This is a genomic window from Cyanobium sp. Maggiore-St4-Cus, from assembly GCF_024345615.1.
In the GTDB taxonomy this organism is placed as follows: domain Bacteria; phylum Cyanobacteriota; class Cyanobacteriia; order PCC-6307; family Cyanobiaceae; genus Cyanobium_A; species Cyanobium_A usitatum.
Window position 1 is genome coordinate 1 of the sequence record NZ_JAGQBL010000009.1, and the last position, 110,076, is coordinate 110,076.

118 protein-coding genes, 4 tRNA genes and 2 pseudogenes (1 of these 124 only partly in view) are annotated in these 110,076 nt (G+C 64.1%); 58 read left to right on the forward strand and 66 right to left on the reverse strand.

Annotation, left to right across the window (positions count from 1 at the left end):
• A pseudogene (locus tag KBY99_RS09480) lies at nt 1-120 on the forward strand (photosystem II q(b) protein); the annotation flags it as partial.
• Nucleotides 121-223: 103 nt separating this feature from the next.
• Here the strand turns inward: KBY99_RS09480 and nth are convergent.
• Nucleotides 224-877, reverse strand: a complete 654-nt coding sequence (gene nth, locus KBY99_RS09485) for an endonuclease III (protein WP_254942791.1) — start codon at nt 875-877, stop codon at nt 224-226.
• Between the two features lie 59 nt (nt 878-936).
• On the opposite strand from nth, the gene aroC reads away from it, so the two are divergent.
• Nucleotides 937-2,025 carry a chorismate synthase gene (gene aroC, locus KBY99_RS09490; protein ID WP_254998799.1) on the forward strand — a complete coding sequence of 363 codons (1,089 nt, stop codon included), beginning with the start codon at nt 937-939 and terminating at the stop codon, nt 2,023-2,025.
• On the opposite strand, the gene KBY99_RS09495 is transcribed toward aroC, so the two are convergent.
• The 4 genes from KBY99_RS09495 to psbO all read right to left on the reverse strand — a co-directional run bounded on the left by KBY99_RS09495 (nt 2,026) and on the right by psbO (nt 6,636).
• Nucleotides 2,026-2,619, reverse strand: a complete 594-nt coding sequence (locus KBY99_RS09495; protein ID WP_254998801.1) for a bifunctional 4-hydroxy-2-oxoglutarate aldolase/2-dehydro-3-deoxy-phosphogluconate aldolase — start codon at nt 2,617-2,619, stop codon at nt 2,026-2,028.
• A 22-nt stretch (nt 2,620-2,641) separates the two neighbouring features.
• Nucleotides 2,642-4,486: an ATP-dependent zinc metalloprotease FtsH3 gene (gene ftsH3 / locus KBY99_RS09500; protein WP_254998802.1), complete on the reverse strand. Its 1,845-nt coding sequence runs from the start codon at nt 4,484-4,486 to the stop codon at nt 2,642-2,644.
• A gap of 36 nt (nt 4,487-4,522) precedes the next feature.
• A complete protein-coding gene (sat, locus tag KBY99_RS09505; protein WP_254998804.1) occupies nt 4,523-5,686 on the reverse strand; it encodes a sulfate adenylyltransferase in 1,164 nt (387 codons plus the stop codon).
• A gap of 137 nt (nt 5,687-5,823) precedes the next feature.
• A complete protein-coding gene (psbO, locus tag KBY99_RS09510) occupies nt 5,824-6,636 on the reverse strand; it encodes a photosystem II manganese-stabilizing polypeptide (RefSeq protein ID WP_254998805.1) in 813 nt (270 codons plus the stop codon).
• Nucleotides 6,637-6,777: 141 nt separating this feature from the next.
• On the opposite strand from psbO, the gene KBY99_RS09515 reads away from it, so the two are divergent.
• A complete protein-coding gene (locus tag KBY99_RS09515) occupies nt 6,778-7,104 on the forward strand; it encodes a hypothetical protein (protein WP_254998806.1) in 327 nt (108 codons plus the stop codon).
• Here the strand turns inward: KBY99_RS09515 and coaBC are convergent.
• The gene (coaBC, locus tag KBY99_RS09520; protein ID WP_254998807.1) at nt 7,101-8,354 is read right to left on the reverse strand and encodes a bifunctional phosphopantothenoylcysteine decarboxylase/phosphopantothenate--cysteine ligase CoaBC; all 1,254 of its coding nucleotides are present in this window, start codon (nt 8,352-8,354) and stop codon (nt 7,101-7,103) included. The genes KBY99_RS09515 and coaBC overlap by 4 nt on opposite strands.
• On the reverse strand, nt 8,344-8,553 hold the full coding sequence (locus KBY99_RS09525) for a DUF2555 domain-containing protein (protein ID WP_106632313.1): 210 nt from the start codon (nt 8,551-8,553) through the stop codon (nt 8,344-8,346). Before KBY99_RS09525 ends, coaBC begins: the two co-directional genes overlap by 11 nt.
• 63 nt (nt 8,554-8,616) lie before the next feature.
• Here KBY99_RS09525 and KBY99_RS09530 point away from each other — a divergent pair.
• From KBY99_RS09530 to KBY99_RS09545, 4 genes are all read left to right on the forward strand, one after another.
• A tRNA-Ala gene (locus tag KBY99_RS09530) sits at nt 8,617-8,689 on the forward strand.
• 33 nt (nt 8,690-8,722) lie between these two features.
• Nucleotides 8,723-8,884, forward strand: coding sequence for a PCP reductase family protein (locus KBY99_RS09535; RefSeq protein ID WP_254942784.1), 162 nt, complete (start codon nt 8,723-8,725; stop codon nt 8,882-8,884).
• 43 nt (nt 8,885-8,927) lie between these two features.
• A complete protein-coding gene (locus KBY99_RS09540) occupies nt 8,928-9,125 on the forward strand; it encodes a hypothetical protein (RefSeq protein WP_094559179.1) in 198 nt (65 codons plus the stop codon).
• Nucleotides 9,126-9,424: 299 nt separating this feature from the next.
• Nucleotides 9,425-9,778 carry a DUF565 domain-containing protein gene (locus KBY99_RS09545; RefSeq protein WP_254998808.1) on the forward strand — a complete coding sequence of 118 codons (354 nt, stop codon included), beginning with the start codon at nt 9,425-9,427 and terminating at the stop codon, nt 9,776-9,778.
• A gap of 20 nt (nt 9,779-9,798) precedes the next feature.
• On the opposite strand, the gene KBY99_RS09550 is transcribed toward KBY99_RS09545, so the two are convergent.
• A complete protein-coding gene (locus KBY99_RS09550) occupies nt 9,799-10,821 on the reverse strand; it encodes an aspartate carbamoyltransferase catalytic subunit (RefSeq protein WP_254998810.1) in 1,023 nt (340 codons plus the stop codon).
• Between the two features lie 13 nt (nt 10,822-10,834).
• Entirely contained in the window at nt 10,835-11,569 is a 735-nt protein-coding gene (locus tag KBY99_RS09555) for a DNA-3-methyladenine glycosylase (protein ID WP_261352448.1), read from the reverse strand.
• On the opposite strand from KBY99_RS09555, the gene KBY99_RS09560 reads away from it, so the two are divergent.
• Entirely contained in the window at nt 11,568-11,705 is a 138-nt protein-coding gene (locus KBY99_RS09560) for a hypothetical protein (RefSeq protein ID WP_193486239.1), read from the forward strand. The genes KBY99_RS09555 and KBY99_RS09560 overlap by 2 nt on opposite strands.
• On the opposite strand, the gene KBY99_RS09565 is transcribed toward KBY99_RS09560, so the two are convergent.
• The gene (locus KBY99_RS09565; protein WP_254998811.1) at nt 11,699-12,001 is read right to left on the reverse strand and encodes a glycine/sarcosine/betaine reductase component B subunit; all 303 of its coding nucleotides are present in this window, start codon (nt 11,999-12,001) and stop codon (nt 11,699-11,701) included. The two genes, KBY99_RS09560 and KBY99_RS09565, sit on opposite strands and share 7 nt — an antisense overlap.
• Before the next feature lie 62 nt (nt 12,002-12,063).
• Between KBY99_RS09565 and KBY99_RS09570 the strand changes: the two genes are divergently transcribed.
• The gene (locus KBY99_RS09570; RefSeq protein WP_254998813.1) at nt 12,064-12,834 is read left to right on the forward strand and encodes a creatininase family protein; all 771 of its coding nucleotides are present in this window, start codon (nt 12,064-12,066) and stop codon (nt 12,832-12,834) included.
• Nucleotides 12,835-12,865: 31 nt separating this feature from the next.
• On the forward strand, nt 12,866-13,159 hold the full coding sequence (gatC, locus tag KBY99_RS09575) for an Asp-tRNA(Asn)/Glu-tRNA(Gln) amidotransferase subunit GatC (protein WP_254941723.1): 294 nt from the start codon (nt 12,866-12,868) through the stop codon (nt 13,157-13,159).
• 18 nt (nt 13,160-13,177) lie between these two features.
• Here the strand turns inward: gatC and crtR are convergent, their stop codons facing one another.
• The gene (crtR, locus tag KBY99_RS09580; RefSeq protein WP_396123085.1) at nt 13,178-14,203 is read right to left on the reverse strand and encodes a beta-carotene hydroxylase; all 1,026 of its coding nucleotides are present in this window, start codon (nt 14,201-14,203) and stop codon (nt 13,178-13,180) included.
• A gap of 55 nt (nt 14,204-14,258) precedes the next feature.
• Nucleotides 14,259-14,340: transfer RNA gene (locus tag KBY99_RS09585), tRNA-Leu, on the reverse strand.
• Nucleotides 14,341-14,405: 65 nt separating this feature from the next.
• Between KBY99_RS09585 and KBY99_RS09590 the strand changes: the two genes are divergently transcribed.
• The 3 genes from KBY99_RS09590 (at nt 14,406) to KBY99_RS09600 (ending at nt 19,657) form a co-directional block, all read left to right on the forward strand.
• Nucleotides 14,406-14,945 carry a Ycf66 family protein gene (locus tag KBY99_RS09590; protein WP_254998815.1) on the forward strand — a complete coding sequence of 180 codons (540 nt, stop codon included), beginning with the start codon at nt 14,406-14,408 and terminating at the stop codon, nt 14,943-14,945.
• 24 nt (nt 14,946-14,969) lie between these two features.
• Complete coding sequence (gene ileS / locus KBY99_RS09595; protein ID WP_315857980.1) at nt 14,970-17,906, forward strand: isoleucine--tRNA ligase; 2,937 nt, start codon at nt 14,970-14,972, stop codon at nt 17,904-17,906.
• A gap of 89 nt (nt 17,907-17,995) precedes the next feature.
• Complete coding sequence (locus tag KBY99_RS09600; protein ID WP_254998917.1) at nt 17,996-19,657, forward strand: ArnT family glycosyltransferase; 1,662 nt, start codon at nt 17,996-17,998, stop codon at nt 19,655-19,657.
• A 36-nt stretch (nt 19,658-19,693) separates the two neighbouring features.
• Here KBY99_RS09600 and KBY99_RS09605 read toward each other — a convergent pair whose 3' ends face one another.
• Entirely contained in the window at nt 19,694-20,050 is a 357-nt protein-coding gene (locus tag KBY99_RS09605) for a hypothetical protein (RefSeq protein ID WP_254998816.1), read from the reverse strand.
• Between the two features lie 11 nt (nt 20,051-20,061).
• Nucleotides 20,062-20,715, reverse strand: coding sequence for a DUF3177 family protein (locus tag KBY99_RS09610; RefSeq protein ID WP_254998818.1), 654 nt, complete (start codon nt 20,713-20,715; stop codon nt 20,062-20,064).
• Between the two features lie 35 nt (nt 20,716-20,750).
• Between KBY99_RS09610 and KBY99_RS09615 the strand changes: the two genes are divergently transcribed.
• From KBY99_RS09615 to KBY99_RS09630, 4 genes are read left to right on the forward strand one after another with little or no spacing between them, the layout of a single operon-like run.
• Nucleotides 20,751-22,019 (forward strand): FIST N-terminal domain-containing protein, encoded by a 1,269-nt coding sequence (locus tag KBY99_RS09615; protein ID WP_254931349.1) that lies wholly within the window; start codon nt 20,751-20,753, stop codon nt 22,017-22,019.
• 2 nt (nt 22,020-22,021) lie between these two features.
• Nucleotides 22,022-22,711: a tRNA (guanosine(46)-N7)-methyltransferase TrmB gene (gene trmB / locus KBY99_RS09620; RefSeq protein ID WP_254998918.1), complete on the forward strand. Its 690-nt coding sequence runs from the start codon at nt 22,022-22,024 to the stop codon at nt 22,709-22,711.
• 31 nt (nt 22,712-22,742) lie between these two features.
• Nucleotides 22,743-24,038: an IctB family putative bicarbonate transporter gene (locus KBY99_RS09625; RefSeq protein ID WP_254998920.1), complete on the forward strand. Its 1,296-nt coding sequence runs from the start codon at nt 22,743-22,745 to the stop codon at nt 24,036-24,038.
• A complete protein-coding gene (locus KBY99_RS09630) occupies nt 24,031-25,008 on the forward strand; it encodes an N-acetylglucosamine kinase (protein WP_254998819.1) in 978 nt (325 codons plus the stop codon). Before KBY99_RS09625 ends, KBY99_RS09630 begins: the two co-directional genes overlap by 8 nt.
• On the opposite strand, the gene glmM is transcribed toward KBY99_RS09630, so the two are convergent.
• A complete protein-coding gene (glmM, locus tag KBY99_RS09635) occupies nt 24,995-26,401 on the reverse strand; it encodes a phosphoglucosamine mutase (RefSeq protein WP_254998820.1) in 1,407 nt (468 codons plus the stop codon). The genes KBY99_RS09630 and glmM overlap by 14 nt on opposite strands.
• A gap of 96 nt (nt 26,402-26,497) precedes the next feature.
• Nucleotides 26,498-26,713: a DUF4175 domain-containing protein gene (locus KBY99_RS09640; protein WP_254998822.1), complete on the reverse strand. Its 216-nt coding sequence runs from the start codon at nt 26,711-26,713 to the stop codon at nt 26,498-26,500.
• 55 nt (nt 26,714-26,768) lie between these two features.
• Here KBY99_RS09640 and KBY99_RS09645 point away from each other — a divergent pair, with 55 nt between their 5' ends.
• Nucleotides 26,769-28,763: a lytic transglycosylase domain-containing protein gene (locus tag KBY99_RS09645; RefSeq protein ID WP_254998824.1), complete on the forward strand. Its 1,995-nt coding sequence runs from the start codon at nt 26,769-26,771 to the stop codon at nt 28,761-28,763.
• On the opposite strand, the gene KBY99_RS09650 is transcribed toward KBY99_RS09645, so the two are convergent.
• Both KBY99_RS09650 and KBY99_RS09655 read right to left on the reverse strand, forming a co-directional pair.
• Nucleotides 28,760-29,227 (reverse strand): hypothetical protein, encoded by a 468-nt coding sequence (locus KBY99_RS09650; RefSeq protein ID WP_315857981.1) that lies wholly within the window; start codon nt 29,225-29,227, stop codon nt 28,760-28,762. The genes KBY99_RS09645 and KBY99_RS09650 overlap by 4 nt on opposite strands.
• Before the next feature lie 5 nt (nt 29,228-29,232).
• Complete coding sequence (locus tag KBY99_RS09655; protein WP_254998825.1) at nt 29,233-29,646, reverse strand: NIL domain-containing protein; 414 nt, start codon at nt 29,644-29,646, stop codon at nt 29,233-29,235.
• A 70-nt stretch (nt 29,647-29,716) separates the two neighbouring features.
• Here KBY99_RS09655 and KBY99_RS09660 point away from each other — a divergent pair, with 70 nt between their 5' ends.
• Together KBY99_RS09660 and thyX are read left to right on the forward strand one after the other, a co-directional pair.
• Complete coding sequence (locus KBY99_RS09660; RefSeq protein ID WP_254998827.1) at nt 29,717-30,289, forward strand: thioredoxin domain-containing protein; 573 nt, start codon at nt 29,717-29,719, stop codon at nt 30,287-30,289.
• Nucleotides 30,290-30,297: 8 nt separating this feature from the next.
• Nucleotides 30,298-31,023 (forward strand): FAD-dependent thymidylate synthase, encoded by a 726-nt coding sequence (thyX, locus tag KBY99_RS09665; RefSeq protein WP_254998829.1) that lies wholly within the window; start codon nt 30,298-30,300, stop codon nt 31,021-31,023.
• A gap of 16 nt (nt 31,024-31,039) precedes the next feature.
• Here the strand turns inward: thyX and dcd are convergent, their stop codons facing one another.
• On the reverse strand, nt 31,040-31,633 hold the full coding sequence (dcd, locus tag KBY99_RS09670; protein ID WP_254998831.1) for a dCTP deaminase: 594 nt from the start codon (nt 31,631-31,633) through the stop codon (nt 31,040-31,042).
• The gene (locus KBY99_RS09675; RefSeq protein ID WP_254998834.1) at nt 31,633-32,283 is read right to left on the reverse strand and encodes a cob(I)yrinic acid a,c-diamide adenosyltransferase; all 651 of its coding nucleotides are present in this window, start codon (nt 32,281-32,283) and stop codon (nt 31,633-31,635) included. Before KBY99_RS09675 ends, dcd begins: the two co-directional genes overlap by 1 nt.
• Before the next feature lie 308 nt (nt 32,284-32,591).
• Here KBY99_RS09675 and ntcA point away from each other — a divergent pair, with 308 nt between their 5' ends.
• Genes ntcA through KBY99_RS09690 form a run of 3 tightly spaced genes read left to right on the forward strand, consistent with a single transcriptional unit; the run spans nt 32,592 to nt 34,970 of the window.
• The gene (gene ntcA / locus KBY99_RS09680; RefSeq protein ID WP_409996557.1) at nt 32,592-33,257 is read left to right on the forward strand and encodes a global nitrogen regulator NtcA; all 666 of its coding nucleotides are present in this window, start codon (nt 32,592-32,594) and stop codon (nt 33,255-33,257) included.
• A 34-nt stretch (nt 33,258-33,291) separates the two neighbouring features.
• The gene (locus KBY99_RS09685) at nt 33,292-34,509 is read left to right on the forward strand and encodes a DUF3084 domain-containing protein (protein WP_254998836.1); all 1,218 of its coding nucleotides are present in this window, start codon (nt 33,292-33,294) and stop codon (nt 34,507-34,509) included.
• Complete coding sequence (locus tag KBY99_RS09690) at nt 34,506-34,970, forward strand: resolvase (protein ID WP_254998837.1); 465 nt, start codon at nt 34,506-34,508, stop codon at nt 34,968-34,970. Before KBY99_RS09685 ends, KBY99_RS09690 begins: the two co-directional genes overlap by 4 nt.
• 6 nt (nt 34,971-34,976) lie before the next feature.
• On the opposite strand, the gene KBY99_RS09695 is transcribed toward KBY99_RS09690, so the two are convergent.
• From KBY99_RS09695 to psbH, 4 genes are read right to left on the reverse strand one after another with little or no spacing between them, the layout of a single operon-like run.
• Complete coding sequence (locus tag KBY99_RS09695) at nt 34,977-35,234, reverse strand: DUF3146 family protein (protein WP_106632284.1); 258 nt, start codon at nt 35,232-35,234, stop codon at nt 34,977-34,979.
• Nucleotides 35,235-35,238: 4 nt separating this feature from the next.
• Nucleotides 35,239-35,868 carry an aminoacyl-tRNA hydrolase gene (pth, locus tag KBY99_RS09700; protein WP_254998838.1) on the reverse strand — a complete coding sequence of 210 codons (630 nt, stop codon included), beginning with the start codon at nt 35,866-35,868 and terminating at the stop codon, nt 35,239-35,241.
• Nucleotides 35,852-36,148, reverse strand: coding sequence for a TatA/E family twin arginine-targeting protein translocase (locus KBY99_RS09705; RefSeq protein WP_254998840.1), 297 nt, complete (start codon nt 36,146-36,148; stop codon nt 35,852-35,854). The genes pth and KBY99_RS09705 overlap by 17 nt, the downstream gene beginning before the upstream one ends.
• A complete protein-coding gene (gene psbH, locus KBY99_RS09710; protein WP_094559148.1) occupies nt 36,148-36,348 on the reverse strand; it encodes a photosystem II reaction center phosphoprotein PsbH in 201 nt (66 codons plus the stop codon). The genes KBY99_RS09705 and psbH overlap by 1 nt, the downstream gene beginning before the upstream one ends.
• Before the next feature lie 122 nt (nt 36,349-36,470).
• On the opposite strand from psbH, the gene psbN reads away from it, so the two are divergent.
• Nucleotides 36,471-36,623 carry a photosystem II reaction center protein PsbN gene (psbN, locus tag KBY99_RS09715; RefSeq protein WP_106632281.1) on the forward strand — a complete coding sequence of 51 codons (153 nt, stop codon included), beginning with the start codon at nt 36,471-36,473 and terminating at the stop codon, nt 36,621-36,623.
• Between the two features lie 3 nt (nt 36,624-36,626).
• Here the strand turns inward: psbN and KBY99_RS09720 are convergent, their stop codons facing one another.
• On the reverse strand, nt 36,627-39,584 hold the full coding sequence (locus tag KBY99_RS09720; RefSeq protein WP_254998842.1) for an alpha-mannosidase: 2,958 nt from the start codon (nt 39,582-39,584) through the stop codon (nt 36,627-36,629).
• Nucleotides 39,585-39,698: 114 nt separating this feature from the next.
• Here KBY99_RS09720 and KBY99_RS09725 point away from each other — a divergent pair, with 114 nt between their 5' ends.
• The gene (locus KBY99_RS09725) at nt 39,699-39,818 is read left to right on the forward strand and encodes a photosystem II reaction center protein I (RefSeq protein ID WP_006172424.1); all 120 of its coding nucleotides are present in this window, start codon (nt 39,699-39,701) and stop codon (nt 39,816-39,818) included.
• 145 nt (nt 39,819-39,963) lie between these two features.
• Entirely contained in the window at nt 39,964-42,378 is a 2,415-nt protein-coding gene (locus KBY99_RS09730; RefSeq protein WP_254998844.1) for a DUF3769 domain-containing protein, read from the forward strand.
• Here KBY99_RS09730 and KBY99_RS09735 read toward each other — a convergent pair.
• The 6 genes from KBY99_RS09735 to KBY99_RS09760 all read right to left on the reverse strand — a co-directional run bounded on the left by KBY99_RS09735 (nt 42,365) and on the right by KBY99_RS09760 (nt 48,354).
• Nucleotides 42,365-42,979 (reverse strand): 3-isopropylmalate dehydratase small subunit, encoded by a 615-nt coding sequence (locus KBY99_RS09735; protein WP_254998846.1) that lies wholly within the window; start codon nt 42,977-42,979, stop codon nt 42,365-42,367. The genes KBY99_RS09730 and KBY99_RS09735 overlap by 14 nt on opposite strands.
• A gap of 8 nt (nt 42,980-42,987) precedes the next feature.
• Nucleotides 42,988-44,403 carry a 3-isopropylmalate dehydratase large subunit gene (gene leuC / locus KBY99_RS09740; RefSeq protein WP_254993295.1) on the reverse strand — a complete coding sequence of 472 codons (1,416 nt, stop codon included), beginning with the start codon at nt 44,401-44,403 and terminating at the stop codon, nt 42,988-42,990.
• 28 nt (nt 44,404-44,431) lie between these two features.
• Nucleotides 44,432-45,712 (reverse strand): competence/damage-inducible protein A, encoded by a 1,281-nt coding sequence (locus KBY99_RS09745; protein WP_254998848.1) that lies wholly within the window; start codon nt 45,710-45,712, stop codon nt 44,432-44,434.
• 4 nt (nt 45,713-45,716) lie between these two features.
• On the reverse strand, nt 45,717-46,814 hold the full coding sequence (locus tag KBY99_RS09750; RefSeq protein WP_254998849.1) for a glycosyltransferase family 4 protein: 1,098 nt from the start codon (nt 46,812-46,814) through the stop codon (nt 45,717-45,719).
• 64 nt (nt 46,815-46,878) lie between these two features.
• Nucleotides 46,879-48,168 (reverse strand): serine hydroxymethyltransferase, encoded by a 1,290-nt coding sequence (glyA, locus tag KBY99_RS09755; RefSeq protein ID WP_254998851.1) that lies wholly within the window; start codon nt 48,166-48,168, stop codon nt 46,879-46,881.
• Nucleotides 48,169-48,280: 112 nt separating this feature from the next.
• Nucleotides 48,281-48,354: transfer RNA gene (locus KBY99_RS09760), tRNA-Arg, on the reverse strand.
• Nucleotides 48,355-48,418: 64 nt separating this feature from the next.
• Here KBY99_RS09760 and KBY99_RS09765 point away from each other — a divergent pair.
• Genes KBY99_RS09765 through KBY99_RS09775 form a run of 3 tightly spaced genes read left to right on the forward strand, consistent with a single transcriptional unit; the run spans nt 48,419 to nt 49,230 of the window.
• Nucleotides 48,419-48,658, forward strand: a complete 240-nt coding sequence (locus KBY99_RS09765; RefSeq protein ID WP_106632274.1) for a hypothetical protein — start codon at nt 48,419-48,421, stop codon at nt 48,656-48,658.
• The gene (locus tag KBY99_RS09770) at nt 48,655-48,945 is read left to right on the forward strand and encodes a DUF3181 family protein (protein WP_254942928.1); all 291 of its coding nucleotides are present in this window, start codon (nt 48,655-48,657) and stop codon (nt 48,943-48,945) included. The genes KBY99_RS09765 and KBY99_RS09770 overlap by 4 nt, the downstream gene beginning before the upstream one ends.
• 24 nt (nt 48,946-48,969) lie before the next feature.
• A complete protein-coding gene (locus KBY99_RS09775; RefSeq protein ID WP_254935140.1) occupies nt 48,970-49,230 on the forward strand; it encodes a cytochrome-c oxidase in 261 nt (86 codons plus the stop codon).
• Here KBY99_RS09775 and murJ read toward each other — a convergent pair.
• The gene (gene murJ, locus KBY99_RS09780) at nt 49,227-50,852 is read right to left on the reverse strand and encodes a murein biosynthesis integral membrane protein MurJ (RefSeq protein ID WP_254998853.1); all 1,626 of its coding nucleotides are present in this window, start codon (nt 50,850-50,852) and stop codon (nt 49,227-49,229) included. The genes KBY99_RS09775 and murJ overlap by 4 nt on opposite strands.
• A gap of 73 nt (nt 50,853-50,925) precedes the next feature.
• On the opposite strand from murJ, the gene sfsA reads away from it, so the two are divergent.
• The 4 genes from sfsA (at nt 50,926) to KBY99_RS09800 (ending at nt 54,460) form a co-directional block, all read left to right on the forward strand.
• Nucleotides 50,926-51,693: a DNA/RNA nuclease SfsA gene (sfsA, locus tag KBY99_RS09785; RefSeq protein ID WP_254998855.1), complete on the forward strand. Its 768-nt coding sequence runs from the start codon at nt 50,926-50,928 to the stop codon at nt 51,691-51,693.
• A 16-nt stretch (nt 51,694-51,709) separates the two neighbouring features.
• Nucleotides 51,710-52,417, forward strand: a complete 708-nt coding sequence (locus KBY99_RS09790; RefSeq protein WP_254998858.1) for a GAP family protein — start codon at nt 51,710-51,712, stop codon at nt 52,415-52,417.
• 37 nt (nt 52,418-52,454) lie between these two features.
• On the forward strand, nt 52,455-53,651 hold the full coding sequence (locus KBY99_RS09795; protein WP_254998921.1) for a 4-hydroxy-3-methylbut-2-enyl diphosphate reductase: 1,197 nt from the start codon (nt 52,455-52,457) through the stop codon (nt 53,649-53,651).
• Between the two features lie 146 nt (nt 53,652-53,797).
• Entirely contained in the window at nt 53,798-54,460 is a 663-nt protein-coding gene (locus tag KBY99_RS09800; RefSeq protein ID WP_409996558.1) for a DUF1997 domain-containing protein, read from the forward strand.
• Between the two features lie 49 nt (nt 54,461-54,509).
• Here KBY99_RS09800 and KBY99_RS09805 read toward each other — a convergent pair whose 3' ends face one another.
• Nucleotides 54,510-54,974, reverse strand: coding sequence for a DUF4079 domain-containing protein (locus KBY99_RS09805; protein ID WP_254998924.1), 465 nt, complete (start codon nt 54,972-54,974; stop codon nt 54,510-54,512).
• Nucleotides 54,975-55,069: 95 nt separating this feature from the next.
• Complete coding sequence (gene purH / locus KBY99_RS09810; RefSeq protein WP_254998860.1) at nt 55,070-56,629, reverse strand: bifunctional phosphoribosylaminoimidazolecarboxamide formyltransferase/IMP cyclohydrolase; 1,560 nt, start codon at nt 56,627-56,629, stop codon at nt 55,070-55,072.
• A gap of 55 nt (nt 56,630-56,684) precedes the next feature.
• Between purH and KBY99_RS09815 the strand changes: the two genes are divergently transcribed.
• On the forward strand, nt 56,685-57,314 hold the full coding sequence (locus tag KBY99_RS09815) for an alpha/beta hydrolase (protein WP_254998861.1): 630 nt from the start codon (nt 56,685-56,687) through the stop codon (nt 57,312-57,314).
• A 43-nt stretch (nt 57,315-57,357) separates the two neighbouring features.
• Here the strand turns inward: KBY99_RS09815 and KBY99_RS09820 are convergent, their stop codons facing one another.
• Complete coding sequence (locus KBY99_RS09820) at nt 57,358-57,729, reverse strand: DUF3155 domain-containing protein (RefSeq protein ID WP_106632267.1); 372 nt, start codon at nt 57,727-57,729, stop codon at nt 57,358-57,360.
• Between the two features lie 431 nt (nt 57,730-58,160).
• On the opposite strand from KBY99_RS09820, the gene KBY99_RS09825 reads away from it, so the two are divergent.
• Complete coding sequence (locus KBY99_RS09825) at nt 58,161-59,297, forward strand: sensor histidine kinase (protein ID WP_254998864.1); 1,137 nt, start codon at nt 58,161-58,163, stop codon at nt 59,295-59,297.
• Here KBY99_RS09825 and cobS read toward each other — a convergent pair.
• Nucleotides 59,254-60,033: an adenosylcobinamide-GDP ribazoletransferase gene (gene cobS, locus KBY99_RS09830; protein ID WP_254998867.1), complete on the reverse strand. Its 780-nt coding sequence runs from the start codon at nt 60,031-60,033 to the stop codon at nt 59,254-59,256. The genes KBY99_RS09825 and cobS overlap by 44 nt on opposite strands.
• Before the next feature lie 49 nt (nt 60,034-60,082).
• Here cobS and tgt point away from each other — a divergent pair, with 49 nt between their 5' ends.
• Both tgt and KBY99_RS09840 read left to right on the forward strand, forming a co-directional pair.
• Nucleotides 60,083-61,216, forward strand: a complete 1,134-nt coding sequence (gene tgt / locus KBY99_RS09835) for a tRNA guanosine(34) transglycosylase Tgt (RefSeq protein WP_254998925.1) — start codon at nt 60,083-60,085, stop codon at nt 61,214-61,216.
• A 29-nt stretch (nt 61,217-61,245) separates the two neighbouring features.
• Complete coding sequence (locus KBY99_RS09840) at nt 61,246-61,389, forward strand: photosystem II reaction center protein K (protein WP_106632264.1); 144 nt, start codon at nt 61,246-61,248, stop codon at nt 61,387-61,389.
• Between the two features lie 8 nt (nt 61,390-61,397).
• Here KBY99_RS09840 and KBY99_RS09845 read toward each other — a convergent pair whose 3' ends face one another.
• Nucleotides 61,398-62,123, reverse strand: a complete 726-nt coding sequence (locus tag KBY99_RS09845; protein ID WP_254998868.1) for a WecB/TagA/CpsF family glycosyltransferase — start codon at nt 62,121-62,123, stop codon at nt 61,398-61,400.
• Nucleotides 62,124-62,184: 61 nt separating this feature from the next.
• Here KBY99_RS09845 and KBY99_RS09850 point away from each other — a divergent pair, with 61 nt between their 5' ends.
• The gene (locus tag KBY99_RS09850; RefSeq protein WP_254998870.1) at nt 62,185-65,472 is read left to right on the forward strand and encodes a glycoside hydrolase family 15 protein; all 3,288 of its coding nucleotides are present in this window, start codon (nt 62,185-62,187) and stop codon (nt 65,470-65,472) included.
• Here KBY99_RS09850 and KBY99_RS09855 read toward each other — a convergent pair.
• The 4 genes from KBY99_RS09855 to KBY99_RS09870 all read right to left on the reverse strand — a co-directional run bounded on the left by KBY99_RS09855 (nt 65,469) and on the right by KBY99_RS09870 (nt 68,361).
• Nucleotides 65,469-66,461, reverse strand: a complete 993-nt coding sequence (locus KBY99_RS09855) for a Gfo/Idh/MocA family protein (RefSeq protein WP_254998872.1) — start codon at nt 66,459-66,461, stop codon at nt 65,469-65,471. The two genes, KBY99_RS09850 and KBY99_RS09855, sit on opposite strands and share 4 nt — an antisense overlap.
• 55 nt (nt 66,462-66,516) lie before the next feature.
• Nucleotides 66,517-67,824 (reverse strand): hemolysin family protein, encoded by a 1,308-nt coding sequence (locus tag KBY99_RS09860; RefSeq protein WP_254998926.1) that lies wholly within the window; start codon nt 67,822-67,824, stop codon nt 66,517-66,519.
• A 92-nt stretch (nt 67,825-67,916) separates the two neighbouring features.
• Nucleotides 67,917-67,989, reverse strand: a tRNA-Ile gene (locus KBY99_RS09865).
• A 12-nt stretch (nt 67,990-68,001) separates the two neighbouring features.
• Nucleotides 68,002-68,361: an Occludin/ELL family protein gene (locus tag KBY99_RS09870; protein ID WP_315856781.1), complete on the reverse strand. Its 360-nt coding sequence runs from the start codon at nt 68,359-68,361 to the stop codon at nt 68,002-68,004.
• Between the two features lie 359 nt (nt 68,362-68,720).
• Between KBY99_RS09870 and pyrE the strand changes: the two genes are divergently transcribed.
• Nucleotides 68,721-69,278: an orotate phosphoribosyltransferase gene (gene pyrE / locus KBY99_RS09875; protein ID WP_254998927.1), complete on the forward strand. Its 558-nt coding sequence runs from the start codon at nt 68,721-68,723 to the stop codon at nt 69,276-69,278.
• On the forward strand, nt 69,275-70,228 hold the full coding sequence (locus KBY99_RS09880) for a YgfZ/GcvT domain-containing protein (RefSeq protein WP_254998874.1): 954 nt from the start codon (nt 69,275-69,277) through the stop codon (nt 70,226-70,228). Before pyrE ends, KBY99_RS09880 begins: the two co-directional genes overlap by 4 nt.
• A gap of 32 nt (nt 70,229-70,260) precedes the next feature.
• Here the strand turns inward: KBY99_RS09880 and KBY99_RS09885 are convergent, their stop codons facing one another.
• Nucleotides 70,261-71,691, reverse strand: a complete 1,431-nt coding sequence (locus KBY99_RS09885) for a TM0106 family RecB-like putative nuclease (protein WP_254998875.1) — start codon at nt 71,689-71,691, stop codon at nt 70,261-70,263.
• A gap of 140 nt (nt 71,692-71,831) precedes the next feature.
• Here KBY99_RS09885 and KBY99_RS09890 point away from each other — a divergent pair, with 140 nt between their 5' ends.
• Both KBY99_RS09890 and rdgB read left to right on the forward strand, forming a co-directional pair.
• Nucleotides 71,832-73,301 carry a phosphoglucomutase/phosphomannomutase family protein gene (locus tag KBY99_RS09890; protein ID WP_254998877.1) on the forward strand — a complete coding sequence of 490 codons (1,470 nt, stop codon included), beginning with the start codon at nt 71,832-71,834 and terminating at the stop codon, nt 73,299-73,301.
• Nucleotides 73,302-73,320: 19 nt separating this feature from the next.
• Complete coding sequence (rdgB, locus tag KBY99_RS09895; RefSeq protein WP_254998878.1) at nt 73,321-73,914, forward strand: RdgB/HAM1 family non-canonical purine NTP pyrophosphatase; 594 nt, start codon at nt 73,321-73,323, stop codon at nt 73,912-73,914.
• Here rdgB and KBY99_RS09900 read toward each other — a convergent pair whose 3' ends face one another.
• The 12 genes from KBY99_RS09900 to KBY99_RS09955 all read right to left on the reverse strand — a co-directional run bounded on the left by KBY99_RS09900 (nt 73,915) and on the right by KBY99_RS09955 (nt 83,757).
• On the reverse strand, nt 73,915-75,438 hold the full coding sequence (locus KBY99_RS09900; protein WP_254998879.1) for a carotenoid oxygenase family protein: 1,524 nt from the start codon (nt 75,436-75,438) through the stop codon (nt 73,915-73,917).
• The gene (locus tag KBY99_RS09905; RefSeq protein WP_254998881.1) at nt 75,435-77,183 is read right to left on the reverse strand and encodes an ABC transporter ATP-binding protein; all 1,749 of its coding nucleotides are present in this window, start codon (nt 77,181-77,183) and stop codon (nt 75,435-75,437) included. The genes KBY99_RS09900 and KBY99_RS09905 overlap by 4 nt, the downstream gene beginning before the upstream one ends.
• Complete coding sequence (gene lpxB / locus KBY99_RS09910; RefSeq protein WP_254998882.1) at nt 77,180-78,313, reverse strand: lipid-A-disaccharide synthase; 1,134 nt, start codon at nt 78,311-78,313, stop codon at nt 77,180-77,182. Before lpxB ends, KBY99_RS09905 begins: the two co-directional genes overlap by 4 nt.
• A complete protein-coding gene (lpxK, locus tag KBY99_RS09915; protein WP_254998884.1) occupies nt 78,306-79,325 on the reverse strand; it encodes a tetraacyldisaccharide 4'-kinase in 1,020 nt (339 codons plus the stop codon). Before lpxK ends, lpxB begins: the two co-directional genes overlap by 8 nt.
• Before the next feature lie 60 nt (nt 79,326-79,385).
• Nucleotides 79,386-80,654 (reverse strand): 3-deoxy-D-manno-octulosonic acid transferase, encoded by a 1,269-nt coding sequence (locus KBY99_RS09920; protein WP_254998885.1) that lies wholly within the window; start codon nt 80,652-80,654, stop codon nt 79,386-79,388.
• A complete protein-coding gene (locus tag KBY99_RS09925; RefSeq protein WP_254998886.1) occupies nt 80,651-81,307 on the reverse strand; it encodes a lysophospholipid acyltransferase family protein in 657 nt (218 codons plus the stop codon). The genes KBY99_RS09920 and KBY99_RS09925 overlap by 4 nt, the downstream gene beginning before the upstream one ends.
• An 82-nt stretch (nt 81,308-81,389) precedes the next feature.
• Nucleotides 81,390-81,590, reverse strand: coding sequence for a photosystem II reaction center protein J (locus tag KBY99_RS09930; RefSeq protein WP_094559112.1), 201 nt, complete (start codon nt 81,588-81,590; stop codon nt 81,390-81,392).
• 30 nt (nt 81,591-81,620) lie between these two features.
• A complete protein-coding gene (locus tag KBY99_RS09935) occupies nt 81,621-81,740 on the reverse strand; it encodes a photosystem II reaction center protein L (protein ID WP_094559111.1) in 120 nt (39 codons plus the stop codon).
• Between the two features lie 21 nt (nt 81,741-81,761).
• Nucleotides 81,762-81,899 (reverse strand): cytochrome b559 subunit beta, encoded by a 138-nt coding sequence (gene psbF, locus KBY99_RS09940; protein WP_106632249.1) that lies wholly within the window; start codon nt 81,897-81,899, stop codon nt 81,762-81,764.
• Nucleotides 81,900-81,902: 3 nt separating this feature from the next.
• Nucleotides 81,903-82,151, reverse strand: coding sequence for a cytochrome b559 subunit alpha (gene psbE, locus KBY99_RS09945; protein WP_106632248.1), 249 nt, complete (start codon nt 82,149-82,151; stop codon nt 81,903-81,905).
• Between the two features lie 110 nt (nt 82,152-82,261).
• Nucleotides 82,262-83,284: a photosynthesis system II assembly factor Ycf48 gene (locus KBY99_RS09950; RefSeq protein ID WP_254998887.1), complete on the reverse strand. Its 1,023-nt coding sequence runs from the start codon at nt 83,282-83,284 to the stop codon at nt 82,262-82,264.
• The gene (locus tag KBY99_RS09955; RefSeq protein WP_254998889.1) at nt 83,284-83,757 is read right to left on the reverse strand and encodes a rubredoxin; all 474 of its coding nucleotides are present in this window, start codon (nt 83,755-83,757) and stop codon (nt 83,284-83,286) included. The genes KBY99_RS09950 and KBY99_RS09955 overlap by 1 nt, the downstream gene beginning before the upstream one ends.
• Nucleotides 83,758-83,849: 92 nt before the next feature.
• Between KBY99_RS09955 and ndhC the strand changes: the two genes are divergently transcribed.
• Genes ndhC through KBY99_RS09970 form a run of 3 tightly spaced genes read left to right on the forward strand, consistent with a single transcriptional unit; the run spans nt 83,850 to nt 85,535 of the window.
• Entirely contained in the window at nt 83,850-84,212 is a 363-nt protein-coding gene (ndhC, locus tag KBY99_RS09960) for a photosynthetic/respiratory NAD(P)H-quinone oxidoreductase subunit C (RefSeq protein ID WP_106632246.1), read from the forward strand.
• A 4-nt stretch (nt 84,213-84,216) separates the two neighbouring features.
• Entirely contained in the window at nt 84,217-84,939 is a 723-nt protein-coding gene (locus KBY99_RS09965; RefSeq protein WP_106632245.1) for an NADH dehydrogenase subunit K, read from the forward strand.
• A gap of 20 nt (nt 84,940-84,959) precedes the next feature.
• The gene (locus KBY99_RS09970; protein WP_254942045.1) at nt 84,960-85,535 is read left to right on the forward strand and encodes an NAD(P)H-quinone oxidoreductase subunit J; all 576 of its coding nucleotides are present in this window, start codon (nt 84,960-84,962) and stop codon (nt 85,533-85,535) included.
• On the opposite strand, the gene yvcK is transcribed toward KBY99_RS09970, so the two are convergent.
• Entirely contained in the window at nt 85,532-86,863 is a 1,332-nt protein-coding gene (gene yvcK / locus KBY99_RS09975) for a uridine diphosphate-N-acetylglucosamine-binding protein YvcK (protein WP_254960410.1), read from the reverse strand. The two genes, KBY99_RS09970 and yvcK, sit on opposite strands and share 4 nt — an antisense overlap.
• Nucleotides 86,864-87,087: 224 nt before the next feature.
• Here yvcK and KBY99_RS09980 point away from each other — a divergent pair, with 224 nt between their 5' ends.
• Entirely contained in the window at nt 87,088-87,846 is a 759-nt protein-coding gene (locus KBY99_RS09980; RefSeq protein WP_254998890.1) for an ABC transporter ATP-binding protein, read from the forward strand.
• Between the two features lie 4 nt (nt 87,847-87,850).
• Nucleotides 87,851-88,777 (forward strand): MlaD family protein, encoded by a 927-nt coding sequence (locus KBY99_RS09985; protein ID WP_254998892.1) that lies wholly within the window; start codon nt 87,851-87,853, stop codon nt 88,775-88,777.
• On the opposite strand, the gene bchD is transcribed toward KBY99_RS09985, so the two are convergent.
• The gene (bchD, locus tag KBY99_RS09990; protein ID WP_254998894.1) at nt 88,774-90,885 is read right to left on the reverse strand and encodes a magnesium chelatase ATPase subunit D; all 2,112 of its coding nucleotides are present in this window, start codon (nt 90,883-90,885) and stop codon (nt 88,774-88,776) included. The genes KBY99_RS09985 and bchD overlap by 4 nt on opposite strands.
• A 23-nt stretch (nt 90,886-90,908) precedes the next feature.
• Between bchD and folK the strand changes: the two genes are divergently transcribed.
• The 3 genes from folK to KBY99_RS10005 are packed head-to-tail and all read left to right on the forward strand — an operon-like array spanning nt 90,909 to nt 93,584.
• A complete protein-coding gene (gene folK / locus KBY99_RS09995; protein ID WP_254998895.1) occupies nt 90,909-91,493 on the forward strand; it encodes a 2-amino-4-hydroxy-6-hydroxymethyldihydropteridine diphosphokinase in 585 nt (194 codons plus the stop codon).
• Between the two features lie 43 nt (nt 91,494-91,536).
• Nucleotides 91,537-92,097, forward strand: a complete 561-nt coding sequence (locus tag KBY99_RS10000; protein ID WP_254960364.1) for an NUDIX domain-containing protein — start codon at nt 91,537-91,539, stop codon at nt 92,095-92,097.
• On the forward strand, nt 92,097-93,584 hold the full coding sequence (locus KBY99_RS10005) for an FAD-binding domain-containing protein (protein ID WP_254998897.1): 1,488 nt from the start codon (nt 92,097-92,099) through the stop codon (nt 93,582-93,584). The genes KBY99_RS10000 and KBY99_RS10005 overlap by 1 nt, the downstream gene beginning before the upstream one ends.
• Here KBY99_RS10005 and KBY99_RS10010 read toward each other — a convergent pair.
• A complete protein-coding gene (locus tag KBY99_RS10010) occupies nt 93,563-94,771 on the reverse strand; it encodes a DegT/DnrJ/EryC1/StrS family aminotransferase (protein WP_254998898.1) in 1,209 nt (402 codons plus the stop codon). The two genes, KBY99_RS10005 and KBY99_RS10010, sit on opposite strands and share 22 nt — an antisense overlap.
• A gap of 88 nt (nt 94,772-94,859) precedes the next feature.
• Between KBY99_RS10010 and KBY99_RS10015 the strand changes: the two genes are divergently transcribed.
• The gene (locus KBY99_RS10015; RefSeq protein ID WP_315857984.1) at nt 94,860-95,441 is read left to right on the forward strand and encodes a hypothetical protein; all 582 of its coding nucleotides are present in this window, start codon (nt 94,860-94,862) and stop codon (nt 95,439-95,441) included.
• Here the strand turns inward: KBY99_RS10015 and KBY99_RS10020 are convergent.
• Together KBY99_RS10020 and KBY99_RS10025 are read right to left on the reverse strand one after the other, a co-directional pair.
• The gene (locus KBY99_RS10020) at nt 95,350-95,814 is read right to left on the reverse strand and encodes a hypothetical protein (protein ID WP_254998899.1); all 465 of its coding nucleotides are present in this window, start codon (nt 95,812-95,814) and stop codon (nt 95,350-95,352) included. The genes KBY99_RS10015 and KBY99_RS10020 overlap by 92 nt on opposite strands.
• On the reverse strand, nt 95,808-96,644 hold the full coding sequence (locus KBY99_RS10025; RefSeq protein WP_254998900.1) for an FAD-binding domain-containing protein: 837 nt from the start codon (nt 96,642-96,644) through the stop codon (nt 95,808-95,810). The genes KBY99_RS10020 and KBY99_RS10025 overlap by 7 nt, the downstream gene beginning before the upstream one ends.
• A 26-nt stretch (nt 96,645-96,670) precedes the next feature.
• Between KBY99_RS10025 and fabI the strand changes: the two genes are divergently transcribed.
• Together fabI and hisB are read left to right on the forward strand one after the other, a co-directional pair.
• Complete coding sequence (gene fabI, locus KBY99_RS10030; RefSeq protein WP_254942055.1) at nt 96,671-97,453, forward strand: enoyl-ACP reductase FabI; 783 nt, start codon at nt 96,671-96,673, stop codon at nt 97,451-97,453.
• 47 nt (nt 97,454-97,500) lie between these two features.
• Nucleotides 97,501-98,091, forward strand: coding sequence for an imidazoleglycerol-phosphate dehydratase HisB (gene hisB / locus KBY99_RS10035; protein ID WP_254998929.1), 591 nt, complete (start codon nt 97,501-97,503; stop codon nt 98,089-98,091).
• Here the strand turns inward: hisB and KBY99_RS10040 are convergent.
• From KBY99_RS10040 to KBY99_RS10055, 4 genes and pseudogenes are all read right to left on the reverse strand, one after another.
• Entirely contained in the window at nt 98,088-98,921 is an 834-nt protein-coding gene (locus KBY99_RS10040; RefSeq protein ID WP_254998902.1) for an LpxI family protein, read from the reverse strand. The genes hisB and KBY99_RS10040 overlap by 4 nt on opposite strands.
• A gap of 91 nt (nt 98,922-99,012) precedes the next feature.
• Nucleotides 99,013-100,293, reverse strand: a complete 1,281-nt coding sequence (gene hisS, locus KBY99_RS10045; RefSeq protein WP_254998903.1) for a histidine--tRNA ligase — start codon at nt 100,291-100,293, stop codon at nt 99,013-99,015.
• 39 nt (nt 100,294-100,332) lie between these two features.
• Nucleotides 100,333-101,352: an NAD-dependent epimerase gene (locus KBY99_RS10050; RefSeq protein WP_254998904.1), complete on the reverse strand. Its 1,020-nt coding sequence runs from the start codon at nt 101,350-101,352 to the stop codon at nt 100,333-100,335.
• A 14-nt stretch (nt 101,353-101,366) separates the two neighbouring features.
• A pseudogene (locus KBY99_RS10055) lies at nt 101,367-101,582 on the reverse strand (nucleotide sugar dehydrogenase); the annotation flags it as partial.
• 52 nt (nt 101,583-101,634) lie between these two features.
• Between KBY99_RS10055 and galE the strand changes: the two are divergent.
• The 5 genes from galE to KBY99_RS10080 are packed head-to-tail and all read left to right on the forward strand — an operon-like array spanning nt 101,635 to nt 107,218.
• On the forward strand, nt 101,635-102,678 hold the full coding sequence (gene galE, locus KBY99_RS10060; protein ID WP_254998905.1) for a UDP-glucose 4-epimerase GalE: 1,044 nt from the start codon (nt 101,635-101,637) through the stop codon (nt 102,676-102,678).
• Nucleotides 102,668-104,749 (forward strand): selenide, water dikinase SelD, encoded by a 2,082-nt coding sequence (gene selD, locus KBY99_RS10065; RefSeq protein WP_254998906.1) that lies wholly within the window; start codon nt 102,668-102,670, stop codon nt 104,747-104,749. Before galE ends, selD begins: the two co-directional genes overlap by 11 nt.
• 53 nt (nt 104,750-104,802) lie before the next feature.
• Nucleotides 104,803-105,834 carry an SIS domain-containing protein gene (locus KBY99_RS10070; protein ID WP_254998907.1) on the forward strand — a complete coding sequence of 344 codons (1,032 nt, stop codon included), beginning with the start codon at nt 104,803-104,805 and terminating at the stop codon, nt 105,832-105,834.
• Nucleotides 105,831-106,661 (forward strand): 3-deoxy-8-phosphooctulonate synthase, encoded by an 831-nt coding sequence (kdsA, locus tag KBY99_RS10075; protein ID WP_106632223.1) that lies wholly within the window; start codon nt 105,831-105,833, stop codon nt 106,659-106,661. The genes KBY99_RS10070 and kdsA overlap by 4 nt, the downstream gene beginning before the upstream one ends.
• Nucleotides 106,658-107,218: a KdsC family phosphatase gene (locus KBY99_RS10080; RefSeq protein ID WP_409996556.1), complete on the forward strand. Its 561-nt coding sequence runs from the start codon at nt 106,658-106,660 to the stop codon at nt 107,216-107,218. Before kdsA ends, KBY99_RS10080 begins: the two co-directional genes overlap by 4 nt.
• Here the strand turns inward: KBY99_RS10080 and kdsB are convergent.
• The 3 genes from kdsB to KBY99_RS10095 all read right to left on the reverse strand — a co-directional run.
• Complete coding sequence (gene kdsB, locus KBY99_RS10085) at nt 107,215-107,994, reverse strand: 3-deoxy-manno-octulosonate cytidylyltransferase (RefSeq protein WP_254998908.1); 780 nt, start codon at nt 107,992-107,994, stop codon at nt 107,215-107,217. The genes KBY99_RS10080 and kdsB overlap by 4 nt on opposite strands.
• 42 nt (nt 107,995-108,036) lie before the next feature.
• Complete coding sequence (locus KBY99_RS10090; RefSeq protein WP_315857985.1) at nt 108,037-109,203, reverse strand: CCA tRNA nucleotidyltransferase; 1,167 nt, start codon at nt 109,201-109,203, stop codon at nt 108,037-108,039.
• 63 nt (nt 109,204-109,266) lie between these two features.
• On the reverse strand, nt 109,267-110,076 hold the 3' portion of the coding sequence (locus KBY99_RS10095; protein WP_254998910.1) for a UvrD-helicase domain-containing protein. The gene runs 1,587 nt beyond the window's last position; the window shows 810 of its 2,397 coding nt (coding positions 1,588-2,397); its start codon lies beyond the right edge, outside the window; the stop codon is at nt 109,267-109,269.

Consider the following 110,076-nt stretch of genomic DNA (forward strand, 5'->3'; position numbering starts at 1 on the left):
CTGAACCGCGCTGGTCTGGGTATGGAAGTAATGCACGAGCGCAACGCTCACAACTTCCCGCTTGACCTGGCTGCTGCTACTGCCACCCCCGTGGCACTGACCGCACCTGCAATCGGTTGATAGTCAACAGCCCAGCTACGGCTGGGTAATAACGGAATCCCAAAAGCTCCCTCTCACGAGGGAGCTTTTTTATTGCCTGGGTGGTGGGCGCGCAAGTTGTAAATCAGGGCTTACGCCAGATCACAGCAGTACGCCGGCGGGGATAAAGCTCCCGGCAAAGGGGGCAGATGGTGCCGTCACAACCCCGGGCCGTGCAGAATTCGCGCCCATAAAAAATGATCTGCAGGTGCAAGCGATTCCAAGCTTCTTTAGGAAACAAAGTCTTGAGATCATGCTCCGTTTGCACAACACTCTTGCCACTGCTGAGACCCCAACGCTGCGCCAATCGGTGGATGTGGGTGTCTACGGGGAAGGCGGGCACACCGAAGGCCTGGGCCATCACCACACTTGCGGTTTTGTGACCAACCCCAGGCAGGGCCTCAAGCTGTTCAAAACTGCGGGGCACCATGCCGCCATGGCGCTCAAGCAAGAGCTCAGCAAGGCGTTTGACATTGCGAGCCTTGGTGCGAGCCAGGCCAAGCTGGCGGATAAGGGCCAGGATCGTCTCCTCACTCAGGGCTGCCATCGCGGCAGGGTCCTGGCCAGCTGCAAACAGGGCCGGGGTGACCTCGTTGACCTTCTTATCTGTGCATTGGGCGCTCAGCAGGACCGCCACCAGCAGCGTGAAGGAATCGCTGTGGTCGAGAGGTACAGGGGTTTCGGGGTAGTGCTGCTGCAGCCGCTCCATGATTAGGGCGGCACGCTCCTGCCTCTTCAAGATTGCGCTATGCCAAAGGTGAAGCCCAGTTTGTAGGCTCGCCCCAACGCAGGTGGGCCATGGGCAGCAGCTTCGGAGATCTCTTTCGGATCAGCACCTTCGGCGAATCCCATGGCGGCGGGGTTGGCGTAATCATCGACGGCTGTCCGCCGAGATTGGAGCTGGATCTAGCAGCGATTCAGGCCGAACTCGACCGCCGCAAGCCAGGCCAGAGCAAGATCACCACCCCCCGCAAGGAGGATGACCAGGTCGAAATTCTCAGTGGCCTGCTCGATGGCATGACCCTCGGCACACCGATCGCGATGGTGGTGCGCAACAAGGATCAGCGACCGCAGGACTACAGGGAAATGGAAGTGGCCTTCCGTCCCTCCCATGCCGATGCCACCTACCAAGCGAAGTACGGCATACAAGCCCGCAGCGGCGGCGGCCGGGCTTCTGCCCGCGAAACCATCGGCCGAGTAGCTGCCGGGGCTATCGCCAAACAGCTCCTAGCCAAGGCCCACGGCACCGAAGTGATCGCCTGGGTTGAGCGCATCCACAACCTTGAGGCTTCGATCGACCCAGGACAGGTGAACCTGGCGGCCGTGGAAGCAAATATCGTGCGCTGCCCCGACCAAGCCATGGCAGCCCAGATGATCGAGCGCATCGAGGCAATCGGCCGGGAGGGCGATTCCTGCGGCGGCGTGATCACCTGCCTAGTGCGCCAGGCGCCAATGGGCCTTGGCATGCCCGTATTTGACAAACTCGAGGCGGACCTTGCCAAGGCGGTGATGTCGCTGCCGGCCACCAAGGGGTTTGAAATCGGCTCGGGCTTCGCAGGCACCCTGCTCAAGGGCAGCGAGCACAACGATGCCTTCCTACCCACAAGCGATGGCTCCCTGCACACAGCCACCAACAATTCCGGTGGCATCCAGGGGGGCATCAGCAACGGCGAGCAAATCGTGATTCGGGTGGCCTTCAAGCCCACCGCCACGATCCGCAAGGCCCAGCAGACGATCAATGACCGTGGCGAAGCAACCACCCTGGAGGCCAAAGGCAGGCACGACCCTTGTGTACTGCCTCGGGCCGTGCCGATGGTGGAGGCGATGGTGGCCTTAGTGCTCGCCGATCACTTGCTACGCCAAAAGGGCCAGTGCAGCCTGTGGTAACTAGGTCCTCAGGCGCTCGACAAGCCTGGCCAACGCCTCCCAATCGGCGGGGTTAACCAGGGAACCACCCAGGGCGACCGCATCAACTCCGGCAGCCAGCCAGGGCTCCACATCAGCAGGGCCAAGTCCACCTGCCGCAATGCAAAAGGGCAAGCCTTCAGCGCCAGCCAGAGGAGCTGCTAGTCGTTGCCAATAGGAGCAGCCCAGCGCAGCTGCGGGGAAGAGCTTGACGATGGAGCAACCCCACAAACGCGCTAGGTGCACCTCTGATGGAGACATCACACCTGGCACGAACTGCAAACGCAGAGCCATTGCAGCCTCAATCAAGTCACGATCCAGCACCGGTGAAACCGCATAGCCCAGGCCAGCAGCAGCAGCAGCTTTAAGGCCAGCTAAGTCAACTACCGAAGCCGCACCCAATCTCATATGCGCAAAGCGCTGACGAAGCTCAATCGCCTGGGAAACCCAACTGGGGTGGCTACTCCAAGCAAGCTCTACATGCTGAACACCCAGCTCCTGCAAACGCTCTAAACAGGGCAGCAGCTCAAGCAGGTCATAAGCACGAAGCACCACCAGCAGGGGCTGGTGGTGCAAAGCGGCTAGCAGCGTTGGCGGTTCAGACGTATTCCGCCACCTTCACGTCGCTGCGGATCAGCAGCTCCTGCAGGTCATCAGCATCGACTGTTTCCTTCTCTACCAACATCTCGGCGAGCTCATCAAGCACCGAACGATTGTCGACGAGAACGCAAGTGGCGCGCTTGTAGGCCACCGCCACCAGGTCGCTCACTTCCTCGTCGATTGCGGCAGCGGTGTCTTCAGAGAAATCACGCTCTGCAGCGATATCACGACCAAGGAACATGCCCCCCTGGCTGCGACCCAAGGCCACTGGGCCAAGCCGATCGCTCATGCCGAATCGGGTAACCATCTGGCGGGCAACTCGGGCTACCTGCTGGAGGTCGTTTGAGGCGCCGGTGGTTACTTCATCTTCGCCGTAGACGATCTCTTCGGCAACCCGACCACCTAGGGCAACTGCCATCTGGTTCTGCAGATAGGCGCGGGAATAGAGACCCGATTCCATCCGCTCTTCAGAGGGGGTGAAGAAGGTGAGGCCGCCTGCATTACCCCTAGGAATGATCGAAATCTTCTGCACAGGGTCGTAATCGGGCATCAGAGCACCAACCAGGGCGTGGCCAGCTTCGTGATAAGCAACAAGCCGCTTGCGCTTCTCGCTCATCACCCGATCCTTCTTCTCGGGACCAGCCATGACGCGCTCGATGGCGTCATTAACCTCATCCATCGCAACTTCAGTGAGCTGACGGCGGGCAGCGAGAATCGCGGCCTCGTTTAGGAGGTTTGCCAGGTCAGCGCCGGTGTAGCCAGGGGTGCGGCGAGCAATCTTGTCGAGGTCGACATCCTTCGCCAAGGTTTTGCCTCGGGCGTGGACGCCGAGAATCTGCAGGCGGCCGGCATAGTCGGGACGATCTACAACCACTTGGCGGTCAAAACGACCCGGGCGCATCAAAGCTGCATCCAGCACATCTGGGCGGTTGGTTGCAGCCACAATGATGATGCCGGTATTGCCCTCAAAACCGTCCATCTCAGTAAGCAGCTGGTTGAGGGTCTGCTCGCGCTCATCGTTACCACCGCCGAGTCCGGCACCACGCTGGCGGCCTACGGCGTCGATTTCGTCAATGAAGACGATGCAGGGGGCACTCTTTTTGGCCTGCTCAAAAAGATCACGCACCCGGCTGGCGCCAACGCCAACAAACATCTCGACAAATTCCGAACCGGAAATCGAAAAGAAAGGCACACCGGCCTCACCTGCCACAGCCTTGGCAAGCAGGGTTTTTCCTGTTCCTGGCGGGCCTACCAGAAGCACCCCTTTAGGAATTTTGGCGCCAACCGCGGTGAAGCGATCTGGGTTCTTGAGAAAGTCAACGACTTCTGTGAGCTCGAGCTTGGCTCCCTCAATGCCGGCCACGTCGCCGAAGGTCACTTGGGTTTGGGGCTCCATTTGAAGCCGCGCCTTGCTCTTACCGAAATTCATCGCCTGATTGCCACCACCACCCTGGGCGCGACGCAACAGGAAAAACAAACCACCAAGGAGCAGTAGCGGGAAAATCAGACTGCCAAGGGCCTGCTGCCATGCAGCGGGCTCGCGGCTGGGCTGGACCGCGATATCAACGTTGTGGTCGGTGAGCAGCTTGAGCAGGTCCTTGTCAGGAGCAAGGTTGACGACCGCACGGCGTCCGTCGTTTTCGACCACCTGGGCCGTGCCCCGGTCAGGGGAAATCAGCACCCGGGAAACTTCGTTGTCCTGAACGGCCTCTACGAAGTCGCTGTAGCGGAGGGTGCGCGGCGCATTGGCCGGGTCGGGCCTGTCGAGGAAAGCCGTACCCACGGCGATCATCACGATCACCAAAAGGACATAGAGCCCCGCGTTGCGCCAGCGCTTCTTCAAGAACCTTGCCTCAGCTGAGAAGTCAGTTACGGAATGTTAACCGGCTGCGGCCCGCAGCACTTCAACCACACTACGGAAGGCAAACCACTCTGGGATTTCTTCGCCACCACGAAGCATCTGACGGAATTGGGTGCCGCTGAGCTTGCGGATATGCAGCCCCCTGGCTTCGGCATGTTCAGCGGTCACATAGCCCTCCTCCTCCGTGTAGACGAGGTTGAGCGAGGGCACGGTCTCCATCCCGAGCTCTGCAGCGTTGTCGCGGGCAAAATCTTGGGCTTGGTAGGGGCCGTAGAAGTCTTCGCCGCTGAGGGAGCTTTTACAGCCGGCCATGTCTCGGCCAATGATGAAGTGGGTGCAGCCGTAGTTCTTGCGGATGATCATGTGCTGCAGAGCCTCCCGCGGGCCGGCCATGTGCATCGAATAAGGCAAGTAGGCCCAGCGAATTCGGGCGTTATTCACCTCAGCCGCCAGCCGCTCGTAGGTCTGGAAGCGCACCTCGCCGGCAATGTCGTCGTCCTGGGTGGGCCCGCAGGTGGGGTGCACCAGCACCACACCCTGCTCACTGACATTGGCCGCGTCCAATGCCCGGGTAAACAGCTCGTAGTGGGCGCGGTGAATGGGGTTGCGGCACTGGAAAGCCACCACGCTCTGGCCAGCGGGGAGGGTGGCGCGCACTTCAGCGGGCGTTTTGCAAGGGAAAACCCGGCTGGGCAGCTCCAGGCCCTGAATGCTGCCGCCGAGGTAGATGCGACCCCGCTCGGTAGCGATCATCTTCACCGCCGGATGCTCAATAGAGGTGGTGCCGTAGCAGCCCTGAGCCTCACGCGCCTTGTCAGGCTCCCAGCGACTCTCCACCGTCAGCACTGCCAGCTCCTGACCGCGATAGGTGAGCAGCAGCCGGTCGCCAACAGCAATCGAAGCGTCATCGGTGTCGAAGACGATCGGCAGGCCAAACAACAGGCCACTGGTGGTGCGGTGGCCCGCCACCACGGCTTCATAGTCCTGCTGATGCATGAAGCCCCGCAGGGGCGAGAACCCTCCCACCACCAGCAACTCAACGTCGCAGGCATTGCGATCGCTGCACTCGATCCTGCGGCTCACCCCAGCGAGCAGCGACTCGCGCTCAGCCGCAGGCACCGCCAAATTCACCAAAGACCCACCGTGAGGCGCGATCAAGACAGCGGATTCAGCGGCGGTCATGGAGGCCAACTCAGGAAGGGGTGGATTCTCCCAGACCGGGGGAGTCGAGGCTCAAGTGCCAATAAAAAAGGCCCCGATGGGGCCTTAATGAGGCAGGCAGGAACTGCGAGTGTGCGAAGCGAGCTAGCGCCCAATGCTCAAGACTGCTCTAGGCGGCCATAGAGCTGGCCGACGATCTTGACATCGACAACCGCCTTGGTGCCCATGTCGGAGTCAGAAGGCTGGATTGCAGTAAACACGCCGGCGAACTCGCCTGTACTGGGATCGACTTTGGTAATTGAGAGGTTCATAGTGCCGGAACCATCCACATAACGCTTCACGGTTTCGCCGGTGAACTCATCTCCAGCAGGAACCAGGCCGACAGCGCTGCTGTAGCCGGTGGTTAGACCACGACCTTTGGGGTCGAGGAAGTTGCTGGTGCGGTAGCTGGGAGCCCGGTAAGGACCTTCAAAGTCGGTGCTGGTGGTAAGGGCTGAACCATCAGCCGTGGCCAACAACTCCTTGCTGGAGAAGGTGAAGGGCACTTCCTCACCACCGGGCAGCAGCACTGTGATCGGCTGGAAGTCGATGCCGCCAAGCTCCTTGAAGCTAAGGCCATCGGCAGTAACGGCCAGATCGCCGTAAACCTGATCAAGGCTGGAGGTGAAACGGGTAAGAATTTTGCCGGCAACAAACTGTGCCTCTTGGCGCTTGTTGGCTGGCTCACCCTTCACATACACCTCGGCAGGGTGCATGCAAATTTCTCGGAGCTGGTACTTAGTGGTGGAATCGAGGGAGATCGAGCCGCGGGCCGATTCCGGCAGGGTCGGACAGTCGTTCGCCAAGCCGGTGTTGTGGATGTCTTCGTAAGTGAGATTGGCGCGATCCACGGCCTTGGCGCCACCGCTGCACGCGGTCACCAGGGTCAGGCACAGCGCCAGCACAAGAGCCAGCAGAGGACGAAAACTCATGGGGAAACGCCGCAGAGACGGTGGATGGGAACTGGGCTGTCGCCGATCCTACCGGTGCAAATCTGCTATTCCCCGTACGATGTCGCGGCTCTCAACAACCTGTATGCGAGAGCCCGACGCGAGCGCAAAGCAAGACCAGTCATGAGCCTCACCCCATCCCAGCAAGGCCGTCTCACCAACCAGCTGCAGCAATTAAACGAGCTGGCAAGTGAGCTCGAAGGCAAGCCTGAAGACCTGCTGACCCTGCTGCGCCAGCTCGAGCAGCTGCATCGCTCGGTCCAAGACGGTCCATTCCGGGGCAGCCTTCCAGCCGATCGCAGCCAGCTATTCAGCCTGCTGCAAAGCGTCGAGCGCAGTGGGGGCTGGCCCTACATCCCGAGGTTGCAACTGCGCACCTTCATGGATCTGCTCCAGCACGAAGCTGCTGCAGACGAGACCCTGCCCGCCGAAGATACTCTGGTGGCTTAGGGCCTCAGGGCGGAAAGCAACTGCTGGGCAATCGCCAGCTTTGAGCCTGGCTCGATGCGTTGCTCACCGCCCTGCCCTCCCAGCAGCCAACCGTGGTTGCTGTTCACGCCAAAGCCCGCATCGGCTTGATCTATCGGGTTCGCGAACAGCAGGTCGCAGCCTTTACGGGCCCACTTGGCACGGGCCTGAGCCAATACATCGCCCGATTGGGCCGCGAAACCCAAAATCCGCTGACCGGGGTGCCGGCGGCTCACCAGGCCAGCCAAAAGATCGGGCACCGGCTGCCAGCCGGAGGCGAGCTCAACGGAAAGCTCCTCTTTGGTCAGTTTGTGCGGGAGCGGTTGCTGGCGGCGGTGGTCGGCCACAGCCGCCGCCATGGCAATGGCATCGGCACAGGGCTGAAGACGCACCAAGGCCCGCTCCATATCGGCCGCCGTCTGGACAGGCACACAAGCCAAGCCCTCCAGCAACTGGGAATCCACGGTCAACGGACCATGCACCAAAGTCACCTCCGCCCCACGCAGCCGGGCTGCCTGGGCTAGCAGCACGCCCATCAGCCCGGAGCTGGGGTTGGTGAGAAAGCGGGCCGGATCCAGTGGTTCGCGGGTAGGGCCGGCAGTGACCAAAAGCCGCAAGCCAGCCCAGTCCCGCTGCCAACCCCACAGCTGCAGACACTGCAAGGCCAGTAGGAGCTGTTGCGGCTCTGCCATACGGCCGTCCCCCTGCCGGTCGCAGGCCAACAAGCCCGCCGTAGGTCCCAAGGGCAACACCCGCTCAAAGCCCTGCAGCAGCTCCCAGTTGCGGCGCACTCCCGGGGAGATCCACATTGAAGTGTTCATGGCCGCAGCAGCCACCACCGGCGCCTCGGTTGCCAACAGGGTGCTGGCCAACAGGCTGTCAGCCAACCCATGCACCCAACGACCCAGGCTGGTGGCACTCAAGGGCGCCACCAACACCAACTCAGCCCACTCCGCCAGCTCCACATGCAGCGGCCTGGCAGCGCGATGACTCCACTGATCCGCATCGAGGTTGCAGGGATTGCGGCTGAGGCAGGCAAGGGCAACCGGACTTACCAGTTGGGCCGCCGACGGCGTAACCAGGCAACGCACCTCGGCGCCGCACTGGACCAGGGAGCTCACCACCAGAGGCAGCTTGACCGCAGCGATGCTGCCGCTGATACCCACCAACACGCGGCGACCCGCCAGCGGGTGCACCAAGGGGTCAGCAGCAGCCGCCGAATCAGTCCTCATCAAAGGGTTCCTGGTCCACCAGATGCACGTAGGGCCGAGCCAACTCCGGTTGGTGGATCGCCAGGGCACGCATCAGGTGCCAATCGGCTAAGCCGTCAAAGGCACTGGGGTAGTCGTCTTCCTCCAGTCGACGGGCGAGTTCGGCTATCGAAGCTTCATCGAAAGCGGCGAGCCGTTCGGGGGTGATCGACGCGTTCATGGAAGTTGCTGGGGAGGTGGGGTCGGGGATAATGGGCTTGTAGGAACAAGAGAGCCCTAAGCCGGGGAGTTAGCTCAGCTGGTAGAGCGCTGCGATCGCACCGCAGAGGTCAGGGGTTCGAGTCCCCTATTCTCCATTACTACTCAAAGAAGTGCTGCTGGTCAGCCCTATGGATTGGCATCCAGACGCCGAAGCCAAACTTAAGGAAGTGCCCTTTTTTGTACGTCCAGCGGTGCGGCGCCGCATCGAATCCATGGCCCAGGAGGCCGGTCTTGGCGCCATCGATGCCCCCTTCTACGAGCAGGCCAAGGCAAGGTTTGGCCAGAAGTGAACCGGCGATGCGGTAAAAGGGTGCATCAGTAGAACACCCATAGATGTCGCAGTCGAAACGCGAACAGGTGGTTAGCCACCTGCGGTACATCCGCCAGGAGCTCCGAGAAATGCACCAGGGTGTCATGGACGACGGCTTACTTCCAGAAGCCGGCGAGGTTCGTGGGGTTATGGCCCAGATGGAAGCTCTACTGGAGCTCCTCGAGGGCAAATCCTCACGCAAGAAGGACAGCGACGGCTGAGACCCAGATCGGGAAGCCCCTGGAGGACGTCAAGCCCCTTGGGACGCTCTGGCAAACGTCTGCGGGCAGTTGATCATTGGCCAGCCAGGCGCTTTGGTTGCTCAGTCCCCATCACCCAGCCCGGGCCATTGGCCTCGGGCTTTTTTATTGGAATCCCCTATATGTAGCGCCAAAAGGCTGCGCACACGCCAGAGATGGTGTAGACAGGCGATGGCAGGGCTCGGGCCGGGTGATGGGGATCACCGCCTTCGGCATCCCTGCCTCCCCTTTTGGCCCTCGCTGATAACCCTTCATCCGTGATGGCCTCACCTCCCGGAAGTCGTTATCAACAGACCGGCTTTCAGGAACGGGTTGCCCAGGCTCGGACGGCCTTAGAGAGTTGGGCAGCCAATCCCTGGCGGCGATTATCGCTGTTGTTGATCGTTTTGCTGATCAGCTTCAGCATTGGCGGAGCCGTCGGGTCGATCACCGGCACCCTGGCCAAGCTCGACCCGGTGGGGGCACTGATCTGCGTGGCCGCCATCGAGCTGGCCATTCGCGCCAGGGGCCCGCTGATACGTCGTGATGGCGATGCACTCGTGCTGCAATTGCTCGATATGGCACGAATCGGCTTGCTCTACGGCTTGCTGCTAGATGGCTTCAAGTTGCTCTGATGCAACTGCTGCAAAGCTTTTCAAGCCAGCGGTTCTGCCGCGGCCAGCAGATAGAGCAGGGCCATGCGCACAGGGATGCCATTGCGCACCTGCTCCTCCACCAGTGAAACGGCGGGATCGTCGAGCACATCTCCCGCCAGCTCCACGCCCCGATTCACCGGGCCGGGATGCAGCAGTGGCACGGACGGGCCGCAGGGGGCTAGGCGCGCGCGAGTGATGCCGAATTGCCGGTGATAGGTGTCGAGGCTGGTAAGCAGGTGCTGATGCATGCGCTCCTTCTGAAGTCTCAGAGTCATCACCGCATCGGCCCCCGCCAGGGCCTGCTCCAGGCTGCGCTCAATCCGCACCGGGCCCCGCGCCGCCACCGGATCGGCCGCCTGACCTGGCGGTGGTGCCGCCACAAAGTCGGCGAAGGCCGCTGGCAACAAGGTGGGCGGGCCGCAGAGCACCACCTCGGCGCCGCAGGCGGTGAGGGCCCAGAGGTTGGAGCGTGCCACGCGGGAGTGGAGCACATCACCCACGATCACAATGCGCTTGCCCCTCAGAGCCGCGGGCGTGGGGTCTTCAGGGGCGAAGTGGCGCGCCAGGGTGAACAAATCCAGTAATCCCTGGCTGGGGTGGCTGTGCAGGCCATCGCCAGCATTGAGCACCGCGACCCGCTCACCGGCACGGTCGAGCTCGGCCGCCAGGCTCTGGGGCACCCCGGCGCAGCGATGGCGCACCACCAGCACATTGGCGCCCATGGCCACGTAGGTGCGGGCCGTATCGAGCAGGCTCTCGCCCTTGCTCAAGGAGCTGGAGGAGGGAGAAAAACTCTGCACATCGGCAGAGAGCCGCTTGGCCGCCAGCTCAAAACTGCTGCGGGTGCGGGTGCTTGGTTCAAAGAAAAGGCTGGTCATCAACCGCCCCTGCAGGGCGGGCAACTTGCGAGCTCCAGCCACCGGCAGGGCCCGGAAACGCTGGGCCAGCGTGAGCACGGTGGTGAAATCATCCAGCGAAAAGGCCGCCAGATCCAGCACGTGGCGGTGGCTCCAGCTGCTCAAGGGGTGCGGCGACTCACACGTCCACCGTAGGGGCTGACTTGCAGTGGCGACACTGAGCAGGCGCTAATTCCCAGGCCGCTTGAGTTTGCACTGGTGGGCGATCCCCCCTGACCCGCTTGCTGACGCTACGGCTCGCCCGCCAATACCAGCGCCAGGGCAGGTCCTGGCCCTGACTGATGCCGATGCGGCTGGTTTGCACCAAGTCGGTCACGGCCATATTTGCCAACGCTGGGGGACGCCGGGCGAGCCACAGGCCCTGATCGGGATGCACCAGCTGGGCGTTATGGGAGCGATCGATGCCAAAGCAGCGTGCCAATAGGGCGGGACCCGCCGCCAGCCGCTTCGGCTCACCAGGAATGGCCACGGCGCGCAGCAGCACCCCATTGGCCCAGTCGTCTCTCCCTGTCACAACGTTGACGCAGTGGTGGATGCCATAGCTCACGTACACGTAAAACCGCCCAGGCTCACCAAACAGGGTTTCGTTGCTGGGGGTGCGGCGGCGATGACCGTGGCAGGCGGGCTCCTCCTGGGAATACGCCTCCGTTTCCACAATCACGCCCCACAGCAGCTCACCAGAGGCTTGGCGTTTCACCAGCAGGCAGCCGATCAGCTCGGGGGCGACGACCTCGGCGGGGCGGGCGAAGTAGGCCTTCGGCAATGGATTCACCACAAGTTCAACGTGTTGCTGGCCTCTGGGAGCCGCCGCCAGCAAACTGAAGTCCTTAGTGCCAAAATCAGGGCCCGCCATGCACACCACCGGTTTCTCCCTCGCCACCGTGCTGATCTTTGGCAGCGGCCTTTTTGTACTGGCCACCCTGTTTTTTGGCACCAAAGGCGGCTACTACGACAGCGACGACTACGACGGCAACGGCACCGCTCACTGACCCTGGCTAGGCAGCCTCTCGGCCTCAGGGCAGTCTTCGGAGGTGATCACGTCATCGGGACTGCCGCTGCGGCAGACGTAGGCCAGCCTGGTGCTGACGGCCCCGATCGAATCGAGCCGCACGCTCTCCTCCCAGCTGTGGGTTTCGTCGTCGTCTTCAGCGTCGTAGCGCAGGGTGACGAGATCCCCCTCGAGCTCCACCACCGTGGCCTCCTCAATCCAGCGCTGCTGGTCACGCAAAAACACCCACACCGGGCGCTGTTCGGCACAAAACTGATAAAGCTTGCGGTGCAGCATGGGCCGAGGCACTGCTGGCCTTCAAACACTAGCCAGTCTCCAGGCTCTACCTGCTGTTCACCATGATCCAATCCGCCAGCTCCAATGACGCCATTCGCCTGCAACTGCGTAGCTGGCCTGAGGTGGAGACCTATCTGGAAAATTGCAAGGGCGTGATCGTGCCCCTGGGCTCCACCGAGCAGCACGGCCCCACCGGCGCCATCGGCACCGATGCGCTCACGGCCGAGGCCGTGGCCCTGGAAGTGGGCCGCCGCACCGGCGTGCTGGTGACTCCGGCCCAGGCGTTCGGTATGGCCGAGCACCACTTGGGCTTTGCTGGCACCGTGAGCCTGCAACCCTCCACCCTGCTAGCCGTTCTGCACGACGTGGTGCTGTCACTTGCACGCCACGGCTTCGAGCGCATCTACGTGATCAACGGCCATGGCGGCAACATCGCCACCAGCAAGGCAGCCTTTGCCCAGGCCTATGCCAGCGCCGCCGATCGGGGCCTGGCGGTGGCGCCGCGGCTGCGCTGCAAGCTGGCCAATTGGTTCATGGCTGGCCCGGTAATGCAGGAGGCGCGCAGCCTTTATGGCGCGGAAGAAGGTCACCACGCCACCCCCAGCGAAATAGCCCTCACATTGCACCTGGAGCCCAGCCTGCAGATCAAGCAGAGGCCCCTGCCTGATCCAGCCCCGGCCGGCCCCATCCACGGCCCCGAAGATTTCCGCCGCCGCCATCCGGATGGCCGCATGGGCTCAAACCCCTACCTGGCCCAGGCCAGCCATGGCGAGCGCTTCTTGGAGCTGGCCGCCACCGCCCTTGCCTCAGACCTGGAAGCCTTTCTGACCTGAGCGCTAGCGTCGGCATATCTGGTACACCCCGATGAGCAAGATCACCGCAGACGACGTGCGCAAGGTCGCCAAGCTGGCCCGCCTAGACCTGCCCGAGGCCAAGATCGCCACTTACACCGGCCAGCTCGAGCGCATCCTCGACTACGTAGCCCACCTTGAAACAGTAGACACAGAAGGAGTGCCAGCCACCACTCGAGCGGTGGAAGTAGTAAACGTCTGCCGTGAAGATCTGGTAACCCCTACGGACGTGCGCGAAGAACTACTAAATGAAGCTCCCCAAAGGGAGGGAGACTTCATCCGCGTGCCCAAAATCGTAGCCAGCTGAGCCAAGTCAGCTATTCAGTTATCGCACCGGCGAAATTGCAGTGCGATGAAGCAACTCCAGCACTCGCCTGCGGGCATGGCGGGTAGGCATTAATGCAGCAATAGGCCTAAGCTTGCTGCGCTTTTTGCGATGACTTCGAACGCCAAGAAAGATATCGTAGAGGAAGTTAAGACCATCATTCTTGGTTTCAAACAAGCCAAGCCGCTGTGGCGAACCTTTGGCATCAAGGATGGGCTTAGTGGCGTGATAGGCAGGGCGGTATTCAAACCATGGTATAGACGGCCACAGGTGATGAATAAGGTGATAATTCTGACCCATGATCAACCAATTCATCAGTCGTCCCGGATAAACGCGGGAGTTGTGCCAGCGGTTGCGCGACTGGAAGGGGCGGTGGGGTAAGTAGTCAAAGAACAGGCCCAAGGTCACTCCGACCATTAGGGCAGGAGCAAACCAACAGTTGAAAATAAAGTCAAGAAAGCCAAATTTTGCAGCGGCCACAACTATCGCCACAAAAACAACCCGGGCTAGGCCCCACTCAAATAGTTCATAACGACGCCACAAACGGCGGCGGAAGAAAAACAGCTCGTGATAGAAAAATCGTGGCGCAATCAACCACAGGGGTCCAAAAGTGCTAACGATGTGATCAGGATCGTTCTTGGGATCATTGACATGGGCATGGTGCTGCAGGTGCACCCTGGTAAAAACGGGAAAGCTGAAGCCAAGCAGCAGGGCAGCGCCATGGCCCATCACCGCATTCCAGAAGCGGTGCGGATGGGCCGCGTTGTGGCAGGCGTCGTGAATCACCGTGCCCTCTAAGTGCAGGGCCAGAAATCCGGTAGCAAGCAGCACGGGCAGGGGCCAGCCAGCCACAAACCAGCCCCAAATCGTGAGGGCAGCTAAGCCGTAGCCAGCCAAAAACAGCCCAACCGTGGGGTTCCAGGCAGCAGGCGGGTCAAGAAATTCTCGCGGCACAAGCCGCGAGGGAGATGCCATTGCCCCGTCGGAGAGCACGGCGGTTGGAGAGGCGCCCAGAACCTGTGTCATCTCAGCCGAACCAGATCCCAGAACGTTGCATCAAGGCAACTTAAGAAAGTGATGATGCCCACCGGGGGACTTGAACCCCCACGACCAAAGCCACTGGTACCTAAAACCAGCGCGTCTACCAATTCCGCCAGGTGGGCAGAACGGGACTGTAGAGACAGATGCGTGGAGTCGCCCACAATGGGGGACTCCACGCCTTCTGGCCATGCTCGCCACCCTGGGCGGACTCCTGGCGCTGCTGCTGGGACTCGCCATCCTGCTACTGCCGCTGCTGGCCACCGAACTGAGCCGGCCGCGGGATTCGGCCTGGGGCTCCGTAGTGCTGCTGCTGGGCCTGGTGCTTGTAACCAGTGCCGACCGGCTCACGGGCGCACCGATGCTGGGCGTGCTTTGCGGTGGCCTACTGATCGGCAGGCTCGCAGGCGAGGTTTCCCAGGGCCGCTGGCGGCAGCTCACCGCTGAGGAGCAGCAGCGGCTTTGGTCAACGGAACGCTGGCAGACGAGCCTGCAACAAGCCGGCGCCAGCCTGGCCCATCTGCTCGCCCTCCTGACCACTGCCACTTCAGGCATGAGCCAATGGCTGACTCAGCAACGCCAGCCCAAAGCCAGTGGCAAACGCTGGGTGCGCCCGGAAGAGCCGAGCTCCATCAGCGAGATCGACAGCCTGGTGATCGACAGCCTGGTGACGGCCGAAATCCCGGAACCGCAACCGCTGCCCGAGCCCTCCAGCAGCCAGGCGGGATAATCAGCTCTGCTGCCCCCAGGCGACGTGACCGCCAGCCCTGCGCCCGTCTCCTACCCCCTCTCCTACAAGGACACGCTCAACCTGCTGCAGACGCCCTTTGCGATGAGGGCCAATGCCAAGGTGCGCGAGCCGGAAATCCAGGCGTTCTGGGCCCAGCAGCGGCTCTATGAGCGCCTTAGCCAGCAGAACCCCGGCGAGGTTTTCACCCTGCACGACGGCCCTCCCTACGCCAATGGGGCCCTGCACGTGGGCCATGCCCTCAACAAAATCCTTAAGGACATCATCAACAAAACCGCCCTGCTGCAGGGCAAGCGAGCGCGGTTTGTGCCTGGCTGGGATTGCCACGGCCTACCAATCGAACTCAAGGTGCTGCAAGGGCTCAGCAGCAGCGACCGGGCCGAGCTCACCCCGGTAACGCTGCGCCAGAAGGCCCACGCCTACGCCCTTAAGCAGGTGGAGGGCCAGAAGAGCGGCTTCCGCCGCTGGGGCATCTGGGCCGACTGGGAAACGCCCTATCTCACCCTGCAGAAGGACTATGAGGCCGCCCAAATCGGCGTCTTCGGCGCCATGGTGCTGGCCGGCCACGTTTATCGAGGCCTCAAACCGGTGCACTGGAGCCCAAGCTCCCGCACCGCCCTGGCCGAAGCCGAACTCGAATATCCCGACGGCCACACCTCCCCCAGTGTTTTCGCGGCCTTCCCGGTGGTGGCGCTACCCGAGGCCCTGGCCACCCAATTAGAAACAGCCGGCCTAACGGCCAAGGCGGCCACAGGGGCTGGCGGCCTGGCAGTGGCTATCTGGACCACCACGCCCTGGACGCTGCCGGCCAACCTGGCGGTGTCGGTGAATGGGCGGCTCGACTACGCCGTCTGCGCAGTGGCTGCCAGGGGCGACGCCCCCACCCCAGCCGCCAGCCATCTGGTGGTAGCCGCTGAGCTGATTGAGAGCCTGCAAATCAGCCTGGGGCTAGAGCTCACTCCCCTTTTAAGCCTTAAGGGCAGCGAGCTAGAGGGAATTACTTACCGCCATCCCCTGCTGGAGCGCACCAGCCCGGTGGTAATCGGCGGCGACTACATCACCACTGAGGCCGGCACGGGCCTGGTGCACACCGCCCCGGGCCACGGCGTAGACGACTTCAACACCGGCAAGAAATACGGCCTGCCTGTGCTCTGCCCCGTGGATGAGGCCGGCAACCTCACCGCCGAAGCCGGGCCGTTTGCTGGCACCAACGTGCTCAAGGACGCCAACCCAGCGATCCTCAGTGCCCTGGAAGCCACCGGCCTGCTGCTCAAGCAAGAGCGCTACGAACACCGCTACCCCTACGACTGGCGCACCAAAAAACCGACGATCTTCCGCGCCACCGAGCAATGGTTTGCCTCAGTGGAGGGCTTCCGCGCCGCCGCTCTTGGCGCCATCGCCGAGGTGGATTGGCTGCCGGCCAGCGGCCGCAACCGAATTGAAGCGATGGTGGGCGATCGGGGCGACTGGTGCATCAGCCGCCAGCGCACCTGGGGAGTGCCAATCCCCGTTTTCTATCACCGCGAAACGGGTGAGGTGCTGCTCAACGAAGCCACCCTGGGCCACATCCAGGCCCTGATCGCCGAGCACGGTGCGGATGTGTGGTGGCAGCGCGATGAGGCAGGCCTGCTGCCTGAGTCCTACGCCGCCGAAGCCAGCCAATGGCGCAAGGGCAGCGACACCATGGACGTGTGGTTTGACTCAGGCTCCTCCTGGGCTGGCGTGCTCCAAGAGCGCGGCCTTCACTACCCCGCCGATCTCTACCTAGAAGGCAGCGATCAGCACCGCGGCTGGTTCCAGAGCAGCTTGCTCACCTCGGTGGCCGTGAATGGCCACGCCCCCTACAAGCGGGTGCTCACCCACGGCTTCACCCTCGATGAGAAGGGCCGCAAGATGAGCAAATCGCTGGGCAACGTCGTCGATCCGGCGGTGCTGGTAGAGGGCGGCAAGAACGAAAAGCAAGAGCCTGCCTACGGCGCCGATGTGCTGCGGCTGTGGGTGAGCTCGGTGGATTACTCGGCCGACGTGCCGCTGGGGCCTGGGATCGTCAAGCAGCTGGCGGATGTGTACCGCAAGGTGCGCAACACGGCCCGCTACCTGCTGGGCAACCTGCACGACTTCGATCCGCGCCCCCAGGCTGAAGGCGGCGATGCCGTGCCCTACGACCAGCTGCCCCTGCTGGATCAGTGGATGCTGCAGCGCACCGCCGCCCTGATCGACAGCGTGACGGGAGACTTCGAGCGCTATGAGTTTTACCGCTTCTTCCAGGCCCTGCAGAATTTCTGCGTGGTGGACCTGTCGAACGTCTACCTCGACATCGCCAAGGACCGCCTCTATGTGAGCGGAGCCGATGAGTTCCGCCGCCGCAGCTGCCAAACGGTGCTGAGCCTGGTGCTGGAGCGTCTCGCTGGGCTGATCGCACCGGTGCTCTGCCACATGGCCGAGGACATCTGGCAAAACCTGCCCTACCCGGTAGCCGAAACCTCGGTGTTCGAACGGGGCTGGCCCACGGCCCCCGATGGCTGGCGCCAAGCGCAACTGGAGGCGCCGATGGAGCGAATCCTGGAGTTGCGATCTTTGGTGAATCGCCAACTGGAGAGCTGCCGCTCCAGCGGCCAGCTGGGTGCTTCGCTTGAAGCCCAGGTGCAGCTGGAGCTGGAAGCAGGCAGCACCAACACGGCGGAGGCCCTGAGCTGGCTGGCCAGCTCAAGCCACCCCAGCGTCGACAACCTGGCCGACTGGCTGCTGGTGTCGGGCCTCAAGGAAGGCGGCGTAGCGCCTGCCGAGCTGCTGGCCGAAGCCAGCGAAAACGGGATCACGGTGCGCATTGCCAAGGCCGAAGGCCAAAAATGCGAGCGCTGCTGGCATTACGAGAGCGACATCGGCCAGCACAGCGCCCATCCCAGCCTCTGCGGTCGCTGCGTGGCGGTGCTGGAGTTCTGAATCGGAGCTCCAGGCAAGACAGCGACGGGCCAAGCACGGTCGCGTCACCCGCTCTGTGGGCATGGGCCACTGGCCTTTCGCTGGCCTTGGTGTGCGGGCTGGCCTTCTTCCATGGCCTGTTCAGCCTGGCTCCCCTCGACAAAACTGAAGCCCTGCAGATCGGCGTCGCGGAAACGATGCTGCGTCTTGGTGAATGGGTCGTTCCCGAGTGGAACGGCCACCTCTATGCCGACAAACCACCGCTGCCCTACTGGCTCGCCGAGCTGGTGTGGCGCCGTTTCGGGCTGATTCCGTTGCTGGCCCGCATCCCGGCTGCCCTCGCCGCCACAGCGGGGGTAGCCGGCCTCGCCTGGCTGACCCAACGATGCTGCCGTCAGACGTTGCAGCCACGGGAGACCTGGGCGCGGACGGCCCTGGCCGGCACCCTGCTGGCCGTCAGCCCAGGGTGGATCGGCTTTGGCCGCACGGCCGTGCATGACATCTATCTGGCCCTCGCCGTGCTGCTGGCACTGGGCTGCTATGCCCTTGGCTTTGCCGGTGCAAGCCTGCGCAATCGACCGCTGCTCGGTGCCCTGGGAATCGGGCTGAGCTGTGGTTTTGGATTCCTGGCCAAAGGGCTGCTCGGCATCGGCCTGCCCCTGCTGATCATCGCGGTGGATGCCACGATCCACCGCACCAGCAGACGGCTGCTGCTGCGCCCAAGCAGCCTGGCCCTGTTCAGCGGCGGCCTGCTCGCGATCGTTACCCCGTGGGCAGCGGCACTGGTCAGCGGCCGCCACTGGGCCTTCCTGCAGGGTTTTCTGGGATTCAGCCACCTGCAACGGGCAACCCGGGCCGTGGATGGTCACGCCCAGCCGCTCCTTTTTTACCTACCCGTACTCCTGGGGCTGATCTGGCCCTGGTGGCCCCTGCTGCTGTCAGCCCTGGGGCAACTTTGGCAACGGCGTCGCCACTGGCGGCAGGCGGCGGGTGGCAACGAGCGACTGCAACAGCTGGCAGCGGTATGGCTGCTGCTGGGCCTCGCCCTGTTCAGCGCCATTCCAACCAAGCTGCCCGGCTACGTGCTGCCACTCCTGCCCGCAGCGGTGCTGCTGATCGCAACCGCCCCCAGGCATCCAACCTGGTGCTTGCGCCTGGTGAGCCTGCAACTCGGGCTGCTGAGCGCCGCTCTGCTGGCGGGGCTGATCAGCCTGCGGCTGGGCTTGCTCGGGAGTTATGGGCAGGCGCTGCAGGCCGCTCCAGGGGGAACCACGGTCTGGCTTGCCGGAGGCAGCGGCCTAGCCCTGCTCGCTGCGCTCTACGGGGGCTGGAGCCCTCAGGAAAACCAGGCCAAAGGGAGGCGCTGGCTCGCCCTGCTGAGCAGCATGCTGCTGGTGGTGAGCTGCCTACCCGCCCTGGCCATGCCCTACCGCCAACTGGAGCAGGAACCGGTGCTGGAGCTGGCCAGAGCGGCCCACCGCCGGCACGGCAAAGCTGATGTGCTCTTCGTGCTGGGACGCCCGCGCTACAGCGTGGTGGCGGATGCCGAGCTGGACACCATCTTCGGCTCGCCCCTGCGGACGCCCTCAGGGAAGCCGATCTCCAGCCTGGCCAACTGGAAACTCCACGGCGCCGATCCAGAAGCCCTGGTGCTGGGCAGTTGCCTTTCGGTCCAAGCCCTTGGGGACGAACCCTCGCTGCGGATCACCCTGCTGGAGCAGCGACGGAGTTACTGCCTGGCCCGCCTGCACCGGACGTCCGCCCAGCCGTGAAGCCTTCTCTGATGACTGCGGGGCTGATCCCGCCTTTCAGCGCCAATGGCTGGAATCGAGAAACACCTGTGGGGAGATCGGGCCCGCCAGCACCTCCTCTTCGCCCGGCTTGAGCGGAGCCCGCAGCAATTCAGCCGCCGAGATCTGGGTGCCTTCGGGCAGGAGCGGGCTGTCGGGATCAAAGGCCGTGGGATGGGTGACGCTGCTGGAGAACCCCCGGAAAATCAACAGCTCAAACGGCTCAGCTGGATGGGTCTGCTGAGCTGGATCGAGAGGCAGAGTGCCCCGCAGGCGCAGCACGCGATCGGGATGGTTGCGGCTCAACTCCTCGAGACCGGCCAGCAAAGCCAGCACGGATTCACCCGTCGGGAACTGGGGATCAGGTGGATGCATGGCACCTCTCCTCAGAAATCGCCAGCGATTCGCCCCTGCTTCGGCAAGCGCACCAGCAGCCATTGCAACAGTCCCACCACATAGGCAACCAAACCCACGTAACCGATGAAGGCGGCCACGGCAGGGGTCCATTCGCCACCAAAAATGAAGGCAAACAGCCCCTCAACATGCCGGTGCAGGCCGAGGGGCGGCTGAATCCAAGCGGCGCAACGGGACTGGGCCAAGCCTCCTGGGTCCAAACAGCCCAGGGCCGTGGCAGTAAGCAGGGCGCCAAGCACGGCCCACACCGTGAGACTCCAGCGCCAGATGCGCAGGGTCAGGGGCAAGGGACGCCAGGGCGGCAGGTCGGCCAGCTCCTCGTTGAGATCCACCCAGAACCAGACGCTCAGCACCACCAGTAGCTGGGCCAGCAGCAAAACCACAAAGCCGAGGGGCCTCCGGTCGGTGAGCAGCAGGGTTGCAAGCAGCAACAGGCTGGCCACCTTCCAATAAATCCCCAGCAGGCGCACCAAGGATCCCTCCTTGCGTACCGACGCCCAGATCAGGAGCACTAGGGGCAAGCCGACGCTGAACAGCATCGCCAGGCGGACATCGAGCCACACCAAGGAGCGGTACAGAGGTTCTGGTAGGGCGGCGAGCACGCGTGTGGTTCGGTAAGGCGCCATTATCCGCGTCCCCGGCAAGCGATAGGGTCCAGGTCATGGCCGCCTTCTCCCTGCCCAGCTGGCTCTCCCGCACCTTCGGAGCCCGTCCAGCCCAGGCCTGGTGCCGCACCGCCCTGGCCAGCGAAACCTCTCTGCAGGCGTCGGTTGAAGAGATCGCCAGCCAGCTGCGGGGGGCCGGTCCAGCAGATCTGGCCTTGGTCTTCGTCGCAGCCAGCTACGCCAGCGACCTGCCCCGGCTGCTGCCCCTACTTCAGGAGAAACTCCCAGCCAGCCATTGGCTTGGCTGCCTGGGCGGTGGGGTGGTGGGCACCGATGCTGGCGGCACACCCCATGAGCTGGAGAACAAACCAGCCCTGAGTGTCACCCTGCTGCGCCTACCTGGCGCCGAGCTCCACCCTTTTGCGATTGATACCGACTCCCTTCCCGACCTCGACGGCCCGGCTGATCCCTGGCGCGACCTGCTCGATGCGCCAGCAGCTCCCAGCCCCTCGATGCTGCTGCTGGTGGATCCCAGCTGCTCCCGGATCAACGATCTGATCAGTGGCCTGGATTACGCCTGTCCAGGGGCGGCGAAAATTGGCGGCGTCGCCGGCCCACACAGTGCCGGCCATGGCTCCCTGCTGTTTGGAGATCAGGTGGTTCGCGGTGCCGTCGGCTGCCTCATTGGTGGAGCCTGGCAACTCGATCCGGTGGTGGCCCAGGGCTGCCGGCCGATCGGGCCGGTTTTTGATGTGGAGCAAGTTCAGCGCAACGTGGTGCTGGAGGTGAGCCAGGGCCAGTCCCGCCGCAGCCCTGTAGCAGCGCTTCAGTCGATCCTCACGGATCTGAATCCCGAGGAGCGGGAGCTGGTGAAGCACTCGCTGTTTCTAGGCGTGGGCCGTAGCAACTTCAGCCTCAGCGCCGCAGATCCAGATGGTCCCACCGCTTTTCTGGTGCGCAACCTGCTTGGTGTCGACCCCCGCAACGGGGCCGTAGCCGTGGCTGAACGGATGCGGGTGGGACAACAGGTGCAGTTCCAACTGCGCGATGCCAGCACCTCCAGACTGGAACTGCGCCAGCTGCTGACCAGCCAGCGGGGTCGCAACCCGGAGCCCCTAGCCGCCCTGCTATTTGCCTGCCTAGGCCGTGGCGTTGGGCTCTACGGCAGCGCCGATGGCGACGTGGAACTGTGCCGGGAAGTGTTTGATCAGGTGCCCATCGCCGGATCGTTCTGCAACGGCGAAATCGGCCCGGTCGCCGGTAGCACCCATCTGCACGGCTACACCGCCAGCCTGGCCTTCCTGGTGCCGCGCGGAGAGGGCTGATGGTGCGCCAGCACGTCAATCCACTCAGCCGCTTTTTCCAACTACCCCGGCCCCTGCCGCCGCCAGCTGAGCTTTTCAGTCAGCCGGATCTCCCCCTGCATCTGGACATTGGCTGCGCCCGAGGCCGCTTCCTACTGGCCCTGGCCCAGCACCAGCCCAACTGCAACCATCTAGGTGTTGAAATCCGCCGGCCATTGGTGGATGCCGCCGAAGCCGACCGCCAGGCCCTGGGGCTTGGCAACCTCCACTACCTGTTCTGCAACGCCAACATCAGCCTGCAGGACTGGCTAGCGGCCCTGCCAGCCGGGCTGCTGCAGCGGGTGACCATCCAGTTTCCAGATCCCTGGTTTAAGCAAAAGCATCAAAAGCGGCGGGTGCTGCAGCCCGCCCTGCTGCTGGCCCTGGCCGAGGCGCTGGGGCCGGGCCGTGAGCTGTTTATTCAGAGCGATGTGCTGGCGGTGATCACACCGATGGTGCAGCTGATCGAGGCCAGCGGCGGCTTCGATCGCCCGGTCGCAGATGGGCGCCCCTGGCGTGCCGACAACCCCCTGGCGGTGCCAACCGAGCGCGAAACCTACGTGCTGAGCCAGGGGCTGCCGGTCTACCGGGTGCTCTACCAACGCAACGACCGCAACCTGGAAGGCCTGACCAACCTGGAAGATCAGCTTGAAGAGGTTGATAATCGGGCCTGAAGCCAGGCTGCACCCCTTGAGCGCCCCCCCAATGCCAATTTTGTTGCGCTGGCAGGGCTGCCTGCAGCGCGCTGACAGTGGTCCCCTGGGGCGGCAGCTAACCCTGATAGCCGGCCTGGTGCTCTGCGCCCTGATGGTTGGCCTGCCCTTGGTAACCCGCAGCGGCCTCAGCCTGCTGGTGCTGGCCAGTGGCCTCCTATGGCTGCTGCTGGCCCTGACCACTACCCCTGGACCGCTGGTGGAGATCGACCGCTGGATTCTGGGGATCCTGGCCATCGCCCTGCTGGCCACAGGTTTCTCACCGGTGCCCCTGGCCGCCGCCAAGGGGCTGGTCAAACTTGTGAGCTATCTGGGCGTCTACGCCCTGATGCGCCAACTGCTGACCCTGGCTCCGGTCTGGTGGGACCGGATCGTGGCTGCGCTGCTGGCTGGAAACCTGGTCACCTGCGTGATCGGCATCCGCCAGCTCTACGGCGACAGCGGCGAACTAGCCCGCTGGGCTGACCCCAACTCCGTGGCCGATGGCACGGTGCGCATCTACAGCACCCTCGAAAACCCCAACCTGCTGGCGGGGTATCTGCTGCCGGTGCTGCCCCTAGCCCTCGTGGCCCTGCTGCGCTGGCCGGGGCGAGCCCGCAAGCTCTTTGCCCTCACTGCCCTGGTGCTGGGCGTCGCCGCCCTAGTGCTCACCTTCAGCCGCGGCGCCTGGATGGGTTTGGTGGCCGAAGCGGCAGTGATATTGCTGCTACTAGCCGTGCGCGCCACCCGGGCCTGGCCCTTGCTCTGGCGGCGCCTGTTTCCCCTGCTGCTGCTAATTGGCGGCGCTGCCCTCTTAGTAGTTCTGGTTACCCAGGTGGAGCCGCTGCGAGTGCGGGTGATGAGCCTGGTGGCCGGCCGGCAAGACAGCTCCAACAACTTCCGCATCAACGTCTGGCTTGCAGCGCTGGATATGGTCCAGGCCCGCCCGTGGCTTGGCATCGGACCCGGCAACGACGCTTTTAACCAGATCTATCCGCTGTTTCAGCAACCCAAGTTCAACGCGCTCAGCGCGTACTCCATCCCCCTGGAACTGGCGGTGGAAGCCGGCATTCCTGGCCTGCTGGCCGGGATCGGCCTGCTGCTGGCCAGCCTGCGCAGCGCCACCAGCCTCTGGCGCAGTGATAGCTGCTTCAGCCTGCCGGCCCTGGCGGCGATCGCCGTAATTGCTGGGCTCACGGTGCAGGGACTCACCGACACGATCTTTTTCCGGCCGGAGGTGCAACTGAGCGGCTGGTTTTGCATCGCCACCCTGGCGGCCGGAGCTAGCCGCGCCGAAGGTCGTGGCTGAGCCAAGCCTGATTGCCGGCTTCGACGCCGGCCAAACCCACACCAGCTGTCGCCTCAGCGATGCCTGCAGTGGTGAAATGCTGGGTGAAGGCCAGGGGCCTGGAGTGTGCCATCTGGCCGCAGCCGACGGCCCCGCCCGCTTCCGCCAGGCCCTTCAAGTCAGCCTGGCGCAGGCCCGCCTGCATCTGCCGCCCACCGGCACGTCCCTGCTAGCCGCCGGCATTGGCGCCAGTGGCATCGAAGTGGGCAGCTCCGTCCAGGAGCTGGGCTGTCAGCTGGCGGCCGAGGCTCTGCAACTACCCCTGGAGCGCGTAGTAGTCACGGGAGATGAGCGCACTGCCCTGCGCGGAGCCATGGGCAACCACCAGGGCGGCGCAGGCATCCTGTTGATTAGCGGCACGGGCTCGATTGCCGTGGGGCGCAATCCTGCAGGCCAGGAACACCGCTGCTCCGGCTGGGGCTGGCTGCTAGATGGGGCTGGCTCGGCCACGGATATCGGCCGCGATGGCCTAGCCCTCAGCTTGGCGATGGCGGATGGACGCCAGCCCGATTCGCCCCTGCGAGCACGGATCTGGGCAGGACTGAATGTGAGCACAGGCGACCCCCAGGCCGCTCAAGCCATCAAAGCTTTGGTTGTGGAGCCTGGCTTCGGGGCCGCGGGCTTTGCCCGCCTGGCACCGCTGGTGGCAGTCGCCGCTAGCGAGGGTGATGCTGGGGCCGCCGCCGTTGTGGAGCGCTCCGCCCAGGCCCTGGCATTAATGGCAGCCACCATCGGCACAAGGCTGCAGCTAAGTGCCCCGCGAGTGTGGCCCATGGGCGGGGCGCTGGAGCACCTTGCCTTGCTGCGCTGCCGGCTGGAGGCCTGCCTTGAGGAGTGCTGCCCAGGCGCGCAACTGCAGATCCCCGCCGCAGATGCCTGCAGCGGAGCCCTGAGCCTGGCTCGGGAATGCCTAGAAACTAGGCCGCGTTGAGGTACTGCTCCGCTGCGGCGGCCAGCTGGCTTGACCAGTGGTCCACCAGCTGCTGATCGGCAGCCTCCACCATCACCCGCAGCAGTGGTTCGGTGCCACTGGCGCGCACCAGCACCCGGCCACGACCCTCCATCGCAATCTCCGCCTGCTCCACGGCGAGCCGCAGCGGCTCGCAGGCTTGCCACTGCTGGCGCCGTTGCCGGTCTGGCACCGTCACATTCACCAGAATCTGGGGGTAGGGCTTGAAACTGCTATCCATCCAATCGGCCAGTGATTGGCCACTGCGATGCAACAACGTGGCCACTTGCAAAGCGGTGAGCAGCCCATCGCCACTCATGCCATGGCGGGCCGACAAAATATGTCCCGACTGCTCGCCACCGAGGCCAGCGCCCATCTGCTCCATCGCCTGGTGGACGTATTGATCACCAACGGCGGTGCGCTCGAGCACCCCTCCCTTGGCCTGCCAGGCACGCTCAAAGCCGAGGTTTGACATCACCGTTGCAACGATGCGATTGGCCGGCAACTGGCCCGCATCAAGCAGGGACGATCCCCAGAGATAAAGGATCTGATCGCCATCCACCACCCGGCCCCGGCCATCCACCGCCAGCATCCGATCTGCATCGCCATCGAAGCCAAAACCCATGCTGGCTCCGCTCTCGAGCACCGCGCGCCTGAGCGGCTCAAGGTGGGTGCTGCCGCAGTCCACGTTGATGCGGGTTCCATCCGGCTTGCCGTGCAGCACGGTGAGTTCTGCGCCTAAGGCGCTAAACACCGCCTCTCCACAGGCAGAAGCCGAGCCCCAACAAAGGTCCAGCACAATCTTGCAACCTTCCAAGCGCCGACCCATGACGCTCGCCACCAAGGACCGCTGGTAGTCGGCCAGTAAATCGGGGCGATCGTGCACAACTCCTGTGCCCAAGAAGCCGCCGGAAGCACCTATAGCCAGGCCAGCCCCCACCCCCTGCAGCCCAGCCTCGATCGCCTGCTGCTGGCCGCGGCTCAGTTTGGCGCCGGAAGCCCCAAACACCTTGATGCCGTTGTCTTCAGGGGGGTTGTGGCTGGCGGACACCATCAGACCTCCAGCCGCGCCAAGACGGCGAATGGCGCCAGGAATCGCTGGCGTAGGGCATAGACCCAGGGTCCATACCTCCCTACCTGCAGCCGTGAGCCCGGCGGTAAGCGCCGCCACCAGCATCGGGCCACTGCTGCGGGAATCCATGCCGATGAGCACCGGCGCCCCTTGGGGCAACACCTGGCCGCACCAGAAGCCAACCTGCAAAGCCAAAGCCGGGCTCACCTGGGTTCCCACCCGGCCACGGATGCCATCGGTTCCGAAACCGGCCACACCACCCCGCAGGGGCAGGCCAACGGGATGGGGAGCCAGGTCGGCCATGGGCAGCAGCAGATGCCTCAGTGGTGCTCAGGTTACGTGGGCTGCTGCAAAGCGCTCACCATGGCTGGCCTGGGCCAGGTAGGGGCCTGAGCCCATTCAGCGCCAGCGGCGGGGCCACCAGATCCAGACCACCAGTTCGCCAATCGTCCAGAGCAGCAGCGCACCAACCACCCAGCCCGGCAGCCAGCTCAATGGCCAAAAGGGGCGCAGCAGCAGCACCAGGCCCGATACCGCCAGCACCCGCAGGGCCCGCAAACGCTGCTCAGCCCCAGGCAAGGTGGAGAGATAGGGGGGTAGGGAGGGCAGGCGCACCAGCTAAGTGGGATTCACACCTCCCCAGAATGCCGAAGCTGCGCCGCTATTGCCCTTGGCTCGCCTCCCCCTGCTGCTGGCCCTCACCTGCTTGGGCAGCGGCGCCGCCTTGGTGGGCGGCAGGGCACTGCTGACCCTGATTCCCGCGCCAGACCCCAGCACACCCACCCCAACCCTGGAGCGCCTGCGGCGGTTCTCGCCCGATCCGGAGCGGCGGCGGGAGGCCAGCTTGCTGCTGCTGCCGCGCCAGGCAAAAGGCGACCTAGCCGGCGAGCGCCGGTTGCTGCGCGGCCAGGGCTGGGGTGGCGATGAGCTAGCAGCCCTGGTGCTCAAACGCGATGCCCTGGCCGCCGAAGCCCTGGGTGATCAGAAAGCCGCCCAGCAACGCTGGCAGCAGCTTGTGCGGCGCTTCCCCCACACGCCCGCCTCAGCCGATGGGCTTTATGCCCTGGGCCGGCAGCAGCCCCAGCTGCGGCAGAAACTACGCAGCCGCTTCGCCGCCCATCCCGCGGCCCTAGCAGCCGCCGTGGAGGCGGGCCCGAGCGACGCAGATCGCCTCCAGGCAGCCCTGCACCTGGCCCGTCACGGTGTGCGCTGGCCCGGTGCGGGGCCACGCTTGCGCCAGGCCTGCCAGAGCAAGACGGCAGCAGCTACCCCTAGCCAGCGGGAGCAATTGGCCAGGGGCCTGGCCCAGCTAGGCGACTCGGCCGCTGCCCTGAGCTGCCTCAAGGGCAGTCCGCCGAGCCCAGCAACCCAGCTAGCCCTCAGCCGGGCCCTGCTCGGTGGCGGCAGCGAGCAGCAGGCCCAGGCCGAAAGTCTGCTGCTGCAACTGGCCAAATCCGCGCCGCGCTCCAGCCAGGCCAGCGAGGCCGCAGCCCTGCTAAGCGAACAGCCCGGGCCCAGGGCTCTCCAGGCCTTGAAGGGGCTGCCCTCTGCCCTGCAAGCCACGGCCCCGGTGCAGGCGCGGCGGGCAATGGAGAGTGGCGACATCGGCGCGACGCTGGCGGTGCTGCAGCGCTGGCCCAACGATCCAGCCAGTTGGGAACTGCAGTGGCAGCAAGCCCGCCAGGCCCTGCTCAAGCGCCAATGGGCAACGGCCACAACGCTGCTGAGTGCTCCGATCGGTCGCAAATTGCCAGTGGGGCTGGTGGGACGCCAGCGCTTCTGGCTGGGTTTCAGCCAGAAGCAGCAAGGCGCCACCGCCAAAGCACAACGCACCTGGAGTGATCTGATCAAACAGCATCCCGGCGGCTACTACGGCTGGCGGGCGGCGGTGCGACTAGGCCGCGGCGATCTCAACCTCGATCCCCGCAGCAGCCCGGCCCTTGTGCAACCCCAATGGAACCCCCTTGGCAGCGGCGACTGGCAGATCGACCGGCTCTGGCGCCTGGGCCAACCCCTGGAAGCCTGGGAGCACTGGCGCACGGAGCGGAGTTCCCCCCCCACTAGTCCCCAGAAGCTGATTACGGAAGGCCGGCTACGCCGGGCCGTGGGAGACCACTGGATAGGACTCGGCCAACTCGAGCAAGCCAGCCTGCGCCTACCGGTGAATGGAAACTGCGCCCTGGCCCAACAGCTTGATCTCGACCTGCAAACCGCCAGCTTCGTGGCGGAGCTCGAGGAGGCTGGCTCAACCGCCGGGGTACCGGCAACCCTGGTGGCAGCCGTAGCCAAACAGGAATCGCGCTTCAGCCCGGGGGTGAGCTCCGGCGCCGGTGCCGTCGGCTTGCTCCAACTGATGCCCGCCACCGCCGCCGAACTAGCCGGCACGCCCCTGGCAGCCGATGACCTCACCGACCCAGCCCGCAATGCCAAGTTAGGCGCGCTCTACCTAAAGCAACTACTGGGCCAGTGGCAGGGCAACCCCGTGCTGATGGCTGCCAGCTACAACGCCGGCCCCGGTGCCACCGCTGGCTGGGTGACACCCCAACTGCAACAAGAACCGGAGCTATGGATAGAGGCCATCCCCTACCCGGAAACCCGGCTGTACGTCAAAAAAGTGCTCGGCAACTTTTGGAACTTCCAAGAGAGGCCGCTGGCTAGCTGCTAGCCACCGCTTGCCAGCCAGCGGCCCACCCATGCCCCTGACAACACCAGCACCCCCAGCACCCCTGCCAGCAGCACCGGCGGGGGTGCCACCCGAATCCGAGCTAGATCAAGGCGTGCCAACAACACAGTGGTGCCCAGGATCAGCACATTGGTGAGCACTTTGAGGTGGAGCAGATAGAGACCACCCACCGTGACGATCAACAGGCTGATCACCAGGCTCATCACCCGACTGGCGGCCATCAAATTGGAAATCCGCTGCAGCAGCAGGTCGGGCATGGTGCACACCACCACCACCAGCAAGGCGTGGAGACAATCAAGCGACCAGAACAAGCTGGACAACTGCCCCATCCCCGACGCTGCCGCACCCTCAAGCGGCTGGCTCCACTGCAAGCCCTCGTAAACCGATATCACCACCAGCACCAGCAGCATCGGCGCCCGCAAGGGCAGCAATAGCAGACGCAACATCGCCATCACGGGGGAGCCAGCACCAGGGAAATCGCATCCAGAGGGCAACTCGGAATGCACTGTTCGCACACCAAGCAGCGTTGCGCATCGAATTGCAGCTGCCAAGCCGGCTGGGTCAAGCTGAGGGCACCGCTGGGGCAAACGCTCGAGCAGAGGCCACAGTCAACACAGAGACTGCGGTCTACGGCTATCTGACCCGGCGCCCGGTTGAGGCCGAGTCCCTGACTTTCTAGCCAGGCCTCCGCCGCCGTCAGTTCGTCGATATCGCCGGAGAGCTCCACCACCATGGTGCCGCTCTGGTTGGGGGAAATCTGGGCGCGCAGGATCTTGGCGGCGATGTCGAAATCCACCGCCAGCCGATAGGTGATCGGCTGATGCACCGCTTCGCGGGGAAAGTGCAGGGTTAGGCGCCGTTTCACGAGGATCCGGTTCGCGAGAACAGCACGCTTACCTCCGCAAAACGCTAGCAAGCACTGGCAAAGTGCAGTCATGACCAACTCCACACCGAATTCCGGCCTGGGGCCAAGCGAACGGCTGCTGCTAGTCGTGCTGGCGGCCCTACTGGCAGCGGGCCTGCTGTGGTTCCGGGGCGGACTGAATCCGGAGGCTCCACTGGAGCGCTTGGCGCGCCAATCCCTGGATCTACCCGTGGCCTTGCGCAATGGCAAGCCAACGCTGGTGGAGTTCTACGCCGACTGGTGCGACGCCTGCCGCACCATGGCTCCGGCAATGGAAACGATCGAAGCCCAACACCGCGGCCAGCTTGATGTGGTGCTGCTCAACGTTGACAATCCGCGCTGGCAGCCGGAGCTGGAGCGCTACGACGTCAACGGCATTCCCCAACTAGAGCTGTTCAATGCTGCCGGTGAAGCGGTGGGCCGCTCGATTGGCGCCCGCAGCCTCAACGAATTGCGCGCTCTCAGCAGCGCCCTGATCGCCAGGGAGCCCCTACCTGCCCTGGCTGGGGTAGGCGCCGTCAGCAACCTGAGCCAACCCGCTGGCGAAGTTGCGGCAGCGGAGCCAGCTACTGCCACGATGGCCGGACCCCGCAGCCACGGTTGACGCCCGCCATGGATTCCCGTTTCCGCGTTGACCTGATCGCCGCCACGCCTAACCCCCAGCAGTGCGTTTATGCGGGAATGCATCAGGACTACAGCGAGGGCTTTGTGGCGGCAGACTCCGCCAACTGGCCGGACGAAACCAAGGCGGGAGAAATTTGCATCAAGCGGCTGCTGGCCGGAGAGCGGGGCCACTACGGCCCCCTGGAGCACGCCCAGATCGTGCTCAACGTTGGCTGGTTTCCCCACTCAGTGATGCAGCAGGCACGGACCCACCGGGTGGGGGTGAGCTTTGACGTGCAATCCATGCGCTACACCGGCGATCGCATCTGCAAGGCCGCCAATGATGAGCTGGAACTAGAGGAGGTGTTCTATCTACGGCCCGTAGGTAGCTATAGCGACCGGCAAGGCAAGAAATACGCCTACACCGAAGAGCAGCGCTACATAGATCTAGAGCTCTGCAGGGCTGCGGCGGCTCGCTACCGCGACCTTTTGGCGGCTGGCTTCGCCGAGGAGCACGCCCGCGGCATCCTGCCCTTCGACTACCGCCAGCACTTCGTGGTGAGCTTCACCTTGCGGGCATTTCTGCACTTCCTTGACCTGCGGGCGAAGCTCGATGCCCAGCAGGAGATCCGTGAGCTCTGTGATCTGATGTGGCCCCATCTGCAGGCTTGGACACCCCAATTTGCTGACTGGTATGAAAAGAGCCGCTTACATAAAGCCAGGCTCGCCCCATAGGGCATTTTGCTGGGAACTAGATACGCGCCAAGGTAACCCGTTCGGGCTGATGCTGGTACTTACCAGCCCGATCTTGATAGGTTGTCTCACAGGGATCGCCCTCAAAAAAGAGCAGCTGACAGATTCCCTCATTTGCATAAATACGGCAGTCAGCACCCGAAGAATTACTGAACTCCAGGGTGAGGTGACCCTCCCAGCCGGCTTCCGCTGGCGTCGTATTAACAATGATGCCTAGCCGGGCGTATGTGCTCTTACCCAGGCAGATCACCGTGATATTTGATGGCACCTTCATCTTCTCCAGTGCCACTCCCAAGCCATAGGAATGGGCTGGCAAGATAAAATAAGATCCATCCTCGTCATGGCGCAGGGGAGCGGGCTCGAGGTTTGCCGGATTGAACCGCTTGGGGTTCATCACGGTGCCAGGCACATGCCGAAAGATCAAAAATTCCTTAGCCGACAACCGCAAGTCGTAGCCATAGGAAGAGCAGCCGTAGCTGAGCACCGGCGAGCCCGTCGTCTCGGGATCGAGGTGGCGCACCAGGGTCGACTGAAATGGCTGCAACATTCCTGCCCCAGCCTGCTCGTTGATCCAGCGGTCGTTCTTCAGCATCAGAGGCCTCGGCGCAACTGGGTGACCTGATCAGCCATGGCCATCAACTCAGGAGTCATGGCTGGCCCTGTCAAAATGACATCTAAATGGGCTGGTCGGCGCTCCAAGGTTGCCAGCACTTCAACCTGCTCGATGTAGCCCAGCTCCACAGCCAAGCCCAGCTCGTCGAGCACCATTAGATCCACCGCACCACTGAGCAGCTGCTCGCGGCTGAAGGCCCACACCTGGCGCACCGCCTCCAACAGTTCGAGCCCCTGGCGGGCAGCTGGCTCTGACAGACAGCCGGGCACTCCGGGCCGCAGCCATTGCAGTCGCCCACACAGCCAGACGCTGCTGCCGAGGCCCTGATCTACGCCTCCCTTAAGGAACTGAGTAACTAGCACCCGGCTGCCCAAGCCGGCACTACGTAGGGCCTGGCTGAGCACGGCACCGTAACTGCCGCGGAAAGGCGCCGTATGGATTTGCAGTAAGCCCTCCGACTGGGCCACCAGCCGCAATGCCGGCGCAGCAGAAGGGGCAGAGGCGGGGGCAGACACGGCAGCCGCCACAGCCAAAGGGCGATGGCCAGAGCGCTGAGGTTGGTGCTGGACCGCCGGAAAACCAGCTCCAGAGGAGGAGGTGAGGCCTGAGACGGGCAAGCTCGCGGTCATGAACAACCTGAATAAGAACCTTGAAAATCGAAAAACAGACCTGGGGCGCCGCGAGCAGCCCATGGCCTCGCGGAGCTGAATGTAGCGGGATTGGGCCGCTCCACAAGCAAACGACACCATCCCTAGTGGAAACATACGTACTGGTGCGCAGGGGGCGCCGACGGTGTCGTCTCAAACCGTGTGTATTGCTACAAGCCGCCCCCCGGGTGATCCTTAGGGTCCCGGCACTTGCCAAGACCTTGATGGTTGGCGCTACCCACGGATTTAGCCGTACCGCCAACACCCCATCGACGGGTGCCCCTGGCGTGATGGGAAGCGCCGGCCAGGGCAACCCCACCCTGTTGGAAGTGATCCGGGGCCTGACCGGCAGCAGTGTCGAGACGATCGAACGGGGCAAGACGATTTTTTTTCCCGGCGATCCAGCTGAGCGGGTCTATCTGCTGCGGCGCGGAGCGGTCCGGCTGTCGCGGGTATATGAATCCGGCGAGGAGATCACCGTGGCCCTGTTGCGCGAGAACAGCCTGTTTGGTGTGCTCTCGCTGCTGACGGGCCAGCGCTCCGATCGCTTTTATCACGCTGTGGCCTTCACCAGGGTCGAGATGGTGACCGCACCAGCCACCTCCGTGCGCCGGGCGATCGAGCAGGACGCCAGCGTGGGCTTGCTGCTGCTGCAGGGCCTGTCTTCGCGAATACTGCAAACCGAAACGATGATCGAAACCCTCACCCACCGCGACATGAGTTCGCGGCTGGTGAGCTTCCTGCTGGTGCTGTGCCGAGATTTCGGCGTTCCCAGCTCGGAAGGTATCACGATTGATCTGCGCCTCTCCCACCAGGCGATTGCCGAAGCGATTGGCTCCACCCGCGTCACAATCACTCGCCTGCTGGGCGACCTGCGCAACGACGGGCTGGTTCAGATCGACCGCAAAAAGATCACTGTGTTTGATCCAATCGCGCTAGCCAAGCGCTTCAGCTGAACGCCAGGGATACTGGGGCCCTCCGGGGACGTATGTGACGGGCTGGCTGCTGATCCTCGCTCTGCTCGCCCTGGGGGGAGTGCTCTCCACCCTGGGCGACCGACTTGGCAGCCTGGTGGGCAAGGCGCGCTTGAGCCTGTTGGGGATGCGGCCCCGCCGCACCGCCGTGTTGATCACGGTGCTCACTGGCAGCCTGATCAGTGCCATCTCCCTCGGCCTGATGCTGCTGGTAAGCGAGCGGCTGCGCACGGGCCTGTTTGAACTCGATCGACTGGAGCAACGGCTGCAAACCAGCCGCAGCCAACTGAGCCGCAGCAACAGCCAACTAGCCAGCAGCCGCCTGCAGGTGGCACGGGCCGAACAGGGCAAACGCGAGGCTCAGACGCGCTTTGAGCAGGCCCAAGCCCGCGCCAGCAAATTGCGCCAAGAGCTGGCGCCACTTCTAGCCCAGCGCAACCAGTTGGAGCTGGAGCGCAGCCGTCTCAGCCAGGAGGTGAAGGGGCGGGATGCGGAAATCCGCCGCACCGAAGCGGAACTAGCCCAGGTGCGCCGCCGGATTAGCGCCGGAGCCCAAGAACTTAAAGACCTGGAGGGCAACCTGATTGCCCTGCGCCGCGGCGACGTGGTGCTCAGCAGCGGTCAGACCCTGGCCAGCGCCAAGGTGACCCTTGAGCGCCCCGAGCAGGCCAAGGAGGTTATCACCGCCTTGCTGCAGCAGGCCAATCTCAACGCCTTCAGGCGGGTGCTGCCCGGCCAGCCCCCCGATCGCCAGATCCTGCTGGTACCCAAAAATGACATCAGCAAGCTGGAAGGCCTGCTCGCCAAACCCGGCAGCTGGGTGGTGAGCATTCTCTCGGCCGCCAACGTGCTGAGGGGCGAGCGACAGGTGCTTGCCTTCCCAGACCTACGCCCCAACCGCCCAGTAGTTAAAGCAGGTGAAGTGCTGGCCAGCACCACGATCGAGGGCGACCTCACAGCCCTGGAGCCGGTTTCGCGGCGACTCAACCTGCTGCTAGCCGCTGCCTATGCCCGAGCCCAGCGCCAGGGCACGTTGGTGGAAGGGCTGCAGTTCGATGCGGCCAGCTTCAAACAGCTGGCCCGGGAGCTGAGCGAGCGCCAGCCGGGCCAGGTTGCCCAACTAGAGGCCCTCGCCATCAACAGCGCCAGCACCGCCGACCCAATTGCGGTGGAATTGCGCTGGGTGGTGGCCCCATCTCCCGCCCAATCGGGGCCGGGCCCTCGCCGCCCATGACGGGCGCTGCGGCGGGCCTGGTGGCAGGCCTAGATCCCGGGCGCAGCAAATGCGGTCTAGTGCTGGCTGATCCTGCCCTTGGCCAGATCCGGCAGGCTGCCATCCTGCCCCCGCAAGCCTGCCTCGCCCTGCTCAAAAGCTGGCAGCAAGTGGGGCTTGGCCAGGTTGTGCTCGGCAATGGCACCGGTAGCCAAGACTGGCGCAGCCGGCTTGGCCAGCAGCGGCTGGCGCTAGCTGTGGTGGATGAGAGCGGCAGCACCCTGGCGGCCCGCGAGCGCTATTGGCAACTGTGGCCTCCTAAGGACTGGAGGCGGCTGCTGCCGGCGGGCTTGCGATTGCCCCCCCGGGATATCGACGATGTGGTGGCCCAGCTGCTGATTGAGCGCTATTGCGGGATGACCCTGCAGCGCAGCAACCAGGAGCTGCTGAGGCAATGGCCGCTGCCGGTCGCCGGAGGCTAAATCGGTTTAAAAACGGGCCCGAACCGTAAAGATGTAGTCACCGCCAGGCTCGAGCTGGTAGTCGACCTTGAGCAGATAACGCAGCAGGGCGTCCTGGATCAGAGCCCTGCCCAAAGAAGGTTCAACGCTGAGTTCACCGCGGTCAAAGGCCCAGCGGAAACTCCATTGGTAGCCGCCCGCACTCACCTCTCCCTCCAGCACCCGCTGGCTGAAGCTCTGGTGCAGCACCCGCAACTGGGCAGTGGTGGAGGGAAGGCGTGCCATCGGCTCAGGCTGCCGCGCCCTGGGGCTGAAAACCGTTGAGTCGGTTGCCAGCCCGCTCCAGGCCGAGGCGCTGGATCAGGCCAATACCTGCCTCCACCTCGCGCAGCACCTCCTCGAGCAGGGGCTGCTCGGCAGGCGTGAAGCGTCCGAGCACATGGCCAACGGTGCGGGCGCGGCGCTCGCCGGGATCTTGGGCGGGGGCGCCAATACCAATACGAAGCCGCGGAAAGTCCTGGGTACCTAGGTGGCTGATGGTGCTGCGCAGGCCGTTATGCCCCCCGGCACTGCCCGTAGCCCGCAGTCTCAACTTGCCGAGGGGCAGGTCCATGTCGTCAACCACCACCAGCAACTGGGCGGGCTCTAAACCAAACCAGTCAAGGGCTGCGCGGATCGAGCGACCACTTTCATTCATGTAGGTCTGGGGCATCAACAGCCTCAGCCGGGCAGGCCCCGAACCCACCTCAGCCACCAAGCCCTGAAGCTTTTGCTGCTGTCGAAAAGATGGACCACCAGCGCAATCGGCTAGACGCTCAAGGGCCATAAAGCCCACGTTGTGGCGAGTACCTGAGTACTTGGCTCCAGGGTTACCCAGGCCCACCACCAACTGCAACGACAACTCAGGCCGCGGGACCATCGAGAGGCTGCTCAATCAGCTCTGGAGCATCAGCCGGGGAGGCGTCAGCTGAAACAAGCTCAGTTGCAGAAACTGCAACTGGGAGGTCAGCCGCAACAGGTTCGGAGGTGGTGATCGCCGTGCGCAGCTCCTTTTCGAATTCAGAGGAGGCCGATTGAAAACCCTTAAGGGTGCGGCCCAGGGTTTTACCGAGCTCCGGCAGCCGCTTTGGTCCGAACACCAGCAGCCCGATAGCGGCAATTACCGCCAGCTCAGGCAAGCCAATGCCAAACACGTTCATCAGCCGAGGCCGTTCCAGTTAACTGTGATGCCCTCGAGCAGCAGGGACTTGTTGTACAGCTGCAGGATGATCAGCAGAAACACCAAGAAGAGCACCATAAAGATGCCCATGACGGGCGTGGTGCCCCAACCGGGAACGACCTTGCCGTACTCAGAGTTGAGTGGCCGCAGGATGTCTCCGAGGCGGGTGCGTTGGGCCATGTCTGCTGCAGCCTCTCGGGCATGGATTCGCTTTAAGTACTGTAAGGGCCTCGCGTACCGCGCCGCGGCTGTCCGTCGAGAGTTGTGACGCAACCCGTCACCTCCATTCCCCTTCCGCCTCCATGGACCCCACCGCCACCACCAGCTCCCCGGCCCTTTCCGTGGCCCTCGCCGTGCTGGCGGTGCTGCTTTCACTCACCGGTTTTGGGGTGTACCAAGCCTTCGGGCCGCCCTCCAAGGGCCTCACCGACCCCTTTGACGACCACGACGACTGAGCCCTAAGCGCTGACCCAATCAGGTCGCACTCGCCAAAAACCCAGGCTCCACGGCGCCAGCAGCCAGGGATCTTCAGAGAGCTTTCCCTGGGTAATCAGAGGCTGATCCAGGCCATCAAGTCGCTCCAGCAGCTGCCAGCGCTCTCCCAGCTCCAGGGAACGGCGGCAAGGGGAACAGTTCTGCACAGTGAGCACCACGTCACCCGACTCCCCTAGCGGCCGGCAGCCCAGTAGCAACAGGCCCTCGCCCAGGGGAGGCAGGGCCTGATGTCGTTTAGGCCGGCCCTGGGCCGCCGCCGGCCGCAGCCATAGCGGTTCCCTGAAGGCCACCGCCTGCTTGGGCACCTGGGCCCGGCACCAGCCTGCTGGGCAGGGCGCCAGGGCCAGCCGCAGGCGCTGCAGGCCGTTATCGGCGCCGGGATCGGGCCAAGTAGGCGCCCGCAGCAGCGACACACCCAACTGCTCCGGACTAGCCGACACCCCCTGGGGCCCATCGAGCAGCACCGCCAAGCCGCCGCCAATAGCCACAGAAGCGATCCAGCTGATCGCTGGCAGCTCCCAGCGGGCCTGCTCGCGGGCAGTGGCCGGCTGGGCTGGCCGTTCCAGCACGCCACCGGAGGTATCTGCCGCCCAGCGCTGGGCCGACTGGGCCAGGGGGATCTCCAGGCGCAGCAGCTCATGGCGCTGGCGCCAGTCGACGCTGAGCACAAGCTCGAGCCATGGGGTATTGGCAAGTAAGCGCCCCTCAAGCCGCACCGCACTTGCCCCGCACTGGCCCCGCCACACAAAACTTGTGCACAGCTCGCCCTGCTCCAGCCAGCTCGGCTCGCCCTGCCACTGCCAGGCCAGCGGATGGTCCCGGTAGCCCGTGGCGATGTCCCAGGCATCCCAAAACTCACCTCGATCGGCAAAACGCCGCCAGGCCAGCGGGCCTGCCAACTGGGGCTGATCCTGGCTATCCCACAGCTGCTCGAGGCCCCGCGGACCCAGCTCAAAACTCACCAAACCGTTGCCGCAGCGCCAGCCCTCTCGCCACACCGGCGCCTCAACCTGAGCTGCCTCAACCTGAGCTGCCTGAGGGGCCGCCGCTGCGACCGTTCGCTCTAGGGGCAGGGCGGCCACGCCCGCCAAGGGCGGCAGCTGCAGCCACTGGCCGCCAGCCCGGGCCGGCTGGGACGGCAGCTTCACACCGCCCCAACTCCAGCAGCCCAACGGCACCCGCAGGCTGCGGGCCCGGGGAGGCAGGGGCTGGAGCTGGGCTACCCACCAACCCACACCCACACCCACGTCCACACCGTCATCTTCACCGTCACCAGCTCCTAGCCAGGCCTGCAGAGCCCGATCCCGTTGCAGGCAGGCGCTGCGACGCGCTGCCCGCCACTGGGGCTCGGCCTGCTCGAACACCTCCGGAATCGAGGTGCCGGGCAAAATGTCGTGAAACTGCTGGAAAAGCAGCGTTCGCCAGTCGACCGTTTCCGGCTCGCCGGCTAGGGCCTGGGCCAGCTCCGCCTCCCGCAGCAGCCGCTCGAGTGTGCGGTTGTGGCGCTTCTGATCAGGGCGCGAGGTGGCGCAGCCGCGATGCAGCTCCAGGTAAAGCTCGTCGCGCCACACCGGCAGCCGGGGCGCCAGCCGCTCGAGGTCAGCCAAATAACCCCGCAAGCTGCCGTGATGCTGGGGAGCAGCCTCAGCTTGCTGCTGCCAGAGCCTCAGCTGCTCGAGCATTTCGGCGCTGGGGCCACCACCGTGGTCGCCCACTCCGGGCAGCCACAGAGCCGAATCAACCCCGGTCGCGCCTTGCCAAGCCAAGCGATAGCGCTCCATCGCCACGGGATCGCCATCGGTGCCGATCGGGGCGTTGATCAGGGCCAGCAGCTCGGAACCGCAGCGGCTGCGCCAGCGAAACAGCCGGTGGGGGAAGGGATTGGTGGCGTTCCAGGCCATTTTATGGGTGCAAAACCAACGCACGCCGGTGCTGCGAGCCACAGCCGGCAGGCCGCTGGCGAAACCAAAGCTGTCGGGCAACCAGGCCAGATAGTGCTCCAGCTCAGGGAAGCTGGCGGCGCTGAATTGCTGGCCCAGCTGAAACTGGCGCAGCAGTGAGGAGCTGCTGATCAGCACGCAGTCGCTCTCCACCCAGGGACCGTTGATCGGTTCAAAGCGACCGGCTGCCACCGCACGCTGCAGGCGGGCGAACAGGGCCGGCCGGTGTTGCTGCAGCCAGGCGTATAGGGCCGGTGTGGAGTGGCCGAAATGCAACTCCTCGAAGCGCTCGATCAGATCAAGAGCAGAGGTGAAGGTGCGCTCGGCCGCTTGCCAGGTGTCGGCCACCGGCCAGAGCCAGGCCAGATCGAGGTGGGCATGGCCCAACACATGAAACCGACCCGTCGGCGGTTCGCCGCTGCGCAGCTGGGCAAGCTCAGCCTTGGTTTCAGCCAACAAATCCACCGGATCGGCTGGATCCAGGGGCTCGAGCTCGAGACGGCTCTCGATCAGGGCACCGTCGTCGTGCAAGGGGCTGCGCAGGCGTAACTCCAGCTCAAGGGCCTCCCCCTGCCACCAGCGCTCGGGCAGCAACCAGCGGCAAGCGGTGTCAAACAGGTCGCCGCCATGCACCGGCACACCATCCACCCGCAGCTCCACCTGGTCGGCCCACCAGCGCAGCACCAGCCGGGCCTGGGCAACGGGCTCTGGCTGCTGCAGCTGCAGCCAGGTCGCCGGGCAAACCAGCCGCAGCCGTAGCTCCCGCCGCTGGCCACCCCGCGGCCAGATCACCAACCCCCGCGCTGCCCAATCCGGACGACATTGCTGGCCCCAAGGATCGTCAAGGGCTGGGCCAAACCGCCCTCCCGCCTGCACGCAGCGCCAGAGTGGTTGGAGATCCCAGCGCGAATGGGTTGGCCGCAAACGTGACTGAATCGTTTCAATCCGTGGGGTCTGCCCTAGTCCTGAGGCCTCAGGCATCGTTGGATGGCAAGCCGAGTCCCATAGGATGATCCCGCAGCTGCGGGGTCGACTAGGCACTTCAACGCGCCTGTCACTCCCTGTCACCCGCTCGCCATTCCCCAAGGCCGAACCATGCTCGCCCTCAAGATCTCGGTTTATTCGGTCGTCTTCTTCTTTATCGGGATCTTTGTGTTCGGCTTTTTGGCCAGCGACCCCAGCCGCACCCCGAGCCGTAAAGACCTGGAAGATTGATCAGCTGGCACTAGGCAGGCAAGATCCTGATTCTGTTTGTGGGATGATCCCCAAAAGGACCTGCTGCGCCTGATTTAATCGTGCCAATTTCAGACACACTTCCTTCAACACTTCGGGCTCAAGAAGGTATTAAGGGCTGATGGATTTGGCTGGCAATTCCCACCGAGTGCCTCTGGGGAAATCGCCTTTAAAAAGGCTCGCTCACCAACTTTTAGCAGCTGCTTGCCTATCCGTCCTATTCGCTCCAGAGTCTCTGGCAGGTGATATTCCCAGCCAGCCTGGGGCAGTCAAAGCCTCTAGTTCCGTTATTCCTGCTCCCAACTTTGCTGTAATCAAGGCCGACCAGCAAGGCTACGACCAGCAACTGGGCCGGTTTGTTGCCACCGGCAACGTAGAAGCCCGCTTCAATGGCTGGCGCCTGCTGGCAGATCGAGTCGAACTGGCAGAAGCCAGCCGCAGTGTCTACGCCAGCGGGCAAATTCGCCTGATCAAAGGAGATCAATACCTACAAGCAAGCCGTCTGCGCTATAGCGAACTAGAAGACAGCGGCGAACTTGACGACGTCTATGGCGTTATCGAGCAGGACACCCTTGCCCGGGACATCAATTTTAAAGAAGTCAATTCTAAAGAGGTCAATTTTAAAGAGGTCAACTCCCCAGATCCCAACGCCAAAACGAACAGTCTGCCGTCTAACTTCAGCCAACCAGCGTTTGCCTGTCCGCCACTCAGCGCAGATCCTGCCAATAGAACGCTGGTGCGGGTGTTGCCACCAGGTCGCAGCAGCCTGCCCACCATGCCAGCGCCAGCCGGCTGCCCTGGCAGTGAGCTCTCGACTCCAGCTCTATCTCTAAATAGGGCACTGGAATCAGTTGCTTTCGGCCCCCCCCAGGCGGGCGGCCCGCAGGCACAGGCGATCTCGATGGGATCTGGGAAACCTGTCGTTAAAGCAACTGAGATCGAGCAGCTGCCAGACGTGGACTCAAAGGTGAGCAACGTGACGTTCCAGCAGAGCTGGAGCACCAGCCTGAAGCTCGACCTGGGAGCCGTTATTGACACCACGGACTCGCTCAACAGCAATGGGCAGGGCTACCGCCCGCCCGCAAACAAAGCGGGCACGATCAGCCGCATTCGCTTTCAAGGAGCCCAGATCCAAATCAGAGGCAACCGCTGGACTGCCGAACAAATTGCTTTTACCAACGATCCCTTCACTCCTGCCGCCTCTTGGAGCCTGGCCCGCAAGGTGGTGGCCGTTATGGATGGGCGCGGCGTGACCCGCATCAACAGCCGCAGCAGCCAGATTCTGCTGGACGGCAAAGTTTCTTTGCCGGCAATCACAAACACAACCATCGGCGCCGAAGAAGCTCGTTTTGCCTGGGATACGGATAAGGAAGATCGAGATGGCTTCTTTATTGGCTACAATATGGAGCCAATAAAAATAGGCAAGCGGGGCAGCTTGCAACTCCAGCCCCAGCTGAATGTGCAGCGGGCCATCGAAGGCCGTACCAGTAGCTATGTGCTTCCTGGACAAAGCCTGGCTAATCCCACCAGCGAACAGACCGCCAAGCTCGCAGATATGTTCGGCCTGCTGGCGGGACTCAACCTGCCCATGGGCTGGCTCTCATTAAATGCTGAAGCCAGCCTGTCTACCCTCAACCCAGACAACTTCCGATCCGGCATCCGCAGCACCAGCCGCCTGACGGCTCCACTCAACCTGCCTGGCCATACAAGCGCAAACGCTGATCTATTTGGATCCTATCGCGAGCGCATTTACAATGGCAGCCTGGGACTTCAAACCGTAGTTTATTCCTATGGCGCCAATCTAGCTGGCAACGTAGTCTTGAATCAGCCCAAGGCTCAGGCTGCCCCCCAAAAAGCTCCCTACTTAGCACCGGTGAATCTCAACTGGGCAGCCCAGTCTGGAGCCTACGAAGCAGCACTATTTGAAACAAACACTCTTGATACTTTATGGCGTAGCTATGCCAACCTGGCAGCAAGCACAACCCTGCAGCTTTGGCAGGGGTCTGCCCTTGATTCCAGCAAAGATCCCAAGCGAGGCTTGCGCTATGCACCTGTGCAGGTAGTACCAGGCCTGGGAATCAACTTCGGAGCCAGTGGCTACACAGCCACCTATAGCGATGGCGCCAACCAAAACACCCTCACCCTGTGGGGCGGACCTTCGTTCACGCTGGGACAGTTTGATCGACCCGTATTCGATTACACCCGCTTCTCCGCCTCAATCGCTGGCACCTTTTTAAATGGAGCCAGCCCCTTTGGCTTTGATCGCACGGTAGATCTACGCACCCTTAGTTTTCAAGCAGCCCAACAGATCTATGGTCCAATTGTGCTGGAAGCTGGTGCCACCTTCAACATTGATAATGGCTCCGAATTCTATGGCGACGTTTCCTATTCCTATGTGGAATTAAAACTGCAACGCCGCTCCTACGAGCTCGGGGTCTACTACAGCCCCTACGACGGCATCGGCGGCATCCGCATCAAACTCAACGACTTTAACTTCAACGGCAATGGCACACCCTTCGTGCCCAAGCCTAGAAGCCGTTGATGTAGGGCAACAATGCAGCGGTGCGAGCCAGCTCGCCGTCGTTGGCCAGCAACTGGGAGGTGGCATCCCATTGCCCAGAAGCCAGCATCTGCTGGGGACCGGACTGGAGTTCTAGCTGCCAAAGCTGCCCCCGGGAGGCTTCCAGGGTGGCCTTAGCCAGCGACAAGCTCAGCTCCTGGCCAGGATCGGCGATCAGCGACTCTTGCAGACTCAGCACGCTGGCGTGAGATGAGGTGAAACAGGGGATTCCCAAGGCCAGACAGTTGCCATAGAAGATCTCAGCAAAGCTTTCCCCCACCACCGCCCGGATGCCCCAGCGCATCAACGCCTGGGGAGCATGCTCACGACTTGAGCCACAGCCAAAGTTGCGGTTCACAACAAGCACAGAGGCTCCCTGCAGCTCTGCTCGATCGAAGGGATGCTCCCCAGAGAGCTCGGCCCGATCATCGGCAAACACCTGCTCGCCAAGCCCATCAAAGGTGACACATTTAAGAAAACGGGCTGGAATGATTCGATCGGTGTCAATGTCGTCACCGGCGATAACAACGGCGCGCCCGCGCACAGCCGAGATAGGGCCAAAGGGAAAGCTGGAGGTGGTCATGGCCGCGGTCATGGCGTGGTGTTAATCATCTGGCGCACATCACACACTTTGCCGGCAATTGCGGCCGCAGCCACCATCGCCGGACTCATCAGCAGGGTGCGGCCGGTAGCCGAGCCCTGGCGACCCTTGAAGTTGCGATTACTTGAACTAGCGCTGATCTGGCGGCCCTCAAGCCGGTCTGGATTCATGGCCAGGCACATCGAGCAGCCGGGCTCACGCCACTCAAAGCCAGCCTCCCTAAATACCTGGTCAAGCCCTTCAGCTTCCGCAGCCGCCGCCACCTGTTCAGAGCCAGGCACCACAAAGGCCTTGATGCCCGGAGCTACATGGCGTCCCTTGGCCACCGCCGCAGCCGCCTGCAAATCGGACAGGCGCCCATTGGTGCAGCTGCCAATGAAGCAAACATCCACCGCTGTGCCTGCAATCGGAGTGCCGGGCTGCAGATCCATGTAGCGGTAGGCCTCCTGGGCCAAGGGCCGCTCATCCGGCTCTGTCTGCTCCATGGTTGGCACCGTTTCATCAACGCCGATGCCCTGGCCGGGGGTGATACCCCAGGTGACTGTCGGCGCAATTGCCGCAGCATCGAAGCGCACCTCATCGTCAAAAACTGCGTCTGCACCACTGGCCAGGCCACGCCACCAGGCCACGGCCCGCTCCCAGGCTTCAGCCTTGGGGGCATAGGGCCGGCCTTGCAGGTAGGCAAAGGTGACGGCGTCGGGGTTGACGTAGCCGCAGCGGGCACCGCCCTCGATTGCCATGTTGCAGAGGGTCATGCGCTCCTCCATCGTCAAAGCATCGATGGCTGGACCGGCAAATTCGTAGGCGTAGCCCACACCACCTTTGACACCCAACACCCGGATGATGTGCAACACCAAGTCCTTGGCATAGACGCCCGGCTGCAGCTGCCCCTCAACCCAAATCCTCCGCACCTTGAGCTTGCCCATCGACAGGCTCTGGCTGGCCAGCACATCGCGCACCTGGCTGGTGCCAATGCCAAAGGCAATCGCCCCAAACGCCCCGTGGGTGGAGGTGTGAGAGTCGCCGCAGGCAACGGTCATACCCGGCTGGGTGAGGCCCAATTCAGGGGCAATCACATGCACGATTCCCTGGCGGCCGCTGCCGAGGCCATGCAAAGGAATGCCGTAGTCGCTGCAGTTGCGCTCGAGGGTGGCGAGCATCTCCTCCGCCAGGGGATCAGCGAAGGGACGCGCCTGGGATGTGGTGGGCACGATGTGATCAACCGTGGCCACGGTGCGCTCGGGGAGTCGCACCGGTAGGCCCAGATCTTTCAAGGCTGCAAAGGCCTGGGGGCTGGTCACCTCATGAATCAGGTGCAAACCGATAAACAACTGGGTGGAACCGCCAGGCAACTGGGCCACCCGATGCAGATCCCAGACCTTGTCGTAGAGGGTGCCGGCACTCACGAAAGGTCCGTTCGACTGAGGCTTAAGCCTAAAGCTGCGCCCAGGGGCTGTCGGCCAGCCGCAGGCGCAAGCGATTGAGCGCTTCACCGCTCGTCAACCGCTGGATCCAAACCCGGCCGCGCGTGGCACCAAAGCGAACTGCCTCGCTGCTGCAACCATCCGGGCCGGCAATGGCGATATGCACAAGTCCAACCGGCTTCTCAGTGCTGCCACCCCCCGGGCCGGCGATGCCGGTCACAGCAATTGCCCAGGTGGCACCAGTTGCACGGCGAGCACCCTCAGCCATGGCAATAGCCACCGGATCGCTCACGGCGCCTTGGCTCTCGAGCAGCGCCGGCGGCACCCCAAGCAAGGCCTGCTTAATCGAGTTGGCATAGGCAATCACCCCACCAACAAAGCCATCAGAGGCTCCGGGCACCCCCGCTAGGGCCGCCCCCAGCCCCCCGCCAGTGCAGCTCTCAGCTACAGCCAGCGTCTCACCGCGGCGGCGCATCTGCTCAAGCACCACACTGGCCAGGCTGTCGTCATCGACGCCGAAGCAGGCCCTACCGGAGCGGGCCCGGATCTGCGCCTCAAGCGGAGCAAGCAGGATCTGGGCTTCAGCAACGCTGCCTGCCCTGGCCGTGAGGCGCAGCTTCACTTCACCGGCGCCGGCGTAGGGGGCCACAGTTGGGTTTTCTAGGGCCAGCAGATCGGCCATCTGCTCAGCCAGAGCCGACTCGGAAACGCCCCAAAAGCGCAACATGCGACTGGCGAACACCCCCTCAGCCAAACCAGCTGAGCGCAGCCATGGCTCTGCGGTGGCAAACCACATCGCCTCCATTTCGCTTGGCACGCCAGGGAAAGTGAGCACCGTGAAACCTGGCTGAATGCCCGGGGCCGCAGGCGGGGTCCAGATCATGCCGGGGGCGGTGCCGGTTGGATTTGGCAACACCGCCGCCCCTGCGGGCAGAAATGCCTGCTTGCGGTTACTGGGGGAACAGAAACGGCCGCGCGCGCCGATACGGGCCTGGATGTCTGTCCAGATCTCTGGGTGCTCCACCAGGGGCGTGTCAAAGGCAGCAGCGATGGCTTCTGTGGTGAGGTCGTCTGGGGTCGGGCCGAGGCCTCCGGTTGTGATCAAAACCCGGCAGCGACCTGCCGCTTCCCGCACCGCGGCCATCAGACGCGTGCGGTTGTCACCAACCACGCTCTGGCGCTGGTGGGCGATGCCCAGGGCCGCCAGCTGCTCCGCCAGCCAGCGGGCATTGCCATTGGTGATGTTGCCGAGCAGCAGCTCGGTGCCGATGCAGAGAATCTCGGCGCTCACAGCCTCAGAGCTCCCGAGTGGCCGCAGGCTGCTGCAAAGCCCGGCGAGTGCTGACCAGCACCCAGATCAGCACCGCAGTAGCCAGGGCAAGCCAGAGAAAGCGCAATTCAGCATTCACCAGCACCAGGGCCAGGGAGCCCAACCACTGGGTGAAGGCATAAATGAGCAACACGGTGCGGCGATGGCTCAGTCCCGTCCTCAGCAGCCGGTGATGCAGGTGGCGCCGATCGGGATAGAAGGGAGAGTGGCCTTCGCTGAGGCGCCCCATGATCACTGCCGACATGTCGGCCAAGGGCAGCGACAGGATCAGCAGCGGTAGCAGCAGGCTGACGCTGGTGAGCCCCTTGGCCGGGCCGACAATGCTGATCGCCGCCAGGGCAAAGCCCAAAAAATAGGAGCCGCCGTCGCCCATGAAGATGCGGGCAGGGTTGAAGTTGTGGCGCAGGAAACCGAGACAGCTGCCGGCCAGCGCCGCGGCCAGCAGGCCTGCAGCCGGCTGATGCAGGCTGAAACTCACCGACAACAAACCCACTGCAGCGATACCGCTCACGCCCGCCGCCAGACCATCGAGACCATCCAGCCAGTTGATGGCGTTGGTGATACCCACCAACCAGATCACCGTTGCCAGAAGGCTGAGCCAATCTGGCAATGGCAGCAGCAGATCAGAGCCTCCCCACCAGCCCATGGGGATCTCGATGTTGCCGATGCGCACGCCCTCGTTCCAAGCAACCATCGAAATGGCCAACTGGCCGGCCAAACGGGGCAGGGGCGGCAGGGCATAGAGATCGTCTGCCAGCCCGATCAAGAAAAAACAAAGGGCGCCAGCCAGGGTGGTCCAGATCAACTGGTCCTTTTCAGCGGGAAGGTTGGCGAACCCCCCCAAGGCCCAGGTGAGACCCAGGGCTGCACTAAAGGCGATAACAATGCCGACCCCTCCAAGGCGCACCATGGGAGAGGTGTGCTGCTTGCGGGAATCGGGAGCATCAACCAATCCCCAACGCAAGCCGAGCCGGCGTACCACTGGCACCACCAAAGCCGTGCACAGAGCAGCAACGACAAAAGTGAGCAAGGCGGCCGCGTTGGGGCTGTAGGCGAGGGTCACTGAACCAGACCGAAGCAAGCCGAAAAATGGCCTTCAGCAACCAGCTTACGGGCGTTGAAGTGGATCAAGCGTGCTGAAGCTCACGCGCTGCTGCGTAAAGCGGGAAGCGCTCACAGAGAGCCGCAACCCGATCGCGGCAGCGCTGCTCAATGGCGCTGTCTTCGGGATTGAGCAGGCGATCGGCGATCACATCGGCCACCTCGCGGAAGGCGGCCTCGTCAAAACCACGGGTGGTGCAGGCAGCGGTGCCCAGGCGCAGGCCGCTGGTCACGAAGGGCGACTGGGGATCGAAGGGCACCGTGTTCTTGTTGGCGGTGATGTGCACATCACTCACCAGCAGGTCGGCCACCTTGCCGGTCATGCCGATGCCGCGCAGATCCAGCAGCACGATGTGGTTGTCGGTGCCGCCGCTCACCACGGCGATGCCGCGCTCCTGGATGCGCTCGGCGAGGGCCTGGGCGTTGGCAACCACCTGCTGGCTGTAGACGCGGAAGCAGGGCTGTAGGGCCTCGCCGAAGGCCACCGCCTTGGCGGCGATCACGTGTTCGAGCGGGCCGCCCTGGCTGCCGGGGAAAACGGCCTTGTCGAACTGCTTGCCGAACTCGGCGTCGCGGCAGAGGATCAGGCCGCCGCGGGGGCCGCGCAGGGTCTTGTGGGTGGTGGTGGTCACCACATCACAGACGGGCACCGGGTTGGGGTGCACACCGGCGGCTACCAGGCCGGCGATGTGGGCCATATCGGCCAGCAGATAGGCGCCCACCTCATCGGCGATGGCGCGGAAGCCCTCGAAATCGATCGTGCGGGGGTAGGCGGAGTAGCCGCAGACGATCAGCTTGGGCTTGTGCTCCAGGGCCAGCTGGCGGATCGTGTCGAAGTTGAGCTGCTGGGTGTCGGGGTCCACGCCGTAGTGCACGGCCTTGAACCACTTGCCGCTCACGTTCACCGGCGAGCCATGGGTGAGGTGACCGCCATGGCTGAGGTCCATGCCCAGGATCGTGTCGCCAGGCTGCAGCAGGGCCAGGAACACGGCGAAGTTGGCCTGGGCACCGCTGTGGGGCTGCACGTTGGCCCAGGCGGCACCAAACAGCTCCTTGGCCCGCTCAATCGCCAGCTCCTCGATCGCATCCACATGCTCACAGCCGCCGTAGTAGCGCTTGGATGGCAGGCCTTCGGCATATTTGTTTGTGAGCACCGAGCCCTGCGCCTCCATCACGGCGCGGGAGGCGAAGTTCTCAGATGCAATCAGCTCCAGGTGGGTTTCCTGGCGCTGCAGCTCCTTTTCAATCAGCCCGGCGATGGCGGGGTCCCCGGCAGCTAGGGACTGGTTGAGGGCAGCACCGCCGGGGTTGGTCATGGTTAAGGGTTAAATCGTCCGATGATCGTAAAGACCGGAGCTGGGCAAGGGATAACTCCATGTCGAAGCCAAGCCACAAAAAAACCGCCCTAGAGCGGTTTTGTGTAAGAAGCGCGCCTGGAGAGATTCGAACTCCCGACCCTCTGATCCGTAGTCAGATGCTCTAATCCGCTGAGCTACAAGCGCATGGGTCCATTTTCACCGCACGGAGGGCCCATCCGTCAAACACCCCGTCCTCGCCTCCCCATCAATGCCCATCCGCTGGTACGGCCCCGCCAACCCCGAAGACCCCACTTACAGGCACTTCGAACGGATCGTGAACCTGACGCTCCACGCCGCCCTATTCGCCGCCCTGAACAGTGGCCTCTGGTTGGTACAGGAAATGCGTCACCCCTGGGCCCACCTCAACTGGCTCAGCCTGGGTTGGTTGGTGGTGTTGCTGGCTCACGCTGGCGCTGTAGTGGTTCTGCGTCCAACCCCCCGGCCATGACCCTCTCCGCCACAGACCTCAAAGAACTGGAACTGGTCCTGGCAGATCGCCTTTATGTGCAAGTTGCCAGTTGGCACCTCTACCTCGGCGACGCCGGCCTGGCCCAGGCCCTAGCGATCGAATGTTCCGCCCGGCTGGACCAGGGGGCGGAGGTGTGCGCACGCCAGGCCCTTGAGGCGGTGCAGGTGCCGATCGGCGCCGGTTCCACCCGGCTGCCCCTGGCTCGGCTGGTGCCCGCCGGCCAGCTGCGGGATCTCGAAGAGGTGCTGGAGCAGTTTTGCCGATAAGGTTGCGGGAACTGGCGACGGGCTGTGCTGGTCATTGAGGTAACCAACGCCCGCGATGTGGTGCGTCAACGCCTGGGTCGCCTGGGCGGACGCCTAATCGGCAAGGTGGTTGACGCCGAGGCCCAGGTTGAAAAAGCCCTGATTCAGGAGCTAGAGACGGCCTTCAAGGAATTCGGCATTGAGGCACGCATCTTTTCGGTGGACGGCCCCCGGATGCTGGGTCGCTCGCACCTGGAGATTCCAGTTCAGGTGCGAGCTGAACGGGACGTTCGCCTCGACCCCTAGCGCCTGGCGCCAATTCGAGGCAAGCGATCCCGCAACTGGTCGGTCAGATCCTTGACCTCTGGCACCTGGGCAAGGCTGGCCACCACGCCATAGATCAACACGCCCACTCCGCCGGCAAAGCTGCACTCCAGCAGCCGGCCCCAAAGACCAGTGGGCCAGGCGACAGTTACTGACACGCCCCAGGCCGCCAGTCCGGCCAGTACGGCAGCACCGAACAGCAGCATGGTGTCGCGCAGCCACAGCCGCAATGGCAGCCCGCCGAGCTTGGTCTGCAGCGCCAGCAGCAAACCCACACAGGTGATCAGATTCACCGCCACGGTGGCGAGCACCAGGCCGGCGGCACCGCAATAGAGGCCAGGCAGCAGCTGGGTAGCGCCGGGCACCGGTCCGCCCACGAAAGCCCAGCAGAAGAGCGCATTCAGCCCGATCCCCGCCATCGACCAGCGGAACGGGGTTACCCCATCTCCGAGGGCATAGAACACCCTCACCAGCACGTCGCGGGCCAGATAGGCGGGCATGCCGATGCCGTAGGCCATCAGCAGGTTGCCCACCAACTCCGCAGCACCGGCATTGAAAGCCCCCCGCTCATAGATCAGCGCCACGATTGGCAAAGCCAGCGCCACCATCAACGCCCCCAGGGGCAGCATGCTGGCGTTGGAGAGCATCAGCCCTTGGCGGATACGACCGACCAGCTCAGGTCGATCGTCCGGGGCCGTCAGCCGGGCATAAACCGGCAGTAGGGGCACCAGCAGGGCATTGGAGAGCAGCCCGAGGGGCGTTTGCACGAGCAGGTTGGCGTAGCCCAGACCCGCCGCCGCCGCCGGGATGCCCGAAGCGAAAAACAGGGACACAAACACGTTGATCTGCAGCATCCCCGAGGAGAGGGTGGCGGGCCCCATCACCTGCAGCACCTCGCGCACACCGGGGTCCCTCCAGTCCCACACCAGCCGAAAGCGTTGCAACCCTTGCCGGGCCAGGGCTGGCAGCTGGATCAGCCACTGCAGCACCGCCCCCAAAGTTGTGGAGCCGGCCAGCACCACGCCGCCAAGCACCGCCGTGGTGGGCAGGGTGATCGCTGCACCGAGCTGCCACCACAGCACGGCGATACCAGCGATCACGGCCACGCTCGAGAGCAAGGGGCTCACCGAGGGCAACCAAAATTCATCAGCAGCATTAAGGGCTCCAAAGCCCAGGCCGATCAGCCCGGCAAATAGAGCCATCGGCGCCATCCAACGCAGCTGCAGTACGGCGATGTCGTGGCGGGTGGCATCCAGGCCCGGTCCCACCAGGGTGATCAGGGGGCCAGCGAACACCAGCAGCAACACCGTCACCCCGAGCAACCCCGCCCCCACCAGGGTGTTGATTGCTGCCAGCACGTAGGCGCCCTCTTGGCGGGGCCGGCGGGCCAGCACGCTCACCATGGCGCTGTGGAAAGGTCCGTTAATGCCGCCCAGCAGGATCAGCAGAAAGCCGGGCAGCACGTAGGCGTAGTTGTAGGCGTCGTAAGCCGCGCCAACGCCGAAGGCTGCTGCAATGGCCTGCTGCCGCACCAAGCCGGCCAACTTGCTGAGGGCAGTGGCCACTGCCACAACCAGGGCAATGCGCCTGAGGGACTTTGCCATCAAGTGGGACCCAAGGCCCGGGAGTTGGCGGCAGTATGGCTGGCCTGCTCCAATCCACCCCACCCCGCCCGCCATGGCCACCTGCGTGCTCAGCCTCGGCCCCCTGGTGGAGGGCACCTTGGTGAAGCGCTACAAGCGCTTCCTGGCCGATATCGAACTAGAAAACGGCGAGCTGGTCACGGCCCACTGCGCCAACACCGGGCCGATGACCGGAGTGCTGCACCCCGGCGGAAGGGTGCGCTTGCGCCACGCTCCTTCCCCCAGCCGCAAGCTGGCCTGGACCTGGGAGCAGGCCCAAGTGCCTGGCGCCGATGGCACGCCCATCTGGGTGGGCATCAACACGGCCCTCCCCAACCATCTGGTGCGGGCCACGATTGAGGCCGGTTGCCTGGAGCCCTGGCTGGGGCCGATCGCAGCCATCCGTGCCGAGGTGCCCTATGGCGAAGGGCGCCGCAGCCGCATCGACCTGCTGCTCACCCCAGCGGAAAACGCCGCCGATCCCAGGCCGATCTACCTGGAGGTGAAAAACACCACCTGGAGCGAAGGGGAGCTGGCCCTTTTCCCAGACACCGTTACTGAACGGGGCCAAAAACACCTGGTGGAGCTGATGGCCCTGCTGCCAGAGAGCCGGTCCGTACTGGTGCCCTGCCTTAGTCGCGGCGATGTGAGCCGCTTTGCCCCGGGCGACGCGGCCGACCCGCGCTATGGCGAACTGTTTCGCCAGGCCCTGGCAGCGGGCGTGGAGGTACTGCCCTGCCGCTACAGCTTCAGCGCCAGCGAGGTGAACTGGCATGGAATTGCGGCTGTGGAAACCCACTGTCCCGCCCTTGGGGCTGGCTAAGCGCCACAATCCCGCGATGCTCCCGTTCCACTGGCTCACCCAGACCATCGCCCTGGGCCTGGGCATTTCCTTCAGCCCACTCAACATCGCTCTGGTGGCCCTGCTGCTGCTGGGCCCCAACCCGCTGCGACGCTGCTCCACCTACCTGGGGGGCTGGATACTCGCCAACGGTGGCGCGCTGGCAGCGGTGGTGCTGGTAGGCAGTCGCTTCAGTTGGGCCATGCAGCTGGGCAGCCGCGGCCAGGTGTTGATGGACCTGATCGGTGCCGGAGCCTTGGTGGCCTTGGGGCTGTTCCAACTAACCCCTGCAGCAGCCATCGGTGAAGAGAGCTGGGCGATGCAACTGATGGGCCAGCTGCCCGAGCTCGACTGGTTTCCCCTGCTCGGACTTGGGGCCGGCTGTGCCTTGGTCAGCCCGGAAAATCTGGTTTTTTACGCCAAGGAAGGGGGCATGTTGCTCACCAACCACACCTCCCTGCGCGGGGATCTGGAGGTGGGTGCCGTATTTGTGGCCATAACCACCTCGCTACTGCTGCTGCCACCACTGGCCTGGCTGCTGAGCGGCGGCAGGTTGCGCCAGCCCCTGAGCCGCCTCAACGACTGGCTTGTGCATCGGGCCGAATGGCTGGTGGGGGTGTTCGCCCTAGTGCTGGGGGTCTATCTGGGCTGGCAGGGAATTGAGGGCCTCCACCAGATGACCCTGGGAGCCGTAGCTCTGACCTAAAGGGCCCATAGAGTTGATTCACCGAGACCTCGACGCTGTGGATACCCGCGCCTTCAAACGCTCCTTACACCACTCGGAGCGTTACAACCGCAGAGGCTTCGGTTTGGGCAATGAGGTGGCAGGCAGCCTGGAGCAGGCCTACCAAAGCGATCTGATCGCCAAGCTGCGAGAAAGCGGCTACTCGCTCGAGAGCGGCCGCCTCACCGTGCGGCTGGCTGAAGCTTTTGGTTTCTGCTGGGGCGTAGAGCGGGCAGTGGCGATGGCCTACGAAACTCGGCGCCACTACCCCACTGAACGGATCTGGATCACCAACGAAATCATCCACAACCCTTCGGTCAACGATCACCTGCGCGACATGAACGTGCTGTTCATCTCCGTGGAAGACGGCATGAAAGATTTTTCGGAGGTTGCCAGCGGTGATGTAGTGATACTGCCCGCATTCGGCGCCACCGTTCAGGAGATGCAGCTGCTAAGCGAGCGGGGCTGCCACATCGTTGATACGACCTGCCCCTGGGTCTCCAAGGTGTGGAACACGGTGGAAAAGCACAAAAAGCACTCCTTCACCTCGATCATCCACGGCAAGGTGAAGCACGAGGAAACCCTCGCCACTAGCAGCTTCGCCGGCACCTACTTGGTGGTGCTCGACCTGGCCGAAGCCCAAATGGTGAGCGAGTACATCCTCGGCAATGGCGATCGGGAATCATTCATGGCCCGCTTTGCCAAAGCCTGCTCGCCAGGCTTCGACCCCGACCGCGATCTGATCCGGGTGGGCGTCGCAAACCAGACCACCATGTTGAAGAGCGAAACCGAAGAGATTGGCCGCCTCTTCGAGCGCACCATGCTGCAGCGCTTCGGCCCCATTGAGCTCAATGAGCACTTCCTGGCCTTCAACACCATTTGCGACGCCACCCAAGAGCGCCAAGACGCCATTTTCGCCCTAGTTGATGAGCCCCTCGACCTGATGGTGGTGATCGGCGGTTACAACTCATCCAATACCACCCACCTGCAGGAGATCGCCGTCAGCCGCGGCATCCGCTCCTTCCACATCGACACCCCCGAGCGCATTGGCCCTGGCAACCGCATCGAGCACATGCCCCTAGGGGGCGAGCTCGAAATCGAGCTGCCCTTCCTGCCCGAAGGTCCAATCCGAGTGGGCATAACCTCCGGGGCTTCCACTCCCGACCGGGTGGTGGAAGACGTGATCGAGCGGCTGATCGGACTCTGCGAGGCCTGAGCAGAACCAAGGTGTCCGGGTGTCACAGCGGGCGGCACTTAGGCCCACCATGGGCTTTACATTGATTAAAGAACGCCTTGAACAAGTCCGGCATCCTGCTGCCAGGGCTGGTCAAATTCCAGGAGTTGCCGTTGTTGCCTTTGTCGTTGTCAACCGCACCAGCCCAAGCGTCGTCCAAGGGAGAGCTGGGCTCCGGTCTGTTGCTGCGCCACAGCGATGATCCAAGAGTGCGGCGCTATGCCAGTGCCTTTGCCGACGTGATGGAAATGCGGGCCAGCGCGCCCGTTGTCTCCGAATACCTCGATCACCACGAGGGTTGGTTTCGCCGTTGCGCTGCCCCGATGACTGTGGAACCCCTCGGCAAGAGGGGCTACGCGCTGACTCTGGGCACCTTTGGCAACTTCGGCTTCGAAGTGGAGCCCACCATCGGCCTGGAGTTGCTGCCCCAAAACCAGGGGCTGTACCGAATTCTGACCGTGCCCCACCCCGGCGGTGATCCCAAGCTTGAAGGGCTTTACGACGTCGAGTTCAACGCCTCGCTGCAATTGGACCAAGCCAATGATGCTGCCGTAGTTTCCAATGATCCCAGGCCCCAAACTTTGGTGCGCTGGGAGCTCGACCTGAGCGTCTGGGTACGCCTACCTGGGGTGATCACCCTGCTGCCTGATGGGCTGGTGCAGTCGAGCGGCGACCACCTGCTCCGTCAGATCGTGAGGCAGATCTCTCGCCGGCTCACCTGGAAGGTGCAGGAAGATTTCCACGGCAGCCATGATCTGGAGTGCCCACCCCGGCGAAGCGCCCAGTTCTAAATCAACTGGGCTGTCTTTCTTACTTGAGACCTAGAAGCGAAGCCAGCACTCAGGCCGGGCGGTTTTCCCAGATTTTGTTGAGGATCTGAAAGCCACTCACCGCCTGCCACAGAAACAGGGTCATCATTGCCATGTTGAGGCCCACATGGACCTTGCGGGCGATCAGATTGCCCTGCTGCATCAGGGAGGTAAGCGACACCGCCAGGGCGATCAAGCAGGTCATGCCAATGCCCACAAGCAGGTGGGGGCCCACAAATAATTTGCCGTTATTGAGGTAGGTAACGGCCATACCGCCGAAGGTACCCAGCACGGTGATCGCCAGGATCAGGCTGCCGATCTGGAAATGGCGCTTGGCAAACTGCCCCTTGATCAGCTGCTTGCGGGTCTCAGGATCTGCGGTGCGGGTTTTCTTGGCCTTGATGCCAAGCAGCATCCCATAGCTGGAGAGGGCCAGCAGAGCCAGCATCAACAGGGGATGGAGGAAGTTGAGGTTGTAGGCGAGGGCTTCGGGCATGGCGTCAGAGGGGGCCAAGGGATGGCTGCGGCAAGTGCCCAGCAGAACAGGACTTATGGAGCGAAACTACAACTCACTGCGCCCCAGCAAGGGCGTTAATGAAGAAAATGACGGCGACCGGTTACCACCATCGCCAAGCCAAGGGCATTGCAGGCAGTGATCGAATCGGCATCGCGCACGCTGCCGCCAGGCTGAATCACAGCAGTGATGCCCTGACCAGCGGCCAGCCGCACGGTGTCATCGAAGGGAAAGAAGCCATCGCTAGCAAGCACCGCGCCCCTGGCCCGATCCCCGGCCGCTTCCAAGGCCAGCCTGGCCGAGCCAACCCGATTCATCTGGCCGGCGCCAATGCCCAGGCTCTGACCACCCTTGGCCACGGTGATGGCATTGGAGCGCACGTGGCGGGCCAGCTTCCAGGCAAAACCAAGGTCGTCGAGCTCTTGGGCTGTGGGCTGGCGTTCGCTCACCACCTGCCAGGCCGCTCCATCAACCGGTTGATCGTCTAGCTCCTGTACCAGTACCCCGCCCAGCAGGGTGCGCAGCTGGCGCTTGGAAGCCAGAGCGATCGCCGCAGGATTCAATTCCAGCAGGCGCAGATTGGCTTTCGTGGCCAGCCGCTCCGATGCCGGTCCATCAAAGCCAGGCGCCACTACACATTCAAGAAACAGGCTGGTCAGCAATTCGGCGGTGGCTAGATCGACCACACAGTTGATAGCCACAATGCCGCCGAAGGCTGAGAGCCGATCGGCGTCAAGGGCCCGGCTGAGGGCAGCGGCGCCGTTGTGGCCGATCGCCACGCCGCAGGGGTTGGTGTGCTTGACCACAACCGCCGCGGGCTGGGCCCCGGGGCCGTAGCCAAACTCCCGCACGGTGGCTAGGGCCGCATCCAGATCGATCAAGTTGTTGTAGCTGAGCTCCTTGCCCTGCAGTTGCACCGCGGCGCCCCAGCCGGCAGCGGGCTCGCTGTGCCAGGTGGCCTGTTGGTGGGGGTTTTCGCCGTAGCGCAAGCTCTGGCGGGCGGGCAGTTCCAGTCGCAGGGGCGCCGCCACCGCTGCTGGGAGCTCGGCTGCGCCGGCCAGCTGTCCCGCAAGCCAGCTGCTGATCGCCGTGTCGTAGCTAGCGGTGTGCTGGAAAGCTTCCAGCGCCAGCTGGCGCCGCAGGGCAGCGCTGATGGCTCCGGTGCGCAGACACTCAAGAAAGGGGCCGTATTGGCTGGGGCTGGTCAGCACCACCACATCGGCGTGATTTTTGGCCGCTGCCCGCACCATTGCCGGTCCACCGATATCGATGTTCTCGATGGCGGTATCGAATGCCACCTCGGGGTTGGCAACGGTTTCTCGAAATGGGTAGAGGTTGACCACCACCACGTCGATCGGCGCAATGCCCTGGGCCTCCAGATCAGCCTGGTGGCTGGGCTCGCAGCGCCGGGCCAGGATGCCGCCATGGATGCGTGGGTGCAGGGTCTTGACCCTGCCGCCCAAGATCTCAGGGGCGCCGGTGTGCTCCGCCACCTTGGTGACCTCAAGCCCGGCCGCCTTGAGGGCCGCAGCGGTGCCGCCACTTGAAATCAACTGATAGCCAGCCTCCAGCAGCCCCTCGGCCAAGGGCACCAGGCCCTCCTTATTGGAGACGCTTAGAAGGGCCGTGGGGGCCATGGCTGCCAAACGTGCAGGTATAAGGGCCAACCTACGCAGCAATCGATCCCCCGCCATGAGTAGCCAAACCAGCCAGCCCAACGACCAACTGATCCGCAGTGGCCCGGACCTGTGCGACCGGCGCCTTGTGCTGCTACACGGCTGGGGAGCGGATGCCGACGACCTGCTGGACCTGGCCGAGGTGCTGGTGGGGCCAGCGGTGAGCGTGGTGGCCCTGCGGGCACCACTGCCGCATCCAAGCGGTAGCGGCCGCCAGTGGTACGACCTGCAACAGCCAAATTGGCCCCAGCTACCTGCCGCGCGAACCCAGCTGCTAGAGCGGCTCCTGGCCCTAGCGGCGGAGGTGCCCCTGCAGCAAACGGCTCTGCTGGGCTTCTCCCAAGGCGCCGCAATGGCCCTTGATGTGGCCACAGCCGGCAGCGGCCTACCCCTGGCCGGCCTGATCGGCTGCAGCGGCTATCCCCATCCCGGCTGGCAACCAACCGCAGCATCCCTGCCCAAAATCCTGCTCACCCATGGCGAACAGGATCCTGTGGTGCCCTACGGAGCCAGTGAGGCCCTGAAAGAGCAGCTGCAACTCGGTGGCATCGACACCGAACTGGTTGGCTTTACAGGCGGCCACACAATCGACGGCTGCCTGTTTCCTGCCCTGCGGAGCTACTTGGCCAGCCAATGGTCATGCTGAACAACCAGCGGCCCACCTGAGTTCCGCCAGGGCAAAGCCAAGCTCAGACGAAGGCGTATTCGTACTCCTCCATCTCTTCCCAGTCGTCGGCGGCGAGGGCTTCGATGCCTTCGAAAAGCACCTCCTCACCGATGCGGTCGACGATCGTGCGCAGTGAGGGAAACAGGAAATGGTTTTCCTCGGCGTATTGGGCGCTGAACAGGCCCTTTTCGCCCCAGAAGAAGCGATCAGTGGTGTGCTCGTTGCGGCGCACGTTGAGAATTGCTGGGGGCACCAACAGCTCCTCAGCAATGAAGCGGCGTGCTGCCGTGACCGGCTTGTGGGAGCCGGTCTCGAGATTGAAGGTGGGGACATGCGCCAGCACCCGCTGGCCTGCGAGCCGGCGACGGCTAATCCGCTTGCGCTTTTTGGACATTGAACTGCTCCCGAGAAGGAGGAATTAGGAGAAGGAAGAGAAACCGGAGGGGGAACGGACAGTGGGAGCGCAAAACATGCGCAGGGTCCGTGACTCAGCCCACCCGAACCCCCCAAAATTTGGAGAGCAGGGCGACGCCCAAACGTTCTGTTGTCCGAGAGAGTCAGCAGGCCCAGGGGTCAGCGACGCCACACCCCGCCCATTCGGGGTGCAGAACAACAGGAAGCAAGATCGGCGTAAGTCGGATCTGTCACTGCTGTAGCCTGAATTGCCGAAATGGGCAACAAAGGGTGAGGGCGTCACGACGACGAACCGCTGCCCGCTTGCGGACCGCGCCGTATTGGTCGATACCGCACATCTTAAGACTTTTTTCTGGTTTTCCCACGCCTTTTCCAAACTTTTTGGAACATGGCCAGGACTGAGGGCAGCAGATGCAAGTCTCCAACCGCTTTCTCGCCCTACTGCGCTTCCAGCTAGCCCAGTTCGCTGATCGCAGCGACCTCAGCTCCCTGGTGGTTTATGTCACCCAGCCCGGTGAAGCCAACGCCCCCATCCTGGTGCCAATCGGCCAATGGCCGAGTGATGGCCGAGCCCTGCCTGCGGTCGAAGCCGGCAGTCCGCTGAGCTTGCCAGCGGAGGAGCGGCGCTGGCTGCCGCTGCGCCACCAAAGGGTGCTGCTGGGCGCGATCCAGGTGGAAACCAGCGTGGTGCCCTGGCCAGACAGCCTCGGGCAGCGGCTCCAGGCCGTCGCCCTGTGTCTTACCGAAGCGCTCTGCCTTGATCTGGAACAACAGCAGTTGCAACAGACCCTCGAGCAACAGCAAGCAGAATTGGGCCTGCTGTTGCACCAGCTGCGCAACCCCCTCGCCGCCCTGCGCACCTTCGGCCAACTACTGCTGCGGCGCCTCGAACAGGACCAGCAGAACCGACCTCTGGTGGAAGGCTTGCTGGCGGAAGAGCGCCAGCTCAACCGCTACGTGGATGCCCTCAGCCAGCTGGGCCGCCACGAGCAAGCCGCCGTCAGCGGCGAGGCGGCGGCGCCCCTGCTACTTCCCCCCGGGCTGGTGGGGCCCGAGGGCCAACCCCTGCTCGACTGGCTTGAGCCCTTGATGCAGCGGGCTGCTGCCACGGCCTCTCTGCAGGGCCGCCCCTGGCATCCGCCATCCTGCTTGCCCAACTGGCACGGGGACAGTGGCGCCGTGGCTGAAATTTTGGCCAACCTGCTGAACAACGCCTTTCGATACAGCCCCAGCGGCACGGCCATCGGCCTGGACTGCCAAGCACTGGCGTCAGGGGACTGGCAACTGACGGTGTGGGATGGCGGCGAGCCGATCGCCGAAAACGAGCGTCAGGCCATCTTTGAGCAGGGTTTCCGGGGGAGGCAGGGGCAGGGGCGGCCTGGGACGGGGCTGGGACTGGCCCTGGCCAGGGATCTGGCCCGCAGCCTCGGTGGCGAGCTCAACCTGGTGTTGCCGCCGGCAGCCGTTGCCCAGCAACTGCCCGAGCGGGGCAACGCCTTTTGCCTCAGGCTGCCAGCCGCGGCCCCAAGCCCAGCAGCAGGGCCATGAGCAGCAGGGCCAGAGCTTCTGTCCATTCGACACAGGCTCCATAGCTATCGCCGCTATGGCCGCCGAGACGGCGGCCGAGCCATAGGGGCACTAGCACTGCTGGCAGCAAACCCACCCCCTGGGGCCAGGGCCAGCGGGTCCAGGCAGCTAGGCCCAGGGCCAGGGCGAACACCAGCAGGGCCGGCACCAGTTCCGCTGCAAGACCCCGCCAGTGCTGCCGGTGAAAAGCAGCACTGCCCTGCTGCCTCAAATATGGAAACCACTGCATGGCCAAAAGGGGTGACACCCGGCCCCAGAAAGCCGCCCAGAGCATGGCCAGCGGGGCAGCGCCCCCTAGGCAAAGCAGGGCTGCTGCCTTGAGCAGCAGCACCACCACCAAGGCCTGCACCCCCGATGCGCCCACCCGGCTATCTGCCATCGCCTCCAAGGCCCTAGGGCCGGCGCCCAATCCATCGGCAGTATCCATTGCGCCATCAACGTGCAAGCCACCGGTGAGCACCAACCCGAGCGCCAGCACCAAGGCCACCTGGGCTCCAAGGGGCAACCAGCCAGCGGCAAGCCACCAGAAAAGGCCCTGCAGCCCGCCCAGCACCAGGCCGATCAGGGGAGCGAAGCGGGCAATGCGCTCAAAGCGAGGCGGCACTCCTGGCCAGGCGGGCAGCACCGAATAAAACACCCAGGCACCGGCCAGATCGCCCAACCAGCCGGGAATCGCCCCAGAAAATGACTTCGGCACGGGCTCTAGCAAGCGACACCTAGCGTCGGGACAGCACCTGTTCGGCGCAATCAGCTTCCCACCAGCGTTCTCCTTCGACATCACGGCGCAGTGCAGCCGCACCCGGGCCCGCTGCGGCTGCTTTCACACCCCCCATGGCGATGTCACCACACCGCGGTTCATGCCCGTGGGCACCCTGGCCACGGTGAAAGGCGTTACGGCGTCCCAACTGCGGGACACCGGCGCCCAGATGGTGCTCTCCAACACCTATCACCTACACCTGCAGCCGGGCGAGCAGATCGTGGCTGATGCCGGTGGCCTGCACCGCTTCATGGGTTGGGACGGGCCGATGCTCACCGATTCCGGCGGCTTCCAGGTTTTCAGCCTCGGCGACATCAACACCATCGACGACCACGGCGTGGTGTTCCGCTCACCGCGCGACGGCGCCCGCATCGAGCTCACCCCCGAGCGCTCGATGGCGATCCAGATGGCCCTGGGGGCCGATGTGGCCATGGCCTTCGACCAATGCCCCCCCTATCCCGCCAGTGAGGCAGACGTGGCCGCCGCCTGCCGGCGCACCCACAGCTGGCTGGAGCGCTGCATCACCAGCCACACCAAAGTTGACCAGGCCCTGTTTGGCATCGTCCAAGGGGGCTGCTTCCCCCACCTGCGCCAGGAATCGGCCCAGGTGGTGGCCTCCATGGGCCTGCCCGGGATAGCCGTGGGCGGCGTGAGTGTGGGCGAGCCCACCGAGGAAATGCATCGGATCGTGCGCCAGCTGGGGCCGCTGCTGCCTGGTGCCGTACCCCACTACCTAATGGGCATAGGCACCCTGCGGGAAATGGCCATCGCCGTGGCCAACGGCTTCGACCTGTTTGATTGCGTGATTCCCACCCGCCTCGGCCGCCATGGCGCGGCCTTGGTGGGTGGCGAACGCTGGAACCTCAAGAACTCCCGTTTCCGCCACGACCACACCCCCATGGATGCCAGCTGCCCCTGCCCAGCCTGCCGCCAGCACAGCAGGGCCTACCTGCACCACCTAATCAAGAGCGAGGAGCTGCTGGGCAAGATTCTGTTGAGCTTGCACAACATCACCCAGTTGGTGCGCTTCTCCACCGCCATGGGGCAGGCCATCCGCGACGGCTGTTTTGCAGAGGATTTCGCTCCCTGGGAACCGGACTCCCCAGCCGCCCACACGTGGTAGCGTCCGCCCCTAGCTCAGTGAATTCCGGGATGGCTACCTACGCCCTGCAAACCCTGGCCCAACTCCCCGAGGCCTACCAAGCCTTCGGACCACTGGTCGACATCCTGCCGATCATTCCCCTGTTCTTTCTGCTGCTTGCCTTCGTGTGGCAGGCATCCGTCGGCTTTCGCTGAATCCGGCCTCAGCCCTGCCTGAGCACCTCCCAGGCAAATTTGGGTAGGGAGAGCATGCGGCGCCAGCGACTGGGCTCCTGAATCAGCCGGTACAACCATTCGATCTGCAGGGCTCCCATCCAAGCGGGGGCTCTTTTTTTGACCCCAGCCCAAACGTCAAAGCTGCCGCCCACACCCATCCAGAGGCCGCCACTGCGCCCAGGCAGCTGCTGAATCCAGGTTTCCTGGCGGGGTACTCCTAAGGCCGCCAGCACCAGGTCGGGCCGAGCCGCCAGCAGCTGCTGCTCCAACCCTGGCCAGGCTTCAGCTGGTTGGTAGCCATGGGCGTGGAGCACCAGCTTTAGGCCGGGGAGCTCCTGGCGCAAGCGCGTGGTGAGCTGCTCCATCACCACCGGTGAGGCCCCCACCAAAGCCACCCTCCAGCCATGGGAAGCCGCGTGAGTGAGCAAATCACGGGCCAGCTCAATCCCAGGACTGCGCCGCACCCGGTAGCCCTGGCGGCCTAGGGCCCAGACCACGCCGGCACCATCTGGAATCACCAGGTCCGCCGCGGCGATGGCAGCCCCCAAGGCGGGATCGGCCTTTGCCGCCATCGTCATCTCAGCATTCAGGGTGACGATCTGCCCACCACTGCGCTGCCGCAGGGCCAAGGCCGCTGCAAACACATCTGGACACACGCTCACCGGCACCCCCAGAACCCTGGTGCGCAGTGGTTCAGTTGCTGTTGATGCCATCAGGGGGGTGAGGTGGGGGTGGAGAATATATGGCTGGCCTACCACTGGCATAGGGACATCCATGGCGCAATCCCTGCCACTGAACAATCCGGCCCATCAGCCGGAACCCGCCGTTTCAGCCGCCTTGGATCCGGCTCAGGCCTGGGCCCTGCTGCAAGACCTGGATAGTCAAATTGATCGGGTGGTGTTGAGCCGCCAACACCCGATTACGGGACTGCTGCCAGCCAGCACCGCCCATACCGTGCACGGCAACTACGCAGACGCCTGGGTGCGCGACTGCGTTTATTCAATCCAATGCGTCTGGGGACTTGCCCTGGCCCATCGCCGCCTGCGGGGGGCCAGTCGCCGCGTATACGAGCTTGAAGCGAGGGTGCTGCAACTGATGCGCGGCCTGCTCAACGCCATGCTGCGCCAGGCCTCGAAGGTGGAGCGCTTCAAGCACAGCCTGCATCGCCTGCATGCCATCCACGCCAAGTTCGACACGGCCACCGGCTCTGCGGTGGTGGCCGATGACGGCTGGGGGCATCTGCAACTCGATGCCACGGCGCTGTTTCTGCTCCAACTCGCCCAGCTGACCCGCTCAGGCCTGGTGGTGGTGCAAAGCAGCCACGAGCGCGACTTCGTGCAAAACCTGGTGTACTACGTGGCCCGTGCGTACCGCGTAGCCGACTACGGCATTTGGGAAAGGGGCGACAAAGGCAACCACGGCCTCCCAGAGCGCAACGCCAGCTCGATTGGCCTGGTCAAGGCCGCTCTCGAATCCCTGGAGGGACTCGATCTCTACGGACCCCACGGTGATGGGCGCAGCTGTCTAGTGATCCCCCACGACGCCATCGTGAGGCTGCGCCGGGCTCTAGACGCCCTGCTGCCGCGGGAATCAGCTAGCAAGGAGGTTGACAGCGCCTGCCTAGCGGTGATCGGCTATCCCGCCTGGGCCGTGGACGACCCAGAGCTGCGGCGGCGCACCCGCGCCAAGATTCGCGCCGAGCTGGGTGGAGCCTACGGATATAAACGCTTCCGCCGCGATGGCCACCAAACCGTGGTCGAAGACCACACCCGCCTGCACTACGAACGGGAGGAGCTGGCGGAGTTTGAGCACATCGAATGCGAATGGCCCCTGTTTTGGGCTTATGAACTAATCACGGCCTGCTGCGAAGAGCGCTGGGAGGAGGCCCGCCAATGGCGCCAGCGCCTCCATGAAGTGAGCCTGGAGCAAGCGGAGGGCGCCCTGCTCCCCGAGCTCTACCTGGTTCCCGAAGCAGCCATAGCAGCCGAACGACACCAGCCCGGCAGCCAGCGCCGGCTGGCAAACCCCAACGTGCCCTTGCTGTGGACCCAAAGCCTCACCTGGCTCTCAGACCTGTTGCTTGCCGGATTAATAAGTCCAGAAGATCTCGATCCAACCGGGCGACGCCGGCCCAGCACTCTTGGCGCCGACCGGGTGCTGGTGGCGCTGGTGCCAGCTAACTCGGCTATCGCAGCCAGCCTGGAGGCGGCTGGACTGCCCCTGGCCCATGGCCCCAGCAGCACCACAGGCCCCAGCAGTACCAATCCGGCCATCCGCATCGGCGGCTCCCAGGAGCTGGCTATGCGGATGGCCCAGGTAGGTGCAAACCCCGCCCTCGGCCTCAGCGGCCATCCACCCGTGCGGATGGAAACCATGGCTACGGCTCGCCTTTACCGGCAGGGAACCAGCTGTTTTGCGTTTTTCCCAGCCGTGCTGGAGGAAGACACCTTCTACCTGGCAGACGATCCTGAGCAGCTCGTGGACGCCGTGACCGCCGAACTGCGCCTGTTGCAGCGCCACTGGCGAGGAAGCGGCTCGCCGCTGCTGCTGCTGCCGATCGCCGAGGGTGCCTTCCAGGCCAACCCAGATGCCTTCCTAAGGCTGGGGCAGCAGTTGCAGGCAGGACAGCTGGATGGCGTCCCCGTGCAGCTGGCCCCGCTGGCAGAGCTCATCGACCAGGGCAGCTGGGTGGAGCTGCCCGCCCAAGCGCCGGAGGCCGTGCTTCTGCCGCCTGCACCCATAGCCACCCCGTTGCGGGCTGGCACCAGCCAGACCCCCCTTAGCGCCAAGGAGGAGCAAGAACTCGAACGCGAGGACATCAGCATTGGCGAACTCGCCGATCGGCTCTGGCGCAGCTCCTCCCTGGAAGAGCAGGGCGAGGTGCTGGAGCAACTGGTGCGGCGCCTAGGGCCCGACTCCCGGCTGCAGGGGCCGGCCGGCAGCCAACCAGTACGCCTGCATGACCTGCTGGAGGAGGTCTACCGCCGCGCCCTGGCCGAAGCCGACTGGAACGTGGTGCGGCGGGTGGCTGGCGCCCTCGATCTGGTCCATCCCCAGCTGGAAGATGCCCTCACCGACCTGCTGGTGCGCCAGAAGCAGGTGGTGGTAGGACGCAATTACACCAGCGATTCGCGCATCAGCGAGCCCCAGGGCAGCGCCAGCATCGCCGCCATGATCCGTCGCTTCAGCGGCGAAGACGGCCGTGAATGGATGCTGCAGCAGGAATTGCTACTTGCCCTCGACAGCCTGGCCCGCCACGAGCCGGCCCTGCTGAGCGGCAGCCTCACCCTGCAACTGGGCCAGCTGCTGCTGTTGCTCACCGGCGAACTGGCCAGCGAAGCCGAGCTCAACCCCATCGACGCCTTCGAGGCCCTTTGCGATCAGCCCCCCCACGCCATCCAGCGCCGGCTGCGGACCGTGCTGGCTGACCTGGAACATGCAAAAGCCTCCCTGCAGCGCCAGGAGCAGCTGCATGTGAGCGGCCGGGTGCGTTGGGACGTTCCCGATCCTCTGGCAGAGCTACCCAAGGGAGGCTGCTGGCTGCAACACCGGCTGCGGCTCGGGGCCCTAGGGCGCGTGCCCCGCGATTTCTATCCCGGTATCTGGGATCTACTGCACCACTGCCACGGCATCGTCATCGGCGACAAGCTGGAGAAGCGCAACCGACTGGACAGCGGTCCCCTATTGAGTGAAAAGACACCTGGCGAACGTAATTTCGCCGCCCTTGTCGATCACCTACTCAGCAAAATCGAAGCGCCGGACTATCGCCAGCTATGTACGGAAACCCTGCTCACCTTGATCACCTTTATGGGTGCTAATCCCGAGGTGGTATTTGACGACGACCTGGTGTTAGACGTGGTGATCGGTCACGCCGTGCGGGTGGGCTGGCAGCAACGCCACCCGAATATTCCTGAGTCCCAATACGGCCTGCATAAGGCAGATGCCTGGGATCAGTTTTATCTGGCTTCGCCAGCGGATTGCCGCCGCTGGCAGCTGGCAGCTCTACGCCAGCTCACTAGCCCGGAAATAACCCGAGCAGCAAGGGCAACTTCGACGACCTAGATCGGGACCTCCAGGCTCATGCAGAGATTGGGCTGCTCGACACACTGCTCAATCAGGTCGGCCAACTGCAGAGCCCGGGAAGCCTGCAAGCCATCCACCGCCGGGGTCTCAACACCCCGCACGCACTGGAGGAAATGCTCTAGTTCGGCGTATAGGGGCTCAATGGAGGTGGTACTGACCTCTTCAATTACTCCATCGGATCTGTAAACCAGCTCGCCGTGATCTGCGCTCACCGACTCGTGAGCGCGGCGATGAATGTGCAAGGTGCGATTGAGAAAATCTGTCTCTACCAAGCTGCCGCGGCAGTGGGCACTAAGGCTGCGAATCTTGCGATGGGCCATCTTGCTGGCCGTCAGACTGGCCACCACACCATTAGCAAAGGCCAGGGTGGCGTTGACGTAGTCGATTGGCCCTTCAGCACTGCGACCACCGGCCGCCGCCAGGCGAATCACCGGCGCCCCAGCCAGCTCCAGCACAAGGTCAATGTCGTGAATCATCAGGTCGAGCACCACCGACACGTCATTGGCGCGGTCTGGGTTGGGACTGTGACGGCGCGCTTCAAGCACTACCACCTCCTCATTAGCCACAACTTTGACCAATTCCCGGAAGGCGGGATTGAAGCGCTCGATATGGCCCACCTGCAGCAGACGACCAGCCTGCTCAGCCGCATGGATCAACTCAACCGCCTCCTCCTGACTGGCCGCGATCGGCTTCTCGATCAGCACGTGCACCCCGGCCTTCAGGCAGGCCAAACCGACGCGGTGGTGAAGCAGAGTGGGTACCGCGATACAAACAGCGTCCACCTCGGGCAACATTTCCTCGTAGGAGGGGAACCAGCGGCAACCGAACTGCTCGGTAGCTAGCTGTCCGCGGCTCCCATCTGGATCAGCCACCCCCACCAGTTCGGCGTCTTTGATCAGGCTCAGCACCCGGGCGTGGTGCCAACCCATGTTGCCGATGCCGATGACACCCACGCGCACAGGGTTCAAGGCAGTGGCTCTCAACTGACGGCATTATCGGGGGTAAGGGGGCCCAGACCGCTGATCAGCCGCCCTCGGTGCGCTCCGGTTCGACGACTGGACGCTCGATCTGTACTCGCTCAATGCGCGGGCCATCCATGGCCAGTACGCGAAATTGGTGGCCCTTCCAGCGCAAACCTTCACCGGCCGAAGGAATGTGCTGCAAGCGCTCAAGCAGGAAGCCAGCAAGCGTGTGATGACCTTCCGCCTCAGGCAACTGCAGCGCCAGCTGCCTGTTTAGCTCAAAGATTTCCAGGTCCCCTGCCACCGACCAGCAGCCTTCGCCGAGTTTCTGCAGATCCTGGGCCGCCTCAAGGGAATCTTCTTCCTCTCCGACAATCTCGCTGGTGAGGTCGGCCACAGTGACCAGCCCCTCCGTACCACCATGCTCATCAACCACCACCAGCAGGGGCTGACCACTGCGAATTAGGGGCAGGAGCTCCGCCAGAGAAGTGCTCTCCTGCACCAGCGCCACGGGGGTGATGTAGGGAGCAAGGGGAGTGTCGGCACTGAGCATGCCCCTGGCAATGGGATCAGCAAGACGCCGCAGGTCGAGCACGCCGCGCACGTCGTCGAGGGAGCTGCCGATCACCGGGAAGCGGGCGTGGGCGGTGTCATGGACCTCGCGCATCAGCTCGGCAAAACTCACATCCAGGGGCAGGGTGACCATGCCGGATCGGGGCACCATCACCTCCCGCACCAGGGTGTCCCTCAGCGAAAAGACTCCCTCCAAAATGTTGCGTTCGTCGGGCATCAGACCGGTGACGTTGCCGGTTTCGATCAAGGTTTCAAGCTCACCAGCCGACAGGGCAGGCACCAGCTCATCCCAGTTACGGGGTAAGCCGAGCAGGTGCAGCAGCACACTGCTGCAACGCTCAATCAGGGAAAGCAAGGGGGCCAGATTGCGACTCACCGCAGCCAGCAACGGCGCCAGTCGCAGAGCCGAGCTTTCGGGACGATGCAACACCCAGGCCTTGGGTAGTAAGCCGCCCAGCACGGTGGCAAGCAAAACCAGTAGAAGAAATAAACCGGCATCAAGCCAAACCTGGGGAATGGCTCCAGCACCACTTTTGGCGGCCATAGCCATGCCGAGCTGTTCAGCCAAGCCGCGACCGGCCCAGCCCAATGCCACCAAAGCGAGCGCCGTACCCAGCTGGGTAGCCACCAGCACTCGCCGGAGCCGATGCTGCAGCTTGGCAACGGCTTGGGCACCGGGCTCACCCGCCTCCTGCAGTTGCTGCACCCGGCTAGGCCGCAGGCGAATCAGGGCGAATTCCCCAGCGGCAAAAAAAGCCAGCAGAGCCAGCAAAATGGCCAGCGCCAGGACTTGAATCACAGGAAGCTCCGCCAGGAGAGCCATCAGTGCTCTGACGATAGGGGTTGCTGGGCAATCAGACCGCAGGGGTTGATTGAACCAAGGTGAAATGGGGGTCCCGAGGATCGAACTCGGCTAAGGCGAATTATGAGTTCGCTGCATTCACCAGATTGCTAGACCCCCTCGCCAGCAGTGCTACCAGAGGCCGCGCACCGGAGCGCTGTAGCTGGCACCGCCATCCTGCCAGCCTGGGCCATCAGGCTGGGAGCCAGCGGATCCCAGGCTGCCGGAATAGCCGTTTGACACATCCCCCGTACGCCAGGGCATGGGATCACTCTGCTGCTGAAGTAACACTTGATAAGTGTTTTCCACTGCCGTGCCATCCCAGATGATCGTTTGATCGGGGAAGCCGAAGCCCATCACCCTGGTGCCATCACCACCACCCATGGCAATGCCAAATAGATCGGTGATTTGATTGGTGAGGCTCACGCCGCGAGCAAAGGGTGCCGTGTAGCTAAAAAAGCGTTGCTCCATCAGCTGGGGCGTGGTCTGCACGACGCCACAGCGGGTAACTTCAACGGGTCCGGCAGCTCCCCCATTGAGTGCCTGCCCACTGCTGTTTGGGGCCTCCAAGGTCGTGGTGCAAACAACTGGGCCCGCCGCTGCAGGGCTCGAGACCAAGGCTCCTACCAAAGACCAGGCTCCTACCGAAGACAATGCGCCTACGGCCAAGGACCCTGCGCCTACGGCCAAACCGAAAGTGGACCTTAAGTTGGTGCCGTAAGCCATTGATCCCGTCAGCCCAGGGCTGATCCTGTCGTGATGGTCGCAAACTAATCAACCAATCGCGAATGCACCAGATCTTGTCGACCGTTTCCCTGGCTGCCCCGTCATTCACTGCCAGCCCCGCAGAGATGCGCCTGGCCCTGCTTCCCCTGCTGGCCTCCCAGGCCTACCGCCACGGCAACTTCACCTTGGCCTCCGGGCGCAGCAGCCATCACTACGTCAATTGCAAGCCAGTCAGCCTCAGTGGTACCGGCTTGGCCCTGCTCGGCGCCCTAATGCTCGAGCAGGTGGAAGCGGAAGCGCGGGCGGTGGCCGGCCTCACCCTGGGGGCAGATCCCCTGGTCAGCGCAGTGGCGATGAGGGCTGCCTTGGAGGGCCGGGAGCTCAATGCTCTGATCGTGCGTAAAGAGGCCAAGGGCCACGGCACCGGTGCCTGGCTGGAGGGGCCGCTGCCGGAACCGGGAAGCACCATCACCGTGCTTGAAGACGTAGTTACCACCGGCGGCTCTTCCCTAAAGGCCGTGCAGCAGCTGCGGGAGGCTGGCTACACGGTGAACCGGGTAGTGACAATCGTGGATCGCCAGGAGGGGGGCATCGAGGCGATGACGGCTGCCGGGCTCGAGCTGCGCAGCCTGTTTCTGCTGGACGAGGTGGCTGCCACCGCCGCGGGCCTGGCCAACTCATGAGCGCCGATCCTTGGGACTGGCAGCCCAGCGGGCCGTATAGAAGCGAGCAAGCGGGCTACCTGATCCGCCTGGATGGGCCAGATACGGGCAGATTTCTACACGGCCAAACCAGCTCGGCAATCGAAGGCCAGCAGCCCGGCAGCTGGATACCCAGCTGTTGCACCACCGCCACCGGTCGCCTGCGAGCCCTCGCTGAGGTGTTGGTGGATAGGGATGGGGCCTGGCTGCTGCTGCGCGGCGCTGATGGCACCGCCCTTTGGCAGGGCCTTGAGCGGGTGCTGTTCCCCGCCGATCGAGTGCAACTGGGTCCGGTAACTCCGGTGCGTTTGATCACGCCGCTTGGGGATGGCTGCGACACCCTGCCCCAGGTTGCTGATGGGAGCTGGATTTCTCTAGAAAATGGCAGCGGTTGGTTGCTGGGCCGCCAGTTGGTCCTGCTGACAACCGCCGAGCTGCCCGCCTGGCTAGCCGATCGAGCGCCCCTGCCGGCCAGGGAGCAGCAGCGTTGGCGCATCCAGCAGGGGGTGCCGGCGGCCCCAGGTGAGATCAACGACGACACCAACCCCTTCGAAGTAGGGCTTGCGGACCGGGTGAGCCTCAGCAAGGGCTGCTACGTGGGCCAGGAAACCCTGGCCAAACTCGCCACCTACGACGGCGTTAAACAACAGCTGCGGCGCTGGTTCTGGCGCGGAACCCAGGATCCTGGAGAGCCAGGCACAGTCTTATTCGGCGCCAAGACGGGCGACGAGACCAGCAGCCCCCGGGCTGGCCTGATCACCTCCAGCCTGGCCCTGGAAGATGGCTTCTGGATTGGCCTAGCCCTGGTGCGCCGCCAGTCGCTTCAACAAACCTGCCTGCGCGCCGGCCCCGATGCCGATGGCGCGCTGCTGGAGCTATCTCGCCCGCCAGCCTGCGTTGATCCACCGGTCGGTGCCGGCCGTAAATCCTGAATCTCCAGCCCTGAATCTGAAGTCCTGAAGCGTTAGGGCTGAGCCAGTAGCCAGCGCACCACTGCCCAGGTGGCCAGGCTGTCATCGCGGTTGTAGAGAAATATCCGCTGCAACTGATAGCGACTGGCCTGGCCCCGGCTACCCCCTTGGCGGTGCCATTGACGCCACTGGCGCCACCAAAGCAGGCAGCGGGCCCCATCTACCCCTTTCTGGCTCCAGGCAAAGCCCAGCCAGCCGGCCACCGTCTTGAGCCCGTAGCTGCTCACCGGCAAGCGCCAGTGGCGCCGCAGCCGGGCGTGCACATCCAGCATCCTGCGCCGCAACCGGGCCACCTCAGCCTCACTGGCCCCCTGGCGCTGGGCCAGGCGCACCAGGCCAATCACCTCGGTTTCGCCGTAATGCAACACCGGCCAATCGGGATAGCGGGCAAGCAAACGCTGCAATCGCTGCCAGAGGCGCTGCTCACCATGCTCCTGCAAAGCCAGCAGGGGCTGGTAGCGGGCGGACTGCTCTAGCCAGCCCCCCGCCCCGTCGCTCTCCAGCACCACAAAGCCGTGCAGGAAATCATCGCGGGCATCGGGATCGGATTCGATGTCGTAGAGCAGCACACCAGGTGCTGCTGCCAACTCGGGCAAGACCGGCCCACGGCCAAGGCGCTGAGGCAGGCCAGAGGCCTGAACCCGGGCCTGGGCCACCAACTCAGCGGCAATCTCGCGGTGCTGCTCTCCGTAGACGGCCAGGGCCTCGGCCAACAGCTCTGGATCGCGGGCAGCCAGATCCGGCAGGCTGGTGACCCCCTGCTCCAGCAACATCTCGCGGCGCTTACCGCCGATGCCACTCACCTCGCTGAGATGCCCCATGGCGGCGGCCTCCTTATCACAGACGCCTCGCCAGCTGCACAGGGTGCACTTTTTGCGATCGCTCACCAAGGGCGGTGGCGTGGACTGGGCAAGATCAGCGGCGAGGCGCTGCAGGCTCTCATCGAGCTGGTGCTGCAGGCCGCTAGCCAATGCCAGGCGCTCCCGCTGCAGGAACCTGCCTTCACCGGCCACCACCAGACCATGGGGCACTGGTGCCTGCTGGTGCTCCGCCAACAGGCGCCCCCAAAGCGCCAGCACCACCCGAGCTTCGCGGGTTAGCCGTCGCCCCTGGCGAGCCAATACCGGCCGGTATACGTAGGCGCCCCAACGGCTTTGGCCAGCGATGCGCTCCAGCAGGGAGGGATGGGATTCCAATCGCACTCCCTGGGGACCAGCCCCCCGCAGCCGCAAGCCCACCACCCCAGCCGCCCCTGCGGCGCAGGCCGCCTCGCCGTGGCCAGGCCGCTGGGGCAGCAGGGTCTGAAAGCTGCGCAGCTGGTCGCTCAAGGCCAGGGCCCGGTGGGCATTCCACTGCCGCTCGCTGGCAACCCCAAAGCGATCCAGCCAGGCGCGGCGCCTGCATCGCAGCCAACTGCGCAGCAAGCGGTCAGTTAGAGCCGGCTCGGGCCCTGAACATTCAATTTGGGGCCGGGAAGTCAATGCTGGCGTCCACTGACCCCGACGCTAGGGCTGGAGCGCCGCCGGCACCGCAGAATTGCCCCAGCTCGGCATGCCCACCCCCCATGGCCTCAGCCCCCCTGCCCCTGGAGGCCAGCCCGATCGTCTTCGGCACCGATGGCTGGCGCGGCATCCTCGGCGTGGACATCACCCTGGATCGACTGCTGCCGGTAGCTGCCGCTGCAGCCCGGGAGCTGGCCCACTCCGCCCCCGAAGGCCTGAAAAGCCGCGAGGTGGTGATCGGCTACGACCGCCGTTTTCTGGCGCCCGAACTAGCTGAGGCGATCTGCAGCGCCGTTAGAGGTTGCGGCCTGGATCCCCTGCTTTCGGACACAGCCACTCCCACCCCTGCCAGCAGCTGGGCCGTGGTGCAGCGCCAGGCTCTGGGTGCCCTGGTGATCACCGCCAGCCACAACCCGCCGGAGTGGCTCGGCTTAAAAATCAAGGGACCGTTCGGCGGCTCGGTGGAAGGCGACTTCACCCGCCGAGTGGAAACCCGCCTGGAAGCCGGTGGCATCACCGTGCCGATCCCGGGCGACCCCCAACGCTTCGATGCCCTGGGCACCTACGTGGCGGGCCTACAGACCAAGGTGAACACTGCGGCACTGGCGGCAGGCCTAGAGCGCCTGGGGCTCACGGTGATTGTCGATCCAATGCACGGCTCAGCAGCCGGTGTACTGCCGGCCCTGCTGGGCGATGGGGCCAGATCCAGTGGCGTCATCCGCGAGATTCGGGCAAACCGGGACCCCCTATTTGGCGGCAACCCACCCGAGCCGCTGGCCCCTTACCTGCAGGAATTGATCACGGCCGTAACCGCCAGCACCGCAGCTGGCCGGCCCGCCATGGGGATCGTGTTTGACGGCGACGGCGACCGCATCGCCGCCGTGGACGAGCGCGGCCGCTTCTGCAGCACCCAGCTGCTGATGCCCCTATTCATCGACCACCTGGCCCGGGCCCGCCAGCTGCCGGGCTGCGTAATCAAAACCGTAAGCGGCTCCGACCTGATGCAGCTTGTGGCAGAAGGCCTGGAGCGCCAGGTGCTGGAAAAGCCCGTGGGCTTCAAATACATCGCTGCAGAGATGCTGAGCGGCGAGGTGCTGGTGGGCGGCGAAGAATCGGGCGGCGTGGGCTTCGGCATGCATCTGCCAGAGCGGGATGCGCCCTTTGCAGCCCTGCTGCTGATCGAAGCGCTGGTGGAGGGGGGCGTGCCCCTGGGGGAGCGGATCGATGCCCTGCAGCAGCGCTGCGGTGGTGCCGCCGCCTACGACCGACTCGACCTGCGCCTGCCAAACATGGCAGCCCGCGAGCGCCTCGAGGCAAAGCTGGCCGCAGCACCTCCCAGCGAGGTAGCCGGCAGCCCCGTGCTGGAGGTGATCACCACCGATGGGGTGAAGCTGCGCCTAGGCCCCAGCCACTGGCTGATGTTGCGCTTCTCCGGCACCGAGCCGCTGCTGCGGCTCTACTGCGAAGCCCCCAGCGAAGCCCGCGTGGCTGAGGTGCTGGGCTGGGCCCGCCAGCTGGCGGAATCGGTCTGACGCCATGCACACAACAGATATGGTCTGCTCACCCGTCACCAAGCTGGTGATCGCCAGCGGCAATGCCGGCAAGGTGCGCGAGTTCCAGCACCTGCTGGCCGGACTCAACCTGGCAATTGAGGCCCAGCCCGATGGCTTGGAGGTGGAGGAAACCGGCAGCACCTTTGCCGAGAACGCGCGCCTCAAAGCGGTGGCCGTGGCCAGCGCCACCGGCTGCTGGGCCCTGGCCGATGACTCAGGGCTGAGTGTGCATGCCTTAGCCGGCGCGCCAGGCGTGCACTCAGCCCGCTACGCAAGCAGCGACGCAGCCCGTATCGCCAGGCTGCTGCAAGAACTGGAGGGCGCTACCGACCGCAGCGCCGAGTTCTGCGCCGCCCTGGCGGTGGCCGATCCGAGCGGCAGCGTGCGGCTGGAGGTGGAGGGCCGCTGCGCCGGACTCATCCGGCCAACACCGCGGGGTAGTGGGGGCTTCGGCTACGACCCCGTGTTTTTTGTGCCGCACACAGGACTCACCTACGCCGAGATGGACAAAGGCCTCAAAAGCGAGATCGGCCACAGAGGCCGGGCTTTTGCGCAGCTGGAGCCCCAGCTGCGCTCCCTGCTGGGCAGCTGATCAGGCAGTCGCAGACCAACTGCCGTGCAGCCCATAGGGAATGGCCAGGGGAAGCTCGAGCACGGCTTGCTCTGTCAAATCGGCAGCGTTGAGGATCACCAGATCCGTGGCGCAGCGAGCCCCGTTCCAAACCGGCACCAACACCCAGCCACTATCTTCTGCGGCCCCTTCTTCGGGTGAGCCATCAGTTAGGCGGGGAACCATCACCGGTTCGGTGACAAAACCGCGAGGTGCCGCACTCCACACCAGGCGTTCGCCGGTCTGCAAGTCGAGCTTCTCAATCGCCTGGAGCGGATCATTACCCCGCTCCCGCTGCGCTACCGCCATCCAGGCGAAGCGCGCGTCTAGGCCCTGCTTTGCCGGATTAACCATGGCGAACTCACAGCAGCGCTGCTCCAACCACTCGCTCTGCACCGTGCCGCTGCGGGGGTCTATCCGGCAACGGCGCAACTGACCCTCAGGTATCGAGTCGAAATCAATTTCGCGGTAGTCAACCTCCGGGCCAATCGAAGGGAAATCGTCGTAATAAATCGAATCCACCACCACCTCGCCTGTGGCCGGATCCTCAAAGGCATTGAGGTGGTGGAAGACAAAGCCTTCAGGAGCAGGTAGCAGCAGCGGGCGGGCGCCAGCGTGATGACCCGGCTGGCGAGGCACCAACCAAAACTGGCCGTCCTCACCGGGCTTGGAAGCCAGGCATTGGGCCGCCCCCTTCTGGCCGAGCACAAACGGCAGAGGATTAAACGCCACAGCGTTCTGCAGAAACACAGCCCAGCTGGGTGTGATCGCAAAATCATGCAGGAAGGCAAAACCCTTGAAGCTGTGGCGACTGTCAGCCACCAGATCGCCGGCGCGCACACCATCTGGCTGGTCTGCGCTGGCAAATTCCATCAAGCGAATGGTGCTGGTGGGGCCCGCCTTGACACCGAAGGTGACCATGCGGGGCTCGCCGTGGTGACCTGGATCGAAGCGGGGGTGGGCGCTGAAAGCTTCGCCTGGCTTAAGCAGACCCTCCAGCCGCGAGAGCCCCCTGGTCTCGAGGGTGCGGGGATCAAGGGCGTGGGGCTCGGCCGCTTCCCAGAGCGCCAGCAGCTGGTCACCCAGCTGCACCACATGGGTGTTGGCGATGTTCTTGAGCCTCAGATCGAAGGCATTGGCGAGGGGCCCTCCAGGCTTCTGAGTGCCGAAGACCCCCCGGTAAACGAAGCGACCGGCCTGCTCCTCTGCCAGCCAGCCCTCGGTGCGCACAAAGCGGTTGGTGAGTCGGGCGTGCCCCCCTTCAAACCGGAAGGCGCTGATCATGCCGTCGCCATCAAATGGGTGATGAACCCACTGGCCACCCCGCTCGAGCCGGCCTGGCCCATTGCGGAACAAAGTGCCCTTGAGCTCAGCCGGGATCGTGCCACGCACGGGCTCTAAGGGAACGTCGCTTAGTTCAACACCGACGTTGCGAAAGGCGCTGGACCAATCGTGGCGCTCATAGGCGGGCTGAAAACCGGTGGGCTGAGAGGCGGCAACTGTCATCCTGGCGATCCCGCGTCAGCGTTTGCGAATTGTGTCGAAAATAGGTCGGCATAAGTGCCGCCGCGAGCCAGCAGGGTGGCGTGATTTCCCGACTCAACCACTCGGCCACCCGAAATCACACAAATGCAATCGGCATTAACGACAGTGGAGAGACGATGGGCCACCACCAAGGTGGTGCGGTCAGCCATCAATCGGTCTAGGGCTTCTTGCACCACCTGCTCAGAAGCTGAGTCGAGGGCAGAGGTGGCCTCGTCCAGAAACAGCAAGGGCGCATCCTTAATTAATGCGCGCGCAATTGCAATCCGCTGACGCTGGCCGCCAGAGAGCATCGTGCCATTTTCTCCAATAAGAGTGGCATAGCCCTCGGGCAGTTGAATAATGAAATCATGGGCATTCGCAGCCCTTGCAGCAGCCTCAATTTGGGGCGACGAAGCCGAAGACAAGCCATAGGCAATGTTGTTAGCAACAGTGTCATTAAAAAGAAATGTATTTTGATCAACAACTGAAATCAAGGAGCGCAACGATGCCAGAGAAAGCTGGCGAATATCAATGCCATCAATTGATATAACTCCTGAGCTGGGGTCGTAAAAGCGACACAATAAGTCAATTATGGTACTTTTACCGCCACCACTAGGCCCAACCAATGCGACAGTCCCGCTGCAAGGCAGCTCTAAAGATAAGTCATCGATAACCAGTTCATCGCCATAACCAAAACAGACATTCCTGGCCACAAGGCCTTCAGAAACACTGTTTAAGGACTGGGGGCTGGAAGCCTCAGGAGGCTCAGGCTTAGTATCGAGAATATTGAATAAATCACTGGCGGCAGAGACACCTTGCTGCAATATAGAATTAGATCTAGCAATCCCCTTAAAGGGCGCATAACAAAGATAGAGAGAGGTCAAAAAGGCAAAGAAGTTACCAGTGGTACGCGTGCCAGCAATTACGTTTTCACCGCCATATACTAAAACTGCACTAAAGCCAATCGCACCTATTACTTCCATTAATGGCTGATTGGCAAGCTTGGCCCGAGTTGTCTTCAAAGCAGCCTTTAAAACCGTTTGATTCTCTTGATCAAACCTCGACAACTCATAGGCCTGCATACCGAAGATCTTGACAACCCGCAAACCGACTACTGACTCCTGGAGGAATGAAGCCAACTTGGCCAGACTCAGCTGCCCTTTACTAGAGTGACGCCTGACTTTTTTAGAAGAATTAAGAATCGGCAATATCGCCAGCGGGAAAAGAATGAAAGCGATCAACGAAAGCAGCCAATCTTGATAAAAAGCTACGCAAACCAGAACTATCAGGGTCAGGGAATCTTTAAATATAGACGAAAAGCCGTCAACAATTCCACTCTTGACGAGTGAAACATCAGTGAGCACTCGAGACACCAACACGGTGGAGGAATTGCGATCCACGTAGGACTGGGGCAAATCCAATATTCGCTCAGCAAGTTGATGGCGCAAGTCAGCCGTAATTGACTGACCAACGGCCTCAGTCAGATAAGATCCTAGATATTGAGATACCGCCCTAAGCACTATCACCACAAGTATAACTACGGGCGCCAAATACAAACGACTTCGATCGCTCGAAGGCAAAATATCATCAAAAAGGTAGCGAATTACCAATGGCACAAAGCCGGTTGACGCGCCATACAGAAAATTAAAGAATAGGGCTAGAGAAAAGCCCGGCCACAAATGGCTGCGTCCATAAAAGGCCAGCCTTTGATAAATTTGTGTGCTCATTTAAGCAAGCCTACTAATTCATCGGCCGCTCGCCTGGATGCCCCAGGGGGGCCCATGGTTGCCTGCAACTCCTGCACAGATTGATTAAATAGGGCCCGATCATGGTTGAGGCTCCGCAGGGATCTCACAATTTTGTCAGCCGTCACGTGCCTCTGAACTAGCTCGGGAAACAACTGGCGCCCGAGAATAACATTGGGTAGGCCCATTGAGCGCTGGCCAATTACCAGCCTGGCAATCAAATAAGTAAGCCAGGAGAAGCGATAAAGAATCACATGGGGACAACCCAACAAGGCCGCCTCGAGGGTGGCTGTGCCAGAGGCGATCACACCAGCATCGGCAGCATGCAGCAGGTTATGGGCGTCGCCATCAACCAGGGGAACCGGCAGTGCCTCTCCACCATTCGCCTGCTCTAAATAGGAACGATCGATGGTGGGCGCCTTCAGTAAGACAACCTGCCAACCATCGAGTTTGAGCTGGTTGGCAGCTTTCAGCATGGCGGGCAACAGCATCCGCACCTCAGCCCTGCGGCTGCCAGGCATCAACACAAGCAAGGACTGCTCCAGAGATAACCCATGGCGAAGCCGCGTCTGCTCACGGGAGCAACTGACTTGGAGCTCATCTACTAGGGGATGGCCCACATAGCGAGCAAAGTCGCGGCCATGGGAATTAAAGATGGGCTCCTCAAACGGGAAAATTACTGCCAGGCGCTCAATTAGCCGCTCCATCTTTTTGGCCCTTCCCTGGCCCCAGGCCCAAACCTGGGGCGCAATGTAGAAAAACACAGGGATGCCGCGCTTCTTAGCCTCCTTAGCCACAAACATATTGAAGCCGGGATAGTCAACCAGCACCACCACATCCGGGCGATGGTTATCCATCTGATGCTTCAACAACTCCATCACGCGGTGGTGACGGCGAAGACTACCGATGATCTCCACCAAGCCAACCGCAGAAAGCACTCGCACGTCGGCCAGGATGTCGATGCCACAGGCGCGCAGTTGGTCACCGCCCACCCCTGCTATCTCTACCCCCGGCACTTGGCGCTGCAGCTCGCGCACCAAGAAGCCGCCATGGAGATCTCCCGACGCCTCACCTGCCACAAATAAAACCCGCCGCCGTCCCAGATCAACCATGGAACCGAAGTTTCGACAGAGCACAAAGACGCTGATCCAGCCAATTCAGTAAGGGCGCCAGACTGGCACTGTCCACCTGAAGCGGCACCAAGCTCACAACCTGGCGATAACGGTGGGGCAGGCGTTGACCATCCTTGACGGTGGTGACCAACCGTGCGCCATTGGCATGGGCCAAATCCAACAAACCCTTCAGGTCTGATTCAGCATAAACGTGGTGATCCGGGAAGGATTCCGTTGCCACCAGCTGGAGTCCGCAGGCCCGCAGAGCTGAAAAAAACTTCTCCGGCAAGCCGATACCGCAGAAGGCCACCAGACGCTCCTGCTGGAGCTGGGGCGGCGGCAGTAAACAGAAGCGCACGGCAAAGCGTGGCTTGTAGCTCGGCCAACCCACGGGAATAGGCGGCAACGGCTCATCAGGCTCTGCGCCGGTGAACACAAGCCCATCGGCCCGGGCCAATTGATCCATGGGCTCGCGTAGCGGGCCCGCCGGAAACACCAGACGGTTTCCAAGTCCGTGCTTTCGATCCAGCAGGGACAGGTCCAAATCACGGCCCAAACGCCAGTGCTGCAAACCATCGTCCAGCAAGATCACAGTGGCCCCAGCCGCCACTGCCAACGCCGCACTCTGGCAGCGGTTCGAGCCCACCCACGCCACACCCTCCCCGAGGCTTTGGGCGTACTCCAGGGCCTCATCCCCCACCTCCGCGCAGGAGCTGGTCGCAGAAACCAGGCACGAGTTTCGGCGCCGGGTGCCATAGCCACGCAGCAGCACCGCCACCCGCCAGCCGCGCTTCTCAAGGCCCTGGGCCAAGGCAATCCCCAGAGGGGTCTTGCCCGTTCCTCCCAGGGTGAGGTTGCCTATCGAGAGCACCGGCACCGAACAACGCCAAGGGCGAGTACCGCGCCGGTGCAATGTCACGGCGCAGCCATAAAGCCAGCCCAGTGGCCAGAGCAGCCAGACCTGCCAGCCACGGCGGCGCTGATACCAAAAACGCGGCGTAGTTAATGGCATTAGATCATTGGCATCTCATTAATTGCATCGAATCAGCGGCAGTGCATAAGCGGCACTTCTTTAGCGGCACTGCTTCAGCAGCAGTGAAGCAAGCAGCTGGGAGGGGCCGCGCAAGCGCAGGCCCTCCCCATGCCGCTGCGGCAATGGCTGAACCAGCAGGGGCAGGGCAGCCGCCAGAGCTGCTGCCACATCGGCGCACTGCTGGAGGCAGCCAGCCGCCAGCAACGGCTCCAGCAGGTCAGAAAAGTTGGCCATATCGGGGCCACAGAGCACGGGACGCCCCAGGGCCACGGGCTCCAGGGGGTTCTGGCCACCAAGGGCCCGGCCCTGCGGATAAAAACTACCCCCCATCACCACCACGGCCGCTGCGCTGATCCATGTGCCCATCTCGCCAATTACATCAGCCACAAGTACATCGGGGTCAGGAGCCAAGTCTCCGCCAGCCAGGTCACTCCAGAGCGCCGCCGACAGGCCCAGCTCCCGCGCCTGTGCAAGCACCTCCTGGGCCCGCTGGGGATGGCGCGGTGCCAACAGCAGTCCAAATGGACGCTGCGTCAGCTTGTTTTCCACCCAGGCTTCAAGCCATTGCCGTTCTTCACCGGCATGGCTGCTGGCCAGCAGCAGCACCGACCTGCCGGCAAACACCTGCTGCACCAGCTCAAGATGAACGCTATTGACCGGCGGCGGATCGGCATCGAGCTTGGTGGAGCCCAGGGCGCGCACATCGCGGGCCCCCAGACGCCGAAAACGCTCGGCATCGGCCTTGGACTGGGCCAGGCATACCTCCACCCGCGCCAGCAACCAGCCGGCATAAAAGGGGGACCGCCGATGCCGCAGGTAGGAGCGTTGGCTCATGCGGGCATTGATCAAATGCAGATGGGGCATCGCCTGCACCAGCTCAGGCCAGAGCTCCGCCTCCGCCAAAACCCCCAGACAGGGCCGCCAATAGCAGCGAAAGGGCAACAGGGCCAGCCAATGATCTACCGGCACGAATTGATGAATCGCAGCAGGCGGCAATACCCGGCTAGCCAGGGCGGCGGAGGTGCGTGTCACCGTTGTCACCAGCAGCACTGGCGCTCCAGCACCCTGATCCAGCGCTCGCAACACGGGCAACAGGCTGTTGAGTTCGCCCACACTGGCGGCGTGAAACCACAGCAGCGGACCAGCTGGGCGGCGGCGGCTGGGCCAGCCCAGGCGCTCCCCCAACCTGCGGGGATCCTCCTTGGCCTGGGCCAGGCGGACCAGCAACAAGACCAGCCAGAACGGGGTCAGGCCAAGGGAGAGCAGTCGATAGAGCCCCAGCAGCAACCAGGCCTTAGCGCGCTTCACGGGCACTCACCAGCCAGGCCGGCCCCATGGCGCAATCGCTCCGCCAGCAGCTCCTGGCTATCCACCAAGCCGTCGTGCAGCCGTAGCGGCTCGCCCAGCTGCACTACCACTCGCGACAGGGGCAAGGGCAACACCGACCGGTCCCAGGAGCGCAAGCGATAACTGCGGGAGCAGGAAACAGAAACCGGCACAATCGAGCAACCCGATTGCTGGGCAAGATGAATCACCCCACTTTTGACCAACTCAGCCGGACCCTTAGGCCCGTCTGGGGTGATGCAAACAGGCTGGCATTGCTGCAGAGCCCGGCGCAGTAAGTGATAGGCCTGCAGGCCACCACGGGTGGAAGAACCCTCCACCACCTCCAAACCGCGTAAGCGCACTGCCACGGCAACGATCTGGGCATCCCGATGGCTACTGAGCAGCACAGCCACCCGGCGCCGATCAAAGCGACGCAATAGGGGTATAAAAAAAGCGTGGCGATGCCAGAGGGCATAAATCACTGCGGCCCCCTGTTCCTGAACCAACCGATAGGTGGCGGGATGGGCCTGAATGCGGATCCGCGAGGTACGCACAAACAGCTCCCCGTAGCAATTGAGCGCAGCGCCGGCAAGGCTGGCCAGCAGTCGGTTATTGAGCAGGGTTCGTTTTTTCACCAAAACGGCCCATCAAAAAACCCTACAGACCTGCCGAAAACGGCAATCCTGCAGGGAATCACGAATCAGATCGGAAGCCAACTCAGGCGGAACCAACGCCCACGTATGAGCCGTAGAAAAACAGCCCAACAACAAAAATTACTGCCATACCGCCAGCTGTTGCGACCAGCCACAGGGGCAAAACCCCTTCGGTCCAGCGAGAGCGCCAAGCAACTGCAGGACGACCATCCGGCAGACGATCTGGAATCCGGCCATCAGGCAGGTTGGACTTCTTGCCGCTCATCGGGAGCTCTCCGGGTTACGTGAAGAGGGGTCAGTTAAAGAAATAGCTTGAAAAAAGGATGCCGATCGTGAAAACGAACAACAAGCCCAGAAACAAGCTGGTGCGGTTTAATTCAACCGGCAAATTATTGGGATTAGGAGAGCGTTGCATGGCTGACTAGCGATTACCGACTCAGCGGCGGACAAATTGCATAGCCGCAAGACATCCCAGGAAAAAGACCGTGGGAACGCCGAGGGCATGCACCGACAGCCACCGAACCGTGAAGATCGGATAGTTGCGGGGAGTGGTGGAAACAGGTGCTTGGGTCATGGCTTATTGCAAGCGCTGGTCAAGTTGGGTCTTGCCCTCGTAACGCCGACTCACCACTGGAGCTTTGCTCTCCTGAGCCTGAAAATAGGCGTCAGGGCGAGGGGTTCCAAAGGCGTCATAGGCCAAGCCCGTAGAAACGAACATGAAACCGGCCAAAAAGATGGCGGGAAGGGTAACCGCATGGATTACCCAGTAACGAATGCTCGTGATGATCTCGAAGAACGGGCGTTCTCCTGTCGAGCCGGCAGCCATAGCGACAAGCGTTCAGCTCATTGATCTTAAGGGTGAGCCGGGGGATGACGGGGCCGGAATGGCGCCTTGGTTACAGAAGTTGGCGACCGCAGCAGCTGGACGGAGCGGGATCAGCCCACCCAGCGCAGCAGGGATCCCCGTTCACCAAGCACGAAGCCCTTGCCATCTGGCTTAAAGCTGATGCGGGTGAAGTTGGAGGGCTGCTGGGCGCCCACCGGATCTTTCTGCCAGCTTTTGCCACCATCGCTGGACATCAACAAGGTGCCGCTGCCGCCGCCTGTCCAGATCGAGCCATCAGGAGCCCAGGCCATGTCGAGATAACCGAAGCCATTCGTGATCGGCACCACGGCCTTTCCCCACTCCTCAACGTTGCTGGCATCTGGGTTAAAGCGGATCTGGGCTCCACGGGCCAACATCCAGAGGGAGCCGTCGGGCTGGAAGCCCATCGACTGGAGCCGCTGGCTGCTCATGCGTTGGTGGGGCTGCCAGGTGCCATCCCCTGGCTTCCAAGTGGAGAAGAAATTGCCCAGTCCACTGACGCTTACATAACGACCATCTCCAAAGCGGCGCAGCTCCCGCACGGCCCCGGCAGCGTCATCCACATCTGCTTGCCAATTGGTGCCGCCATCACGGGTTTGATAGATCGCTCCCACATTGGTGGCCAGCTCGGCCTGATCTGGCCCCAAAGCCGTGATCAAGTACGGCTCACCTGGCAGCTTGGTATCCAGGAAAAGACGGCTCCAGTTTTGGCCGCCGTCCGTGGTGTGCAGCAACAAACCAGGCTGGCCGGCAATCCAGCCCTCATCGCCGCGGAAATCAAGGCTGATCAAACGGAAGTTTTCCTCTTCCGGCAGATCGAGGGCCCGCTCAGCCCAGCTGGCACCGCCATCGTTGGTTTCCAGTATCAACCTGTTGCTACCCACCAAGAAGCCGTGGCGGTCATCGGTGAAGGCCACATCCAGGGGATTGGCCTTTGTGGCCAAAGGCACTGCTTGCCAGGGGCTTGCGGCTGCCACAGGCAACCCGGTGGTGACACAGCCGGAGAGGCCAAAGCCCAGCCCAGCAACGAGCAGCAAGCTCACTAGGGGCCGCATTAGGGCCTGAAGCTTGCGGGACAGGGGAAGACTGGTCATCAGCGCAGGGAGTAGAGGGAGAGGAAGAAGGCAAAAGCCAAAGCGAAGCCCCCGAAGATCAAGACATTCTTCTGGCCTGGGGTGAGCTTGTTAACGCCCAACCCGAAGTTGAGGTTTTCTTCGAAGCCGCTGGGCTTGTTGCGTGGACCGATGTCCTTAAAGGCCCCCACCCGACTGCGGCAGACGGGGCAGCGGAAGCCGATCGGATCAAGCTGGCTAAATGGCGTGCCGGGGGCGATGGCCAGCTTGCGCACCCCCTCATCCGGGTCGTAGACGAAACCGCAGCTGCGGCATTCAAATCGGTGCGTTTCTGGATCCTCCACTGGATCAACTGAAGGATTAACAGATGGGTCAACCGACACCGCCTCTTCGGCTTGGGGGCCCGGCTCGGCCTCCATGACCTCGCTGGGTTCGCTGGGTTCGCTGGGTTCGCTGGCTACGGGCTGGGGCCCAGGCAGTTGATCAGAACTCATCCCTGGGCCTCAGGTGGTTCAGTCACTTTATCGGTGCCACCCCAGGGCCCGGGCGCAGATGCCAGACTAACCGGCAGGTTGGTATGGCTCGCATGTTCGTGCTCTCCGGCTACGACGCTTTTGTTGGCTTCCTGCTGATTTCAGCGGCGGTGCCAGTGCTGGCGTTGCTGGCCAACAAATTGCTGTCACCCCAGAGCCGCAAAGGCGAGCGCGAGCTCACCTACGAATCGGGCATGGAGCCGATTGGCGGCGCCTGGATTCAATTCAATATCCGCTACTACATGTTTGCCTTGGTCTTCGTCATCTTTGACGTGGAGACCGTCTTTCTTTACCCCTGGGCCGTGGCATTTCACCGCCTTGGCCTGCTGGCCTTTATCGAAGCCCTTATTTTCATCGCCATCCTGGTAGTGGCCCTTGCATACGCCTGGCGCAAAGGCGCCCTTGAGTGGAGCTGAACCCATGACCAACACACCCTCAATAGAAGCTTTAAAGGATCTGCGGGCGGCTAGCTGCAACCCGGTTGGCACGCCAACGATCACCTCGGATCTCTCCGAAAATGTCATCCTCACCACCCTGGATGACATTCACAACTGGGCGCGCCTCTCGAGTCTCTGGCCCCTGCTTTACGGCACCGCTTGCTGCTTCATCGAATTTGCCGCCCTGATTGGCTCCCGCTTCGATTTCGACCGCTTTGGTCTAGTGCCCCGCTCCAGTCCACGCCAGGCCGACCTGCTGATCGTGGCCGGCACCGTGACCATGAAAATGGCCCCTGCCCTGGTGCGTCTCTATGAGCAGATGCCTGAGCCGAAATATGTGATCGCCATGGGCGCTTGCACCATTACCGGCGGCATGTTTTCCGCCGATTCCACCACCGCCGTGCGGGGCGTGGACAAGTTGATACCCGTAGATCTCTACCTGCCCGGCTGCCCTCCTCGCCCGGAAGCAATCTTTGATGCGGTGATCAAACTGCGTAAAAAAGTTGGCAACGAAGCCTTGGTCGAGCGCGGCAATTTGCAGCAATCGCACCGCTATTGCACGGTCTCTCACCAGATGAAAGCGGTGGCCCCGATCGTGAATGGCCAATACTTAGCGGCCGAAACCCAAAGACAGGCCCTAGCCGCCGCCAGCTCCCTTCCCATGCCCGCACCAGCTGCGGCCATCCCTGCACCAGTCGAAGCCTGAGCACCTCCTCCACGCCTGCCATGCCTGACGCAATCCAAACCAACGCCGGCGACAACTCCAGCAGCACGGCGCTTGAAACCCCAGCTCCCGGCGCGGTTGGCAGCTGGCTTTCCAGCCAGGGTTTTGATCATCTTGCGCTTGGCTGCGACCATCTCGGCATCGAAATGATCGGCGTGGAAGCAGTGTTTCTGCCCGTAATAGCTACGGCCCTCAAAAGCCAAGGTTTCGATTACCTGCAATGCCAAGGGGGCTACGACGAAGGGGCAGGTGGCCGGTTGGTGAGCTTCTACCACCTGGTCAAGCTTGCAGCCCTTTCAGATCGCTGTACTGCTGGAGTGATGCCCCCAGGGGAAGCCCCTGAAGAAGTGCGCATCAAGGTATTTCTGGAGCGCGACGGCGATCTCACCATTCCCACTCTTTATGGCCTTTTCCGCGGTGCCGACTGGCAGGAGCGGGAAACCTTCGACATGTACGGCATTCAGTTTGCTGGCCACCCCCATCCCAAGAGGCTGTTGATGCCGGAAGACTGGAAAGGCTTTCCGATGCGCAAGGACTACGTGCAGCCCGATTTCTACGAAATGCAGGACGCCTACTAGGACGCGGAGCCGCTGCCACGCTGGTGATTACGGTAAAAACGCATCACCGCTAGGGCGACGCTGCGGGGATCATGGCGCAACGTGGCCGTAGGCCTAGCTCCTTGGAGCGGTGCCAACATCACTTCGTAGCCCTGGCGGCGCAGCTGGCGCGTATCACAGGCCACCGGCTCGGCGCCCTGGTGCCGGTAATGGTCAATCAAGGCGGAATCGCCCAGATCCTCCTGGGCGAGCACGGCGGTGAATAGTCGCTCCTCCACCCCGAGGCTGGCCAATTGGGCCTCAAGGGCCCGCAAATGTCCCTCTACATCGAGCCCATCGGTTTCGCCCGGCTGGGTCATCAGGTTGCAGATGTAAAGGCGCGGTGCCTTGCTGCGACGGATGGCCTGCACCAGCTCGGGTACGAGCAGGTTGGGCAGCAATGAGGTGTAAAGGCTGCCCGGGCCAAGCACGATCAAATCGGCATTTGCGATGGCCTCCAGGGCTCGGGGTAGGGCCGGAGGTCGCTCTGGCGTGCAGCCCAGCCGCACGATTGGGCTGGAGGCGTGGCCAATCTTCGACTCGCCTTCGATCCGTTCGCCGTTCTCAAGCTCAGCCCACAAACGCACGTCAGCGTTGGTGGCGGGCACCACCTGCCCCTGCACCGCCAACACCCTGCTGCTGGCGGTGATGGCCGATTCGAGATTGCCAGTGATCGCCGTGAGGGCTGAAAGGAATAAGTTGCCGAAGCTGTGGCCCTCCAGACCGCTGCCGGCCTTGAAGCGGTATTGGAACAACCGGGTCAGCAGGGGTTCCTCCCGAGCCAGGGCCGCCAGGCAGTTGCGGATGTCGCCGGGTGGTTGCACGCCCAGCTCCCGCCGCAGCACCCCGCTGCTGCCGCCGTCATCAGCAACCGTAACGATGGCCGTGAGATTGCTGCTGTAGCGCTTTAGTCCACTGAGCAGGGTGGAAAGGCCGGTGCCGCCGCCAATGGCGACGATGCTTGGGCCGCGGTTGAGGCGCCCCTGAGCCAGCAGGGCATCCACTAACAATGTGTCCTTTTCCGGGGCCAAAGCCTGCTGAATGGAACCGAAACTGCGGCTCTGGCCCAGCCAGATCAGCACAGCTCCAACGAGCAACACCAACGGCCCCGTGAACTTGCGAGGCAACACCCCGGTGACCTGAGCCAGCAGCCATTGAATACTGGAGAGCATCCAGTAGATCGGCTGCAAATCGGCCCACACCGCGGCGCCGAGCAGGGCCACCAATAAGCCCAACCCGGAGGTGAGCACCCAGCGCTTCACCACCAGACCTGGCTGCAACCAGCGGGCCGCTCGCCGGGAGCGACTCATCAGGTCCTTGCGGCGCAGATCTCCGCGGCCCAGCCAACCCGGTTTCGGCAGCGGTCGGCGGGAGCGCCGCAATCGAGAAACCGGAGCGGAGGAGCGCAAAGGGCGGGGGAGGACGCTGCCTCAATTGGCTGAACTTTAAGGAGTGCCATCGGCACCGCAAACAGCCAGGATGGAAACTTCTTCATAGGCTCCCTCTGGCTTCCTCAGCACCACCGCTGGCCGCAATGGAGAACCTCAGCGTGCGCTGGGGCAGCCGCTGCATCCTTAACCAGGTAAATCTGCAGATCGCCGCCGGCGAGCGCCTAGTGGTGGTTGGGCCTTCCGGAGCGGGCAAGTCAACCATCCTGCGTCTGCTGGCAGGACTGCAGCTGCCCAGCAGCGGCAGCTTGAGTCTCCATGGCATCCCTCAGACCTATTTGCGCCTAGATCAGCGTCAGCCTCAGGACGTACGACTGGTGTTTCAGAACCCGGCACTACTTGGCTCCTTAACCGTGCGTGAAAACGTCGGCTTCCTGCTCTATCGCCATGGCCGGCTAGCTGAACGAGAGATACGAGAGCGAGTGGGCGCAGCACTGCATGCGGTGGGGCTGCAAGGCATCGAGGAGCAAATGCCTGCGGAGCTCAGCGGCGGCATGCAGAAGCGGGTCAGCTTTGCCCGGGCCCTAATCGACGACCCGGCCAAGCCAAATGAACAGATGCCCCTGCTGCTGTTCGACGAACCCACGGCCGGCCTGGATCCGATTGCTTGTACCCGAATCGAAGATCTAATCGTGCGCACCACGGAAGTAGCTCGGGCCACCTCTGTGGTGGTGAGCCATGTGCACAGCACCATCGAACGCTCTGCGGAACGGGTTGTGCTGCTGTACGACGGCCAATTCCGCTGGAGCGGCACGGTTGGGGAATACCGCAGCTGCAGCGATCCCTACGTGGTGCAGTTCAGGAGCGGTAGTCTGCGCGGACCGATGCAACCTGCGGAGCTCTGAATCCATGCGCCGCAGCATCCGCGAAGCAGTTGTCGGCTTCTCCCTGTTAGCCGCTATCAGCAGTGCCGTAGGTCTCTCCTTCTGGTTGCGCGGCATCTCCCTAAGCAGGCAAAACTGGAGCGTCAAAGCCAGCTTCGCCGAAGCATCTGGCCTGGCAGAGCGCTCACCTGTGACCTACAGAGGAGTTTTAGTTGGCAGCGTGCGGCGCGTAACCGTGACACCCGAGGCGGTGGTTGCTGAACTGGAAATCAACCATGCCGATCTGAATCTGGCTCGGCCTACAAGGGCGGAGATCGGCGAAGCCTCCTTACTAGGTGGTGAAGCCGAAGTTGCTTTGATCAGCAGCGGCCCGCCCTTGCCGCCAGGCTCTGCCAACCCTCGCTCCAAGGCCTGCAATTCGACCGTAGCCATCTGCAATGGCGCCACTATCGAGGGAATTCAGGGGCCAAGTCTGACCAGCGTGACCACGCTGATGCACAAGATGCTGGTGGAAACCGACCAGATGAAGCTGCTCAACAAGGTTTCAACCGCCGCCAGCAGCTTCGATCGCACCGCCAAGGACACTTCCAACTTCATGAAGGAAGGCCAGGCCCTGGCCAAGGAGCTCGAATCGACGGTGAAAGCGGCCCAGCCCACGATCACCAATCTCAACAGCAGCAGTGACCACCTGCGCCGGATTATCGCCGCCCTAGACAATCCCCAGACCCTGAAGGATCTGAAGGCCACCGTCAGCAATGCCGAGCAGCTCACCGCCAAATGGAATTCAGTTGGGGGCGATGTGACCAAACTCACCGACGATCCCCGCTTCATGGACGGCATCCGCAGCGTGGCCGTTGGCTTGGGCAAATTCTTCGATGAGCTGTACCCGGCCCAGACCGACGTCGCCCGGGACAAGGCCGCCCGAGAGAAGGCCACGCAGACAAAGCCCTAAATCCCGTTGATCGCCTCCATGGCGATGGCAGCGATGGCCTGATCGCTGGCCTTGGGTAGTTGCACGTACTTGCCGCCGGCCGCCTCGGCCAGGTCCTTGCCCATGCCGCTGCCGATGAACTTCCGCTCGGTATCGATCACCAGCAGCTTGATGCCTAGGGCCCGGTACTTGCTGGCCACCTGCTTCACCTCCTCCTTGAGGTCCACCGGCTCCTCGCCCTCCAGCTGGGGTTGACCCAGGGAGCGGCTGAGGGGCACGTTGCCGCGGCCATCGGTGATCGCTACCACCACCACCTGGCCCAGATCGCCCGTGGCCAGAGCGTTGGCCCCCACCCGGGCGGCCTGGGAGAGCCCGTGGGCCAGTGGTGAGCCGCCGCCGCAGGGCATCGCCTCCAGACGCCGGCGCGCAGCGGTGATCGAGCGGGTGGGGGGCAGCAGCACCTCGGCCTGCTCGCCGCGGAAGGGAATCAGGGCCACTTCGTCGCGATTTTCGTAGGCCTCGGTGAGCAAGCGAATCACGGCCCCCTTAGCGCTCTGCATGCGATTGAGAGCCATCGAGCCGCTGGCATCCACCAGGAAGATCACCAGGGCACCGGCCTTGCGCTGCAGCTGTTTGGCGCGCAGGTCACCGTCTTCCACGATCACCTTGCGATGGGGCTGCCGCTCACGGCGAGATTTCTGATAAGGGGCGGCCGCCCGCAGGGTGGCATCGACAGCGATGCGCTTCACCGGGCCGCGGGGCAGCATCGGCTTCACATAGCGGCCGCGGGAATCGCTAAACACCACCGCCCGGCTGCCACTGCCGCCCGTTTTGGCCTTGGCCGAGGCGAACAGCAGCAGATCCGGATCGATGGCGATGGCCTCCGGATCCAGCAAAAATTCCTCAGGCACCTGGGGCGGCGCCTGATCTTCAGGACTGTCGTCCTGGGATTCGTCTTCTTCAGGTTCGTCGTCTTTGGGACTTTCGTCGTCTTGATCGTCTTTGTCTTGCTCGGGCTCCTGCTCGTTCTCAGGCTGATCGGGATCCTCCGGCGGCTGCTCCCCCTGGGGCGGTGGTGGGGGTTCAAGAGGCTGGTCGGGATCGGGGGGCGGCATTTGCAGGGCACGAGGTGCAATCACCAGGCGAACTGCTACTTGAAGGTCGTCGGCCTCGACTCGATCTCGGCCGCTAAGGGCTGCATGGGCCCGGGCCACCCGCACGGCATAGAGCTCGCTGCGATGGCCCTCGACCCCACCCCGCAAAGCCTCATTCACCAGATAAACGATCTGCTCGCGGGCAATCTGCACATCCGGTAGCCACTGCCGCGCCAGCAGCAGCTGGGTGGCCAGGGCATCGGTTTCCTCCTGCCAGCGTGCACCGAAGTCGGTGCTGGATTCGGCCTGATCCATCGCCGAGCGGGTGATTTCCACCCGCTGCTCAAGCTCCAGCACCTGATTGGCACTTAGGCAGATGGCGAAGCGATCGAGCAGGTGATCGCGCACCGGCCCCTCCTCAGGATTGAAGGTGGCGATCAGCAAACAGCGACAAGGGTGGCTAAGGCTGAGGCCCTCCCGCTCGATCCGGTTTTCGCCGCTGCCCACCGCCGCCAACAACAGGTTGGTGACGTTGTCGTCAAGCAAGTTGAGCTCGTCGACATAGAGCACACCCCGATGGGCTTCAGCCAGCAGCCCTGGCTGAAAAACAGCCTGGCCACTGGTCAGCGAAGCCGTCACATCGACCGAGCCCACCAGCCTGTCTTCGGTGATGCCCAACGGCACCTGCACAAAGGGCGCCGGCACCACTGCGGTGGGCAACAGCGCGCTGGTAGCTACTCCCGTGGGATCGGCACCCAATTCGGTAAGCCGAATGCAGGTTGCCTCGTCCCAGTCATCGGGCCTCTGGGGATCGATGTTGAGGGCCTGGCCGCCCACATCGAGCACGTCGATCGGCGGCAGCAGGGCATGCAGACCGCGAGCCAACACCGACTTGCCAGTGCCACGGCCACCGGCGATCACCACCCCGCCCAGGCCTGGATCGACCGCGGCCAGCAGCAGGGCCAACTTGAGGGTGCCGTGGCCGGTGATGGCGGCGAGGGGAAAGGCCCTACTGGCAACTCCGCTTGCAACCATGGGAGGGCTAAGACCCGATTCACGTGCCAGCCAGTCTCGCTGATCAGCCCAGAGGCAGTGAAGCGGCAACCCTGGCCATCGCCCTAGGCGCCAACCTGCCCAGCCGCTGCGGTGGCCCGATCGCCACCCTGATCGCCGTGCGCCCCCTGCTCGAAGCCAGCCTGCTCCAGTGGGGCCAGGGCCTCAGCTCGGGGCCTACCGGCTTCCGCTGGTCTCCTCTGTTTGAGACCGAACCCGTAGGCGGCCCCCCAGGCCAGCCGCCTTATTTCAATGCGGTACTAGTGGTGGACGGCCTGGTGGCAGGGCTGGGAGCAGATAGAGCAAGGACAGCAGCCGGTGAAGCTCTACTGGAGCAATTGCAAGCGCTGGAGCATGACTTCGGCCGGGAGCGTCAGGCGCGCTGGGCCCCCCGCAGCATCGACCTCGACCTGCTCTGGTGGGGGGATCTGAGCTGCCACACCCCCCGCCTCCAGTTGCCCCACCCGCTTTGGCGGCAGCGAGACTTTGTGCTGGCGCCGCTAGCTGCCCTGGCAGGCCTGGCCCCAGAACCTGGGTGCGCGGTGATAGCGCTAGCTGGCAGACCCGGCTGGCCCGAGCAGCTGAGGTAACCCTGCGCGATGCTGTCTATACCGACCCGCGACAAGCCCAGCCATGGCGCCCCTCCCAGCTCCAGAGCCCTCGCGGCACCTGGAAACCACCGCGGTGCTCGATGCCCGCAAGATCCGCTTTGAGGTCAACCGCGTCGAGCTGCCAATGGGCGTTGTGGGCACTTTTGGCTTGATCCGCCACCCCGGCGCCTCCCTGGCGGTGCCGGTGCTTGACGACGGCCGGGTGGTAGTGCTGCGCCAGTACCGCTTCGCCGTGGCCACCCGCCTGCTGGAATTTCCGGCCGGCACCCTCGATGAGGGCGAAGATCCCCTCAGCACCATGCAGCGGGAGCTGCAGGAGGAGGCCGGCTACAGCGCCAGCCGCTGGGATCCCCTGGGGGCGATGCTGCCCTGCCCGGGCTACTCCGATGAGGTGATTCACCTGTTCCTGGCACGCGACCTCAGCCCCCTGGCCGAGCCGCCCGCCGGCGACGACGACGAAGACCTAGAGGTGCTGCTGATGGAGCCCGGCGAACTGGATGCGGCCCTGGCCAGCGGCGACGAGTACCTCGATGGCAAAAGCGTCACCGCTTGGCTGCGGGCCAAGCAACTGCTGGGGATCTAATGGCTCCGGAGCGCTGGCTGTTTTGGCATCGCCGCGATCTGCGCCTGGCCGACAACCGGGGCCTGGCGGCCGCGGCCGCCGCCACTCCAGCGGTGACGGGGGTGTTCGTGCTGGATCCGGCCATCCTTTCGGATACCAGCATGGCCCCAGCGCGGCTGTGGTTTCTTTCTGAGAGCCTGCGGGAGCTCCAGCAGACCTGGCAGCAGGCCGGCAGCAGGCTGGTGGTATTGCGTGGTGATCCAGCCGAGCTGCTGCCCCGCCTGGCCGCTGGCCTGGGCGCCGCGGTGGTGGCCTGGAACAAGGATGTGGAGCCCTTCGGCCGCGAGCGCGACCGGCGGGTGGCGAGGGCGCTGCAGGCGGAGGGGCGCAAGGTGCTAGCCGATTGGGACCAGCTCCTGGTGGCGCCGGAAGCCATCAAAACCGGCGCCGGCGATCCCTACCGGGTCTACGGGCCCTACTGGCGCAGTTGGCGCCGCTGGGTGGAGGAGGCGAGCGCTGCCGGCACAGCAGCCTCGGGTGGCCTGGACCCCCTGCCGCCGCCAAGTGCCCTGATCGATCTTGATCCCGCCCAGCTCGCCGGAGCACTGGCAGACCTGCCGCTCACCAGCCCGGAGCTGGAGCATGGTTTTTTGGAGCACGGCTTTGGAGGTGCTGAGCTCTGCCCCTGCCGGCCCGGCGAAAAAGCGGCCCAACAGCAGCTGCAGGCCTTCTGCGACGGCGATGGCCGCTCTATTGCGCTGCTTGGCTACGAACCGGGACGCAACATCCCCGGCGAAGCGGGCACCTCAGGGCTCAGCGCCGCCCTTAAGTTCGGCACGCTCAGCCCCCGCCAGGCCTGGGCCGCCGCCCAAGAGGCCCGGCTACTGGCCCGCAGCGAAGAGGAGCGGAACTCAATCCAGGTGTGGGAGCAGGAGCTGGCCTGGCGCGAGTTTTACCAGCAGGCACTTTTTCACTTTCCCGAGCTGGCCGAAGGCCCCTACCGGCCCCAGTGGCACGCCTTCCCCTGGGACAATGAAACCGGCTGGTTTGAAGCCTGGAGCGAGGGACTCACGGGCATGCCGATCATCGATGCCGCCATGCGCCAGCTAAATGAAAGCGGCTGGATGCACAACCGCTGCCGCATGATCGTGGCCTCCTTCCTGGTGAAGGACCTGATCTGCGACTGGCGCTGGGGCGAGGCGGCCTTCATGGCGCGCCTGGTGGATGGCGATCTGGCCGCCAACAACGGCGGCTGGCAGTGGAGCGCTAGCAGCGGCATGGACCCCAAACCGCTGCGCATCTTCAACCCGGCTACCCAAGCAAGCAAGTTTGATCCCGAGGGCACCTACATCCGCACCTGGCTGCCAGAGTTGCGGCACGTGGCCACCCGCGACCTGATCAGTGGGGAGATCGCCCCGCTGGAGCGCCGCGGCTACCCAGCTCCGCTGGTAAACCACAAAATTCAGCAGGCGCGCTTCAAGGCGCTTTACGCCACGATCAAGGGCTGATCCAACACAGCGCGCAGCACCTCGATCACCCGCTGCTGCTGCTCGCCGCTGAGCTCCGGAAAGATCGGCAGGCTTAACACCTCGGTGCAGAGACGCTCTGTCACCGGTAGGGATCCGGGCCCGTAGCCCAGCTCCGCGTAAGCCGGCTGGCGGTGGATTGGGATTGGGTAATAGATGATCGTGCTGACGCCGGCCTCCTGGAGCTGCTGCTTGAGCCAGTCACGGCAGCAGGCCTGCGGCAAGCCGAAAGCAGCGCTGTCGGCGGAGGGGGTGCAGCTGACCTCACCGCCGCAGGCCATGACGCCGGCGGAGCAGGCCGGCACCCGCAGAACGAACTGGTTCCAGCTATGGCCCTCGGGACCGACCTCGGGCAGGCAAACGCCGGACAGGGCTGCCAGGTGCTCGTGGTATTGGCTAGCGATGGCGCCACGGTGCTTCACCCAGCGCGGCAGGTGGGGCAGCTTGACATTCAGGACTGTCGCCTGGATGGCGTCAAGGCGGCTGTTGTAGCCCAGGGCGGTGTGCAGATAGCGGCGGGGCATGCCATGCACCGCCAGCTCCCGGATGACCTGGGCCAGCTCGCCATCCCGGCAGGTGATCGCCCCTCCATCGCCAGCGGCGCCAAGATTCTTAGTGGGGAAGAAACTGAAACAGCCCACATCCCCCCAACTGCCCACGGGCCGGCCCGCCCAGCTGGCACCGGTGGCCTGGGCACAATCTTCGACCACCTTGAGGCCATGGCGTTCAGCGATGGCACATACCCGCTCCATGTCCACGGGCCGCCCGAACAGGTGCACAGGCAGCAGGGCCCGGGTAGCCGGCGTGATCGCCGCTTCCAGCTGATCGAGATCGATCAGGTAGCTGCTCTCCTCAACATCCACAAACACCGGCGTGGCGCCCACGGCGCTGATCGCTTCGGCGGTGGCGAAAAAGCTGAAGGAAGCCGTGATCACCTCATCGCCTGGACCGATGCCCAAGCCCCGCAGGGCCAGGATCAGGGCATCGGTGCCGCTGTTGCAGCCGATGGCGTGGGGCACGCCACAGGCCGTGGCGAAGTCGGTTTCAAAGCGGGAGATCGTGGAGCCGCCGATGTACTGACCACTGCGCAAAACCTCGAGCACAGCCTGATCCAGAGCTGCACCCAGCTCCTGAATCTGCTCGCTGAGGCTGAACGGGGGCACTTGCATGGCAAGCAACTTACGTCGCCCACCACGCCATATCGGGTCCAGGATGCCACTTAATCTTGCAGCAGGTATCCGGCCTGTGCCCCCGATTGTGACTCCATTCCGGAGACGTCCTGCCCTCGCCACCGCCCTCGCCACTGGCCTGAGCACCGCCTTCGGCGCCGGGCTGCTCAGCGCCTGCGTGCCGGCCCACCGCCACCCCACCTGGACGATCTATCCGCTGCAAAGGCGGATGGCCCACGACGGCCTAGCCGTGGTGAGTCAGCCCGATGGCTACGGCCTGCACATCTGGATCGACACCGATACCCGCCAGAGCGGCCGCTGCCAACCCCGCTGGAGCGCCGATGCGGCCCGGCTGTTCAACGGCAACGGCACGGCCCCGTTCAGCTCGGGCCTGGCGCCGCGCCAGGAATTCTTCCAAGCCGTCGCCCGCCAGGACGTGCGCCGGGCCCTGCGCCAGCAGAGCCAGGCCCTCTGTCAGCAACAGTCCCCCCGCAGCAGCTTCAGCTGGGTAGAGCCCCCCCGCAACGCCGCCGAAATCAAGCCGGAGCCCTACCCGCTGCTGGAGGAAGCCGACCTGCTCAGCGATCCCAACGACGTGCTGGAGCAGGAGGAGCGGCTGCTGAACCCCGCGCCCACAGCACCGGCTCAGCCCGGCGCCAGTAGCGACTGAAGCGGCGCAGATCCAGCGGTTCCGGCAGCGCCACAAAGGGTTCGGGCTCCAGCACCTGCAGCGGTAACTGGGCGGCAATCTGCTCCCGCAACAGTCCAAAGCGCGGATCCACCGCAGCGCTGGTGACCACGCCATCAGCCCCATGGCGGCGAGCGAAGCTCAGTACCTCCAGGGCCACGTCGCCGTGGCGCAGGGTCACCGGCAGCTCCAGCAGACACTCGTAGAGAAAGCCCAACCGCTTGAGGCTGAGGCGCTGGGTCTCGATGAGCTCCCGGTCGAACACGAATAGCGCCGGCGCCCCCGGATGGGCCACCAGGGCGGGGTTGGCGGGCCCCAGGGCCTCGCCATGGATCCAGAGCACGGGCTTCAGCACGGGCTGGCTCCTGGGAATAGGTCCGCCTGCAACTGCTCGTAGCTGGCCTCAAACGGGCAGGTGCCGTCTTTGGCGGCGGCGCAAGCAGAGCAGTAGCGGCCGGAGCTGAAACGCTCCAGGTTGGCGCGATTAAACACGTAGGGCTTGCTGCTGAAGCTGCTGGCCACCCACTGCCAGCTGAGGTTGTTGCTGGCCGGATCGCCATCGAGCAGATGCTGCAGAAACCAGCGGGCACCCGCCTGCCACTGGATCCGCCGCCAGTGCACCAAGTAGGCCGCCAGCCACATGCGGGCGTGGTTGTGCAGCCAGCCGGTGTGGATCAGTTCACTGGCGAAGCCATCCATGCAGGCCAGGCCGGTGCGGGCCTCGAGCAGATCGGCCGGCAGCGCGGCGGCGTACCGCTCGGGGGGATGGCCGGTCTTGAGCGGCTCCTGGTCGCGCCAGATGCCATCGCCCAGCTGGCGCCAAAGCCGCTGCCAGTAGTCGCGCCAGCCCAGCTCGTTGATTAATTTTTGGGCCGCTACTGGCGGCTGGCCGCTGCGCGCCAGCCAGGCGAACACAGCCTCACGCACCTCCACCAAGCTGAGCACGCCGTGGCGGATATGGGGCGAGAGGCGCGTCACCGCCCCATCGAGGTGGTTGCGGCTGGGGCCATAGGCGGCCGGATCGATGGCGGCTAGCGCCGCTTCGGCAGCCCGGCGCCCGCCCTGAATGGGACTCAACCCACCTGGGGCCTGGGGAAACAGCTGGCGCAGGGTCGCCTCCATCCCATCGCGATTGGCGAACTGGCGGGGCAGATCGCCGGGTGGGAGAGAATCGCCCGATCGCATCGTTCCGGCTCCTGGCCACTGCTCCCATGCTCCTCGATCTGCGCGGCAAAAAGGCCCTGGTTACCGGCATCGCCAATAACAAGTCGATCGCCTGGGGCATCGCCCAGCAGCTGCATGCCGCTGGGGCTGAGCTGGGAGTGACCTATCTGCCCGATGAGAAGGGCCGCTTCGAGGGCAAGGTGCGCGAGCTCACCGCGCCGCTGGCACCCAGCCTGTTCGAGCCCCTAAACGTGCAGGACCCCGCCCAAATCGAAGCCGTGTTTGCGCGGGTGAAGGAGCAATGGGGCTCGATCGACGTGCTGGTGCACTGCCTGGCCTTCGCCGGCAAGGAGGAGCTGATCGGCGACTATTCCGCCATCAGCCCCGAGGGATTCGGCCGGGCCCTGGAGGTAAGCGCCTACTCCCTGGCGCCCCTGTGCCGCTTCGCCAAACCCCTGTTCAACCCCGGCGGCAGCGTGATCACTCTGAGCTACCTGGGGGCCGAGCGGGCCATCCCTAATTACAACGTGATGGGCGTGGCCAAGGCAGCCCTGGAGGCCTCGGTGCGCTATTTGGCGGCTGAGCTTGGCCCCGAGAAGCAGGTGCGCGTCAACGCCATCAGCGCCGGACCGATCCGCACCCTGGCCAGCAGCGCCATCGGCGGCATCCTCGACATGATCCACAACGTGGAGGCCAAAGCGCCCCTGCAGCGCACCGTTACCCAGGAGGAAGTGGGCAGCACCGCCGCCTTCCTGGCCAGCCCCCTGGCCTCCGGCATCACCGGCCAGGTGATCTACGTGGACGCCGGCTACTGCATCACGGGGATGTGAGCGGCAAACTGAGCCAAGAGTCCAAGCAGGCCCAGGAGGGCAACCCCATGCGCACCGGCAGCATCCACCGCGTCACCGGCGAAACCGACGTGCGCGTGACGCTGGGGCTCGATGGCAGCGGCCGCTGCACGGTGAACACCGGCGTGCCCTTTCTCGACCACATGCTCCACCAGATCAGCAGCCACGGCCTGATCGACCTGGAGATCAAGGCGCTGGGGGACACCCATATCGACGATCACCACACCAACGAAGACGTGGGCATTGCCGTGGGCCAGGCCCTGGCCCAGGCCCTGGGCGAGCGGCGCGGCATCCACCGCTTCGGCCACTTCGTGGCGCCGCTGGATGAGGCCCTGGTGCAGGTGGTCCTCGACTGCAGCGGCCGGCCCCACCTCAGCTACGGCCTGCAGATCCCGGCCCAGAAGATCGGCAGCTACGACACCGAGCTGGTGAAGGAGTTCTTCGTGGCGGTGGCCAACAACGCTGGCCTCACGCTGCACATCCGCCAGCTGGATGGGGTGAATTCCCACCACATCGTGGAGGCCTGCTTCAAGGCGTTCGCCCGGGCTCTGCGCCAGGCTACGGAGCTCGATCCGCGCCGGGCGGGTGCGGTGCCGAGCAGCAAGGGTGTGCTGGCTTAGGCCTGATCAGGCTCCCGCGACCATAAAAACAGCCCCAGCCGCTCGGCGTCCGCCATCGTTTGCTCGGCATCCAGCAGCAGGGCGCTGCGGGCTTCCCAGGCGATGCCAGCCAGCCCCGCTGCCGCGGCCTTGGCCACGGTGGTGGGACCGATGCCGGGGAGGTCCATGCGCCGGTCCTGGTTGAGCTTAGGGGCCTTGTAGAGCACCCCGGTGCGACCCGTCTCCGGCCGATCGGTGCGGGTGGTCGCCACCCACTCGAGCATGGCGTCAGTGCCGGGCAGGGCTTCGGTGGCCAGGCACAGCCCCTTGGCCACCACCGCTCCCTGGCCCACGTCCACCTGAGAGATGGCCTCCACGATGTAGGCGGCGCGCTCCACATCGGCCCTGTCCAGATCGCTGGGCACCGTGCTGGCATACAGGCCCGGCTCTGGCAGCAGATTTGGCGCCACATCTTCGATGCCCACCACCTTCAGGCCGTGCTCCTCAATGATCTGGGCCAGGGCCCGCAGGGAGGCGTCATCGCCATTGCGCAGCGACGCCAGGATGCGGGGAGCGGCCATCAAGGTGGAGCCCTCAAAGCGCAGCAGGTTGAGCGAGCGCGGCCGCACAAACTTGCCCACCATCACGATCTGCTGAATGCCTCGCTGCTGCAGCGACTTGATGAAGGCGATCGAGCGCTCGAAGAAAAACTCCTCAGCCGCCGGCACTTCCACCTCCAGACCGTGGGGGTAGCAGGCGATATGGTTCCGCCCCGCACGGCTGAGAGCCTCCGAGAGCATCCGAGGCAACACGCCCTCACCAGCAATGATCGCGACGGTCGGATCACCCATCAGGGCCGGGCTTGCTTCACATACGGGGCTACGCCCAGTCAAAGGCCCAACACCCGGGAGTGGACTGCTCTGGTGGACAGGTCCTGTGGCGTCATGGCCTCGGCAGGCCCGCTGCGAGGGCCACGAGGAGGGCTTCAGGAGTGAGCCGCTGATCGGCCTGCTCGCCGCCATCGACCCGCAGATTCTTGAGCCCCACCACCCCGTCTAGCGCCTCCTGCTCGCCGATTACCGCCGCCCAACGGGCCCCGGAGCGGTCGGCCCGCTTGAACTGCTTACCGAAGGCCGCGCCACTGGCATCCCTCTCCACAGCCAGTCCAGCCTGGCGGCAGCGCCGTGCCAGGGCCAGGGCCAGCGCTGCCGCGGCCTCGCCACGGCTAACCACATAAAGATCGAGGTCGGGGGCGGCAGCCACCGAAGCTTCGCTCTGACTTAGCAGCAACATCAGCCGCTCCATCCCGAGGGCCCAGCCGATCGCCGGCGTGGCCGGCCCGCCCAGCTGCTGCACCAGGCCGTCGTAGCGGCCACCACCACACACCGTGGCCTGCGCCCCCAGCTGGCTGCTGGTGATCTCAAAGGCGGTGTGGCTGTAGTAATCGAGGCCCCGCACCAGTCGGGGGTTGAGCACAAAGGGAATGTCCAGGGCTGTGAGGGCCTGCTGCACCGCCGCAAAGCGGGCCAGGCTCGCGTCGCTGAGAGCGGACGCCAGGCTGGGGGCCTCCGCCAGCAAGGTCTGGGTATCGGGGTTCTTGGAATCGAGCACCCGCAGGGGGTTGCTGTGGATGCGGGCCTGGGAATCGGCATCGAGCTGGTCGCGCCGCTGCTCCAGCCAGGCCACCAGCAGCTGGCGGTAGCGGGCCCGATCTTCGCTGCTGCCGAGGGAATTGAGCTGCAGCTCCAGCCCGCCCACCCCCAGCTCGGCCAGCAGATCCCAGGCCACGGCAATGGCCTCCACGTCACTGCAGGCATCGGCAAAACCGAGCAGCTCGAGCCCGATCTGGTGGAACTGACGCAGCCGGCCCGCCTGGGGGCGCTCGTAGCGGAACATCGGCCCGCCATACCAGAGGCGCTGGGGTCCCTGGCTCAGCAGGCCGTGCTGGATCGCCGCCCGCACCACCGACGCCGTGCCCTCCGGCCGCAGGGTGCAGCTGCGCTCACCACGGTCGAGAAAGGTGTACATCTCTTTGCCCACCACGTCAGTGGCCTCGCCGATGCCGCGGGCAAACAGCTCCGTGACCTCCAGCAGGGGAGTGCGGATCTCAGTGATTGCACTACGGCGGAAGTGCTCGCGGGCCGTGGCTTCCACGTGCTGCCACAGGCGAATCTGCTCTGGCAGCAGATCGGCCATGCCACGCAGGCTCTGCAGCGATGCCAAACCGAAAGCAGCAAGTGGGGTGAGTCTGCCTGCCGGCGCTCAGGCGTAGCTGGCTTGATACCAACGGGCGAAGCGTTCAACCCCCACCTCGATCGAGGTGGAGGGGCGGAAGCCCACCCAGGCCTCGAGCAAGCTCGTGTCGGCAGCGGTGGCCTCCACATCGCCGGGTTGCATTGGCTGCAGATCCCGGATCGCCGGCCGGCCCAGCGCCTGCTCCAGCAATTCAATGAACCGCAGCAGCTCCACCGGCTCGCTGTTGCCGATGTTGAACAACCGGTGCGGCGCCCAGCTGGTGGCAGGGTCTGGAGCCGCGGAGTCAAACCTGGGATTGGCGCTGGCCGGCTTATCGGCGCAGGCGATCACCCCGGTCACGATGTCGTCGATGTAGGTGAAATCGCGGCGCATGCGGCCCTGGTTGAACACCCGGATCGGCTCGCCCGCCAGGATCGCCTTGGCAAACAACATCGGCGCCATGTCGGGCCGGCCCCAGGGGCCGTACACGGTGAAAAAGCGCAGCCCCGTAGCCGGCAGCCCATAAAGGTGGCTGTAGGTGTGGGCCATCAATTCATTGGCTTTCTTAGTGGCCGCGTACAGGCTCACCGGATGGTTCACGGACTGATGTTCCGTGAACGGCAGGTTGGTGTTGCCGCCGTACACCGAGCTACTGGAGGCGTACACCAGATGCACAACGCCGTGGTGGCGGCAGCCTTCGAGGATTGCGCCAAACCCCACCAGGTTGCTTTGCAAGTAAGCCCCAGGGTTCTCAAGGGAATAACGCACCCCGGCCTGGGCGGCCAAGTGAATCACCAGTCGGGGTCGTTCGCTGGCAAAGAGTTCCGCGATGGCAGATCCGTCCTCCAGCTCCAGACGCTGAAAGCTCCAGGACTCCCTGGGGGCAGAGGCCTCGATCCGGCTCAGCCGGGCCTGCTTCAAGGCAGGGTCGTAGTAACTGTTGAGGTTATCGATCCCCACCACCCGTTCACCCCGGGCCAAAAGCCGCTCACACACCGCCGCACCGATAAAGCCGGCCGCACCGGTCACCAACACGGGGCGACTCATAGATCCAACATCTCCCGGAAGTAGGCGATCGTGGGCTCCAGCCCCTGCTCCAGCGCCACCGCCGGCAGGCGGCTTAGATCGGCGCCATTCCAGGCTGCAATCCGCTCAGCGCTGAGGTCCACCACAGTCACCTGCACATCCGGGCAGCGATCTGCAATCACCGCCATCGTCGGGCCGCCCACATAGCCCGCTCCAATGCAGCAGATGGAACTGATGGTGGGCAATCCCATGGAATTCACATAGCCATTACGAGACACTATTCCTTGAGCACTAATTTCCTCCATGGCTGAGCTGCTAATCACCGGAGGTGCTGGCTTCATCGGCAGCCACAGCTGTCTGGTGCTGCTGGAGGCGGGCCACAACTTGGTGGTGCTCGACAACTTCGACAACAGCTCCCCCGAGAGCCTGAAGCGCGTGCTGGAACTCGCCGGCCCCTCCGCAGCCGGCCGGCTGCAGTTGGTGGAGGGCGACATTCGCTCCGCTGGAGATCTGGAGCGGGCCTTCAAGGCGGCCCCGGCCGGCCGGCCAATCACAGCCGTGGTCCACTTCGCCGGCCTCAAGGCGGTGGGTGAATCGGTGCGAGAGCCGCTGCGTTACTGGGACGTGAATCTCTGTGGCTCGCGCCAGCTGCTGGAAGCAATGCAGGGCCATGGCTGCCGCAGCCTGGTGTTCAGCAGCAGCTGCACGGTTTACGGCCTACCCGAACAAACACCGATCAGTGAATCTGCCGCCATCCAGCCGATCAACCCCTACGGCCACAGCAAAGCCGCCGTGGAACAGCTGCTAGCCGACCTGGTCGCCAGTGAGCCCGGCTGGCGCATCGCCCGGCTGCGCTACTTCAATCCGGTGGGAGCCCACCCCAGCGGCCGCATCGGCGAAGACCCCAGGGGCATACCCAACAACCTGTTCCCCTTTGTGAGCCAGGTGGCGGTGGGGCGTCGCGACTGCCTGCAGGTGTTTGGCGGCGACTGGCCCACCCCCGATGGCAGCGGCATCCGCGATTACATCCACGTGATGGATCTGGCCGAGGGGCACCGGGCCGCCTTGGACGTGCTGCTGGCCGAGCCCCCCCAGCTGCTCAGCCTCAACCTGGGCAGCGGCCATGGCCATTCGGTGCTGGAGGTGGTGCGGGCCTTCGAGCTCGCCAGTGGCCGCTCTGTTCCTTACACCGTTGTGAAAAGGCGAGACGGAGACGCCGCCAGCACCGTGGCCGATCCACGCCTGGCAGCTACACGACTCGGCTGGCGCACCCGCCGCTCCCTGGAGGAGATGTGCCGCGACGGCTGGGCCTGGCAGCAGGCCAATCCCGAGGGTTATGGCAGCTGAAGCAAGGCTGGTGCTCGCCGGTGGCGGCCATAGCCACGCCCTGGTGCTGCGGATGTGGGCCATGGGCCGGCAGCGGCCGGCCGCCTGGATCACCCTGGTGAGCCGCCACAGCACCGCCCTCTATTCGGGCATGGTGCCGGGGCTGGTGGCCGGTCTTTATGAACCAGCCGCCTGCGCCATCGACCTACGCCGCCTTTGCCTGCTGGCGGGGGTGACCTTTGTGCAGGCAGAGATCACGTCGATTGATCCCGAGGGTCGGGAGCTAGCACTTGCGGGGCGGCCCAACCTGCGCTGGGACTGGCTCAGCCTCGATGTGGGCGCAGAAACCAGCGCCGTAACCCATGCAGCCATGGCGGTAAAGCCCCTGGAGCCCTTCTTGCTCTGGTGCAGCCAGCCCAAATCAGGCAGCGTTCGCATCCGGGGTGGCGGCGCCGCAGCCGTAGAGGTGGCCCTGGCGCTGCGGGCGAGGGGCCAGCAGCCCAAGCTGCAGCTGCGCGGCAGCCAGCTGAATCTGGGCTCAAAGGCAGCCAACCAATTGGGGCAGCAGCTACTGGAGAGCGCCGGCATTGCCATCGAGGCCAATTGCCCGGATGACGCCGCCGCCGACCTGGCCTGCACTGGCAGCCGCGCACCCCGCTGGCTCACCGCGTCAGGCCTGGCCTGCAACGGCGAGGGGCGCCTGCTCACTGAGGCCAGCCTGCAGGTATGGCGACAGCCAAGGCTGTTCGCCAGCGGCGACTGCGGCGTGATCGCCAGCAGGCCCAGGCCCGCCTCCGGTGTCTGGGCTGTGCGCTGCGCCCAAACCCTGGCCCACAACCTGAAGGCAGTGGTTGCAGGCCGCGAGCTGCGACCCTGGCGGCCCCAGCGCTGGGCGCTGCAGCTGCTGGGCGACGGCAGCAAGCCCAGGCCCCAAGCGGTGGCCTTCTGGGGTCCATGGGCCCTGGGCCCCAGCCCGCTGCTGTGGCGCTGGAAGCAGGCCGTGGATCGGCGCTTCATGGCCGGCTTCAGCGAGCTGAAGGCCATGGGCCCAGATGGGGGCGCAGCGATGGCCTGCCGGGGCTGCGCCGCCAAATTGGCCGCCAGCCCCCTGCAAGACGCCCTGGCACGCAATGGCCTCGGAGGCGGCACCCCTGGCAGCGCCGAGGACGCCGCGGTGATCGCCCAGACAGGCGATGGGTCCCTGCTGCTGCAGAGCGTCGATGGCTTTCCGGCGCTGGTGGCCGACGCCTGGCTCAATGCCCGGCTCACCACCCTGCATGCCTGCAGTGATCTCTGGGCCAGTGGCGCCCAGGTGGAAAGCCTGCAAGCGGTGGTCACTCTGCCGGAGCTAGCTCCCGCCCTGCAGGCAGACCTGCTCAGCGACACCCTGGCCGGCATCCAATCGGTGCTGCAGCCGCTCGGAGCCCGCCTGATCGGCGGCCACAGCCTGGAGGCCCGCGACAGTCAATCCAGCCCGGCCAACCCCGCAGGCCTGAGCTTGGTGCTGAGCGTGAACGGCAGGGCACCCGCTGGGCGGCACTGGGGCAAGGGGCCCTTACGCAGCGGCGATGGGCTGGTGCTGTGCCGGCCCATCGGCACGGGGGTGCTGTTTGCCGCGGCCATGGCTGGAGCGGCCCAGCCCCAGTGGATAGACGCCGCCCTAGCCCAGATGCAGCAATGCCAGGCAAGCCTGGTGGAGCTGCTAAACCGCCGCGGTTGCCGCGCCTGCACCGACGTGACCGGCTTCGGGCTGTTGGGCCATCTGGGCGAAATGCTGGCCGCCAGCCCAGAAAACTGCCACGTGACGGTGGCGGCAGCAGCTATACCGGCCCTGCCCGGGGCCTTACCGCTGCTAAGTGCAGGCTGGGCCAGCAGCCTGGCCCCTTCTAATGCCAGCGCCCTGGCCCTACTGGAGGAGCGAATTCAACTCCAGGGGCAAACCGATGCAGCTCATCAAGCCCTGCTGATTGATCCCCAGACCTGCGGCCCGCTGCTGGCGGCGATTCCAGGCGACCAGCTGGCAGCAGCCCTTAGCGATCTGCAGCAGGCAGGCTTTGGCGAGGCCGCTGTGATCGGCCGGGTGCACACCTAAACGACGACGCGCCGAGCCGCCAGCGAGAATGGGGGATCTGCGAGACCGGCTTCTTGTCTGCCCTCACCCGCTGCCTGGAGGAAGAGGCTGCTGCCATAGCAGCTGCTGCCCAGCGCCTCAGCAGCAGCCAGGTGGAGGCCGCTCTGGAACTGCTGGAGGGGTGCCGCCAACGCCGAGCCAAGCTTGTGCTTACCGGCGTGGGCAAGAGCGGGATCGTTGCCCGCAAGATCGCTGCCACCTTTTCTTCAATCGGCCTTACGGCCGTATTTCTCAATCCGGTCGATGCCCTGCACGGCGATCTCGGCATCGTGGCGGCCGACGACGTCGCCCTGCTGCTCTCGAACAGCGGTGAAACAGAGGAGTTGCTGGCGATCCTGCCCCACCTGCGCCGCCGCGGCACGGCCCGGATCGCCCTGGTGGGCCGCCTGGCATCCAGCCTGGCTACTGGCTGCGATGTAGTGCTGGATGGCTCGGTGGATCGGGAGGTTTGCCCGCTAAACCTGGCTCCCACGGCCAGCACGGCGGTAGCTATGGCGATTGGCGACGCCCTGGCGGCAGTGTGGATGGAGCGGGCAGGCATCTCGCCCGAAGACTTCGCCATCAACCATCCAGCCGGCTCCCTAGGCCGCCAGCTCACCCTCACCGTGGCCGATCTGATGGTGCCGGCAACAGCGCTGGACGGCCTCTCTCCCGAGGCACCCCTGGCCGAGGTAATCGGCCGGCTCACCGAAGGCAGCAACGGCAAAGGCAGTCTTGGGGCCGCCTGGGTGCGGGCCAGCGCAAACCCCGAACTGATGGCCGGACTGATCACAGACGGCGACCTGCGCCGCAGCTTGCAGCACCATGCCCCCGAGGAGTGGGCTGACCTCCGCGCCGGCTCCATGGCCACTGCTGACCCGATCACAGTGACGCCAGAGGTGCTCGCTGTAGAAGCTCTAAAAGTGATGGAACGCAACCCCCACCAGGCAATTTCAGTGCTGCCAGTTGTGGATCCCGCCCAGCCTCGCCTGTTGCTGGGCCTGCTACGGCTGCACGATCTGGTGCAGGCTGGGTTTACCACCAGTACCGCCGCGGAGCGCCCATGACGGCCATCCCCTTCACCTTGATCGCCGGGCCCTGCGTAATCGAAAGCCGCGATCTGGTGCTTCAGATCGCCGAGCAAGTGAGCACGATCTGCGCTCGAGTCGGCATCCGCTACATCTTCAAAGCCAGCTTCGACAAAGCCAACCGCAGCTCCGGCAAGTCGTTTCGCGGCCCGGGCCCCGATGAGGGGCTGAAAATCCTGCAGGAGGTGGGCCAGAGCTTCGGGGTGCCCGTGCTCACCGACATCCACGAGAGCTGTCAGGCGGCGGCGGCGGCCCAAGCCGTGGATGTGCTGCAGATCCCCGCCTTTCTCTGCCGTCAGACCGACCTGCTCGAAGCCGCCGCCAAGGCCGTGGCAGGCACCAGCAAGGTGGTGAACGTCAAAAAGGGGCAGTTTCTGGCGCCCTGGGACATGGCCCAGGTGGTGAACAAAATGCAGGAATGCGGGCTAGATCCCGCCAGCGGCCGCCTATGGCTCACCGAGCGAGGGACCAGTTTTGGCTACAACACCCTTGTGGTCGATTACCGCAGCTTCCCCCAGCTCCAAGCCCTGGGTTGCCCGGTGATCTTCGATGCCACCCACGCCGTGCAGCAGCCCGGCGGCCGTGGCACCAGCACCGGCGGGCAGAGGGAGTTTGTGGCACCGCTTGCCAGAGCTGCAGTCGCCGTGGGGGTGGACGGTTTGTTCATGGAAACCCATCCAGACCCCGACAACGCCCTCAGCGACGGGCCCAACATGGTGCCACTGCACCGGCTCGAGGCCCTGCTCAGCCAGCTGCTGGCCCTGCGTCAAGTAGTGGCAGCGGGTGTGGCCCCAAGCAGCCTGTGATCCGCCAGCTGCTTCAACGAACCCTGCTGCGGCGCCGGGATCTTGCGGCGATCGAACTGCTGGTTTGTGACGTTGACGGTGTGCTCACCGACGGCGGCTTGCACTACGACGAGCAGGGCCAGGTGGTGAAGCGCTTCGACGTGCGCGACGGCCTGGCGATCCGGATGCTGCAGCGAGCAGGCATTGAGGTGGCCTTTCTCAGCGGCGGGCGCAGCGGCGCCATCGAGCAGCGGGCCCGACATCTGCACGTCAATCACTGTCTGGTGGGAGTCGGCGACAAGCTCAGCGCTCTACGCCAGCTCCAAGCCAGCCTGCAGCTGGAGCGCCAGCAAACCGCCTTCATCGGCGACGACCTCAACGACCTAACAGTGCGCCCGGCTACGGGGCTGCTGGTCTGCCCCGCCGACGGCGCCCGGGGCCTGCGCCGCCAGGCCGACTGGATATTGCGCCGCCGTGGGGGGGATGGGGCCGTGCGTGAACTAGCTGAAGCCCTGCTGCTGCAGCGGGGGCTTTTGCAAAGCCTCAACCGCGAGGGCTGGCGAGAAGGCAACGCCTAGGCGCCGGCTAGGGCGCGGGCCTGCTCCAGCTGCTCCGGGATATCCACCGAGAGGCAGTCCTGCGCCACCTCGTAGGTGATCAGGGGAATACCGGCGTCGATAAGCCGCAACTGCTCCAACTTCTCCAGGTCTTCGAGCCGGGAATGGGGTAGGGCCGCCCAGCCAGCCAACACGTCGGCCCGATAGCCATAGAGGCCCACATGGCCCCAATAGGTGGTGTGCTGAGCCCACTGCTCGGGCGGCACCCCGCGCAAATGGGGCAGGGCACTGCGGGAGAAGGTGATAGCGCGACCATCGCGGGCCCGCAGCACCTTCACCACATTGGGATCGTGCAACTTGTCGGCGGTGAGGGGATAGACGGGCGTGAGCACCGGCGGCCGCTGCAGCTGGGCAAAGTGAGCCGCCATCGCCTCAATGATCGCCGGATCCAGCAGCGGCTGGTCGCCCTGCACGTTGATCACCAGGGTTTCATCAAAATCAGAGGCCCCGCCCCCCGCGGCAGCCACCAGCTCCGCCACCACACTCGCCAGGCGTTCACTGCCCGAGCTGCAATCGGGCGAGGTCATCAGCACAGGAAAGCCCCAGCCTTCGGCAAAAGAGCGCACCTGATCGCTGTCTGTGCACACAACCACTGCCGCCAGACCCTTGGCCTGCCGGCAACGCTCCAACACATGCAGGAGCATGGGCTTGCCGGCAATATCGGCGAGCAGCTTGCCTGGCAGCCGCGCCGATTCCAGCCGGGCCGGTACGGCCACCACCACTCGGGGAGCAGACATCTGGTCAGTCATCCGCCCACGCTAACGAGGGGTCTGCGGCACTCAGATCCGCTCCAAGCGCAGCCGCTCGGCCCGCAGCTCCCTCAGCCTCTGGCCCAACTCGGGCCCTTGCCGCATGCCAGCTGCCAGCAGATCAGCGGCGGTGAGCTCGGCCTTGACCTGGCGCCAGCGCAGCAGCCACCGCAGCAGGGGCCGGCGCGGGCCACTGCCACAGGCCAGGGCCAGGGCCACCGCTTCTGGACTGCAGCCAGAAGCCTCCAGCAGGGCGCACCAGTGCTCGGGCAGCGCCGGAGAGCCCTCCAGCTGCTGCTCCATCAGCCGGCGCCGCAACTCCAACCATTGCGCTAGCAGGCGGTGCTGACGGTGGGGCAACTGCAGCCGCTCCGCCAGGGCGAGGGGTTGGCGCGCTCCCGCCACCAGGGCCACCAGCAGCGGCAACCCCAGCCGAACAGCCCAGCGCAGCCGCCGCGGCCACTGCGTATCCGCCTGCAGCTCCGGATCAAGCAACGCCAGAGCGCCCCAGCGCTGCAGTGCCCCCAGAGCTGCCAGCCAGGGCTCGCGCTCCAGCAGCAACTCCAGCTCCATCCGCAGGCGCGTGCCCAAGGCTGACGGCGCCTCAGCCGGCGGATCACCCTGCCGCCACGGCCAAGGCCACTGCGCCAGTGTGGCTGCAGCCTGATCGGCGCTAGCCCCGTCAAGCTCCAGCCCCAGCCGAGCCGCATAGCGGGCGCCGCGCACCAGCCGGGTGGGATCGTCGCGAACGCTGCCGTGATGCAAAAAGCGCAGCCGGCGCAGCTCCAGATCAGCCTGGCCTCCATGGGGATCGAGCAGGGTGCCGCTGACCAGATCCAAGGCCATGGCGTTGATGCTGAAATCACGCCTGGCCAGGTCATCGGCCATAGAGCCGAAGCTCACCTGAGGATTTTCGGCTGGCACCGGGTAGGTCTCGCAGCGGGCGGTGGCCACATCCAGCAGCACCTGCTGGCCGTCCAAGTTGAGTTCGAGCTCAACGGTGCCGTAAGCGCCGTGCTCCTGGCAGCGCTGCACCACACCCTCACCCAGCTGGCCAGCCAAGGCATCAACCAACTCCTTAACCAGCTCTGAAGCCCGGCCCTGCACCACGAGGTCCAGATCGGGCAGCCCCCGCCAGGGATCGTTATGCACCCGGTGCAGCAACAAATCCCGCACCCCTCCACCGACCAACGCCACCGGCCCAACCCCTGACCGGCTCAGGGCTGTCAGCAGGGGCGCTGGAATGCCAGGGATTTCCACCTAGACGGGCTCGATCGGCGCCAGGCGCGGGTCAAGGATTTTGGGTCCCATCCCCTGAAATTTCACAGCAATCGACACCTTCTCACCACTGCCAAACAAGTGGGTCACCTGACCTTCGCCAAAGCTGCTGTGGCGCAGCCGGTCCCCCACCGCCCAGGTCTTGGCAGCCGTCCGACGCCGCACCGCATTGGCGGGAGCACCGGCCGCACCGCCGCCAGCTACCTGGCGTGAATCCTCGCGATCCACTCGGGTGAGCCGCTCCAGGCGCTGCTCACGGCGAATGGAAGCTCCACCGCTATGGGGAATGTCCCCCTGGATCAGGGCGCTGGGCAGCTCCGAAAGAAACACCGAGGGCACCGCTGGCTCGCGCATGCCACCCCAAAGCCGCCGCTCACTGGCATGGGATAAAAACAGCCGCTCTTTGGCCCGGGTGAGGCCCACGTAGCAGAGGCGGCGCTCCTCCTCGAGAGCCGAGGGGTCTTCCAAGGAGCGATAGCTGGGGAAGAGACCCTGCTCCATTCCCACCAGATACACCACCGGAAATTCCAAGCCCTTACTGGCATGCAGGGTCATCAAGGTGACGCGGTCCTGCTCGGTGTCCTTGATGTCAGCGTCACTAGCCAGGGCCGCCGAAGCCAGGAAATCCTCCAGGGAGCCCTCCTCGTTTTCCTCCTGGTATTGCAAGGCAGCATTCACTAACTCATTGAGGTTGCGGCGCCGGTCTTCGGCTTCATCGGTGCCTTCGGTGATCAACTCAGCCACGTAGCCGCTCTGCTCCATCACCCGCTGCACCAATTCAGAAGGGGCGAT

Coding starts and splice junctions, on each gene's coding strand:
- aroC (WP_254998799.1), top strand. CDS start 937: ATGGGCAGCAGCTTCGGAGATCTCTTTCGGATCAGCACCTTCGGCGAA.
- sat (WP_254998804.1), bottom strand. CDS start 5,686: ATGACCGCCGCTGAATCCGCTGTCTTGATCGCGCCTCACGGTGGGTCT.
- psbO (WP_254998805.1), bottom strand. CDS start 6,636: ATGAGTTTTCGTCCTCTGCTGGCTCTTGTGCTGGCGCTGTGCCTGACC.
- KBY99_RS09515 (WP_254998806.1), top strand. CDS start 6,778: ATGAGCCTCACCCCATCCCAGCAAGGCCGTCTCACCAACCAGCTGCAG.
- coaBC (WP_254998807.1), bottom strand. CDS start 8,354: ATGAGGACTGATTCGGCGGCTGCTGCTGACCCCTTGGTGCACCCGCTG.
- KBY99_RS09525 (WP_106632313.1), bottom strand. CDS start 8,553: ATGAACGCGTCGATCACCCCCGAACGGCTCGCCGCTTTCGATGAAGCT.
- KBY99_RS09535 (WP_254942784.1), top strand. CDS start 8,723: ATGGATTGGCATCCAGACGCCGAAGCCAAACTTAAGGAAGTGCCCTTT.
- KBY99_RS09540 (WP_094559179.1), top strand. CDS start 8,928: ATGTCGCAGTCGAAACGCGAACAGGTGGTTAGCCACCTGCGGTACATC.
- KBY99_RS09545 (WP_254998808.1), top strand. CDS start 9,425: ATGGCCTCACCTCCCGGAAGTCGTTATCAACAGACCGGCTTTCAGGAA.
- KBY99_RS09560 (WP_193486239.1), top strand. CDS start 11,568: ATGCACACCACCGGTTTCTCCCTCGCCACCGTGCTGATCTTTGGCAGC.
- KBY99_RS09555 (WP_261352448.1), bottom strand. CDS start 11,569: ATGGCGGGCCCTGATTTTGGCACTAAGGACTTCAGTTTGCTGGCGGCG.
- KBY99_RS09565 (WP_254998811.1), bottom strand. CDS start 12,001: ATGCTGCACCGCAAGCTTTATCAGTTTTGTGCCGAACAGCGCCCGGTG.
- KBY99_RS09570 (WP_254998813.1), top strand. CDS start 12,064: ATGATCCAATCCGCCAGCTCCAATGACGCCATTCGCCTGCAACTGCGT.
- gatC (WP_254941723.1), top strand. CDS start 12,866: ATGAGCAAGATCACCGCAGACGACGTGCGCAAGGTCGCCAAGCTGGCC.
- crtR (WP_396123085.1), bottom strand. CDS start 14,203: ATGACACAGGTTCTGGGCGCCTCTCCAACCGCCGTGCTCTCCGACGGG.
- KBY99_RS09590 (WP_254998815.1), top strand. CDS start 14,406: ATGCTCGCCACCCTGGGCGGACTCCTGGCGCTGCTGCTGGGACTCGCC.
- KBY99_RS09605 (WP_254998816.1), bottom strand. CDS start 20,050: ATGCATCCACCTGATCCCCAGTTCCCGACGGGTGAATCCGTGCTGGCT.
- KBY99_RS09610 (WP_254998818.1), bottom strand. CDS start 20,715: ATGGCGCCTTACCGAACCACACGCGTGCTCGCCGCCCTACCAGAACCT.
- KBY99_RS09615 (WP_254931349.1), top strand. CDS start 20,751: ATGGCCGCCTTCTCCCTGCCCAGCTGGCTCTCCCGCACCTTCGGAGCC.
- KBY99_RS09625 (WP_254998920.1), top strand. CDS start 22,743: ATGCCAATTTTGTTGCGCTGGCAGGGCTGCCTGCAGCGCGCTGACAGT.
- glmM (WP_254998820.1), bottom strand. CDS start 26,401: ATGGCCGACCTGGCTCCCCATCCCGTTGGCCTGCCCCTGCGGGGTGGT.
- KBY99_RS09650 (WP_315857981.1), bottom strand. CDS start 29,227: ATGTTGCGTCTGCTATTGCTGCCCTTGCGGGCGCCGATGCTGCTGGTG.
- KBY99_RS09660 (WP_254998827.1), top strand. CDS start 29,717: ATGACCAACTCCACACCGAATTCCGGCCTGGGGCCAAGCGAACGGCTG.
- thyX (WP_254998829.1), top strand. CDS start 30,298: ATGGATTCCCGTTTCCGCGTTGACCTGATCGCCGCCACGCCTAACCCC.
- dcd (WP_254998831.1), bottom strand. CDS start 31,633: ATGCTGAAGAACGACCGCTGGATCAACGAGCAGGCTGGGGCAGGAATG.
- KBY99_RS09675 (WP_254998834.1), bottom strand. CDS start 32,283: ATGACCGCGAGCTTGCCCGTCTCAGGCCTCACCTCCTCCTCTGGAGCT.
- ntcA (WP_409996557.1), top strand. CDS start 32,592: ATGGGAAGCGCCGGCCAGGGCAACCCCACCCTGTTGGAAGTGATCCGG.
- KBY99_RS09690 (WP_254998837.1), top strand. CDS start 34,506: ATGACGGGCGCTGCGGCGGGCCTGGTGGCAGGCCTAGATCCCGGGCGC.
- KBY99_RS09695 (WP_106632284.1), bottom strand. CDS start 35,234: ATGGCACGCCTTCCCTCCACCACTGCCCAGTTGCGGGTGCTGCACCAG.
- pth (WP_254998838.1), bottom strand. CDS start 35,868: ATGGTCCCGCGGCCTGAGTTGTCGTTGCAGTTGGTGGTGGGCCTGGGT.
- KBY99_RS09705 (WP_254998840.1), bottom strand. CDS start 36,148: ATGAACGTGTTTGGCATTGGCTTGCCTGAGCTGGCGGTAATTGCCGCT.
- psbH (WP_094559148.1), bottom strand. CDS start 36,348: ATGGCCCAACGCACCCGCCTCGGAGACATCCTGCGGCCACTCAACTCT.
- psbN (WP_106632281.1), top strand. CDS start 36,471: ATGGACCCCACCGCCACCACCAGCTCCCCGGCCCTTTCCGTGGCCCTC.
- KBY99_RS09720 (WP_254998842.1), bottom strand. CDS start 39,584: ATGCCTGAGGCCTCAGGACTAGGGCAGACCCCACGGATTGAAACGATT.
- KBY99_RS09725 (WP_006172424.1), top strand. CDS start 39,699: ATGCTCGCCCTCAAGATCTCGGTTTATTCGGTCGTCTTCTTCTTTATC.
- KBY99_RS09735 (WP_254998846.1), bottom strand. CDS start 42,979: ATGACCACCTCCAGCTTTCCCTTTGGCCCTATCTCGGCTGTGCGCGGG.
- glyA (WP_254998851.1), bottom strand. CDS start 48,168: ATGACCAACCCCGGCGGTGCTGCCCTCAACCAGTCCCTAGCTGCCGGG.
- KBY99_RS09765 (WP_106632274.1), top strand. CDS start 48,419: ATGCCCATCCGCTGGTACGGCCCCGCCAACCCCGAAGACCCCACTTAC.
- KBY99_RS09770 (WP_254942928.1), top strand. CDS start 48,655: ATGACCCTCTCCGCCACAGACCTCAAAGAACTGGAACTGGTCCTGGCA.
- murJ (WP_254998853.1), bottom strand. CDS start 50,852: ATGGCAAAGTCCCTCAGGCGCATTGCCCTGGTTGTGGCAGTGGCCACT.
- sfsA (WP_254998855.1), top strand. CDS start 50,926: ATGGCCACCTGCGTGCTCAGCCTCGGCCCCCTGGTGGAGGGCACCTTG.
- KBY99_RS09790 (WP_254998858.1), top strand. CDS start 51,710: ATGCTCCCGTTCCACTGGCTCACCCAGACCATCGCCCTGGGCCTGGGC.
- KBY99_RS09805 (WP_254998924.1), bottom strand. CDS start 54,974: ATGCCCGAAGCCCTCGCCTACAACCTCAACTTCCTCCATCCCCTGTTG.
- purH (WP_254998860.1), bottom strand. CDS start 56,629: ATGGCCCCCACGGCCCTTCTAAGCGTCTCCAATAAGGAGGGCCTGGTG.
- KBY99_RS09815 (WP_254998861.1), top strand. CDS start 56,685: ATGAGTAGCCAAACCAGCCAGCCCAACGACCAACTGATCCGCAGTGGC.
- KBY99_RS09820 (WP_106632267.1), bottom strand. CDS start 57,729: ATGTCCAAAAAGCGCAAGCGGATTAGCCGTCGCCGGCTCGCAGGCCAG.
- KBY99_RS09825 (WP_254998864.1), top strand. CDS start 58,161: ATGCAAGTCTCCAACCGCTTTCTCGCCCTACTGCGCTTCCAGCTAGCC.
- KBY99_RS09840 (WP_106632264.1), top strand. CDS start 61,246: ATGGCTACCTACGCCCTGCAAACCCTGGCCCAACTCCCCGAGGCCTAC.
- KBY99_RS09845 (WP_254998868.1), bottom strand. CDS start 62,123: ATGGCATCAACAGCAACTGAACCACTGCGCACCAGGGTTCTGGGGGTG.
- KBY99_RS09850 (WP_254998870.1), top strand. CDS start 62,185: ATGGCGCAATCCCTGCCACTGAACAATCCGGCCCATCAGCCGGAACCC.
- pyrE (WP_254998927.1), top strand. CDS start 68,721: ATGCGCCTGGCCCTGCTTCCCCTGCTGGCCTCCCAGGCCTACCGCCAC.
- KBY99_RS09880 (WP_254998874.1), top strand. CDS start 69,275: ATGAGCGCCGATCCTTGGGACTGGCAGCCCAGCGGGCCGTATAGAAGC.
- KBY99_RS09890 (WP_254998877.1), top strand. CDS start 71,832: ATGGCCTCAGCCCCCCTGCCCCTGGAGGCCAGCCCGATCGTCTTCGGC.
- rdgB (WP_254998878.1), top strand. CDS start 73,321: ATGGTCTGCTCACCCGTCACCAAGCTGGTGATCGCCAGCGGCAATGCC.
- KBY99_RS09900 (WP_254998879.1), bottom strand. CDS start 75,438: ATGACAGTTGCCGCCTCTCAGCCCACCGGTTTTCAGCCCGCCTATGAG.
- KBY99_RS09905 (WP_254998881.1), bottom strand. CDS start 77,183: ATGAGCACACAAATTTATCAAAGGCTGGCCTTTTATGGACGCAGCCAT.
- lpxB (WP_254998882.1), bottom strand. CDS start 78,313: ATGGTTGATCTGGGACGGCGGCGGGTTTTATTTGTGGCAGGTGAGGCG.
- lpxK (WP_254998884.1), bottom strand. CDS start 79,325: ATGCCATTAACTACGCCGCGTTTTTGGTATCAGCGCCGCCGTGGCTGG.
- KBY99_RS09930 (WP_094559112.1), bottom strand. CDS start 81,590: ATGAGCGGCAAGAAGTCCAACCTGCCTGATGGCCGGATTCCAGATCGT.
- KBY99_RS09935 (WP_094559111.1), bottom strand. CDS start 81,740: ATGCAACGCTCTCCTAATCCCAATAATTTGCCGGTTGAATTAAACCGC.
- psbF (WP_106632249.1), bottom strand. CDS start 81,899: ATGACCCAAGCACCTGTTTCCACCACTCCCCGCAACTATCCGATCTTC.
- psbE (WP_106632248.1), bottom strand. CDS start 82,151: ATGGCTGCCGGCTCGACAGGAGAACGCCCGTTCTTCGAGATCATCACG.
- KBY99_RS09950 (WP_254998887.1), bottom strand. CDS start 83,284: ATGACCAGTCTTCCCCTGTCCCGCAAGCTTCAGGCCCTAATGCGGCCC.
- KBY99_RS09955 (WP_254998889.1), bottom strand. CDS start 83,757: ATGAGTTCTGATCAACTGCCTGGGCCCCAGCCCGTAGCCAGCGAACCC.
- ndhC (WP_106632246.1), top strand. CDS start 83,850: ATGTTCGTGCTCTCCGGCTACGACGCTTTTGTTGGCTTCCTGCTGATT.
- KBY99_RS09965 (WP_106632245.1), top strand. CDS start 84,217: ATGACCAACACACCCTCAATAGAAGCTTTAAAGGATCTGCGGGCGGCT.
- KBY99_RS09970 (WP_254942045.1), top strand. CDS start 84,960: ATGCCTGACGCAATCCAAACCAACGCCGGCGACAACTCCAGCAGCACG.
- yvcK (WP_254960410.1), bottom strand. CDS start 86,863: ATGAGTCGCTCCCGGCGAGCGGCCCGCTGGTTGCAGCCAGGTCTGGTG.
- KBY99_RS09980 (WP_254998890.1), top strand. CDS start 87,088: ATGGAGAACCTCAGCGTGCGCTGGGGCAGCCGCTGCATCCTTAACCAG.
- KBY99_RS09985 (WP_254998892.1), top strand. CDS start 87,851: ATGCGCCGCAGCATCCGCGAAGCAGTTGTCGGCTTCTCCCTGTTAGCC.
- bchD (WP_254998894.1), bottom strand. CDS start 90,885: ATGGTTGCAAGCGGAGTTGCCAGTAGGGCCTTTCCCCTCGCCGCCATC.
- KBY99_RS10000 (WP_254960364.1), top strand. CDS start 91,537: ATGGCGCCCCTCCCAGCTCCAGAGCCCTCGCGGCACCTGGAAACCACC.
- KBY99_RS10005 (WP_254998897.1), top strand. CDS start 92,097: ATGGCTCCGGAGCGCTGGCTGTTTTGGCATCGCCGCGATCTGCGCCTG.
- KBY99_RS10010 (WP_254998898.1), bottom strand. CDS start 94,771: ATGCAAGTGCCCCCGTTCAGCCTCAGCGAGCAGATTCAGGAGCTGGGT.
- KBY99_RS10025 (WP_254998900.1), bottom strand. CDS start 96,644: ATGCGATCGGGCGATTCTCTCCCACCCGGCGATCTGCCCCGCCAGTTC.
- fabI (WP_254942055.1), top strand. CDS start 96,671: ATGCTCCTCGATCTGCGCGGCAAAAAGGCCCTGGTTACCGGCATCGCC.
- hisB (WP_254998929.1), top strand. CDS start 97,501: ATGCGCACCGGCAGCATCCACCGCGTCACCGGCGAAACCGACGTGCGC.
- KBY99_RS10040 (WP_254998902.1), bottom strand. CDS start 98,921: ATGGGTGATCCGACCGTCGCGATCATTGCTGGTGAGGGCGTGTTGCCT.
- KBY99_RS10050 (WP_254998904.1), bottom strand. CDS start 101,352: ATGAGTCGCCCCGTGTTGGTGACCGGTGCGGCCGGCTTTATCGGTGCG.
- galE (WP_254998905.1), top strand. CDS start 101,635: ATGGCTGAGCTGCTAATCACCGGAGGTGCTGGCTTCATCGGCAGCCAC.
- selD (WP_254998906.1), top strand. CDS start 102,668: ATGGCAGCTGAAGCAAGGCTGGTGCTCGCCGGTGGCGGCCATAGCCAC.
- kdsA (WP_106632223.1), top strand. CDS start 105,831: ATGACGGCCATCCCCTTCACCTTGATCGCCGGGCCCTGCGTAATCGAA.
- kdsB (WP_254998908.1), bottom strand. CDS start 107,994: ATGTCTGCTCCCCGAGTGGTGGTGGCCGTACCGGCCCGGCTGGAATCG.